This is a genomic window from Flavitalea flava, assembly GCF_054461575.1.
The window spans coordinates 115344-230686 of sequence record NZ_JBTLQH010000007.1 but is presented as its reverse complement, the minus strand read 5'-3'; the positions used below and the strand labels follow the sequence as shown (position 1 = coordinate 230686).

The following is a 115343-nucleotide window of genomic DNA, read 5'->3' as shown; positions in this document are numbered from 1 at the left end:
AGTCCGCAAGAGGCGACGATTACCCTTAGCTCTCCTTATGGGTACTACCTGGATTCCATCACCAACCTTTCCGATATCCGAAATTTCGGAGGTAAAAAGCAAGAAACCCTAAACAACGATTATTATAGTTTTTCTGCTCCCATTGGCCTCGAGTGGAGGATATTGGGAGACGGGCGCCTGCAATGGAGCGTGGCAGCGACTGTTCAGCCCACTTATATGTTGAACCGGAATGCCTATCTGTTGACAACAGACTATAACAATTATACCAAAGAGCCTTCCTTATTCAGAAAATGGAATATCAACGGCGGTCTGGAAACCTTCCTTTCTTATAAGATCGGGGGTATACGCTGGCAGATTGGTCCGGAATTCCGGTACCAGCTGCTCTCTACGTACAGCAGCCGTTATCCTATGCGCGAAAATCTGAAAGGATATGGCCTTAAGATCGGCATGACCAAAACCATCCGGTAAGCGCCGATTTCTTACATTTGCATCCGTGAAACCTATATCAATTATTATCCCCTGCATCGCCTTACTTATCGCATCAGGCTGCCACCAGAAAAACGCAACGAACCAGCCGGACCCCGCTCAATCTATCCAGGATTCGCTGAAAAAAAGCTTTTTTCCGGTAGCAGACTTTTTGCAGGCCGAGATCAGTTATGTCGACTCTACCCCGCTGGCTATCCGAAAATATAATACAGAAAATGGCCGGACTGATTCTTCCCTGATTCAAACGGCGGAGTTTCATCAGTTAGCCGTGGAATTCCTGCTGCCGGAGTTGGCTAAAGGAGGTGATTTTGAAAAGAATTTTTCCGAAAACTCCTTCCTGGATGAAACCACCGGCTACCTGACCTTTACGTATTCCACCAGGGACAAAGAGCTGCCTTTACAAAGGGTGGACGTACTGGCTGCGCCGGGAACCAGTTCTGAGAAAGTAAGGAGCATTTACCTGGAAAAGGCCTATAAGGCAGGAGATACATCGGTTATAAAAAAAATGTATTGGAAAGCCAAACAAAGTTTGCTGATCATTACCAATCTGCAGGTCCCGAAAAAAGCCCCTGTCGTAAAACAATTAAGATTAGTTTGGGATATTGAACAATGAACCAGGAACAATTCAGCCAGATTGCGCATACTATCCCTATCGATCCGGGTATTTATAAGTATTTCGATGAGACGGGTACATTGGTTTACGTAGGAAAGGCCAAAAATTTGCGCAAACGGGTCAGTTCCTATTTTACAAAAACGTTCACGACTTATAAGACACACGAGCTGGTTCAGCGTATCCGACGCATTGAGTTCACGATCGTAAACTCAGAGCAGGATGCATTTCTGCTGGAGAATTCCCTGATCAAACAATATCAGCCGCGCTACAATATCAATCTTAAGGACGATAAGACCTATCCTTATATTGTTATTAAGAACGAGCCTTTCCCCCGGGTTTTCCTGACCAGGCATAAGATCAATGACGGATCCGAATACCTGGGCCCCTTTACTTCAGTAGGAAAGGTCAGGGAGTTACTGGATTTTGTAAAGAGCAATATCCAGTTGAGGACCTGCCAGCTCAATCTATCGGACAATAACATCCGGAAAGGCAAATACAAAGTATGCCTGGAATATCATTTGGGAAATTGCAAAGGGCCTTGCCAGGCCCTTCAAACCGCTGAGGATTACCGGGAAGGCCTGGTTCAATTGAAAAATATTTTAAAAGGCAATCTTGGTCCGTTGATCCAGGAGTTTCGCAAGGGGATGAAAGAATTAGCGGAGAAAATGGATTTTGAAAAAGCGGAAATTATCCGCAAAAAAATAGAACACCTGGAATCCTACGAGTCCCGTTCGGTGATCGTGAGCCGGCACCTCAGTCATGCGGATGTATTCTCCATGGCCAGGGATGGAGATCTGGCCTATATCAATTATCTCATGGTACAGAATGGCACCATTGTGCAGACGCATACTACCGAGGTGGAAACGCATTTGGAAGAGTCGGACGAGGAGGTAATGGCCTTTGCCATAGCGCGGTTGCGGGAAACATTCAACAGCATGTCCCGCGAAATCATTCTCCCTTTTTTCATTGATTATCCGGAGGAAGGCATTCTGCTGACGGTCCCCAAAGCGGGCGATAAAAAGAAATTGCTGGAGTTGTCGGAGAAAAATGTCGGTTATTTCAGGGAGGAACTGAAGAAGAAAAAGATCCTGCAATTGGAGGGTAAAACATTGGACGAACGAAAAATGGTCTTGTATCAATTGATGGAAGATCTGCAATTATCATCGTTACCCGTTCATATCGAATGTTTCGATAACTCCAATTTCCAGGGAAGTTATCCTGTATCGGCTATGGTTTGTTTCCGGGATGGCGTGGAAAGCAGAAAAGATTACCGCCATTATAATGTAAAGACGGTAGAGGGGATCAATGACTTTGCAACGATGAAAGAAGTCGTGCACAGAAGATACCGGCGATTGCTGGACGAACAGCGGGATCTCCCGCAACTGGTGATCATCGATGGTGGTAAAGGACAACTGAGCTCCGCTATGGAAAGCATTACAGACCTGGGTCTCACCGGGATGCTTACGGTGGTCGGCCTGGCGAAGAATGAGGAGGAGATCTTTTTTCCCGGAGATACCCAATCCATCAAACTGCCTTATAACAGCGATAGCCTTCAGCTGGTTCGAAGGATCCGCGATGAAGTCCATCGTTTCGGAATAACCTTCCACCGTAAAAAAAGGAGTAAAGGTACCTTCGTGAATGAGCTGGAAAAAATACAGGGGATCGGACGGCAAACAGCGGATATGTTATTAAAAGAATTTCGTTCTGTCAGCAAAATTAAACAGCTGTCGGAAGAAGAATTGATTGCCGTGATCGGCCCTGCCAAGACCAAACTTATCCGCGATCATTTTCAAAAGCCCTGACCCGGATCCCACCTTGAATGGCTCAAGTACATCATCACATCATCGTATTTCTCCTAGTAGTTAACTCATACAAAAAAAAGACTTAGCACTTTCCTTGTTAACAACAGGTGAAAGAAACGTATAATTAATGCAGAAAAGACGTGGTGAAGTAGAATTATTTATTCTTAAAACGAATAGAATATCCTTTAGAATTGTGTTGAATCAGACTTGTGGCGGGGAAAAAATGTGAAGGTCATTAAAAAGAAAAAGGGGCCAGGATAGACATCCAGCCCCGTTTTTAAAATCCAATATCCTATGAAAAACCATTGTAAAAGTAGTAAAACAATTCTATTTAGCAATACCGGCTTTTGGGTATTTTGCAAAAAAATAAACAAACTATAAAATCCTTACTAACTAATTAGTATTTAATAACTTACTACCTCAATGACCCGGGAGGATGAATAAAATGACCCAAAAAGAAAGAGGTATCGTAGAACTACGATACCTCTGAATTATTTTTGTATTATCTATGTAAGATCGGATCCCGGTTTTATACCGAAAGTGCGGATTAGCTCGCAGCTTTTAGTTTAGTAGGACCATAGATCCTGTTCGTAATTGAATATTTTGTCTTTGATATTTTCTCCTTCAAGCAGTTGTAATATCGGATCCCTGATATATCCGCTTACGAGCTGATCACCGGGGTTGTCGATGGTTGATTTGATAATGCGGCTCGAGAACATCCGGCTTTCGAACAATTCTTCCCAGCTCATTCTTGCTCCGTAGTTCTTGCCATTATAGGCTTCGTATTTAGCGAGCATCGGCCGGAGATCGGGATAGTATACCCAGAAGATGGGCATTACTGCTCTGAAGCTTCCATCGGGATTGGTGATGGTTTTTTCAGGAGCGATCCCCAGAATCCGGATATGCATGCGGGATGATTCTTTATCGAACACCCACTCTTCCTTGATCTGGTATCTTTCGACTGCACCAGGATCGAATTCATCCTGGATGGTAGTGTCACGCATAATTCCTTTGGAACCGTCCGGATCCTGCAACATGTCGGGAACCTGAATGATTCTTGGTTTGTTGACCAGGCCTCCGGCAATTTGTTGAAAGGTCATAGGTGTGGTGAAACGGTCATCGACATTAGCATCGAAAGCCGTGATCTGACCACTCTTGATCCCATTAAGGAGAATATAGATGAAACGTTGATTTCCGTTATCTTCCGTTGCTTTATAAACGAAAGGCAGGTTCATTTTTTCATGAACATCCACTTCCCTCCAGACACGTTGCCGGTAAACGGCATCATCCTCACGGATATTCTCATACGCGAGTGGGGTACGGTCTTTTACCAGATTACGCTCGATGATGGCGTCATTTCGGAGAGATCGCCTGGGAGTGTCCAGCTTGATATCAGCTTCCATAATGGCAACGGGTTTAACCGTGTCTTTAGGAGCGACGGACGCGTTATTCCCGGCCTGGTTCTTACTGACGCTTTTTTTAGCGGTGGTGGCTTTTTTCTTTTTAGCCCGGGGCTTGGTCTGCGCGTCCACTGTCCCGACAGCTAAGGCGAGTACCGCCGCCAGCATACATAATCTGATAAAACGCTTTTTCATCTCTCTTGATTTAACTTATTAATGGTCTGAAAAATCCGCCCCGGCTGAAAAGTGCACGGGGCGGATCTTGTTAAACTATTTTTACTTCAGGTTGAATACCATCGGCGCCAGTTCCCGGGTCCGGCCGTCACGGCCTACGACCCTGATAGCGTCGAAGAAGATATTCGTTCCCGGAGAAGCTTTTGCAACGATATTAGCGGCGCTTCCGGACCATCTGTTCCCTTCATTGGAAGCTTCTGAATACTGAGGAATATTTCCTCCCAGAGCAGCCAACTTGTAACTGACGACCTTGAAAGGCGATTCGAAATCGGAAGCATCCAGCCTGGCGATCAATCCGCCGATGGCCTTAAATTCAGCCGCAGACATGCTGCCGCCTTTTTTAGAACCTACGAATCCCGTGGGATCCGGCAGATATTTCACCCTCATGGGGAATTCGGCGATCTTTCCGGCAGAGTTGACAATGATCTTGCCAATACCGGGAGCAGTTGGTTTGGCAACATATTTATCACCACTTACTTTAGATATAGAACCGTTGGAGAAACTTACGCTTACTTTTTCAGCGCCCACACTACCGCCGGAGACGGTTAAGGGGTTTTCTTCTCCTACATAAAGTACATTCATTTTTTCCAGGAAGACGGAAGCTCCTGAAGGCTGACCTACCGTATACTTAACTACCTTTTCGATAGTTCCGGTGCTTCCATCGGGTTTGACATACTCGATCTTTACGGCTACCTGGCCGGAAGAACTTACTTTGGTTTTCCAATCGGCTGTTCCATCAGGACCCAGCGGTTGAAGAGAACCATTCATATAAATCTTTGGTTGAGCTGCCGCACTAAAAGCACCGATACCTGCAGTCACATCCAATTCATCACCAGGCATCAGATAAGTAGCACTTGGGCTAACCAGGGGCTCGAACTTGTCGAATACCACTTTTACTTCTCCAATCCTTTTATGCAGATAATCGATGACATGAGATTCGGAATTCTTGATATCACTCTGGAATTTGCTGAGGATAGTAAGCGCCGCGATCGTCGGGGTCATGTGGAAATAATTGATGGTCCAGTCCTTGCCAACGTCTCCCGTAGGAGCATTTCCGGACTCGGATTTGGGCACACTCAGATCAAGAGGTAATTCTTTCTCGAATTGTGCTTTTGCCGCTTTCAACTCTGCCTGTACATTGGGGGGCAGATCGGGATATTGGGCTGGATCAAGGACATTCAACAGATTGGTCTTGAACCCGGACAGTTTGCCATATAATACCTTTCCTTCTCCTTTTGTATCGAATATGCGGGTAGCCGCATCCAGGTTACCTTCGGTAAATTCCTTTTTACCTTCCTTTACCTGGGGGTTGGACTCTTCGATCAACTGCCCTTTCAGGCCTTCGATGTACGTGGTCAGATCGGAAGAAAGCTTTTTTGCCTCCTCCGCCTTGGGGGCCCAGATCTTGGCAACGGTAGCCGTTTGAGGATCGGCCAGTTTTGCTGCGAACGATTTATACGTCAGGTCATTCTTTTCACCGACGACAGTATTGGATTTTTCGATACTATTGTTCACGGTCTTAAAAGCGTTCAATACCTCCACCGATACATTCAGTGCCAGCAGGGCTGTAAGCACCAAATACATCATATTGATCATCTTTTGCCGCGGTTCTTTAGGTAAAGACATGGGTTAGTAATTATTTTTAAACAAAATGTTTAGTTCTTCATATTTTTTTAAACGGTTCGGACAAAACGGGCAAAAAATTAATTAAGCCGGACGACCTTGCATCGCAGTTAGCATATTACCATATACACTATTCAGATTACCCAGGTTCTTCGCCAGTAAGGCAATTTGTTCCTGTGTTTTCTTAGCATCGGAAACACTGCCCTGCATAGTTTCAGAAGCCTGTACCAGGTTGCCATAGAAGCTGTTCATTGCTTTCAGGTGGTTATTGGTATCCTGCAATTCCAATTCATAGATGGCATTGAGCGAACCAAGGTTCTTGGTCAATACCTGTACCTGAGAATGGAATTGTTTGGTGCTGTCAGCAGCCGCATTCAGGCTGGAGATAGTATTCGTAGCGTTCTGGTAGGCGCCTTTCATGCTATCGAGAGCAAGGGCAGCTTCTTTTGTCTTGTTGGTATAGTCCGTAGTGGCGGCTAAAGCACCGGAAACATCGCTGATCTTTTCAACGGTTGTACCGAATTTCTTAAAGCCATCGCTCAGACGGGCCAGGTTAGCCGGGGTAATATCGGCTTCCTGCATCATTTTATCCATCTTATCCAGGGCAGGATTACCACTTGGTCCGCTTGCCAGTTTTGGCAATGCTTCAACCAGGGCATGCATTTCTCCTCCGGGAGGCGGTAAGAAGGCGTATACAATAAAGATCAGGGCCTCTGTCAGCAGACCTGCGGTCAAAAAGAAGTCGGCCAGCTTGGTATGCAGGATCTTTTGCAATGCGCCGAAAATAACGACGGCCGCACCCACGCACACAATAATATTTATCAGTCTTTCGGTAGATTTTGATACTCCAGCGCTCATAGTTAATAATTTTAAGAGTTTTTTTGAAAAGGATTTATAGGGTTAAAGAAAAAACGGTTGTTGATTAAAGCAAATTATCAAAATCAAAACGAGTTTTTAAAGAAAAAATTTTGTCCGGCTGATAAATAGATTAACGGCGATTATTTGTCATTGTAGGCGGCAAATCGATCACACATCGGAATCCGATATAGGATTTGGCCGTATCCTGGTATTCGTAGGTCCGGGTGCTGGTCTGCAGGAAATAACCTACATCCTTCCAGCTTCCGCCGCGGATAACCTTACGTTTCATACGCGGAGGATCGGAATCCTTTGCATTCCAACGAATATCGGGGTTCATATCATGCTGAAAATTGTAAGAACCTTCATAATAAAAGGAGGAAGTCCATTCCGCAACGTTCCCGGCCATACAATAAAGACCGAAATCATTAGGCCAGTAACCGTCTGCTCTGACTGTATAGAATCCGCCATCTTCGGGATAATTACCACGGCCAGGTTTGAAGTTAGCCAGCAGACAGCCTTTTTTATTCCTCAGGTAATAGTTACCCCAGGGGTACATAGACTGAGAACGGCCACCGCGGGCGGCATATTCCCATTGGGATTCCGTAGGCAGGCGAAAATCCGATTCCGTTGCCTTTTTCTGTCTTTCAAGACTGGAATTCAGGTACCGGGTTCTCCACTCACAAAAAACAGTGGCCTGGTTCCAATTCACCCCTACCACAGGATAATTCCCGAACGCAGGGTGAGAATAGTACCTTTTGGTCATGGGCTCATTATAGGAATAACTGAAGTCGCGGATCCAGACCAATGTATCCGGATAGATCTTCACGTCTTTTTTCCGGATGAACTGGGACCGGGCTTTCCCCTCATTTGATTTCATGGAGGCTTCCTTCAGGTCGAAGGTTTCCGAGTGATAGACCAGTTTATTGGGGTCGATTTCTTTTTTCCCAAAGATCCGGTTATCTGGGGTTACGATAAGCTGGTCGATCTTTTCAACCGTTGCTTTATCCCCCCATTTAATGGTCTGGGCTTTTTTCCAATCGATCTGGAATCTTCCATCGACGTCTTTCCCGTATTGCATAAGGGTGGCGGCAACGGAATCTCTGACCCAGTTGGTAAATTGACGATACTCATTATTAGTGATTTCGGTAGCGTCCATCCAGAAACCACTAATTGAAACTTGAGCATTACGAGCGGTGTAAGCGAAATTTACGTCTTCGTCGCTGGGCCCCATGTGGAAAGTTCCGGGTGGGATATACACCATTCCTGGTGGTTTGGCCAGATTGTATGCACTCGCAGGAGAAACCCCGTGCAACTGCCCGTCATCGGGTAATCCCTTATGGGATTTGCCAATTTTTCCGCATCCGGCAGCCAGAACAAGGGCTGACAAGGCCGTCAGTGTGGATAGGTTTTTCATTTTCATAATTTTAAAGGGTATTGGGCACAAAAATTTTAACAACATCTCGCTACAAGTTTAAAATTAATTTTTCGAAAGTCAAAGCTTTCAAGACGCTAATTTCATTAACGCAGGTCGGGACTATCTTATTGTACTATTTAACCGCTAAACTTTTGCACATTTTCAAGGTGACGAATTATTGCAACTACTTCTTTTTCAGGTAGTTGGCAAGTGTAGTTTTTACATAGGAAGATCAGGGGAGACTCACCCACCGGCTTATTCGATAATAAGGGAAAATGGGTATTTTCGATTTCAGCAGACTGGAAAACCCGGTAAGGAATCGAATGTCTCAAGAACTCCTTCCGGGCATTTTCCGGGTTTATTCCGGTTATAACTACCTCTGGAATTACATACGTAAGCGCCTGAAAGAAGGTTGCCCAAATGCCAAAAGAGCCGGGATAATGCATCACGGGTCTTTGCAGCGAGGCAGCCATTCTGATTGCCTTGTCCTTCCATTCTCCTTCGTCGAAAATGATTGACAGATAGAGCAAATTAAAAGCCATTATGGCGTTTCCCGATGGAGTAGCCCCATCATAAACCTCTTTCTTCCGAACGATCAGATCCTCTTGCTGTTCATGGGTAAAAAAGAAGAAACCGGTCTCCTTATCCTTGAAATTCGCCAATACGGATACTGTAATCTCTTTAGCCTCAACAAGGTACTTATTTTCTCCCGTTATTTCCTGTAATTGAATAAGTGCTGCCGCCAAATAGGCATAATCATCCAAAAATGCCGGAAATTTTGCCTGCCCGTCTTTATAGGAGTGATAATAAGAATACAGACCTTCTCCTTTCATGTTCTCCAGGCAAAATTGCATGTTTTTTACAGCCACTTCTTTATATTCCTGCTGCCCCAAGGCTCCATATGCCCTGGAAAATGCTATGTTCATCAGTGCATTCCAGCCCAGTAGAATCTTATCATCCAGGGCTGGACGAATGCGGCGCGACCGGTGATCCAAAAGGGTCTGTTTTGCTTTTTCCAGCTTCTCTCCCCCGGTAGGAAAAAAGGCCGGTATTGCCGACGGTCCATAAGGCCGGGTCAGAATATTTTTCCCTTCCCAGTTACCTTCCTGTGTAACACCATAATAATCACAAAATAAGACCGCATCTTCCCCCAGGACAGCCTCGATCTCCCTGCGGTCCCAAACATAATACTTCCCTTCGACCCCTTCACTATCGGCATCCAGCGCAGCATAAAAAGCACCCTGCCCATCGGAAAGCTCTCTTTGAATGAAGGCCAGTGTCTCCCGGATCGTATCCCTGTAAAGCTCTTTTTGCGTTAACTGATAGGCTTCGCATAAGACAATGACTAATAAAGCATTATCATACAGCATCTTTTCGAAGTGAGGCGCAAGCCATTCACTGTCTGTAGAGTAACGGGCAAATCCGCCGCCGATCTGGTCGTAAATACCGCCCCGTATCATCTTATCGAGACTCAGGCATGCCTGCTGCAGTGCATCCTGATCTTTGGTGAAATAATAATAATGGAGTAAAAATTGGATGGAAAAGGTTTGGGGAAATTTTGGCGCACCGCCAAATCCTCCCTCCTGCTTATCCGCTGTGGACATCAATTGTTCAAAGATCTGCCGCAGCGTTTCTGTATTGAACAGTTTTGGATCGTGAGGATCCGGTTCTTGCATATCCGGTTTTTGAATGCCGAAGGAGTTAGCAGTGGCTACGTGATCGGTCAGATTTTGCGCCTGGCGTTCGATTTCTTCCCTTTTTTCCCGGAAGGAAAGAGATATAGCCGACAAAAGATCTTTCCAGGAACTCCGGTTATGAGCAGGGCGGGGAGGAAAATAGGTGCCTCCATAAAAAGGTTTGCCCTCAGGAGTCAGAAAAACGTTTAGCGGCCAGCCGCCGCTGCCCGTGATGGCCTGCACGGCATCCATATATATATGATCCAGATCGGGTCTTTCTTCCCGGTCAATTTTAATATTGATGAAATTTTCATTCATGAGCAGGGCGGTGCCCTCATCCTCAAAACTTTCCCTCTCCATCACATGGCACCAATGGCAAGCCGCATACCCGATACTGACCAGGATGGGTTTGTCTTCCGCGGTGGCGCGTTGCAAAGCTTCCTCCCCCCATGGATACCAATCCACAGGATTATGGGCATGCTGTAAAAGATAGGGACTGGTTTCTTTTGCTAACCGGTTAACCCCCAACCCCCTGTAGGGGGCAACCGAGGGTAACGAAGGTTGCGAATGAGGACCGGAAAGGTGTTCAGGCCGAAATTCTGGTAATATGCTGCTATCATGGCTGCCTTCGCTCATTCAATTCTTTTATTTAAAGTGTCTTGTTTCATATTCACCCTTCGGGGGGTTGGGGGATGAATAGGGGGCAGGAGAGTTATGCAAATTTCGAACCATTCAAATTAATGAACGATAAAATATTTAAAGATGTCTTTGGGTTTATTTTTTCTTCCCTACGACCGCCAGGTATTTCTCCAATGCAGAGACCATGGATGGAGCCTGGGCATGGGGTGCCTTGATCTCCAGCGTGAGACCAGCCTCTTCTACGGCCCGGGAAGTATTGCTGCCGAAAGCGCCGATACTGGTACCGTTCTGTTTGAATTTGGGGAAATTGTCAAAAAGACTTTTTACGCCGCTTGGGGTGAAAAAACAAATGACATCAAATTCATGCTGTCCGATTATTTCCTTTACGTCATTGCTGATGGTGCGGTACATAAAAGGAGTAGCAAAACCGCAATTATTATTCTTCAGCCAATTGACGATTTCATTATCCTGCTGGTTTTCCGAGCAGGGATAAAGGAAACGTTCGTTTTCTTTGTGTTTGTTGATAACATCGAACATGCTTTTGTTCAATCCATCCGCTCCGTAGAACACTTTGCGTTTGCGGTATAAAATGAACTTTTGCAGATAAAGCGCCACCGCTTCTGTAATACAGAAATACTTGGTGTCCTGGGATACGACGACCTTCATTTCTTCACAAATGCGGAAAAAATGATCAATAGCATTACGGCTGGTGAAAATCACGGCCGAGAACTGCGCTATATCGATCTTTTGTTTGCGGAAATCTTTAGCAGGAATGCCTTCAAGACGGATAAAGGGATGAAACGCCAATTCCACATCGTATTTCTTTGCTAATTCGAAATACGGCGACTTGTCGGTTTCTGGCCTGGGCTGGGTGATTAAAATCCTTTTTTTATCCCCGTTTTTAATCATGTGTGTTCCCCTCTGGATTTGCAAAGTTAATAAGCTTTTTCCAAATATTGCAATAACACCTTGTAAATCAATAGCAGGGGTGCTATTTCGAAGGCGCAAAGGTACAAAAAAAAGCTGAATGGTGCTAGTTTTATTTCATTACTTATCGGTCGGTACGCAGCCAGCACCCGGTACCCCCATAGTACAAAAACCATTACTAATGAGATGGTTATAAAGATTTCGCGAATAGAAGGGTCAGAAAAAGTGATCAGGATCAAGAAGGGAAGTAAAAAAATACCCATCATTTTATTGACCAGGAAGACCACGAAAATATAAATATCGGTAGCCCTCGAAATATTGAATACCCATCCGCAAAATTTCAGAATAAGGAATTTGAGCAGATAAATAGCTCCCAGGGCCATCATACAATCCAGATAAAGTATCCAGAAATTGATTCCTTTATCATAGCTGGAAAGGTAAAAAAGGAAGCTGGCATATAATCCACCGGTAAGGATGAACAACAGATTTAGTAATAAGGAGGGAAGGGGTGTTTGCAGTACCTGCTCGCGGAGCTGCTGCTGGCGAAGGGAAACCCGGAAAAAAAGCGTAATCAGGTGGCCGAAATATTTTTCAAAAAAGAAGCGGATAAGGCCAAAATAAAATAAAAGGCCTACCAGCAGATAGAACAGACTGTCCTTTGATTTTGGACGGTGCATCTCAAACTTTTCCACTACAGGAGGCCCGGTGAAATTAAAGAATGGATTGGCCGCCAACACGGCATTCCAGAAAATGAGGGCATCCGGGCCCTTTTTACCGCCGGATAGTTGGGATTCTTTGCCGGAAGTAGTAGTTCCTGCGACGACAGGCAAAGCCTGGCTATCCTTTCTTATTAATCCGGCACCTGGCGGTACTGAACCAATCAGATTGCTATCCCTGCGTAACGAACCCGAATCCTTCCCCGAACCGGCTAATCCTCCCGGTTTGATGGCCGTCTTTTTTAAGGCTTGTTTTGGCTGCCGTCGGGTAGAATCCGTATTTCTCCGGCCTGAATCGTTTGTCAAAACCGGTGCAATAGAATCCTGACTACGGGCAGGGGGGCGGACCGAATCCGTTTGCGCAAATACAGGGCAAAGAAAAAGGAGAAAGAAGGAAAAAAGAAGGGTAAATTTTTTATCGGGCATATTGTCTTTTATAGGATCATTTACAGGGCTCAGTGGTTGTTACAAAAATATTATAGTCTTCCCATTACCCGAAATCGTTTTTTAATTAAAAAAAGCTGACATACCCTAAATGGATCTTTGCATCCCGCAAGTTGATATGGGTATCGCTTTGTTTGCCCACTGCATACGAAATATTGAAAATACCGGCCTTCGTCTCGAAGGCCAACCCCAGACCGGTTCCCAGGAAAACCTTATTCAGGTTGTACCCGGGGATATTGTTTTTTGCCCACCCCAGGTCCAGGAAGGTAAAGAGAAATGAATTCAGGCCAATCAGATAACGATACTCCAGGGTGCCCACGGTATATTGAGCCGCGAGGATACTCTCTTCATCAAAACCTCTGAGTAATTTATAGCCGCCGATCAGGAAAAGTTCGTTCCTGTAACTGTTGGGGCTGCTGAAGGCTCCTCCGTTAAAGGCTAGTTTCAGCGTTGAAGCACGCGAGAACGGGAAATAATGGGCTGCCGCCAGTCTGACCAGCAGTTCATAAGATTTCAATTTCACCGTATCATATAGGGATCCGAAATCAAAGCCGGGATCCGACGGATCCGACAGCTTCAGAATATGAGGATTCTCTTTTATTTTTTTGGTTCCTACGGATCCCATGAATTGCAATTCATTTCCTTTCCTGGGGTTAAACCGGTAATTCGTATTGTTGAATTCGTAGGTCATACCGAAACTGATGGAACTGATATCCGCTACGACAGGCAGCGTATGGCTGGCGATTACCGAAAAGGAATCCAGGTTCAGGAGGCTGGTTGACATACTCCTTATGAATACACTTCCATTCTGTGTGGCCGAAAGGGCATATTGAACGCCCAATTGCAGATTCACATTGATATAGGAAGAATCCTTCTTATACAGGTCAAAAGAGGTAATCAGGCCAAAAGGAGAATTAAACAAATAAGGCCGTTGGAATAACAGGTTCAACCTGGGTGAGCCGGCCTGGAGTTGTTGCCAGTTAAGCCCGATGATCTCTCCGTTTCCTAAAGCATTTTTCAGATTGATGGTCGCTTCCCCGGTAACCAGCAGTTTATTGCCGGTCAGCGGATCGCTGCTGGGAAGAAAACCAATCAGGGCATTGATCTGGCTGCTTTTTTTAGGCTTGAGATACAGATTGATGACAGATCCTGTATTCAGCATAGTCAGGCTCCAGGTCTGTTGTTCCTGTACATAGGGCAATTCCAGGATTTTTTTACTGATCATTTCCAACTTATCCTTGCGGTAAATACTGCCATTGGGTATATTCAGATAATGTTGCAAAAATTCATTGGAGATCTTGGCAGATCCATAGACCCGGATGCTGTCGATCTTATATAAAGGCCCCTTATCGATCCGGAGTCTGGCGGATACCCGGTCATTATCCAGCATATTAATACTGTCCAGGCTCACTCGTGCAAAAGGATATCCATTGTTTTCCAGGTAATCGAGCAATAATTGTTGTTTATTCTCATATTGCCGGAGATCGAATGTCCGGCGGGAGAAACTTTTATCGTTCCAGGCAACGGCGGAGAGCAGAGATGGCTCGACCTTACGCGTATCGATATAAGCCCATTGATAAAGACTGCCCACATACAAACGAACCACGGCCCCCCCGGTATCGGTACGCAGGCTGTCTATAGAAGCTGTCATGTATCCCTTTGCCTGTAATAACGCGGGGATGGTATAAATATATTCAGTACAGACTTCCCTGCTTTTAAAAGACGATGCCAACCCCAGCTTTTTTTGAATAAAAAGAGTATCCTTATCCACAGGCAGAATGCGTAATGCGTACTGTCCAAAACCCTGGTAATGGCTTATAAACAGGCATATTAAAAGTAAGTGGCGTAACTTTATCATTCTTTATTTGGTCAGGAAATTAATTTTGTGCCCGGGGCTTATTCAAAATTTAACCTTAGGGTGTAATATTCGTAAAAAATAAGCAAACCGAATGGCAGGCATCTATCTTCATATCCCTTTTTGCAGGCAGGCTTGCCATTATTGTAATTTCCATTTTTCTACTTCTTTGAAACGTAAAAACGATTTTGTAGTTGCTTTATTGAAGGAAATTGACCTGCAAAAAGAATATATCGGATCGGACCCGGTGGAAACGATCTATTTCGGAGGAGGAACTCCGTCCTTATTGACGGGAGATGAGTTGGGGCAGATCATGGAGAAGCTTCATTCCTCTTTCACTATAGATCCGAAGGCAGAGATCACTTTGGAAGCGAATCCCGATGATTTTGACAATTCTCCGGAAATCCCCGGTGATCGTGAAAAAGGCAGCAAGTTGAAGGCCTGGAAGAAGGCAGGGATCAATCGCCTGAGTATTGGCATCCAATCCTTTTTTGAAGAAGACCTCAAATGGATGAACAGGGCACATAATGCCGGACAGGCCATTGCCAGTATCGGGCAGGCCCGGCAGGAAGGATTCGTCAATATTAGTGTGGACCTGATCTATGGCGGCCCTACTCTTCCGGACGATCATTGGAAAAAAAACGTAGAACAGGCAATCCGGCTGAATATTCCTCATCTTTCCTGTTATGCCCTGACGGTAGAACCCAAAACGGCCCTGGACAAAATGATCCATCTGCACAAAAAAGCTCCGGTGGATGCGGATGACCAGGCCAGGCAATTTATCTTATTGATGGACTGGATGGAAAAGGCCGGCTATGAGCATTATGAAATATCGAATTTTGCCAAACCAGGCCAAAGAAGCCGGCATAATTCGTCCTACTGGCAGGGGAAATCCTACCTCGGATTAGGCCCTTCCGCCCATTCCTATAACGGCTTATCCAGGCAATGGAATGTAGCCAATAACGCCCTCTATATCGACTCTTTACTCGCCGGAGGGCTCCCTTTCGAAAAAGAGGAACTCACTGCTTCCCAGCAATTAAATGAATATATCATGATCTCTCTGCGCACGATGGAAGGCCTGGATCCTGTATATGCGTCAGAAAAATTCGGGGCTGGCCTGATCCGGGAATTGATGGGTAATGCTGAATCTTATTTGAAAGGAGGCAAAATGGAACTAAAAAATGGAAGATTAGTGCTTAACAGGGAGGGCAAATTATTGGCGGATGGGATTGCAGCGGATCTGTTCTTTTAAGGAAAAATCCATGGGAAAAGGACCTTTTTCCTTTGTTAATGCCTATTCCTTATTGGTGATGGATCATTTGTGATGGATTAGATCATTTATGGTGGATCTTCTCCCGCAGATACTTCACCCCTTCAACCGTCATCAGGATGAACACCATCAGCAGAATGGCCATTGATCCGAAACCCTGAAATGAAAGAGGCATCATATACAAGCGTTTTAATTGGTCAGGCTTTCCCCATAGTTTTCGAAAGTGGCCTTACCTGACCTTCTTTATGGTTAGACAAGGTACGGTTCAATTTGTTTAAATCCATCCTGAACTTTAACATTTTCCCATAAGATCCGGTAGATGGTTTCGGCAATGGGCATTTCGGCCTTTATTTCCTTATTGATCAGATAGATGCACTTACTGGCATTATACCCTTCGGCCACCATATTCATTTCCAGCTGGGCCGCCCTGACCGAATACCCTTTCCCGATCATGTTGCCAAAGGTCCGGTTCCGGCTGAACAGCGAATAGCAGGTCACCAGCAGGTCTCCCAGGTAAACCGATGCGGCATAGTTTGCACTCCTTTTCTGAGACAAATTATCTGCCTTTGTGTGAATCCCAACCTCCATATGCAGGATCCCAACTTTCAGCAGAAAGCTGGCCATTTCATCCGCACAATTGGCAATCAGCACGCTGAGAAAATTATCACCATATTCCAGTCCATGGGCGATCCCGGAACCTAACGCATAAATATTCTTGAGTACGGCCGCATATTGAACACCATAGATATCGTCATTAATGACGGTGTTAATATAATCCGTTGCAAAATAAGACGCTATTTCCCCGGTTGAGGTTTCATCATTCCCGGAAAAAGTCAGATAGGATAGTTTTTCGGCAGCCACCTCTTCGGCGTGGCAGGGCCCCATTACGGTATGGTACCCTTTATCCTGGAACAAAAACTCCCTTTTCAGGTAATCATTCAGCAACAGGTTTTGCTCGGGCAGGATCCCCTTAATGGCAGAAATGATCTTTTTGCCATTAAAAGCATTTCTGTCCAGCCCTGCCAGGGTATCTATTACATAAGCAGAAGGAACAGCGAGTACCAGGCAGTCAGAATCTTCGATCACCTCATTTACTTTATTGCTCAGGGTAAGCAGATCTTTGTTGAACCAGACCGAAGGCAGATAATGGGGATTCCGGCCACGCGATGCCAGGTGGTCGATACTGGCCTGGTTCCTGACCCACCAGTGAATGGGAGTTTTATTATCGGTAAGGATCTTGGCTAACGCTGTAGCCCAACTGCCGCTTCCTATCACGCCAAAACGCATTCCCTTGAGTGTATTTAGATGTATGTAATAGAAAAAATTCTCCTGTTCAGTCTTTCCCGTTCAGTCTTTCCCGTTCAACCCTTTTTGCTTAATCCTTCTTAGCCTCGAACAATTTGTCCTTCGCTACGACCTTTACCTTCGTTCCACTCTTGAGCGTCTTACTGACCGTACTATAAGGTCCCGTAATTACTTCATCGCCTTCTTTCAATCCATCGACGATCTCGATATAATTGATATCCTGAATATCCGTTTTAACAATCACTTTTCGTACCGTATCACCCGCCATCCTTACAAAGGCCACTTCATCCAGATCCCCAACGCTGGAAACGGAAGTTTTGGTATCCATACTATTGTCCTTATCATCTCCTTTTTTGTCATCGTCCTTTTTATCCAGGACCGAGATATCGGAATTTTTCTCCCGTGTGGATACGGAGTTGATAGGTGCAGATAATACATTTTTATGCGTTCGGGTCTGAATATCCGCACTGGCGCTCATTCCCGGCCGGAAAGGAAAACTTTTAGGTTTTGCAGGGTCGATCAGGTCTTTATAAGAATCCGGGGAGAGCCGTATGTGTACCTTATAATTGGTCACATCATTTGTCGTTACAGCGATGGTTGTGGCGGCGCTGCTGCTGGCTATCTGGGTAACAAGCCCTTTGAATTTACGGTTATTATAGGCGTCGATCGTGATGAGGGCGGAATCTCCCAGGTGAACTTTTGGGATATCATTTTCCCCTACGTCCACGATCGTTTCGATCTTGCTCATATCGGCCACCCGCATCATTTCGGTTCCCGCCATCATGGAGTTACCCACTACTCTTTCCCCTTTTTTGATGGTGAGTAAGGATACTACCCCATCTATGGGAGAAGTCACCGTTGTCCGGCTGAGATTCTTGGCGGCAACATCCAGATTGGCCCTGGCACTTACAGCTCCGGCTGAATTCCCCCTGACGGTTTGTACAGCTGCCAGATAACTTGCCTGAGAGGTAAGCAAGGCGCTCTCCGCTGACTCGTATTCGGAAAGGGAGATCACTTTTTGATCCAATAGCTGTTTTTGCCGGTCAAAGGTTTTTTTATTGAGTTCCACGGTAGCTTTCAAACCCGGCAACATGGCTTTCGCATTGGAGACGAGAGCCTGCTGCTGATTCATCTGGGCAGCGGCCTGATCGCGCTGGTTCGTATAAATATCCGCATAGATCTTTGCCAGCTCCTGCCCTTTTTTTACGCTGTCTCCTTCCTGGGTGACCATCAGTTCGACCACTTCTCCGGAGATATCGGGGCTGATCTTCACTTCTTTTTCAGGGTAAACTTTACCACTTGCCGTTACGATCTCCGTGATATCGCGTTTAATCACTTTTTCAGCAGATACTTTAGTACCCTCATCTTTTCCTAATACTCCTGTTTTCTTCAGCACCACCAGTAAAAGGATAAATACAATCACTCCTATGATTATCCAGCGTAATTTCTTGCTCATAATTTCTACAGGTTATCATTTATAATTTTATTCCCAGCCCTTTATAGAATTCCAATACTTTCATTTTGAACACATAATCATACTGGGCATATAATACATTAATCTTAGCATTAAAATAATTATTCTGATTGGTCAGCAGATCGATGGTATTGAGCATCCCCACATTGTATCGTTTCTGTGCATAATCGAAACTCTTTTTCGTCGTGATCACACTGATCTGATTGGCCTCGAATTTCTGATGTGCGGCCAGCGCTGCCGTATAAGCCTGATAGATATTCTGTTTAAGCGTAAGGTTATCCTGATCCAGCTGCAATTCCGTGTTCCGGAGGCTTAATTTTGATTTTTGATAATTGGTGTGAAGCGTTCCGTTCTTAAAAATGGGAATACTGATATTCATGCCCACGAACTGACTGAAATTCTGATCGAGTTGCCGGAAATAGGGGGTTTTTCTGAAATCGAAATTAACGACATCCTGAACCAGCGCTCCCCCCGAGGAAGCTACCCGAATACCCTTTACGGTATCTATACCCGGACGGGCGGTTGAAAGGATCGGCTCCTGAATCGAACTGATATAATTGGAACCCAGACTAGCCGATAAACTGAACAGGGGGTATTGGGCTCCTTTGGTTGCGCTGACTGTTTTTTGGGCGGAAGCGACCTGCAGCTTATCCATTTTTTGCAGGGGCTGGTAATTTAAGGCAAGGGAATAAACCGCTTCAGGCTGAAGATCCTCGATCCTTTCCACCGGTATTTGATCCACGGGGGGGGCGTCGACTTCAAATGGGACGGAAGCATCGAGCGCCATATATGCCTTAAGGGTAAGTATATTCTGAACCACCGTGGACTTGATAGAAATTAAATTGGAGCTATCCTGCGCCACCTGGGCTTCCAGTTCTGCCGCATTGAGTTCTGGCAAGGCACCCGCATTCACTCTTTTTCGGGTAATACCCAATTGGGATTGGGATAGGCGCAGCTGCAATTCTGCTGTATTTGCCTGTTCACGGGACAATAACACCTGAAGATAGGCATTGGCCACATTCAGGGAAATATCGTTCTTCAGTTTTTCGGAATTGGCCAAAGCTGCCTCCCAGGCAAAACGGTTGGCTTCGATGGTATTGCGGACATTGAAAAAATTGAACAGGGTAACATTCGACTGAAGGCTGAGGCTATTGGCGAAATAAGTTTGTGTACTCAGCGTATAGGTGGAAGGGTTTTGGCTACGTCCCGAGTTGATACCCAGACCGGACCCGGCATCCAGGGTCGGAATCTGGTTTAGTTTGCTTTGTTTCAAGGTTAGTCCGGAAAGACGTGCCTGGATATCGGATTGTTTGATGGAAATATTATTGGATACCGCGTAATCGACACAACGTTTCAGGGACCACTTATCCGGAGACGGCTTTAATACTGCCGTATCCTGAATCTGTGCGCTGCCCGAAATACATACAACCAATCCAGCCGAAATAAAAAACAGACCTGGCAATAGTCGAAACTGCAGCAATTTTTTCATGGTCATGCAACAAATTTAAAAGTACTTCTCCGTTAGAAAACCAATTTGTGATAAACGGCCCGTTCCAAAAATTTGGCTAATTTAAGCATTCCCCCCACCTCCGCAAGCGGGAAACATGCTATTGGCAGATTTTTAACCACTTATGCCGACCAGTTATTATCGGTTACTACTTTTTACCGGTGAATTATTACTCCCGGATTCATAACCCTTCGAAAGCCTGGTCGAGGTCCTTTATTATATACTCCGGATCTTCCAACCCCAGGTATAAACGTATCATTCTGTGCTCTTTATCAGCAGGATCGAACTGTTCAGCAGGCCAGGAGGCGCACTTGGGGAGGATCAGGGATTCATGACCGCCCCAACTTACGGCCATCATAATGTGTTTCAGGGATTCACAATAACGAACTATCTGGTCCCGGGTACCCGCTTTCAGGTAAAAGCTCAGGAGCCCGCAGGCCCCTTTCATCTGTTGGGTTGCCAGTTCATATTGAGGGAAAGAATCATCAAAAGGAAAGAGGATACCCTCTACTTTTGGATGTGCCTTGAGAAAAGCAACTACCTTTTGCGTAGTTTGGGTGATGCGGTCCAGTCTGGCGGGGAGGGTCCGCAGACCCCTGATGAGCAGCCAGGCATTAAAGGGCTGAATTCCACTGCCTATATTCAGGTATTCGCTGTCGAAGATCTTTTTCATCAGGGCCCGGCTGCCGGATAAAACCCCTCCCAATGTATCACTATGGCCGCCGATATACTTGGTTGCCGTTTGCATGGCCATATCGATCCCCAGTTCGAGGGGCTTCTGCAGGAGCGGGGTACAATAACTGTTGTCGATGATCGTGATGATATTTTCCGACCGGGCCAATTCCGCCACTGCCCGGAGATCCTGCAACCGGTAATCCCAAGAATTAGGCGATTCCAGGTAAATGACCGCTGTATTGGGCAAAATGGCCCGTTCAAAATTTTCAATGGAAGTTCCATCGATATAGGTGGTAGTTACCCCAAAACGGGGAAGGATAATATCGAACATCCTTTTGGCCCAGGTATAAGGCTTTTCTACAGAAACGATATGGTCTCCTGCTTTAACGTTAGCTAATATACCGGCAAAAATGGCGGCAGCACCGCTATTGAATACCAGGCAATCCTCCGCTCCATCCAGTGCGGCTAGTTTTTTCCGGAGGATCTCGACGGTTGGATTAAGACCACGGCTATAAAGATAGCCGCTGTATTCGTCTTCGAAGAGTGCCTGTAATTCATCGACGGTATTCACTTTAAAATTACTGGTCTGTATTATTGGCGGAGAGATGGCATTAAAATAATGCTCCCGGTCTTCGCCCAATTCATTTAGTATATAGGATATATCCATATTTTTCGTTTTTCGGCAAGTTGATTATTTACTTAAATAAACCCTGGATTAACTTTTAACCAAACCCGCTTCCGGCCTCCGTACGACAAAGTATAAAGCAAAAAAACAGGCAAACACAAGTGTCCCATAAAGGGCAGATGCCGGATCATCCAATACGATACTCGTAGCCACCGCGATATAGGCCAGGATAAAAATCAGCGGAAGCAAGGGGAAAAATTTCATCCGGTAAATAGTTCCCCCTTCTTCCCCCACTTTCCGTTTTCGAAGAATAAAAATGGTGGCTGCTGATGTAGACATACCGATACAATCCAGGAAAATAGTATAATTAATGATCTTTTCCACCGTACTGCTGAAAAGCAGCGTGATTATGATCGTCAGGGAAAAGGCAGTTAAGGAATACAGGATAACCTCCTGTTTGTCAGTCTTTTTCTTAAAGATGGCCGGCAGGATGCCTTCCTCGCTCATCGCAAACATGACGCGGGGATTGCTCATCATCAGCACATTGACATAGGCCAATACGGACAGGAACATAAGGACCCGCAAAATAGATTCCCCAACCGGACCAAAAAGATGATTGATCAGGATAGCGGCTATGGAATTGGCCGTTTTCAGATTTTCAAACCCGATCACCCGGATATATACAAAATTGAGGGAAAGATAAAGTAGGATAATAATGGTGATGCCATAGGCTATCCCACGTGGAATATTCCTGGCGGGTTCCTTTACTTCTCCACCAAAATTGATGGACTGCTGATATCCTCCATAGGTAAAACATACGGCAATAAGAGATACACCCAGCGATTTAAAAAAAGTCAGGATACTGCCATGACCGGTAGCCTGTCCGGAAGCACCCGGAATAGGGGAAGGGGGTAATTGGTTTACCGAAGGGAGCGCTTCGCTGTGATGCCCAAAGACAGAAATCAGCAATAAAAGGATCAATGAAATTTTAATCAGGGTAAGCACATTCTGAACCCGGCTGCTCATCTTTAAGCCAAGCAGGTTGATCACGTAAAAAATAATTACGGCACCGATCGTTACCCCTTGCTTGAATAGTTCAGGAGGAGGGCCATCATAAAAAAAATGACCGATATATTCCGAACCGATCACGGCCACAATAGCAGTGGAGGCCGCGTTGGACACCAGTATGATACAATTGACGGCAAATGCCAGGGAGGGATGGTAGCCGTACGAAAAAATCTTATAATAGCCACCAGTCACCGGGTACCTGGAACCGATCTCCGCATAGGTAAGCGCGCCGCAAAGAGCCACCAGTCCGCCCAGCAGCCAGGCCAGAAAAAAAACCGAAGGAGTGCCCGCGTTTGAAGCTACCACCACAGGCGTCCTGAAAATACCCATACCAATAACCAGGCTCACCACGATCATAGTGAGATCGAACAAGCTTAATTTTTTTGGGCTCATAAATACCTGATTATCGTTAATGAACGTCTTTGGCGTTCAGACCGAAGGTCAATCATTAGCCGGTTATCCCAACCAATTACAACGGATTGTTGAAAGATAATGAATATTCTGTTCTAACTTTATCCGGCACAAAAAAACCAAACCAAAATCCAACCGGATGCCTAGAAGTTTACTGCTTATCCTCCTTGCTTTTACCTGTTCTTCACTTTCGGCACAGTCGGACCAGCCTGAAAATTTATCGACAGACTCCTTAACTATAAGATCGTTAAAAGAAGTTGTAGTCAAGGGTTATGCCCAGAATCGCAAATTAATTGATGTTGGCGCTCCGGTCAGTTTTGTAGGGAAAGCCAGCCTGGACCGTTTTAGCAATACCAATATATTGCAGGCATTAAACACTACACCGGGGGTTAGAATGGAAGAGCGTTCACCGGGAAGCTACCGGTTGAATATCCGGGGAAGTTCCCTCCGCTCTCCTTTCGGAGTAAGAGATATCAAGATCTATTGGAACGAGATCCCGCTTACCGATCCCGGGGGCAATACTTATCTGAACCAGCTTGGATTCTACAATTTTCAATCGGTCGAGATCATTAAGGGAACGGCCGGCAGTCTGTATGGCGCGGGGATCGGGGGAGCCGTCCTGATCAATAGTATGCCAGCCGCCTGGCAAAATGGGGTTAGTGCAGACTATGTAGGAGGCAGTTTCCACAACAACAGTATGAATGTAAACCTCCGGCTGGGAGATACCGATCGCCGCAATATGATCAGCTATTCCCATCAGACCAGTGATGGTTACCGGGCTCAGTCACAAATGCGCAGGGACATTCTCAGTTGGGAAACCTTACTAAAAACAAACGACAAACAAACGATCCACGCTTATATTTTATACGGAGATCTTTTTTATCAGACTCCCGGGGCGCTAAACCTGGCGGAGTACAACAAAGCCCCCCGGTCAGCCCGCCCTCCTGCCGGAGGACAGCCCGGAGCCGTTCAGACAAAGGCCGCCATTTATCAAAAGAATTTCACGGCAGGGTTCAGCAACGAATACCAGTTCAATGAGCATTGGGAAAATACCACGGCAGTATATGGAGCCTATACCGATTTTACCAATCCCGGGATCCGGGTCTATGAAATAAGACAAGAACCTCATTTTGGTGGCCGCACTGTTTTCCAATACAAGGCGCCCCTGGGGAGCGGTCTTCTGCAACTAAATGCCGGAGCGGAAGCACAGAAAGGATTTTTTGAGACCCGGGATTATAAAAATGTCCTGGGTTCTCAGGATAGCCTGCAAACAGATGATCATATCAACAATTGGCAATACCTCCTGTTCGGGCAGGCCGATTGGAGAATGAAGGGGGGATGGACGCTTACTGCCGGAGCCAGCTTTAATAAATCCTCCGTTAATCTTACCCGCACTTCGGTATTGCCTTCCGTCACCAATAAGATAAACTTCAATAACAAAGTAGCGCCCCGCATTGCCGTGTTAAAAAAGATCTCTGCCGGGCTAAGTTTGTATGCCAGCGCAGCCCGTGGTTTTTCAACGCCTACGGTTCAGGAATTGCAGAAGTCGAATGGGATCGTTGGGCCCCCGTTACAACCCGAAGATGGATTCGATTATGAGCTCGGCGCCAGGGGCAGCCTGTTCAACAACAAATTTTATTTCGATATCAATGCTTTTTATTTTCATCTGAATAAAACGATTGTACAACGGATCGATACCGCCGGAGTAGCATATTCCATTAACGCAGGAGGTACGAACCAGCATGGGTTGGAGAGTTTTCTCTCCTACCAGCTTGCTGATCACCCCCGCCGGTTTTTCAGCAATGCACGAATATGGGTCAGCCATACCTGGCATGATTTCCATTATAGGGACTTTATACAGAAAGGAAGCGATTATTCCGGCAACCGCCTCCCCAGCGTTCCTCCGCAATCCGCGGTAGCAGGCCTGGACCTGGCATTAAGGCCCGGCTTTTACCTGAATGCCACCTATACCTATGCTGACCGTATTGCGTTGAATGATGCAAATTCGGCCTATGCCGGTTCTTATAATTTATTGGGCGGCAGGATAGGATACCGGAAAGGTCTTGGCAGCAAACTGAGATTGGATATTTTTTGCGGTGTAGACAATCTTTTCGATACCCGGTACAGCCTTGGAAATGATATCAATGCGGCGGCAGCCACCCCCGCTTCGGCCCGCTATTATAATGCCGCACCCGGAATCAATTATTTTGCAGGGTTATCTTTAAATTTTAAGACGAAATAGGATACCTCTTTAATCCACATCAGAACTGAGTCAACCGTCATATGTTCTCTATTCAGCATTTTATTGTAGATTTGTGCCGATTTTGGTTGGCGCCCAGGCGCCATTAAAAGGGAAGACCGGTGAAAATCCGGCGCTATCCCCGTAGCTGTAAGCTCTCCCAGTACCCCCTGTTCGATCTTCATACCACTGTCCAATCAACGATGGGAAGGTGTCGAACAGCAGAGCAAGCCAGAAGACCTGCCAGGATCTTTTATCATTCAAGGCTTTCGGGTGAAAGGCATGGAATGTAAAATGTCCTCCTTATAAGGCAGGCAATTTATATTTCTACTTTATTTTCATTTTTTCCGAAGGCTCATTCAATTAACCAATGGTTTCCATTAATAAGGAGACCAAAAATCTACATGTGGAATGAGCAAGAAACTAATGGCCATGCTTATGTTATCGGCAGCCGGCACAAGCGGCTTAATGGCGCAGACTGGAACAAAGATCAAAAAAGACAGCACCGTCAAAGAACTGGACCAGGTGATCGTAACGGCCACCAAATCTCCGGTAAAACAAAATGAGACAGGAAAGGTAGTAACGATCATTACCAAGGAGGAATTGGAAAAAAGCACAGCGAAGACTTTAGGCCAGATCCTGAATGAGCAGGCAGGAATAACCGTTGGTGGGGCCCTGAACAATACGGGTTCCGTTCAAAGCATCTACATGAGAGGAGCCGCATCCGGCAGAACCCTGATCACCATCGACGGCGTTCCGGTAAACGATCCCTCCACTCCCGGGAATGAATTCGATATCAACCTTATTGCTCCGGACAATATCGAACGGATAGAAATATTAAAAGGAGCACAATCCACCTTATATGGATCGGACGCGATTGCCGGTGTTATCAATATTATCACCACAGGGGATATAAAAAAACCTTTCAATGTAAGGGCCAGCCTTGCCGGAGGAAATTATGGCACCTACAAGGGTAATCTCCAGGTTTTTGGGAAGGCCAACCAATTCACGTACAGCATTAAATATACCCGGTTGCGTACCGATGGTTTTTCTGCCGCCTATGACAGCAGTAAAAAGGGGAATTTCGACCGTGATGATTATTCCGGAAATGCTGTTACTACCAATCTTGCCTGGACCCCTACGGCAGAATTAACGGTAAAAGGATTTGCACAATACAGCCGGTATAAAACAGGAATCGATGCCGGATCATTTGCAGATGCAAAAAACTATGATGTCACCAGCAAAAACTGGTTGCTGGGCGGGGGCTTTGTATACAAATTGCCAAACGTAACCCTCAATGGTAACTACCGGTATGGTACGGTAAAAAGAACGAGTCTGGAAGACAGCGTTTTTGGCCAGCCTTATTACATGGATAAATTCCAGGGAATTACCCAATTCACGGAGCTATTCGCCAATACATCCCTCGGAAATGGGTTTACACTCTTAACAGGAGCGGATTACCGATACGCGTCTATGAATGATACTTCCGTATCTATTAGTTCTTTTGGCACCTATCCGGGGAATTTCAAGGACACTTCGCTTAGCCAGACCTCCATGTACGGATCCTTGTTCTTTAATAGTCATTTCGGCCTCAATGTCGAATTGGGGGGAAGATTAAATACCCATTCCCGATATGGAAGCAATTATACGTATACGTTCAATCCTTCTTTCCTTTTGCGCAGATCGGTCAAAATATATGGAAGTATTGCTACAGGGTATAAGGCGCCAAGCCTCTATCAATTATATTCTTCATATGGCTCTCCTGATCTTCAGCCGGAAACATCTTTGAATTATGAAGGAGGAATACAATACAGCAATGCCATCTTGAATTCCAGGGCTACCTATTACTACAGGAAGATAAAGAATGGCCTTGATTTCGATTATACTACCTACACCTATTTTAATGCCAGCAGGCAAAAAGCTCAGGGAATAGAATTGGAAAACAGGGTGCAATTAACCCGTCAATTGTCGCTTACCGCTAATTACACCTGGCTTAAATCGTCGGAAGAGATCCAGAATCGCATTGACTATAAAGATACCACCTACCAGTATTCACTTAGAAGACCTAAGCATACCATTAATGCGACTTTAGGCCTCCAGGCAACCCGTCAGCTATTTATCAGCGTTAGCGGGCATTATGAAAGCAAACGGCATGATGTAGGCGGCTATCAGGTTGCAGATGTGCCATTGGACAGCTATTTTATTCTGAACGGTTATGCTGAATTCCAGCCGGTAAAAAAATTGAAATTTTTTGCGGATGCCAAAAATATCACTAACAAAAAATTCTTTACTATATTCGGTTATAACTCTATTCCGTTCATGATAACCGGAGGAGCTACCCTTGATCTGTAAGCAATACGTTGATCTTTCGTCATAATATTGATTTGTAAAAAGAGCTTTTAAATACACTGAATATGTCTATACCAAAATTCAATCCCCGTTCCGCAGCCCTCTTTATCTTTATTCTCGCCGTCGGCGTTTTGAGAATATTAGCAACCTGGGGAAAGGACCTGTCCCCCCTCTGTAATTTTACTCCGATAGGGGCAATGGCCTTATTTGGAGGCGCCTATTTTTCCAACTCCTGGAAAGCTGTCGGATTCCCCCTGCTCACCTTATTCATCGGTGACCTGATCCTGTCCTTTACGATCTTTTCACAGTACAGGACCGGTCTGTTATATACAGGTTGGTATTGGACTTATATCGCGTTTGCCCTGATGGTACTGGCAGGCAAATTTTTTATAAAAAAAGTATCCCTAACCAACGTCCTTCTTGGGAGCCTGGTCTGTGTGCTGATCCATTGGATCATTACCGATATCGGAGCCTGGCAAATGGGTATTCTTTATCCAAAAACCTTTGCCGGATATATCGAATGCCTGATCGCTGCTATCCCTTATGAAGGCAGATTCCTGGAAGGCACCTTATTGTATAGCGCCATCTTATTCGGCCTTTTCGAATGGATGCAAAAAAGGTATACTTCATTGAGGCTCGCCGCCTGATTAAATTTATTTTATATGAAAGCCTGTTCGTTTCTTCCTGCCGCCACCCAAATGATCTATGACATGGGTCTGCAGGACCTGCTTTATGGGAGGACTTTCGAGTGTCCGCCGGAAGCATCCGGCAAACCAGCCATTGTGCGGTGTATGCTGGAAGGAAAAAATTACAGCAGTGCGGAGATCGATAAAATATTTTCCGCATCCAAGGCACAGGGCAAGAGTTTGTATTATGTGGAAGAAGATCTTTTACAGGCTATCGGGCCGGATATAATTTTCACCCAGGACGTTTGCGAGGTTTGCCAGATCGATACAGCCTGCACAGCCGCAGCGGTGGCCAAACTAAACAAACAACCGGAATTGATACCCCTGACACCGGGGAACCTGGACGAAGCCTTCCGGATGGCGATCACCATTGCCAAAGCTTTAGGGAAAGAGGAGGCCGCCTATATTTACCTGGCATCCCTGCAAAAACGGATAGACGGCATCCTGGATACCTTACGAAATCATCGGGCACCGCTCAGGAGAGTGTTGCTCATGGAATGGATCGAGCCGGTATATAATTGCGGGCATTGGATCCCCTACCAGATCGCGTATGCAGGTGGAATAGATATGCTGTCCAATCCGGGAGGAGATAGTATCGTTACTCCATGGGAAAAAATTGTCCGGTATGACCCGGAGGTGCTGGTGATTGCACCATGCGGATTCCATACCGGCAGGGCTAAGGAAGAATTACATTTATTACGGAGAAAACAAGGCTGGAGCGATTTACAGGCCGTAAAGAACGGGAACGTCTTTGTGGCGGATTTTGATCTTTTCACACAGCCCAGCCCGGGTACGTTAACTGATGGTATTGAACTACTGGCTGCACTTTTTCATCCTGCCATTTTTCAGGTACCGGAAAATTTACAGCATAAATTTTCCACCGTCACAGAACCCGTCTATCACCATGTGTAAACATGAAGAAAAATATTGTCCCCGGTGCAAGTCAGCCTTTGAATGTAAGGTTGGAGATATCACCCAATGCCAATGTTTCGGTATCGGTCTGAACCCGGAAGAAAAAAAATTCCTGGAAGAACGTTACGAGGATTGTCTCTGTCGTAACTGTCTCCTGGAATTAAACCCCCTAACCCCCTAAAGGGGGAATAATAATCCAGAAGATTTTTGAATGAAAAAAGGATTGAAATGAATGCAACTGACAATAATAGCACCATGTTAACAGCCTCCCCTTTAGGGGACGGGAGGGGCCTGATCTTTATTACCGGAGGAGCCCGTAGCGGCAAAAGCAGGCATGCGCAGGAATTAGCCCTTCAGGCAAGCCCCAATCCTGTTTATGTGGCAACAGCACGAAAATGGGACGGAGAATTTCGGGAACGGATCCACCGGCACCAGCGGGATAGGGATGAACGCTGGACCTCCATTGAGGAAGAAAAGCAGATTGGTCGTCTTCCGCTGCAGGGTAAAACAGTTGTCATCGATTGTATTACGTTATGGCTTACCAACTTTTTTGCGGATACGAACAGCGATATCGAGGCATGCCTGGAAGCCTGCAAAAATGAAATAAACGAAGTATGCAGACAGGATGCCTTATTGATAATCATTAGTAACGAGATAGGAATGGGGATCCACGCGGATACGGAGGTCGGAAGAAAATTTACCGACCTGCACGGATGGATGAATCAATATATCGCCGCCAAAGCCGATAAGGTGATTTTTATGGTCAGCGGTATTCCGGTAACAGTAAAATCCCCCCAACCCCCTAAAGGGGGAGTTATATTCCCGGAAGATATTTTAAAAATGAAATGATTGAACTGCCTCAAAATAGCAACATGTTACCAATTCCCCCTTTAGGGGGCAAGGGGGGCAGGGCTTATATGAATTGGAGTGGAGGCAAAGATTCCTCTTTATGCCTGCACCGGATCATGGAAGAAAAGCAATTCAAGGTCGACTGTCTGCTGACCAGCATTAATGCCCATCATAACCGGGTGTCCATGCATGGGGTAAGAAGAGAATTGTTGCAATTACAGGCGTCCTCGGTTGGCCTGCCCTTGCAGACCATTGAATTACCTGAAGAGCCGGGTATGGAGGAATATGAGCAAGCAATGATGGAAAAAGTCAGATTCCTGAAAAACAATGGCTTTTCCCATGCCCTGTTCGGGGATATTTTCTTGGAGGACCTGAGGCGCTACCGGGAAGAAAAATTACAAAAACTGGACATCTCCTGCGTTTTTCCGCTATGGAAAATTTCCACCACTGAATTGGTGGCATCGTTCCTGCAATCCGGTTTCAAGGCAATTATCGTTTGTGTGAACGATCAATACCTGGACAAAAGTTTTTGCGGACGACTGATCGACGCGTCATTTCTGGAGGATCTCCCAAAAAATGTAGATCCCTGTGGAGAAAACGGAGAATATCATTCCTTTGTTTTTGAAGGCCCTCTTTTTAAAGATCCGATATTATTTCAAAAGGGAGATATCGTTTACCGGAATTATCAAGCCCCTTCGAAGACAAGGGATGCAACGGATCCTTGCATTACGACCGACAAGACGGGATTTTACTTTTGCGATCTGCTGCCTGTATAGTGTCCGGTAAAAAGTTTCGCTTCAAACTACGACCTTCGCGGTCAAATCAGAATCACTTTAAAAGAAAAGAAAATGCAAATTCAACCTGCCTATACAGACCTCACTTTACAAAAAAAGTTACAAGCTCAGATCGATGGAAAAACTAAACCCCTGGGTGCCTTGGGCAGATTGGAGGAGATCGCTCTTCAGGTTGGGATGATCCAACAAACCACCCATCCCCATATCAGCCAGCCGCATATCCTTGTATTCGCGGCAGATCATGGAATTGCAGCCACCGGTCTGGTCAATCCCTATCCTCAGGCGGTCACGGCGCAAATGGCGCTGAACTTCCTGCGGGGGGGAGCCGCTATTAATGTTTTTTGCCGTCAGCATGCTATCGGATTAAAGGTAGTGGACGCCGGTGTGAATTTCGATTTTGATGGGGTGCCATCCTCCGAAAAACTGATCCGTGAAAAGATCGGTTATGGCACCCAAAACTATCTGGAAGGTAATGCCATGAGCCGAGATGAAGTATTAAGGGCTATGGAAGCAGGCAAAAGGGTTATAGAGGATCTTTTTAAGGAAGGATGTAATTGCGTCGGATTGGGCGAAATGGGTATCGGCAATACCTCAGCAGCTTCTCTTATTATGAGCGTTGTAACCGGCATTCCCCTGGATCAATGTATCGGAAAGGGTACAGGAATGAATGAGGCACAGCTGGAAATAAAAAGAGCAACGCTGGAGAAAGCAGCGAAACTTCATTTTCCTGCACTGTCTTCATCTCCTGATCCGGAATTGATCCTGCAGCATATCGGTGGATTCGAAATTGCCATGATGGCTGGTGCCTATCAGAAAGCTTCCGAATTAAAAATGATCATCCTCGTAGATGGATTCATCACTACGGCAGCCTTATTGGTGGCCCGCCTAACCGATCCGTTGTTAGAAAAAAATTGTATTTTTTCACATCGGAGCGGAGAACAGGGACACGAGAAAATGCTGCGATACCTGGATGCAAGCCCCCTGTTAAACCTGGGTATGCGGTTGGGAGAGGGAACAGGCGCCGCCATGGCCTTTCCAATCGTACAATCAGCCCTTCTTTTCCTGCAGGAAATGGCTTCATTCGAATCAGCAGGGGTGAGCAGGAAATAGCAGAAAAAAATAGTAAACCGGCTATCAGTCAACTATGCAACTATGAAAAAAGAATGGAGGGTCTTTTTAACCGCAGTGATGTTCCTAACCCGGATCCGTGTACCCCGGATCGTCGATCACTCTCCTGACTACCTTCAGAAATCTCCCAAATATTTCCCGGTGATCGGATGGATAGTCGGATCCATTTCTGCGCTGGTTTATCTTGTTTTCTCCAAATATATTTCCGTAGATATCGGGATCCTTTCTTCCATGATCGCCGGACTCCTTACTACCGGTGCCTTCCATGAAGATGGATTTGCCGATACCTGCGATGGATTCGGCGGAGGCTGGACCAAAGAAAAGATACTGCTGATCATGAAGGACAGCCGCATCGGTGCTTTTGGCGCTATTGGCCTTCTGGCCATGTGGAGCAGTAAATTTTTGCTACTCAGGGAACTCCCCTCCTTCACCCCTGACCTGGCGCATCCTACCAGTTCCGTGTTCTTCAACTACCGTTATGTTATAACCGCACTGATCTCCGCCCACGCAATGAGCAGGCTAATGCCAATCCTCGTCATTCAGGGAATGGATTATGCCTCGGATCCCGATCAAAGCAAAGCCAAACCCATGGCCAATAACAAATTGAGTACCGGAGAACTTATCCTGGCCATACTGTTTGCACTGGCTCCCTTTGCTTTTTTACCCCTGTCCTTTTTATGGGTGACCGTCCCTATGTTATATACGACCTACGAAATGACAAAATATTTTAAGAAATGGATCGGGGGGTATACAGGAGATTGCCTGGGCGCCATTCAGCAGGTAACGGAAATTATTTTTTATCTTGGGTTCACGGTTATCTGGAGATATATATTATGACAAAAGAAATTTTTTTGATACGCCATACTACTCCGGCCGTTGCCAAAGGGATCTGTTACGGCCAGACTGATCTGGAGGTAACCGGCAGTTTTCTGCAGGAAGCAGCCATCATCAGGGAGTATATGCCTCAAAATATGGGAGCCGTGCACAGCAGTCCCTTGCAACGTTGCGCCGGTTTGGCCGGGCATTTGTTTCCGGAGCATTCCATTCAGCTGCATAAGGAGCTGATGGAGATCCATTGCGGTCAATGGGAAATGAAAAGCTGGGATGAATTGCCGAAAGACCAAATCGACCCCTGGATGAAGGATTTTGTCCAGGTACGCATACCGGATGGAGAAAGTTACCTGGATCTTCACCAACGGGTGACCGGATGTTTTGATTCCATCCGGAAAGCAGCCGAAATGCCTGTAGCCATAGTGGCACACGGTGGAGTGATCCGAAGTATCCTTTCCTATATTACCGATACACCCCTGATCGATAGTTTTAAGGTATTTTCCTTGAACTATGGATGCGTGATCAGGCTTTTTGAGAAAGAGGGTAATCCTGGACCTTTACAATACGAGATCCTGTCCAACAAAGAACCGGAGGAAAAGGAACGGCATAAGCCCACCGGTTTTGAGAAAAGATAATCAGGCACGAAAAACAGCCCGGATAAGGTAACTTTGTATTCATGGGGTCGAATATCGATCAATTACTTACTGTCACATTTACGCTCTTTGCGGTAATCGATATTATCGGCAGTATCCCTTTATTACATGCGCTCAAAAAAAAACTGGGGGGTCTGCATGAAGGGAAGGCAACGCTTATTTCCGGCCTGCTGATGGTTGTATTTCTATTTGGCGGGGAAAAACTCCTGCAATTGTTAGGTGTGGATACGCGTTCCTTTGCCGTTGCCGGTTCAATCGTGATCTTTATTTTAGGGCTGGAAATGGTACTGGGGGTGGAATTTTTTAAGACCGACCCACATACAAAAGCCAGTGTGCTGGTCCCTATAGCATTTCCGCTCATAGCCGGATCGGGTACCCTTACCACCATTATATCCCTCAAAGCAAATTTTGAAACAACAACTGTATTATTGGCTATATTGATCAATCTGGTCATTATCTTTACCGTCCTGAAATCCTTGGATAAAATAGAAAAAATCCTGGGAGCGGCAGGTATGATTGCCATACGTAAATTTTTTGGCGTAATATTGCTGGCTATTTCAGTAAAGATCTTTAGCAGCAACCTGAGCGGGTTGTTGAAATAGTGCCGGAAAAGCCAGAATAAATTGAAATAGTCTTAAAATTCGCTCGCATAAGTTAATGGTCTCGTAGTATAATGGATAATATGAGGGTCTCCGAAGCCCTGGATTCCAGTTCGATTCTGGACGAGACCACATGCAAAACCCCATAACAATGTATTTTACAACGTTTTATGGGGTTTTTAGTTTTCATGTTTATCATTTAGTTGGGGTTTTTATACCGCAAATAAGAGTGGGCAAACTTTGGTTATTGAAGCGACAGCGGGAATAACTTCAATGAATTCTATAGACCTAGTTTTGCGAAATTTTTGGAGATTTATGAGGCAAAGAACGATAAGTTCAAACTTAGGCCGAAAGGGAAGGGTTTGGAGGGCTTGTAAGAGAGACACTTGCTTTACGTATAAATGGAGTATTTAAATAAGGGTTGAATGTCTCATGTGGGAGAGGTAGAAAATAACCCTTTATGCATTCAGTGTTCAGAATACACACTTCCATATGAAGGCGTTTTGAGAAATTTGCCCCCTTGTATAGTTCCCCACCTTCATGGAATGGGCTTCTAATAGTGTCGTAACTAGGTCGCCCGGTGATTTTGTTTGACTGATGAACATATTTCAATACCATGCAATCGAGTCGACGGTTAGCATCGACATTTTCAGGAAGTTTCTTTCCTGCGTCGTGCATCGTACTTCGTAATTCTGAATGTGCCTCATTAACTATATTAATAGAATCTGGTTCGATAAGATTTAAACAACGCCCTAACTCGATAATTGCGCCTAGAACAAAGGGAGTTTCGATGGTTCCGCTGAATTTCTGGTCCCCATTTGCGCATTCTTCCGCATATTGTTTAGCTCTATGAGGATTTTGTTCCCAAAAATAAACCCCAGGGCCTAACCAGTCCCATGGATTATCACTTGGACGGAGAAAATCTTCCCCATTCAAAATTTTCAAGCCTACTTTACGTTCACAACCATGAAAACCAATAATTTGGAAAGGCTGATGGCAGGCCAATTATTTCTTTGTTTGGAGTTTAGGTGTTTTTTCGCCCCTAGGTTCTTCCTTGATAATTCCAGCCTCCACTAGAAACTGGCGAGCTGTCTCGGGAGTTTTTCTCGCATATGCGGATGCTTGACGGATGGCATCAATTTGTTGACGGATAGCTTCTTGCGTCATGTTTTAGCGGTTGATTGACTTTAAATTTTACTTTGCTCTCAAATATACGGTTGTGATTATGTCAAATGCAAATTTATAGAGAGTTTTCCACATCCTGTTAGGAAAAACACTCCTTTATAAACGAAACTCCAGAGTATTAAGATTTATTGGTTAAGGTATTGCAAATATTAACTCAGTCAGGGTGAAAGCACCTTTTCTTAATACAGATTGCAGCACAACGGCAGGGAAACGATAAATTCCATGGGCTGCAATTACATACATTCTGTTGTACGGAGCAAACAATAACCTTAAATTTTCTTTTGAAGCGATGGCGACGCTAAAAAAATTGACTAAAAACTGGATGATCGATCTGCTGGGAATAGCGGCTAACGTTACAGCCCATCCCTGAAAAAAATAAAAAGCGAGTCGGCAGAGCTTTTCCAGGAATCACCAACAAAACTTTTCCGTGCGGACAATAATGATCGCACTATTGAGTTCATTACAGGTAAAGATGGTTTTATTCATTCTGTAATCGTGACCAAAGCCGGAGTAAAAGAAACTATCCATATTTCTAAGCTCCCGGAATTCGACATACTTCCTTCACAGAGAAAACGCCCCATATTTCATAGGGGTTAACTACATTCGACGGATCTTTCTGCAAGATCTCATTTGTCGTTATAAAAGATTATTCATTACTGCTCTTATTAAAGAAAAACTTATCACAACAAGCTGGTCCTCGATCGCTTTTCTTAAGGAAAAGCCCGGGATTAAGCCAGGGGATTGTAGTTGCTAACCATTAAAAACTAAAAAGATGATGAGAAAAATTGCATTTGTGTTATGCACTCTTGTCTTATTTTGCGGATCCTTATGGGCACAAAGCCGCATCGTAAGCGGAAAAGTAGTAGATGATAAAGGAAATCCCGTGGAAGGTGCCAGCATACAGATCAAAGGCAGCCGTCGTGGCACCAGCACCACTACAGATGGGGTCTTCAGCATTTCTGCGCCTTCGGCTTCCAGGATCCTTGTCGTTTCCTCTTTAAATTTTACAACGCAGGAGGTGCCCATTTCAGAAAACCTTACTTTTGTTCTAAAGGCCATTCCTATAAATAATTTACAGGAAGTGGTTGTTGTGGCGTATGGAATCCAGAAAAAAACCGAAATCACCGGGGCCGTTTCCGTTGTACAGGCAGAAACCATCAAAAATCAGCAGGTCGTATCCATTGGGCAGGCCTTGCAGGGTACTGCACCCGGAGTACAGGTCGTCAACACCAATGGGCAGCCGGGACAGAATCCCGTTATCCGGATCAGAGGGACAGCTTCGATAGCCGCCAGCCCGGACCCCTTGATCGTTTTGGATGGCATCCCCTATGACGGCAATTTGAATATGATCAATCCTACGGATATCGATAATTTTTCCATATTAAAAGATGCTTCCGCGACAGCCTTGTACGGATCGCGTGGAGCGAATGGCGTTATTCTGATCAATACCAAAACCGGTAAAAAGAATGCTCCCCCTTCCATTTCGTTATCTGCAGTTTATGGTCTTTCCAGCCGGGCCAACGCCGATTATCCTTACCTGGATACCCGGCAACAATTCGAACTGGGATGGGAAGGCATGAAGAACAATTATGCGGCCAGTAACAACCCCGCCACCAGCAGTCAGGCAGCTAAATTAGCCACACAGAACCTGATCAAGAGCGGTTTTCATTATAATCCTTATAGTGCACTCGCCAACCCCGTTGATACCAACGGAAAATTGCTTCCGGGAGCCAGTTTGTTATGGAATGATAACTGGACAAAAGCCCTGGAAAGAAGTCAGGCTTCCCGCAAGGATATCAATATTGGGATAGGAGGAGGAACGGATCGTTCCCGGTATTATTTTTCTGCCGGTTTGCTAAACCAGGACGGCTATCTTGTAAAAAGCAATTATCAACGGGTTTCGACGACCTTTAATTATAATACGGATCTTACCGACTGGTTCCAGATCGGGGCAAAGACAAATATCATTTCTTCCAAACAAAATTATCCCGCACAGGGAACCGGAACCTTTAGCGACCTGGTTAATTATGGCAGGACAGTATCGTCCGTCTTCCCCATATACGCAAGGGACGAAAATGGCCAATTGCTGAAGGACCAGAATGGACAGCTTGTATTCGACTATGGCAACCCCGTTCCTAACCGCACCGTCAATGTGCGCAGACCCGTATTACAACCTTCCAATGTGGTGGGAACAGTGAACCTGGATAACTGGAATTACGACCGGTTACTGGTCAACCTCAATACTTTCGGGCAGATAAATTTCACTAAAAACCTGTTCTATAAAAGCAGTTTCGGGATCAACAGGAGCCTGGAGGACCAATCGCAATTTGGTAACAAGGATTATGGGGATGCGGCCTCGGTGGGCGGACGTATATACCGCGAACAGGATCTTGTCACTTCCTGGACCTGGAACAATATGGTTGGGTATGACCATCGGTGGGGAGAACATCATTTCGAAGCTATGGCCAGCTATGAGTCGTACAGATATAATTACGAATCCCTGTCCGGATCCAAAACGGGTTTTGGATTCAATGGTCAGCAGCAATGGAGCAATGCATCGACCAGTGAATTGCAGGAAGGGTTTACAGTTACCTCTACGCTTGTCAGTTACCTGGGCCGGGTAAAATATGATTACGCAAATAAATATTTCGCGGAATTCACGATAAGAAGAGATGGGTCTTCCATTTTTGCTCCTGGCAGACGATACGGAACCTTCCCGGCAGGAGGAGTTTCCTGGCTGCTAAGCCGGGAAAAATTCTTAAAAACAGCGACCTTCATCAATCTGCTGAAATTAAGAGGCTCATACGGCGTTACGGGCAATAATGCCCTGTTGGACCCCACCGATCCGCTTGCCTTTCGACGGAGTTATTTTCCTTATATAAATACCTTTGCCAGCGGATACAACGATCTCGCCAATGTGGGTGTATACCTGAATCAACTGGCCAATTATAATATCCGATGGGAAAAAAATCTGAGCACCAATATCGGAATTGATTTCGAACTGTTCGACAGACGACTGAACGGAAGCGTGGATCTATTCCGGAAAAGCTCCAGGGATCTAATACAATTTCAACCCCTGCCACCTTCCTCGGGTTTTGGAACTATTGTATCCAATATCAGTAAAATGCAAAACCAAGGGGTGGAAATAAACCTGAACTATATTGTTCTTCGCAGCAGAGACTTCCATTGGGATGTGAATCTCAACCTGACCTGGCTTCAAAATAAGATCATCAACCTGTTGCCTGACCAGAATACCTTTGCCTCCAAAGGTGCCTTCCGGAATGTGGGCGGAAAATCCATATATGAATTTTACCTGCCGGTATGGGCAGGCGTCAACCCCGAAACAGGGCATGGCAGATGGTGGATGAATGAAAAAGATGGCAATGGCCAACCGACCGGCAAACAAAGAATGACCGATACGTTTGCTTTGGCGGATGGTAAATGGGTCGGGTCCGGGATCCCGAAATATACAGGAGGTTTTTCAACAAGGCTTAAGTATAAGGCCTTCGACCTGACTCTGTTGTTCAATTATGCCTTCGGGGGGAAATATTACGATGGCAATTATGCCAAACTTATGCATGGGTTTTATGGAGGATATGGTGCGCAACTGCATACGGACGAACTACAGAGATGGCAAAAAAAGGGAGACCTTACTGATGTTCCCAAATTAAATCCAGCGGGTAATGACGAACAGCAGTTATCCACTCGTTTTTTATTCAGCGGAGACTATATCAGGCTCAGAAATATTACACTTGGTTATACAGTTGTTCCGGGGTCTGCTCAAAAAATAGTCAAAACCCTGCGGATATTTATCCAGGCAGATAATTGTTTCACCTGGGATCAGCTCAAAAAAGGTTCAGATCCGGAATCCTCGGTCAACGGCTATGCGAATGGCAATGCTTTTCCTTTCAAGACATTTTCAACAGGGCTTGATCTTAACTTTTAAACCTCCAGACCAATGCAAAAAAATAAATATAAATTAAGCCTGTTATACATGGGGCTTTCCCTGGTCCTTTTCCTGGGCGCCTGCAAAAAAGATTTTATCGATGGGATCAAACCGACCGACAGTTCTTCAGCTAATGATGTTTTTGCTTCCACTGAGGGCGTAAGGGTATATTTCAACGGGATCTATCGTTCGATACGAAGCCAATGGCAAAGTACGGATGGAGCCGCGGGCGGCCAAACGGATACCTGGGGGTATAATTCGGTTTCGTTGACCCGCGTCGCCAAAGGAAAGGATATTGTAATGCCTTATCCCAACAGAGGTTATTATTATGATTATATCAATGATAACCGGGAGCCTACCTATCGCCGGGTAAAATTCACCTGGTATTTTTTCTATGAACTGGCCAATCAGGTGAATGTGCTGATCGATGGTACCGGGAAAAGCTCAGGCATCAGCGAGACGGATAAAAAAAGCCTCATCGCTGAAGCAAGGGCATTAAGAGCATGGTTCTACTTTGAACTTGCCCGTGAATTCCAGTTTACGTATCTGAAAGATCCCAACGCACCTGGGGTGCCTCTTTATACGACTCCGGCTACAGCCGCTACTACAGGAAATCCAAGGGGGACCCTGCAGCAGACCTTTGACCAGATCAACAATGATATTGGTTATGCCGTACAAAACACAGGATCGGGCCAGCTCCTGAAAGATCAGGTGAACAATAATGTGGCCTGGGGAATGGCAGCCAGGATCTATCTGGAACAGGGGAAATGGGCCGATGCAGAGACTGCCGCACAAAATGCCATCCAGGGTCACTCACTCGATGCCACGGGTTATCCGGACAATTATAATGGGCTTACCTCGTCCGAAGTCTTGTGGGGATTTCCACAAACTACGGAGAATGGAGGTCAGACCGTTTATTACGGAACGCCCAGTTCATTTTTCGAACAAACGGGCCAAAGTTACGATGCATTTTATATAAGCCGGGAGCTGGTTGAAAAATTCTCGGCTACAGATATACGTAATACCTTCTTTGTTTATTATAATGATCCGGCGGAACCGGATTATGCGGCCACCAATAAATTCGGCACCGGCAGCGGTTCTCCTGTAACGCTGATGAACGGGAAAACCGCAGATCAGAAAATGATAGATTTTAATGAATCCCTGAACATGATGCGGGTGGGTGAAATGTACCTGATCGGGGCCGAGGCAAAGGCCAGACAGGGAAAGGCCGATGCAGGTGATTTGTTGTTCGCCCTGCAGCAAAACCGGGATCCTGCAGCCATTAAATCCGGCAATACTGGTCAGAACCTGATCGACGAGATTCTATTGGAAAGGAGAAAAGAGTTATACGGTGAGCTTGGTATCGACTGGCTGGATGCAAAAAGAATGCAGACCCCCATCGACCGCACAAGCTCCAATCATGCAGCGCCTGATAATTACCTGCTCCCCGCAAATGATCCACGATTTAATTTAAAGATTCCCCAGGCAGAAATGCAGGCAAATAAAAGCCTGAAGCCTGGTGATCAGAATCTCTGACACATATTTTTCCAATAAAAAAGAGGGTACCTCAATTACTTTGGCACCCTCTTTTTTATTGGACCTATCGGCTCTATTTCAGTACTTCTCTTAATTTACTTTGCAACTCATCTCCCCTTAGACCTTCCCCGATTATTTTCCCCTGCGGATCGATTAATACATTGAAGGGAATTCCATTAAACTTAAAAACTTCTGCAGCCTTGCTGTTCCAGTACTTAAGATCGCTTACATGGGTCCATTCCAGGTTATCATCCCCGATCGCCTTCAACCAGGCATCTTTGTCCTTGTCCAGGGATACCCCGAGGATGGCAAAATTTTTGTTTTTAAATTCCTGCCAGGCACTGACTACATTGGGATTCTCGGCGCGGCAGGGTCCGCACCAGCTGGCCCAGAAATCGACGAGAAGATATTTTCCTTTATAGGAACTTATGGAGACAGGGTGCCCTTTGGTATCAGGAAGCGAAAGTTCGGGAGCCTGCTTGCCCAGCCATGCCTTTCCTCCTTCTTCTTTCTCTTTTTCAGCCATCATAGCCAATTGTTGCTCATAATTTTGTTTCATTCCTTTAAATACCCCGTTGTCCGGAAATCTTTTCAACAACTCATTCAACGAAGATTCAAAATCATCCTTGGAAAAACTCCGTGAGGACCAGCTTAAAGCAAGAGCCGAAACCGTAGCATTACCGTTGGTATTGATAAATTGTTTCAGATAGGTATTCAGATCCTGGATGGCGCTGTTTTTTTTGCTTGTAGCTTCCATGATAACACTATCGGCTGCATTACGCTGCTTCAGGCTATCCATATCCGCCATTGTCCTTTCCACCTCATAATTCTTTCTTCCGAAGATCGTGATCAGGTCCTTCAGCTGACGGGTAGCTTCGGAACCGGTTACTTCGTAAAATTCATCCTTTTTGGCCAGATCGACATTCACTTTTATCTCCGGAACGTCATTCACCAGGGGTATGGCGATCACATTATTACCGAACACCAATTCATAAATTTCCTGGTTCCGGGTCAGGGCAGAAAGACTGAAGCTGCCATTTGATCCGGAGACTTTGGCTGAATCAAGGGCTATGGGTTGCTGGTCTTTGCCGTACGGCACTTCCAGTAAATATACTTTTGAAACGGGTCCTTCAAGGCCAGCCAGTTTTTCCGCATTCTTATACGTTCCCGAAACCGTAAAGGTCCCTTTTACTTTCTCATGGCAGGACCAGGAAAAGAACAGGGGTAGGGACATGGTAAACAAAAAAGCTCTTCTTAACATAATTATCAGGTTTCTTTTGTATCAATGATCCAATTTTTCCAATAGTAATTGGTTGGTTACTTTGGGATCGGCCTTTCCTTTGGACAACTTTTTTACCTCTCCGACAAATAAACCAATAAGTCCTTTTTTCCCTTTTTTGTATTCAATTACCTTATCGGGCATTTTCGCCAGGGCCTGTTCCACCCAGGCCGCGATTTCGTCCGTATCCGAACTTTGAATAAGATTCAGGGAAACAGCAATATCGAGGGGGGTCCGGGAAGGCTCTTTTATCAATACCGGAAAGATCCGGGAGGAGGCAATAGAAAAATTCAGTTTATCCTGTTCAACCAATTGTATTAACCCTGCCAGGGTTCCCGGAGTCACCGGGAAATTTTTTAAGGATAACCCCTGATCGTGAAGACTGGATTTAACCGGTCCCAGTAACCAGTTGGCGGCAGCTTTGTAATTACGGGTTTCTTTGATCAGTTCCTCAAAATAATCAGCCGTATCCTTATCATCGGAGATCACCCCTGCATCGTACGGTGTCAACTGGAGGTCCCTGATATATTTTGCCGCCAGTTCTTCGGGCAAGGCCGGAAGGGAGGCTCTGACCTTCTCCAGGAATTCATCGGTTATTACGAAAGGAGGAAGATCTGGATCTGCAAAATACCGGTAATCATTAGCTTCTTCTTTCGAACGAAGGGAGAAGGTGGTCCCTTCCCCTGCATCGAAACTCCTGGTTTCCTGTAAGACAGGAAGTCCTTCATCGACCAAATTCATCAATCTTTTTGCTTCGAAATCGATGGCCCGTCTAACATTACGGATGGAGTTAAGATTTTTTACTTCCACTTTTGTACCCAGCTCCTTAATCCCCTTTAACCGTACCGAAACATTCGCATCACAGCGCATGCTTCCCTCTTCCATATTCCCGTCACAGATCTCCAAAAAACGTAGGATCTTACGCAATTCCGTAAGGTAAACGTAGGCTTCTTCACTACTGTGCAGATCGGGTTCCGTTACAATTTCAATAAGGGGAACACCGGCCCGGTTATAATCCACGCATGTATTTGAAGGATCGACATCATGGAGGCTTTTGCCGGCATCTTCCTCCAGATGGATCCGGTTAAGCTGGATATTCCTTTCTCCTTCGGAAGTCCGGATAGCAACTTTCCCCCCCTTGCAGATCGGCGTGGTATGTTGTGATATCTGATACCCTTTTGGAAGATCCGGGTAAAAATAATTTTTACGGGCGAAATAATTATTCCGTTCTATTTCACAGTGACACGCCAATCCTATTTTGATGGCGAATTCCACCGCTTTTTTATTGAGTTTTGGCAGGGCACCCGGATAACCCAGGGTCACAGGACTAACCTGCGTATTGGGTTTTCCTCCAAAGGCAGCGCTGTCACCGCAAAACAATTTTGTCTCGGTTAATAATTGCGCATGTACTTCCAGGCCTATCACTATTTCGTATGCATCGTAATTGATTGCCATTTGTATTTATACCCTTATTTGAGCAGGGCAAATTTACCATATTCGGGGCGCATTTCCTGACCGGCCTTCAAAATTAAAAGGGGTCGTCCGGGTAGTTTTTCCTACCCGGACGACCCCTTTTGAATGGCCTGCATCTTATTTGGTAACCCCTCCCTAAAGTGGAATTTACAGGTCTGCCGTCTTTAATTTCCGGGGAATCTTTACTTCGATTTCCCGGGATTTACCATCCCGGATCAGGCTGATCTTTAAGCTGGTCTTATCCTTGCTTTCCCGGGCAAGATCCGCCAGGGTAGCGGCATTATTCACTTCCTTTCCGTCAAAGCGGGTAATGATATCGCCTTCTTTAATTCCTGCCTTTTCAGCGGCGGATGCCTCACTGACGTCCAATACCTTTGCGCCTTTCCCCTCTTCGATATCCTGAGCCCTTATACCAAGTCTTGGCCTGTTATTCCCAAACGGACCAAAGGCTTCGCCATAAGCACCCCCCGGCGGGGACATTTTAAAATCAAAATTCTGCCCTTTGGGAACGGCATAATTATAATGAAAGACCCTGTTAACAGGTTTGGATTTTCCGAGGACGGCAGTAGTCTTATTTATTTTACCCTCTCTTTGGTAAGCGAGTGTTATTTTGTCACCGGGTTTATATTGACGAACGGCTTTCGAAAGAGCTTCCGGTCCGGAGATCGTGATTTCATCGACTTTCGTGATAAGATCTCCTGTTTGAAGACCCGCTTTTTCTGCGGCACTCCCTTTCGCTACTTCTTTAATTTTCGCACCTTCCCCCTCTTTTTCTGCATTTCCGGAAGTGACCCCCAAAAGGGCCCTGTTGGTATTCCCGGACCAATTATCACCTCCATAACTTCTGGTCCCACCGTTTTCCCGGAAGGGAGATCCATCAGGAAAACCTGGTACGGCAGGGATGCCATTAATAGCGCCTTCGGGTATTTCTGGCGGTTCGGGGAGTTCAGCCAAATCGGGCATCTCTATCCTGTCCGGCACGGAAGGAACGGAAAAGGTGAAAGTCTTGCCATCCATTATCCTTATCTTCTTTTTGCGAACGGAAACATTGTCATCATTGAATTCAGATGCAGGTTTACCATTGACCAACACCTGCCCGTCTTTGATCTCGACGGTAATTTTGACATCTTTATCACTCTTGCGTTTGATAACGATCTCGTCATACCCGTTGATTTTGTCGCCACTGGTATCCTTGCTGGTCCCTGGGCCAGACATGGTTATATCCTGACCGGATACGCCGGAATGGAGCACCAGCAGAAGGGCCGCCAAGCCCGATAACTTCAAACATCCTGATAATTTCAGGAAATATTTTTTCACTGGATGAATTCCAGTCAAACCTTTAGGGGTATCTATTCTGTATTCAGGGAAATTCGATCTCATCGCCGGTATATTTTTAAAATGAAGGATAAAATGAGCTAATGACCGGCCGGATTCATCATCTACGTCCGGCTTCGTAGATCAAATATAGGGCTTTTCCTGAAATACGAAAAGTTTCGGAAATGTTAAAAATTAATGCGGGTTTCTCACGAAAACCTGGCATACCGGCTACAGTTAAAATCAAGGTTTCTCAAAATCCAGGTTTCTTCAGCGGTTCCAATAATTTCTCCAGTCCATTGGATTTGATTTCGTACATAGTACCCAGAAGCATCCCCAGTTTACCTTTTGGAAACCCTTCCCGCTGGAACCATTCCAGGTAAGAAACAGGCAGGTTACACAAGACCGTTCCTTTGTATTTGCCAAAGGGCATTTTCATATTGACCAGGTCCATAAGGAGTTCCGGGTTGGGCTGTAAGGAAGGATCTTCCATGACGGTATGTATTTAACCGGCAATTTACAGGTAAATTCTATGGATAAATAAGATAATGGAATCTGTATAGTATGGCTGAGTTACAAACCAACGAACACCGGAACAAAGGGAAAAAACAGCGAACCAGGAAATTTAAACTTTCCACAAGGGTCGATCTGACCCCTATGGTGGATCTGGGTTTCCTCCTGATCACCTTTTTTATCTTTACCACCTCGATGACCCGGCCAACTGCCATGCGGCTCCATGTACCGGATGACCGGAGCAATAAAGATTCCTCAGAAACGGCGGCGGGGAAAACACTCAACCTGGTCCTGGGAAGCCATCATACAATCTGGTATTATCCAGGGACCGATCTGCAACATGCGCAGACTGCCGGTCAGCCTTCAGCGTTACGGGAGATCATTATACAGCAGCGTAAAAAAATGGCAGGGCAATATGGCAACGCAGATGAGCTTGTTGTGCTCATTAAGCCCACAAAGGAGGCTTCTTATGGAGAATTAATAAAGGTCCTGGATGAAATGACCATTGGCCAGGTAAAAAGATTTGTGTTGATGGAGCCAGGCCCGGATGAAAAGAAACTGTCCGAAAAGCCTCATTAAATTGATCAGGTGTTGTTTTTTCTGGCAATGGAGAAAAGTAAGATCATTTAAATGATCTGGATGTAGTTTGAAGAGACCCTTTCGATTTTTTGGAGGCAGAATCAGATTTTTTTTTCCTTTTGTATTGTTCTATGAAAGAGGAGACTTCTTTTGCCTCCGTATTACTCATTACTCTACCTGTCATGCAGGCACCTCCAATGTTTTCAGGTGTATAGGTAGCTTTTTTCATATACTCAAATATACAAAATTAAAAGTATAAATATATCAATTTTTGAGCAGCAATTTCATCAATAAACATTCTTTTGCTATGGCCAATTTGTTGGGCTCCAAGCCGTTTATAATAAGGAATTAGTCTGTTTTTTGCTTCAAATGAGATAAAACCGTCCAATCCGGCATCGATAGAAAACTGGCAACATAGAGCAACCATACTCTTTCCAACTCCGGAATATAGAGATATTCCGTGCTTATTAAATGCATTTATTTCCATATTTGCACAATCAAGAAATCCTTTTTGCGGCCTGAAAGCCACAATGCCCTGAATTATATCAGGCTGATTTTCCAAATGGATTTTATATATGATAAATAATTTGGAAATTGAAATAAAATCAAAATGAAATTGGTGCTGATGCTTGCGAATCTCAGAAGTTTTAACAGGTGCAGCCAGTACCGTTTCCTTTTGACCTGTAATATTCAGAGTTATTGCGTTATATAACTTATACGTTTTGTTCACTAACGTAAAAATAAATCATATAATCATTCATGATCGATCATTTTACCAACAACCCCCTGATCCGCTCGATTACCAGCGGCAGGTTACTGGCATCCTGTCCCCCGGCGGTCGCCAATGTCTTTTGTCCCCCGCCGCCGCCCTTGATCAGGGGAGCCGCCTGTTCTTTTATAATAGCGGGAGCCTGAAGATTTTTTACATCGGCCAGTTGATCATCCAGAAGAACTGCAACCGCAGCCTTCCCTTCGATATTGGCGGCCAGTGCTACCAGGTAGCCTGCACCATTCGCACCATCAGCATGTGGTGCGTTGGAGATACCGGCCAAACCGGTCTTCAGATCGAAGCAGAGTTTTTTCAAGGCATCGGCATTATTCACTTCGACTACTTCCCCAATAAAACGTATTCCGTTAATGGTCTGTATTTTCTGCAACAATTGCTGAGAAAGTGCTGCCAGATCACGGGCTTCTGCCTTCTCCAGTTTTTTCTTCAGCTCGGCATTTTCCGTTACCAGACTTTCCACTGATTTCTGCAGTTCTTTGGGATTTTTTAGCGTTTCCCGAATATGATGGATCTGGGCGAGCTGACCGGCAACATAAAGTTCAGCTGCCTTGCCGCTCAACGCTTCGATACGGCGCACTCCCGCAGCTACTGCGCTTTCATGGCGGAATTTAAAAAGTCCCAATTCGCCTGTTGCACCGACATGGGTACCGCCGCATAATTCAACGGAGTAGTTGTGATCGATGATCACCACTCTTACCATGTCACCGTATTTTTCACCGAACAAGGCCATGGCCCCTAATTTCAACGCCTCTGTCTTCGGCAGTTCCCTGGTGATAACAGGGATATTCTCCCGGATCTTTTCATTTACCAGTTCCTCGACAGCAACAATTTCTTCCTCCGTCATCCTCGCAAAATGAGAAAAATCGAAGCGCAGCTGTTCATCATTAACCATTGATCCTTTTTGTGCCACATGTGTTCCCAGGACCTTGCGCAGGGCTGCATGCAACAAATGGGTCGCTGAATGATGAACGGCCGTGGCCTTTCGCCGGGCGGGATTCACCTTTGCCAGCAGATTCGCCTCCAGGTCGGAAGGAAGTTTCTCAGTATAATGAACGATCAGCTCGTTTTCTTTTTTTGTGTCGATCACCGGTATGGTCTCCTCTCCCGATTGCAAGATACCGGTATCGCCTACCTGACCCCCGCTTTCCGCATAAAAAGGAGTCGCTTCCAGAACCAGTTGCCAGGACTCCTTTCCTTTGGCCTTGATCTTCCGGTATTTGACAATTTTTGTGTTCATTTGCAGGAGCTCGTACCCCACAAATTCCAAAAGTGGGTTGTCGATGAGGACCACCCAGTCTTCCGAATCCAGGATAGTGGCCGCACGGGATCGGGTCTTTTGCTCCTGTAAAGCAGTATTATACCCATGCATATCCACCGTCCATCCGATTTCCTTTGCCATCAGTTCCGTGAGATCGATGGGAAATCCGAATGTATCCTTGAGCTCAAAGGCAAATGCCGCATCGACCGATTTCGAAAGGTCATTATTGCTCTTTATATATCCATTGAACCGCTCAATGCCCGATGCCAGGGTCCTTAGAAAGGCGTCTTCTTCTTCTTTCACCACCTTGCTCACAAAATCGACCTGTTGCTGCAATTCCGGGAATACCCCGGCGAATTGTTCGGCCAGTACCGGCATCAGTTGGAAAAGGAGCGGTTGATTATAATCCAGGCAGGAGCTGTAATAACGGACAGCCCTTCGAAGGATCCTCCTGATCACATAGCCCGCTTCCGTATTCGAAGGCAGCTGGCCATCGGCAATGGCAAAGGCGATGGCACGGATATGATCGGCAATGACGCGAAAGGCGACCGACTGCTGGCTGTCGGAGGCTTCATACTTTTTCTTCGTAATATTTTCAACCACCGCAATCGTTCTGGTAAAAAGATCGGTATCGTAGTTTGAGGTTTTCTCCTGCAGTACCCGGACAAGTCTTTCCAGGCCCATCCCCGTATCGACATGCCGGGCGGGAAGGAGTTCCAGACCACCATCCTTCAGGCGATTGAATTGAATAAATACATTGTTCCAGATTTCGATCACCTGGGGATGGTCCCTATTCACCAGCCCGGCCCCGTCTTTCATTTTCCTTTCCGCATCCGGTCTGCAATCCACGTGTATTTCCGTACAGGGTCCGCAGGGTCCGGTATCTCCCATCTCCCAGAAATTATCCTTTTTATTGCCCATCAGTATCCGGGCCGGGTCAATCCATTTTTTCCATTCCTCGATAGCTTCCGTATCACGGGGAAGCTTATCCTTTTCGTCACCTTCAAATACGGTGATATATAATCTATCCTTGGGGATCCGGTAGACCTCCGTTAGCAATTCCCAGCTCCAGGCAATGGCCTCGGTTTTAAAGTAACCGTCTGCCGGCCGGGCAGGATCGCCAAAGCTCCAGTTGCCCAACATTTCGAACATCGTATGATGGTAAGTATCCACCCCCACTTCTTCCAGGTCATTGTGCTTCCCGCTCACCCGCAGACATTTCTGGGTATCGGCCACCCGGGAATAAGGCGCCTTTTGATTGCCGAGAAAATAATCTTTAAACTGGTTCATCCCGGCATTGGTAAATTTAAGCGTTGGGTCATTCTTCACAACTATGGGTGCGGAGGGAACGATTGTATGTCCTTTCGATACGAAAAATTCAAGGAATTTCCTTCTTATTTCGGCACTGGTCATCATAAACGGAACAATCTTTGGTTGTTATTTGGTTTGCACCAATTATATTTGTACGCTTAGTTTAATTTAAAAGCCGTGCAAAGGTACACCAAAACGAGCTGTTTTACCGATCCGCATCTGTAAGAAGGCCCGAAGAAGGAGACCAGGCATTAAAACCGGCATTGAACCTGGCACGATCCGACCTTTGTAAAGGCCTGTTTGCGGATGAAAAAGATCAAATATTACTATAATACCAATACGCTCCGTTACGAAAAGCTGGAGACGCCCCTGCGGGTTACCCTGCTGCGCGTATTGGGTTTTTTATCGGCCGCTGTAGTGACGGCACTGATCCTTGTCTCCGCTGCCTATAAATATTTTCCTTCCGCCAATGAGAAGAGGCTCATGAAAAGAAATGAAGCCCTGAATGACAATTATTACGTCCTCAATGAAAAAGTGCAAAAGCTCCAGGGCCAGATGAGTGAGCTGGAAAAAAGGGATAATAATGTTTACCGTGCGATTTTTGAAGCCTCCCCGATTCCTGACAGCGCCCGCGCCAAGGCGGAAGAACAGGAAAAAGAGATACGGCTGGTACAGGGAATGGACCAGGAAGATCTTTATTCCTCGATCGCTACTACGCTGAACAAACTCAGCGCCAGGATGTCGTCCCAAACAAAATCCTACGCCCAGATAGATGGCTTCATAAAAAATAAGGAACAACTGCTGGCCAGTACGCCTGCTATTCAGCCGGTCAGTAATAAAGACCTTCGCAGGTTGGCTTCCGGTTACGGATACCGGATCGACCCGGTATATAAAACTACAAAATTTCATGCCGGGCTCGACTTTGCTGCCCCGCAGGGAACCCCCATCTATGCCACGGCGAACGGAACGGTCGAAGTGGCCGGAAATACAGGCAACGGATATGGGAACCATGTAGTCATCAATCATGGCTACGGTTACGGGACACTTTATGGCCATATGTTCCGCGTAAAAGCCCGTGCAGGTCAGAAGGTCAAACGGGGGGAGATCATTGGTTATGTAGGAAGTACCGGAAAAAGCACGGGTCCCCATTGCCATTATGAAGTACACCGTAACGGGGATCCTGTAGACCCGGTCTATTATTTCTATAATGATATTACCCCGGAACAATATGACCGGTTGCTGAAGCTTGCAGCATCCAGCAATCAAAGTTTTGATTAATCCTGCGTAACTTCACAAAAAGCCCCTTTGAGGCATCAAATAAAGGAACGATTTTTGTCCACGCATTGACGAATGAAGCAGCCATTAGCCCAGATAGCCTTTGATTTTTTTTCACAGGAGGAGCAGACGCCCCCTCCTGTGCAACCGGCTGCTTCTCAGCCCTTACCGCCCGCTGAAGATGGAGGGCAAATACCCCTTTCTCCGGAAAAAGGGCAGCAGGAGGGTTATGCTTCGGGAGTTGTTTTCCGCGTTAAATCGTTGAAAAAAGCTCCGGCTCCGCCTCCGGAACAAGTGGTCGAATCGCAGCCAGTTGATAAGCCGGCAGATACACTCATCCAGGCAGCATCAGACATACCGGCAAGTACAGATCCTGAGGGAGTTACGGTAGCCGAAGAACCGGTACCATCAGCCCAGGCAGTTGCTGAGACAGCCGTTGAGGAAGTCCCGGAAAAACCATTCAAATCCAGACGGGGACGTAAGTCATTAAAACAGGCCACCGCCGAAGCTGATCTGATAGAAATACCCGTTGATGAAGTCCTGTTCCGTAAACAATATTATACGATGGGGGAAGTCGCCGACATGTTCCGGGTCAATCAATCCCTGCTGCGTTTTTGGGAGACAGAATTCGATGTGCTGAAACCCCGGAAAAATAAAAAAGGAGATCGTTATTTCCGGCCTGCCGATATTAAGAGTCTTCATCTGATCTATCATTTGCTCAGGCAGCGTAAATACACCATCGAAGGAGCAAAGGAATTTTTAAAAAACAACAAAAAATCAGAGAATCGCTTTGATGCTATTCAGCGTCTCCAGGAGGTCAAAGCTTTTTTGCTGGAATGGAAAGCACAGTTATGAAACATATCTTCCTCATCGCTATTATAATCGGGTTAGGTATCCTCACCAGGGCTGAAACCGAATACGAAGTATCCGGAAATGGCAGCAGCAAGGTCCTGAAAGGATTGATCAGCAGAGATCTTCTTTCAGGAGATACGGCATTCAAATGGTTTTCCGAGAATCAAAAGGGGTATACTCCTCCTCCCGGGGAGGTGGCTGTCTTAGCAGCAAAAGGCATCCAGGTCAGGTTCCTGGTTTTTGGCGGAACCTGGTCTCCTGATACCCGTTATCTTCTGCCTAAATTCTTTTCTCTTCTCGACGCTGCTTCTATTCCCGGAAAACAGGTTACCCTGATCGGGGTCGATAGGGACAAACATGCTGCTGATCATTTAGCCGAAGATCTGCATATTACCCGTCTTCCCACCTTTATAGTACTGAAAGACGGCAAGGAAATCGGAAGAGTTGAAGAGTTGGGCAAGACCGGGCAATGGGAAAAAGAGATTGCCGGGATTGTTTCCGGCTCCAATTAAGAGTCAAGGGGTTCACCGGCGTTACCTGCAGCATCGTCTGTCCTATCGCGGCTTCGGGGATCCCCGATAATGTTAATATCTGTACTGGCTCCGGCAATACTGACTCCCATGGTTTCCAACAGACGAAGCGTATCCAGGTTTACCTGCTGTTTGATCCCGTTGAATTCTTCTTGTGTTATTTGTGAGGTGAAATAATCAACGCTAATGAGAAAGGCCGTTCCGGAAATATCATTCAGAAAAGCCGTGCTGTTCTCTACTTTGTCTTTTTTCAAAATATCCCTGATCTCCCGGATCAGCTTATCGAGCTGAGGGGAAGTGGTAGAAAGCCCTAATTCCAACCTGAGTTCCCCTTTCCGCTGGGTTCTCAGGCTAAGGTTATCTACTATACTGTCGACCATTTGTTTGTTGGGAACCGTGACATAGGTCTTTTGGTCAGTACGGATACGGGTGCTCCGCAGTCCTATCCTTTCCACTGTGCCGGAAATATTATTTACTTTCAACACATCCCCGGCGGTAAATGGTTTATCGAAAAAGATAATAAAGGAGGCGATCAGGTTCTCGATGCTTTCCTTGGCAGCCAGGGCAACAGCGGCACCGGCCAGCCCGAGAGAAGCTAATATGCTGGTGACGTTCACACCGAACGCCGAATGGAGGATCATGAGGATACCGATGATCCCGATCAGCACTTTCAGGAAATCACGGATAAAAACGATCATCTGGTTATTCCTGGGACCACCGTCAGCACGGGCTTTACGACGAAGCACGATCGAAATGAAATCCACCATTCTTAATAAGAGCCAGATAAAACTGATGACGATGATGGTAGTCGCCAATGCATGCGTAATATCTTTGAGACTGACCTCGTTAATATCGAAATTCAATTCTTCCGGAAAACTCAGTTTTTTTATAGAAGAGATCGAAACAAAAACGACCAGGAACGTGCCAATAGGGCCAACTACCAGGTCTACAAAAGAGGATTTATCGATCCCGGTATTAACACGTCGGATAAACCGGAATATCGTGTGAGCGATCAGCCGGGAAATAAATCTTTTCAGAATAATGACGAACAGAATGGTAGCCGCTATGATGATGTACCGCTTTAGCGGGTTTCCAAGAATGACCTGGTTCCAGAAATCGTGCATAGGTAAGTGAGATTATCGTACAAAGATATTATACGGGTTTTACATAAATCTCCAATCCTGTTTTCTTTAGTACATAGATCGCGGTGGGGGTTATCCTTATCTTGAGGGCGTCCCTGAAACCTGCCGGAATAGGCTCTTCCTGCAGGTCGAGGGTTCCCAGCTGATATCTGAAAAAATGCTGACGATCCCTTCCCAGCAGACTTTTGTCGATCACGGAAAAATCCTGCCATCCGGTAAGCACGAGATGGGATTTCAGACCGCCGTAATGATCGAAAGCATATACTCCTTTTACTGAATCATATAAATAAACCAGTCCTCCCTGATCACTGATCACTGAAGGATCGGGGGCAGAATCGAATAATTGTCTGAAATCGGCGGTTTGGTCAACCAGGGAGCCGTCGTCTCCTATTCGTTTTAATTTTGCATCGAGTTCGTCGTAGACCCACACATTATTGTCGTAGGACAGGCCGACTGCCTTGGCCTGCAGGATATTCAGCTTTCGCAGATCGATCGTATTGATAATATTCAGGAATCTGTCCAGTTCTATGATCATGGTAAACTCACGATAATAGATCAATAACTTCAAGGGGTTAGTGGCATCGACAGACCAGATCTTTCCATATCTGCGGACTTCGTTGAACACGGCCAGAGAATCCCCGTTTGCATTCACCTTCTTCAACTGGTTTTCCTTACTCAACAAATAAATATTCCCCAGGTTATCTACGGTAAAATCAGAAAGTTCTCCGGCGATCGTCCGGTTAAGAACAAAGCCTGCATTCTCTCCGGGAACCGGGTTCCCGGTCAGGCTGTCCTTTACGGGAACAGATGATTGGGCCTGGCCGTTATTAATGGCCAGGATAAGGAAGAAAAGGCAAATGATATGACGATTCGCTAACATTATTTTATGAGGATGACCGGACTATTTTTTTTGTCATGCCTTCCGTATCCGCCAAAAGGGTCAATTCCCCCAGATCCCCGTCAAACACCGCGTAGGTATTATAACGGATCCAGTCACCAAGGTTGATGTACCGGCTACCCTTATTACTCAATGAAAAATCGATTGGTAAATGACGATGCCCGAATATGAAAAAATCAAAGTGCTGTTTTTCCAGCACTTCCTTACAATAAATGATCAGCCATTCTTTTTCTTCACCCAGGAACTGCTCGTCCAGCTGCCCGGTGACAGCCCTGCTGCTTCTGCTGAGATAATTGGCCAGTCCAACCCCAACTGCCGGAGGAAGAATGCCGAACAACCATTGGCAAAATTTATTGCGGAATACTTTTTTTAGGAATTTATACCCATGATCTCCCGGTCCCAGGCCATCACCATGGCCGATGAGAAATTTTTTTCCGTTCCATTCGAATACCTTGGGTTCGTGATATACCGGCACATGCAATTCCTGTTCAAAATAACCACTCATCCACATATCGTGGTTGCCTGTAAAAAAATGGACCGGAATGCCGGCATCGGTGATCTCTGCCATTTTCCCCAATATACGGGTATATCCTTTAGGGACGACCGTCCTGTATTCATACCAGAAATCGAAAAGGTCTCCTACGATAAAAATTTCAGCTGCATCTTTTCGGACCCCTTCGAGGAAATCAACAATATGTTTTTCACGTGCCAGACTGGTAGCATGATCAGGAGCACCCAGGTGAAAATCCGAGAGAAAATATATTTTTTTTCCGGGAGGAACTTGCATCGCGTAAAGATAGTTCAGGAATTACGATCGACAAGGAAAAGATAAACCTCCTTCGGACCATGCACACCTACTACAAGGGTCTTCTCTATATCTGCAGTCCGGCTGGGGCCACTGGCAAAAGTGATCAGGGAGGGGAGATGATGCTGATACTTTTCTTTTAGGGCTACTAATCCATCTTTAATATCATACACCAATTGGTCCGTATAGGCGATACAGATGTGAACGGGGGCATAAACACTGACGGTGCGTCCGCTGGGACCGGCCGCGCTCATTACGATGCTTCCCGTCCTGGCCACCAGCCCTTCACAAGTAGTGATAGCCGCATCACAGGAGGCCAGGGAATTCCATGAGAAATTGTCGAAATCATGCTCCCTGAGTATAGTCTTCAATTTTTCTTCCTGGCAGACTATCTTTTTCCATTTCTGTAATTCTGTTAATGCCTTCAGTTGAGTGGACAGTTCCTGATGGTCCATACAAAAAATGAATTTGCCGGACAGCCTGGTGAACTGTTCGGCAAATTCAATTTCAGGATCCTGCGTTGCAGGTTGAAAAACAGAATGATTTCCCTCGCTTTGGGGAAAAGGAAGAGGCGTTGATTGACTCAACGCCTGCCTTATCTTTTTAAGAATATTTTCTTTCGAGGACGATATGTTCATTTTACTTCACTTCTTCTGTTGCAGGAGGAATGATAATGACCGGTGAAGGAATACCGTTACCTGCAACCAGGTGGTGATCCTCTTCATGATCGGTAACATCCAAGGCCCTTTTCTCTTCATACGGGCGTTTCCCGATAAGAGCTTCCACATCGCTCTGGAACAACACTTCTTTTACCAGCAGCGCCTCGGCCAGCATTTTTACTTCCTTGGTCTTTTCGGTCAGCAGCACTTTGGTCGCTTCATAGGCTTTGTCGATCAGTTTGCGAACCTCTTCGTCAATTATTTTAGAGGTCTCTTCCGAATAGGGTTTTGTAAAGGAATTTTCTGCCGCTGGGTCATAGAAGCTCACCTTGCCAACCTTTTCATTCATTCCATAAACGGTTATCATCGAATAGGCGATCCGCGTGACCTGCTGCAGGTCATTTTGAGCCCCGGTCGAAATTTTTCCGAAATTCAGGTCTTCGCTTGCCCGGCCGCCAAGGGTCATGCAGATCTGTTCGAAAAGCTGATCAACATTATACAAATATTGTTCTTTCGGGGTGTATTGTGCATATCCCAGTGCCGCTACTCCTCTGGGAACGATGGTAACTTTCAACAGGGGATAAGCATGCTCCAGGTACCAGCCACAAATGGCGTGTCCTGCTTCATGATAAGCAATTATCTTCTTTTCCTCCGGAGAAATGATCTTGTTCTTCTTTTCCAACCCACCGATAACCCGGTCAACGGCATCCTGGAAGTCTTCCATTTCTACGTTATCCTTCCCTTTTCTCGCTGCGATCAGGGCTGCTTCGTTACAGACATTGGCGATATCAGCTCCGGCAAAACCCGGTGTCTGCTCTGCCAGTTTATGAATATCCAGTTTGCTGGAAATTTTAATGGGTTTTAAATGTACTTTAAAGATGGCTTCGCGTCCTTTCAGATCGGGTTTGTCAATAGAGATCTGCCTGTCGAAACGACCCGGGCGTAACAGGGCCGTATCCAATACATCCGGCCGGTTGGTAGCCGCAAGGACAATAATCCCGCTATCGCCGCCAAAACCATCCATTTCCACCAGTAACTGGTTCAGGGTGCTTTCTCTTTCATCATTACTCATTATAGCATTCTTTCCCCTTGCACGGCCAATAGCATCGATTTCGTCGATAAAAATGATACATGGGGCTTTTTCCCGGGCTTGTTTGAAAAGATCCCTGACGCGGCTGGCTCCGACACCTACGAATAATTCAACAAAGTCACTGCCGCTCATGGAGAAAAATGGCACCTGCGCCTCTCCGGCCATTGCTTTTGCCAGTAAGGTCTTACCCGTTCCCGGAGGACCTACCAGGAGGGCTCCCTTGGGGATCTTGCCCCCGAGTGCAGTATATTTCTTGGGATTCTTTAAAAAATCAACGATTTCCATGACTTCCACCTTAGCCTCATCGAGACCGGCTACATCATTAAACGTGATCGTTACTTTTGTACCCTTATCAAATAAGGTAGCCTTGGATTTGCCGATATTAAAAATACCGCCGGGACCGCCACTGCCGGCCTGTCCGCCCATTTTACGCATCAGCATGACCCATATGAGTACGATGATCAGCAAGGGAAGAAGGAAATTCAGCAACGGGCCGAACCATTCCCCTTCGGATTTTGAATTAACGGCTACTTCCAGCTGTGGATTCTTAACAAAATAATCCCGTAACATTTTTTCATAATCCTTTACATCCGTCACCTTGAACTCAAACTGGGGACCATCCTTGCTTACGCCTCCCGGCCAATTGTTCTTATTCAGTTTACCGCTGTAAAAGGATTTATTAAGACTATCCTTCTTTATATAGACTCTTACCAGTTGTTTGTTGGATACCAGGTCGATCTTTTCCACATCCCCGTTCGCCAACATATCTTTCCTGAAATTCAGTTCATCCACCGGGCGGGCATCGGGCGAAAAGCTACCATACAGGTTAAAGCCGATCAAAACGGCCGCTATTATCCCCCAAATCCAATAAATGCTGAACTTTGGCCCTTTTCTTGACCCATTATCATCATCTCCCCTGGGTCTGAACCTTGGAAAGCTGTTTTTATCGCTTTGTTTCAAATCTTCCTGTGGCATATTAGTACTTGTCCGTGTTGTTTTCTATTAGTAATAAAAAATATAGCGTAAAAATGTTCAAAAAAACTATTCAAACGACTAAATATACTGTTAAATTGCTGAGAAAGGGCCTTTTCTAGGGTTCATGTTCCTCCTGGGGGGCGTCGCTCCACAAATCCTCCAGCTTATAAAAACGACGATTTTCCGGTACCATGACATGAACCACTACATTTACGTAATCGATCAGTACCCATTGGAGGGTTTGTTTTCCTTCATGTTTATAGGGGAGTTCGCCGCAGTTATTCTTTACTTCGAATTCCACGGAATCGGCAATTGCTTTTACCTGCGTACCACTGCCGCCTTCGCAAATAATAAAGAAATCTGCTACGGCTTCGGGTATCTTCCGAAGGTCGATCGAGAGAATATTGGCACCTTTTTTCTCCTGAATAGCGTGGATGATGGTTTTAAAAATTTTCGAATTCCTCGTTAATCTTGCTACACTTGTGCGTTTCCGGGTAGCTAACATAGAAAGCTGTTCCAATAATCAAAACGTTTTTGTGATAAATAGTATATTTTAACGAAAGCAAATCACCAAACCGGGCGGAGCCCGGCAGTGAACAAGGCCATTGGGCCTTGTTCACTGATATTAGAAATATTTCGGCAAAGAATTACATTTTGAAACATTCTTTGCCGAAATTCAAAAATGTGGGCAGGCAGATCTAATTTCGTACTCTTCAAAAATACAATCTTTTGTCCATCGGTCACTCTTTTATTGAATTAGAATCCGTAGATAGTACCAACAACTATGCCATGGCACAGGCTCATGCAGGATTGGCCATACATGGCACACTGTACTTTGCCCATGAGCAATGGGCCGGAAAAGGGCAGCGCGGTAGGGGCTGGATCAGCCAGCCGGGAGATAATATCATCCTTACTGCCCTGCTACAGCCTGTTTCCCTGCCGGTTACACAGCAGTTTTCCCTTAGTGTCGCAGTTGCATTAGCTTGTCATGATCTCTTTAGTCTTTATTCCGGAAAGGAAGAAACCAAAATTAAATGGCCCAATGATCTGTATTGGCGTGACAGAAAGGCAGGCGGGATCCTGATCGAGAACAGTTTTAAGGGAGTCGATTGGCTTTTTGCTATCGCCGGCATAGGAATCAACATCAATCAGGTTCAATTTTCTGAAACCTTGCGCAATCCGGTGTCCTTAAAACAGATCACCGGACGGTCCTTCGATGCCGTCAAACTCGGCCGGGATTTAGGCGCCTGCCTGGACCACCGGTATGAACAATTACTGGCCGGCGGGGCCTCGTCCCAGCTGTCCGAATACAATGTCCGCCTTTATAAAACCGGGAAGACCATCCGGCTCAAAAAAGAGAATGCCGTTTTCGAAACGGTAGTGCATGGGGTTGCCGCTACCGGAGAATTGATCACCCGGGATACCCTTGAAAGAAGATTTTCCTTCGGACAGGTGGAGTGGCTGACCTCATAACACGTTCTTCAGGCCTGTGGCGAAAGATATTGGGCAAATGCATAGCCTTCCTCTCCGGCCGCAGTCCGGATAAGCCACCACTGGTCGTTCGTTTTACTGATCAGGGTCACCACTTCATTATGCGCCGCTTTTCCAACGATGGGCTGATCGGTACCAGGCCCCTTGCGGACATTTAAATTGGAAGATTCCGTTGTTACGGTCGCCTGGCCTCCCGGGGCCATTGCAGCGACATTGATGTTCATCACTACATCCCCTGCCCGAAAATCCGGGTCAAGTTTTCCATATATGCCCCATAACTGGTCCTTCTCCGATCCGGAAGGGGCTTCGCCATCAATATATAATATACTATCCTGCTCCCTGACCTGTAAATTGGCGATACCGAGCGTTTTTGCCGTATCGACAAGTTCTTTATATTTTTCCTGGAGGGCCATATGAACTTTAGTTTATTTGATAGTAAGCTGATTGTCGATCTTTTTGGGTTTAAGCGTATGCAGGCTCATCATCAGCCTGGTCAGTGCAGCTTTATGGATTTCTCCGGTAAGGGTGACAACCCCGTCTTTTACGGTGGCCTTTACGCCCGGATAATCCTTTGTAGCGTCCGCTACACTTTTCGTCAGGGGATCATCTGCGGCAATCACCACCGGTGCAGGTGGCGGGGGTGGCGGAGTGAGCGTGCCATTGTTGATGACTTCTTTTACTCCTTTAATGGTCTTGACCGTTGACTCGAATGAGGACTTGGCGGCCTCATCCTTAAATTCACCGCTAAGTGTGACAACTCCTTTTTCGACGGTAACTATTGCAGCGGAAGCCTCCGGCATTTCTTTTTTCTTTGCTTCTATAGCCGCCTGTATATCGCTGTCTTTCGGGGAGCAGGAAACCAATAAAATACCCGGGATGATAATGACGGTCAATACCCTGACCAGAAGTCGAATGGGTTTGTTCATAATGCTGATTTTAAATGGTGAATAGCTGAATAATTGATGGAAACGGTTCCCTAATCTACCCGGAAAGAGATCTGGCAAATGACGCCAAAACTGGTCACCTTGCCGTCTTTTACATGCGCCTTGATATCTTTCACGTAAACGGAATCGATATTCCTTACCGTTTTGCCCACTTCGGTTACGGCCTGGCGGATGGCATCGTCGGTCCCCTTTTCGGAGGAGGCAATTACTTCTATGACTTTTACGATTGACATATGCTGTACTATTTAGTTCAGGAAAACGGGAACGGCAAGGGTCAGGGTTCCGGATTGCGTAAAGGGGTAATGAGTGTCACGAATGATCCGGCTGCGACGAAATGCAAAAAAGGGAATAGTGAATGAATATAAAGCATTCGTTTGCATATGCCAAATAATAGCCTGGTTTTCGGAGGGAAAACCTGCCAAATGTTTCAAATAAGATGATAAATTATCCCTGCGTCTTCCAGGCTTCTATGATCTCTTCCGTATGCATTTTACTCTTCGGTTTTAGAAATATCTTGCGGATAACCCCTTTCTCATCGATAAGAAAAGTGGTACGATGCAGCCCCATGTATTTGCGGCCGTATAGTTGTTTTTCCCCCCAAACGCCAAATTTATCGATGATGTTATGTTCCGGATCCGTAAGGAGGGTAAAGGGAAGGTCGAATTTGGTTTCAAATTTCTTATGGCTTTTTTCGTCATCGGGACTGATGCCCAGGATGGAGAACCCTTGTTTTTTCAATAAGGCATAATTGTCCCGCAGGTTGCAGGCCTGAACGGTACAGGTTGGCGTATTGTCCTGGGGATAAAAGTATAGTACCACTTTCTTTCCTTTATAGTCGGACAGCGATATCTTTTTTCCATTTTGATCCTTCCCTGTGAAGGCTGGGGCTTTATCGCCTTCCCGAAGAGAAACTTCCCGCCCACCTGAAGGGGGAGTACTCCCCCCAACCCCTAAAGGGGAATAATTGAAATGACTTCTATAGCTATTCATAGATTTTTATGTGTCGAAGGTTTACTTACATTATGCATGTCTGCTTTGTTTTTGTGCCGGATGTCTATTGTTTTCTCTCTCCACCTTTTGGATCTTTTCCTACTCCCCCTTTAGGGGGTTGGGGGGGCTTATCGTATAAAACTATACTTTTTTTCTGCCCGGTTCCCTGCCTCATCTTCAACCGCTATTTTCAACTCATGTTTCCCTGCCTGGCAATGTTCATCGAACTTATAAATATAAGCGAGTCCTTTGTCATTTGTAAAACAAAGCCATTTCCCATCCAGTTCAGCGCGGAAACTCCGGATGGACCCCAGGTTGTCTTTTACAGTAAAGGCAATCCGGGAGGAATGGCTGAGGTTTGCCCCATCCTGGATACCGACAGGAGTGATCACCGGAGCATCGGGATCCTCTACCAGCTGGAAGGTCCCGAATTCCCTGAAACGTGCCGAGGCCCATCCGCCCTGCCACTCGGGTTTCCGGACTTCCTTTTTGTTCCCTGTAAAACGGACCATTACCACCTTGTCTTTTATTTCATTCTGCCAGGTACCGCTGGGGTGGATCCTCACCAATAAAGGTTCCTGCAGAGGAATAAATGGGGCACCGATGGTATGGGCGGCTGAAACAGCTCCCGGTAATGAAAGGACGAAATTGGTGCTGTAACGGATATAGACAGTGTCATACAGACTTTTTTCCCCGATATAAAATGCGCAATCCTTGGTTTCAAAACCGTCAATCATACCCGGAAAACATTTTTTCCCGGCGGTAGTAGCAGCCGGTTCGCCCCCCGGCAATTCCACCGCAGCAAGGTTTCCTTTTTCCGCTGCCACAGGATTGCCCGCTGCAACAGGAATGTCCCCTGGAACAGGACTGTCCGGTGCAACAGGATTGCCTCCCTGATATATTGCCTGGAATTTCAATGCTGAGCTATTGCCATAGGCATCCTTAGCTACAATGCGGATATTATGTGTCTTGCCATCACTCAGATCTATCACGCCGTCTGCAGGCAGGGGAAGAGAGTCTCCGGGTTGAGGGGATTCCGGCTGGGAGCGGAAGGAATGGTAAACAGAAGGAGGTGTGTAACCGGGAAGGCAGGATAAATGCTGGAGGAACGGGCCGCCGGTCTCCCTGGTCTTGTAATCGATATGCGCATTCAGGTACCGGGTATTATTGTAGCTGATCCTGTCCATTTGGAAACCGGTTACCGGCTTGTCATTGTCATAAAGTACAGCCTGAAAAATTCCATTGGGATTGGATGAGCCTGATTGGGTATCAAAAGCCGAGATGGCAAAACTGATCAGGGTGGATGCCGATCTGACCAGACCCGCAGCGATTGAAAAATTTCCACCTTCCCTACGAACGGCAAGTATCCGGGGCGATTGCTCGTAAACACTTTTTGTACGGTCATAGACAGCCAGACGGAGAAAGGTGGGAGGGGTATTATCCGGAACAGGTAATCCGAACAGCAGGGGATTGAGATTGGTATCATCCGCCGTCTTGCGGATCTCAAAATGAACATGTGGTCCCTGCGATCCGCCGGTATTTCCGCTGTAAGCAATCAGATCCCCTTTTTTTACCGGGAAAAGATCAGCTGGAATATCGATATTCAGCATCCACGATTCTCTTTTGTATTGCTGCCGGGAAACATAGGCTGCCAATGCCGGAAAAAACTGGTTCAGATGGGCATATAAGGTCGTATACCCATTGGGATGGTTGATATAAATGGCCTGTCCGAATCCACCGGGTTCTATGTTCACTTTGGCGATATATCCATCGGCCGCGGCAAAGACCGGGAGGTTCTCTTTTTTCTGGGTCCGGATATCCAGGCCCATATGGTAATGGTTGGGACGTAGTTCCCCAAAATTGGCGGCAAGGCTAATGGGTATATTCAAAGGATTACGGAAATAGCCCTTCGGATAATCGGTCGCAGGATACAACTGAGAAAAACAGAACAGCGGGAAAAGCAGGGACAGGAGACAGGCCGGCGCAGCTAAATAGTTCTTTCCCATCATTGGTATTAGATTGTTGAGAATGCAAATCTATTCCACAAATAGGAATTGTAAAGCGATCCTGAACAGAATTGGGAAAACAACAGCATCCGGTATATTAAGTATGCATTAAATAAGCATTAAAATGAACCATATAGTCCTGAACTTGTTTAAAACCAGAGCAGGCAATTTATCGTAAATCAAGATTGGCAAAGCATGATTTGTTGCCTTGAACACCCCTAAACATCTCCTGAACAATTTCTGATCGCCTGGAAAAGCGGTTTTTAAAAAAATACTACGAAAAGGGTATGATTTTTTTAGAGTTTGGTACAGCTTTTGGCTAGGTAATATTGTCTAATAATCAGGTGGAAGTGTTCCACCATCAAAAGAGTCGGTTATGAAAGGGTTAAAAGTTAAAAACAAAATGGTGGTTTTTCTGGCGGTTACCGTTGGAGGGGTTGTAGGAATGCTCAAAGGAGAAGAAGCAAAACAGAAATTCGTCTTCCGTATGAGGAGTAAGTATGATAATCGCAGGCTAATGGCGGAACGAAAATCTATTGCCCGTAAAGGGGGCGTTTTGCTCGATGATATTGAGATGGCCTCTTATCACAATAATTAGTTTACAACAATTCGTTCAGGCATGGATAAAATGCCTGAGCAGCCAGTTACGATATTATCTTTCTTTCAGTATATCCAGCCCCGGTCTTAACGACCGGGGTTTTTTGTTATACCAGCCCGGTCTCGACGACCGGGGTTATAGTTATAATCGGGCGGAACCCTGTTCGTGAGCTCAGCTCAAAATTCTTTTCCCGCATCCCTGTAAAAGGCGCCATCTCTGCGGTAAAACCCTTACCTTTGCGCAATTTTATTTTTTATCCACCATGCCTAAAGATTCTTCAATCCGTTCAGTTCTGATCATTGGATCCGGTCCTATTATCATCGGACAAGCTTGTGAATTTGATTATTCCGGCACACAGGCTGCCCGAAGTCTCCGGGAAGAGGGGGTGGAAGTCATCCTTTTTAATTCCAATCCTGCCACGATCATGACCGATCCGATGATGGCAGATAAGGTCTACCTGCTGCCTTTGACGGCGGAAAGTATTGAACAAATCCTGGAAGAGAATAATATAGATGCCGTATTGCCCACTATGGGGGGGCAAACAGCCTTAAATCTGGCAAAAGAAGCCGAGGATCTGGGAATTTGGGAACGTTACAAGGTCAGGCTGATCGGCGTCGATATAAAAGCTATTGATAAAGCGGAAGACAGGGAGAAATTCCGGCAATGGATGATCGAACTGAAAGTACCGGTGGCTGAGGCCAAAACGGCCAACTCCTTTCTGGAAGGAAAGGAATTTGCCCAGGATATCGGGTTCCCCCTGGTTATCCGTCCTTCTTTTACCCTTGGCGGTACCGGCGGAGGTTTTGTCCATGATAAAGATGACCTGGACGAAGCCCTGAACAGGGGTCTCCAGGCTTCACCCATCCATGAAGTGCTGGTTGAAAAAGCAGTACTGGGCTGGAAAGAATTTGAATTGGAACTTTTACGGGACGCGAACGATAATGTGGTAATTATTTGCACGGTGGAGAATTTTGACCCGATGGGCGTTCATACCGGTGATTCCATCACGGTAGCCCCTGCCATGACTCTCAGTGATACAGCCTACCAGCTTATGCGCAACACCGCCATCATGATGATGAGGGACCTTGGTAATTTTGCCGGGGGTTGTAATGTACAGTTCGCACTTAATCCGGCCACTGAAGAGATCATCGCCATCGAGATCAATCCCCGCGTGAGCCGCTCTTCCGCTCTTGCCTCCAAAGCCACGGGATACCCCATCGCTAAAATCGCCGCCAAATTAGCCATCGGCTATAACCTGGATGAATTAAAGAATCAGATCACAGGTACGACTTCCGCTTATTTCGAGCCGGTACAGGACTATGTGATCGTTAAAATTCCCCGATGGAACTTCGATAAGTTCAAAGGAGCCAATGATACGCTCGGGCTGCAAATGAAAAGTGTAGGCGAGGTGATGGCCATCGGCAGAAGTTTTACGGAAGCCGTTCAAAAAGCCTGTCAGAGCCTGGAGAATAACGCAATCGGTCTGGGATATTACGGGAAAAGCCTGATGCACGCCGAAGAATTGCTGGAATACATCAAAACGCCGAAATGGGACCGCATTTTCCGCATCAAAGATGCACTAATGGCCGGCATTTCAGTGGGTACTATTTCCAAAGCCACCAATGGGATCGACCGTTGGTTCCTGTATGAGATCCAGAAGATATGCAACATGGAAAAAGAGCTGACAAAATATAAGATGGATACCCTTCCCTACGAATTGTTGTGGGATGCCAAAAGCATGGGTTTCAGCGATGACCAGATCTGCCATATCATGAACAATGGTACGGAAGACGAACTTTATGAAAAAAGAAAGGCAGCCGGTATTACCAGAACTTTTAAAATGGTGGACACCTGTTCGGCAGAGTTCGAAGCTAAAACCCCATATTTCTATTCGACCTTCGAAAGGGGGCATGCCAGCGAAAGCAAGGTGAGCGACAAAAAGAAGATCATCGTGCTGGGATCCGGGCCAAACCGGATCGGGCAGGGGATTGAATTTGATTACTGCTGTGTACACGGATTACTGGCCATAAAAGAAAGCGGATATGAGGCCATTATGGTGAACTGTAATCCTGAAACAGTTTCTACGGACTTCGATATCGCAGACAAATTATACTTTGAACCGGTTTATTGGGAACATCTCTGGGAAATCATAGAACATGAAAAACCTGATGGGGTGATCGTTCAGTTGGGGGGACAGACAGCCCTGAAACTGGCGGAGCGTCTGCATAAGAAAGGAATCCGGATCATAGGGACCTCTTATGACAGTATGGATATCGCCGAAGACAGGGGCCGTTTCAGCGATATGTTGAAGGAGCTTAGTATTCCCTATCCGGATTACGGAACCGCCTGGGATGTAGACGATGCTGTTGAAGTCGCCAATAAAGTAGGGTATCCTGTCCTGGTGCGGCCAAGTTATGTATTAGGCGGCCAGCGGATGCGGATCGTTATCAATGACGAAGAAGTGGAAAAGGCCGTGGTAAGCCTCCTGAAACACCTTCCAGGCAATAAGATCCTGATCGATCATTTCCTGGATCGTTGCCAGGAAGCAGAAGTGGATGCGATTTTCGATGGTACGAATTTCCATGTAATGGGTGTAATGGAGCATATCGAACCGGCTGGTATTCATAGCGGCGACAGTCACGCCGTATTACCGGTCTTTAATCTTACCCCCCTGGTGGTGACTACCATGGAGCATTATGCAGAAAAGATAGCCAGAGCTCTTAATATCAAAGGGTTGATCAATATTCAATTCGCCATTAAAAATGATAAGGTCTATGTGATCGAAGCGAATCCGAGGGCTTCAAGGACTACCCCGTTCATTGCAAAAGCTTACCAGATCCCCTATCTCAATATAGCCACTAAGGTGATGATCGGCACCAACCAGCTGACAGATTTTAAATTTGAGAAAAAACTCAAAGGATTTGCCATCAAGGAACCGGTATTCAGCTTCAATAAATTCCCCGGAGTTAACAAAGAACTGGGACCGGAAATGAAGTCTACCGGTGAAGCGATCCGCTTCATTAAAGACCTTAGAGATCCTTATTTCCGTCAGTTGTATAAGGACCGGAGCATGTATCTGAGCAAATAGAGCTTTCCAAATAACAATTGGTTAACCCCTTATTTGGGCAGGCAAGGAAATCATGGCCTTTAGTTCCCGTAATTCCATCCTAAATTTGGAATATGGAAGAAATTGAAGTGCCTACCGAACATCTGCATGAAGCTATCCAGGAAAAGGCGGAAGAGAAAAAGGAAAAATGGATCCTTTATGTTGCGCTTTCCACTGCCTTTATGGCCGTACTGGCAGCCGTTGCGGGGTTGCTGGCCGGACATCATGCCAATGAAGCCCTGATCGAAAGGGTCAAGGCTTCCGACCAATGGAGTTTTTACCAATCTAAAAATCTCAAAGAGGAAATGGCCGTCAATACGGACAAGATCCTCCATTCTTTTTCCACTCCCGCCCACCCGGAAACAGAAGATAACAGCAAACTGATTGCCCATTATGAAAAGGATAAGCAGGAGATCAAAAAGACGGCTGAAGAGGCTGAGAAGAATTCTGAAAGACATTTAGGCAAACATGTGCCTCTGGCTGCCGCAGTTACCGCCTTCCAAATCGCCATTGCCATTTCAGCTATTGCCATCCTTACCCGGAAAAAAAGATTATGGTATGGCGGGCTCCTGCTTACGCTGATCGGAATCGTATTTCTCCTGTTGGGAATATTTACCCCCTAACCCCCTGAAGGGGGGACGAATTTCCCGGAAGAACTATAAAAGGCTAAATAAAAAATTAACAATATAAAACTACCATATAAATTCGGGTGTTACCAAACTCCCCCTTCAGGGGGTCGGGGTGGCAAGGATTTTGTAGGGTAAGGGATAAAAATACCCCGTTTATGCTCCTGAACAAACGAATGCTCCTGCTGTCTCTTTCCATGTGTTGGCTGTCCGTAACCATGGCCCAGCTTAAACCCAAAGTCAAATGCCCCGATTTTACCGTGGATATCCTGAACGGAACGGTAAATGGCCTAAAGCCAAACCGAACCTTAAATGAGGTAAAAACAGAGTTTCCCTGCTCTACCAGTGTGGAAGAAGAAGGGACCAATGCAAAATGCGGTGCCGGTGTCTTTTATAAAGACAAAGACATCTTTTTTTATATCAAAAGGAGCTATATCCAAATAGGCCCAAAATTCCAGGGTAAGCTTAGCCTCCCGCTTCTGGGAGCCAAACGCAATAGTTTATTCAAATGGCTGGGAAATCCCAAAATGAAGGATGACCTCTGGGATGCTTTTCAAATGCAGTATGGCTCCTTGGTATTACATTACGATAACGCAGGAGCGAATGGTAAAGTAAAGCTATTCCAATTCAGCACTCTGGGAGTTGAGTTGCTTGATCTTTGCGAGTAGGAAAAATGGCCTCCACCATGGGTAAGGCCAGGTGAAACCAGGTGGTATATTTTTCGGGAAACCGAATCAGGTCGTCCCGGATCTCGTCCAGGGATTTAAAACAATAATTGCTCACTTCTTCCTTATTGGGAAAAATGGACTGATCGTACACACCTGCATATACATGATCGAACTCAAATTCGGTAAGGCCATTCGCAAACGCCGATTTGTAGGTAAAATGGAAGATCTTTTCCAGATCTGTTGTAAAACCAAGTTCCTCCAACAACCGGCGCCTGGCGGCGTCCAGGGTATTTTCCCCCGGTCTTGGGTGACTGCAGCAGGCATTCGTCCACAGGCCGGCACTGTGGTATTTATGCGATGCACGCTGCTGCAACAGCATTTCGCCTTTTTTATTGAATATAAAAATACTGAAAGCCCTGTGTAAAAGGGCTTTGCGGTGAGCTTCCATTTTTTCCAGTACACCGACTGGCTCATCCTGTTCATTTACCAGGATCACTTCCTCCTGCAGCATACGTATTCAGAATAAATTTTAATCCTTAAAACCGCTGGATCTGTGATTTTAATAATTTCCGGGCAAAATGGATTCGGCTTTTAATCGTACCCAAAGGCTCCTGCAGCATTTCTGCAATCTCGTGATATTTGAACCCATCAAAATAAAGAAGGAAGGGATTGCGGAATATTTCCGGCAATTTGTGAATAGCGCCCTGTATATCCTTCACCCGTAAATTTCCTTCCACTGTCCCGGCAACTGCTACCTGGTTGGAATTCAGTAAAAATTCGTTGGGGGTGCTATCGAAAATCGTATTCTGCTTTGCCTTACGCCGGTAATTGTTGATAAAGATATTCCGCATAATGGTGTACAGCCAGGCTTTGATATTTGTACCTACATTATATTTGTCCTTATTGGCTAAGGCCCGGAATAAAGTCTCCTGAAAGAGGTCCTTTGCTGCTTCAGAATCACGGGTTAACGTGATAGCGAAGGGTTTTAGAAACTCCGCATTATTTACCAAAAGCTGGTTGAATTCTAAAGTGGCCATGTCAAATAGTGTTTAATATTCTAACACACAAATTTAAACATAATTGGGTAATAGGACAAATTTAGTGTTTAACGGTTTCGTTAAAAAACTAAAACAAAGATTATCACTTGATTAGAATTTATTTTATCTATGCAAATGTGGTGCCCTTGGTTTACAGAGCAGCTACAAATTCCATAACCCCTGAAAGGGAACGCATAAAGGTCACTCCCGGAGGGATTTTTTTCACTTGGTTTTGGGCAAACTGGCCGGAAATGACAAGAGGTACCTGGGGTATCCGCTGAATGGCCTGGTTAAGGAATTTTTCAAAGACAAAACTGCCGGTAGTAGCAGTCAGGTGGGTATAAAGATAATCGGGGTTCTTGACCTTACAGACGAATTCAATATCCTTTAAAGGCATATCCGAACCCAGGTAAAGCACTTTGGCGCCCCGGCTTTTTAGAAGATAATAAACGTAAAGTATCCCTAACTCATGATACTCTCCTTCCGGCAGGAATAACAATAGTAATTTATTGATCCTGAGTGGTGTGCCGATTCCTTCAATGCCAACAATCAGCTTTTGCCGGATAATATTCGTTACAAGGTGTTCCTGGGCAGGATGAATATGACCGGTCACCCAAAGGATCCCTATCCGGTCGAGAAAAGGGAAGATGATCTGATTGATGGCCGTGTCGATACCTTTGGTCAGTATAAAGTTATCCAATACCTCTTCAAAGAGCTCGATATCAAGGTCTATCATGTGCGCGATCAGTTCATTAACGATCCTTTCACGCTGAGCTTCCTTATCGGAAAGGTAGATAATCTTGCTCTTGAGTTCAGGCTCACTCATTTTGTCGATATGAGAGATCTTAAACCCATATCTGTTAAGCAGGGAAATATTCAGGATCGTCTTTAATTCCTGATTACAGTAATACCGGATATTCGTCCCGGTCCGGTTGGGCTTTATAAAATTGTACCGTTGTTCCCAGATCCGGATGGTATGGGCCTTGATCCCGGACAAATTTTCCAGGTCCTTGATAGTAAAGACATTCATAATATCATTACAATAGGGGTAGCTATTTTGTTTAAGAAATGGAGGTCAATATTTAAACCCCCTAATCCCCTAAAAGGGGGATAATATCCCTGGAAGATTTAGATAAATAAAAAAGAAATTAGAACAGCTGGAAAATTACAGCAATGTATTACGGATCATGCCGGAATCGAGTAGTTTTTGGGTCGCATTCCGGATCTGTGAAGAAGACCCAAGGAGCTCAAGGTGTTTTTCATGATGAAGATCGGTTCCAAGGAGATCGACGTACTTTTTTTTGATCAGGTATTGCGCCAGTTCCAATTGCCCTTTCCCATAGTGCCCCCCCAGGGAAAGAAGGTTCAGCTGGAATAAGCAGCCGGCGTCTTTTAATTGATCATACCAGGCCTTATTGGCACCAAAATAGAGATAACGCTCGGGATGGGCAAGAACAGGCTGGTATCCATTGATCTGCATGTTAAATAAAAGTTCTTTCAGATTGATCGAGGGAACGGCGAAGGAAAGCTCTACCAGGATCAGTTTGTCTTTCAGCGTCAGCAATGGCTCATTATTTTCCAGGGAACGGGTAAAATGATCGTCCATCATATATTCGGCGGCAACAAGGAATTCCACACCGATTTTTTGACGCTCTATTTCAGCGGATACAACCTTATACCCGGCTCTTATAATCTCCGGAGTATTGGGGTACATATCGGCTAAGATATGGGGAGTGGTAATGATCTTCTTGTACCCCAGGCCTGCCAATCCCCTGATCAGCCTGATGGACGTTTCCAGGTCCGGGGCGCCATCATCGATACCCGGAATGAGGTGAGAATGCATATCACAGCATAATTCACCAAAATCGGCGGAATCGTTCTTTTTTTTCCTGAAAAAGGATAGCATAAAGGAAGGAATTAAGGGTGTAGATCCATTTTTTTAAAATCCGCATATACGCGGCGTATTCCTTCCTCCAGACTGATTTTTGCTTTCCACCCCAAATCGTAAAGTTTGTTTACATCCATCAACTTTCTGGGTGTGCCGTCAGGTTTGGTAAGGTCATGTTCTATTTCCCCGGTAAAACCGACAATGCCTTTGATCAGGTTGGCGAGCTCATTGATCTCCAGGTCTTCACCTGTTCCAATATTGATAAAACCTTGCTCATTATATTTTTGCATGAGGAAAACACAGGCATCCGCCAGGTCATCGGCATGGAGAAACTCACGCTTTGGCTTACCTGATCCCCAAAGAAAGACATTAGGTTCGCCTTTTACTTTTGCTTCATGGAACTTGCGGATCAGGGCAGGCAGAACATGCGAATTATTTAAATCATAATTATCATTCGGTCCATAGAGATTGGTCGGCATAACCGAAATAAAATTACAGCCGTATTGGGCGCGATAAGCGTCTGCCATTTTAATACCTGCTATCTTGGCGATAGCATAGGGTTCATTGGTAGGTTCCAGTTCTCCGGTGAGCAGATATTCCTCCTTTAATGGCTGCGGCGCCATTTTAGGATAAATACAGGAAGATCCCAGGAACATCAGCTTTTTTACCTCCGCCCGGTAAGAGGCATCAATAATATTATTCTGGATCATCAGGTTATCATAGAGAAATTCCCCCCGGTAGATATTATTCGCCAGAATACCTCCAACCTTTGCCGCTGCCATAAATACATAGTCCGGCTTCTCTTTTTCGAAAAATTCGCTTACGGCCGCCTGGTTCCTCAGGTCCAGTTCCACTGACGTCCTGAGTAAAAGGTTGGAAAACCCCTCGCTGTTTAATTTTCTGCAGATAGCAGATCCAACCATTCCCCGGTGCCCGGCAACATATATTTTATCAGACTCGTTCATATTTTTCATTTATTCAATACCATTCTTTTCCAACCAGTGTTCCAATACAATGAAAATCCAAATATCCGCCCAACGGATATTCGACTTTCTGTTCAGGTAGGCATGCCAATAGTCAAGCAGGGCCTTTTCCGAAAAATAACTACGGGCGGCCAGGCGGCGGATCTTGTCTTCACAAAACGCCTTTAACTCATGTCTGATCCATCTGTCGTAAGGCAGGACAAAGCCCTGTTTCTTCCTGAATACGATTTCCCTTGGTAATAGATCCCCCATAGACTCCACTAATAAGGATTTAGGGTAAGTGGGAAGCTTATAGGAATCCGGAATATTCAATACATATTCCAACAGATCATGATCAAAAAAGGGTTCTCTTAATTCAAGTGAAGACGCCATTGCCATCTGGTCCGCATCTTTCAACAAAACATTTTGCGTATACCCCAGGTACTCTGCAATCGAGACCTGACTTAGCCAATCAAAACGGGAGATATCCGATTGTTTGCTACGAAGGTCTTTTTCCAGGGTCATTCCATCTCCCATCTTCCCTCCAGGTACAAGCCTGTTTATATTACCCGGGGGTTGGATCTGCCGGAAGGCCGGATATATATCTGCTATATCCGAAGAACGCGCATCCAGGAATTGTTTTAACCGCAGATGCTTTTGGTCCGACCCGGGCAAAAAAGCTCCTGCGGTTCTTCTTAGCAGTAAGCTATGATCGAAAAAGGCGGCTTTTTTCTTCAACTGATAAAATTGCCGGAATATGGGGTATCCCGCAAATAACTCATCTCCCCCTATTCCGGATAAAGCAACGACGATTCCGTTTTTTCGGATGGCTTTCGAAACAACATAGGTATTCAGCCCGTCGCCGCTGGGACTATCCATGGCATCCAGTGCTTCAGGCAGGCTATCCAAAAAATCGCTGGGCCGCAATAATACCTTCGAATGATTGACGCCGAATTTTTTGGCCACCAATTCCGCATAAGATGACTCATCATATTCCTTTTCTTCAAATGCGATGGTGAAGGCATTGGTGGCCCCTTTACTCACTTCCGACATAATGGCTACCACCAGGCTGGAATCAATCCCTCCTGACAAAAAGGCCCCTAATGGGACATCACTGACCAATCTGCGCTCTATGGATTGATATAAGAGATCACGGATTTTCTTATGGATTTCGGAAACACGGGTTTCTTCAAAAGGCTTTTTAACCTTCGTAATATCCCAATATATATTTTCGGTCAGTTGACCGTCTTTATATAAAAGCCAGGAGCCCGCCCTGACCTGGCATATACCTTCAATGATCGTAAATGGGGCCACCAGGGATTGATATTTCAGGTAATCGGTCAATGCATTCCTGTCCAGTTTCCTGGGAACAAGACCGGATGCAAGCAAAGCGCGTATCTCCGATGCGAATAATAAAGTATCGTCCGTCTTATAATAATATAAAGGTTTAACGCCAAGACGATCCCTGGTCAGGAAAAGGGATTTTTCCCGCTTATCCCAAATGGCCAGGGCAAACATCCCCCGAAGTTTCTCCAGAAAGGCCGGCCCCCATTTTACATAGGCGGCAATGACTACTTCCGTGTCACTTGTAGTAAGGAACGGATAGTCTTTAAGCTGGTCTTTGATCTCCTGGAAATTGTAAATTTCTCCGTTGAAAACCATGACATACCTGCCGGAATTATCGGCAAATGGCTGGTTAGCAGCGGAAGACAGGTCGAGTATGGAAAGCCGGCGATGACCGAGAGCAATGCCGTCTTCTTCAAAAAAACCATCTGCATCCGGGCCCCTGTGAGACATGGCATTATTGACATTCCGTATAATGGCAGACAGCCCCCTGCTATTTACCTTGCTTACTATCCCGGATATTCCACACATTTTGAATTTCCTGCGTTTTAATGTTTTTACTTTGTTGAACTATTTTCTTTTTTCATTTTTCTGAAATTGCCCAAAATCCGAAGGAATTTCCTGAATGAAGGAGTGGTATAGGTTTGGCCATGACCCTGCGGAATTTTATGGCGATCATATTCTTCGAAATTTTTGATCACCTCAGCCAAACCTATGGCAGATCTTTTCAAAATTTCGGCACAGGTGGCGGAAACCGTTTGACCCAGTGTTGGCTTAAAAATAATGGGAAATTTTTCCTGCTTCAGGATTTCACCGGTGTCAATCGTTTTATCCACTTTATGAATCGTATACCCGGTTTCCGGGTTCCCTTCGTAAATCTGCCAGATAACACTCTGTGCATTCTGAAACCGGGGAAGGACTTCCCCGTGAATATTCAGCATGCCATGAACGGGAATGGTAAAAACCTTGGAAGATATATAACTATTACCAAGACTTAAACCCAGATCCGGTTGGCATGCACGCATCAGCTCGATTGTCCGGGAAGAATTTATGCCTGAACTAAGAGCAAAAGGAATTCCCGTTCTTTGGCAGACCGTCTCAATATCTTCTACCTCTTTTCCATCGACAAATCCGTTTGAATACCATTTCCGCATCCTCATGCCGTTTAAGGCTCCCAGAAATCCTATGCTGAAGATTTTTTTAAACTTTTGTTTGTAAAACCTTGGTTTATTTTTTATCACTCTTTCACAATAAATAACCTGGACTACTTCTGCCCGGGTCTCCCCAAGGAGGATGGGCAGACAATAAGCCGCCGTTCCTTTCCTGTTACTGGTCAGTATCACTATTCTCATAAGCCGGGAAAATGATTGTTTTTCTCAGACGCCTTTTTTGAACTGCTGGCAAGGAAATAGAGAATATGTTGCAAAGGCCAGGAAAGAATAATATGATCACGGCGTATCAATAAATTTTCCGGTTCCTCACTTTTATTTTTATTCCGGTCTGTGATATGGCACCCTCTTTGGGCAGAAGCACAACTTCCGAAACCGCTTTGAAAGACTAGCTTTCGCCCGTATTCCGTAAAGTCCGAAAAACGTCCGTAAGGGTAGGCAAAATGATCGGCACTTCCGCATTTGGCCTTTATAGCAGCATGACAACCTGCGATTTCCTCTTCAAGCGCCGCTTGAGGGGTTGCAGCTATATTAATGTGGGATAAAGTATGGGCTCCGATCTCGTGACCTTGCTTTTGCATGAACTCAACCTCCTTCCAGGTCAAAAACTCAACAGGGGGGAAATGCAGCCTCACCCTGGCGAATTCCCCGGCCTTTTCCGGATCTCTCTCATCAATAATGGAGGGGCAAATAAAAAAGCAGGCCTTTGCATTAAAATCATTCAATATGGAAGCCGCAGCCAGATTATTTTTTAAGCCATCATCAGAGCTTATGCATATATAGGGTTTATCAATATCGGATTTTAGTATCCTGTTTACCGCTTCTGAATAGGAAATGAAATGGTGATCGCGGGATAAATATTCCAGCAAAACAGCCAAACTTTTTTCCTCATCCCTGAAAACATGATGTATATACAAAAATTGAATCCGCGGCTTCCGAAAAAGCTCTTTTTGGTCATGCAGCAAACCGAAACCTCCGGCAATCGTACTTAAGGCCAGATCCCTCAGCCTGGAACGGGCAGTAGGCGGCTTATAGACCTTTAATTCCTGATAGGTATCTACAAAATTCATTTTGTTAGGTCTACTCGTATTGGTTCTTGACATGAAAACCTGAATCTTTCAGGATCTTTTCTTTCCTGAATAGTTGTACATCCGCATTCACCATCTCTTTTACCAGCATAGGCAGATCATAGACGGGTTTCCAGCCTAATTTTTCATTTGCTTTGGTGGGATCACCGATCAGCAGATCTACTTCTGTGGGGCGATAATATTTAGGGTCCACTACTACTACTTCTTTTCCTGCAGGAACATTGAAATCCGGGTTCGAGCTGGAGACAACGACCCCGGCCTCTTTTGCTCCGGTACCTTTGAATTCAAGAGTAACGCCTATTTCAGCAAAGGCCATCCGAACAAACTCCCGAACGGGGGTAGTAACGCCCGTGGCAATAACATAATCTTCGGGCTCAGGTTGTTGCAGAATCCTCCACATGGCTTCCACATAATCCTTTGCATGCCCCCAGTCCCGACGGGCATCCAGATTACCTAAAAATATCTTTTCCTGGAAACCAAGACCGATCTTGGCTACCCCTCTTGTGATTTTGCGGGTGACAAATGTTTCCCCGCGTGTTGGGGATTCATGGTTGAACAAAATGCCATTGGTCGCATACATGTTGTATGCTTCCCGGTAATTCACGGTGATCCAATAGGCATAAAGCTTTGCAACGGCATAGGGGGAACGGGGATAAAAAGGCGTCGTTTCACTTTGAGGAACGGCCTGAACCAGGCCATACAATTCAGAGGTGGATGCCTGGTAAATCTTTGTTTTTTTTGTCAGGCCAAGCAAACGTACGGCTTCCAGTATCCTTAACGTTCCAATACCATCCGCATTGGCTGTGTATTCCGGCATTTCAAAACTCACATGCACATGGCTCATGGCAGCCAGGTTGTAAATTTCATCAGGCTGGGTTTCCTGAATGATACGGATCAGGTTGGACGAATCCGTCAGATCGCCATAGTGCAAATGAAAATGTACATTGGATTCATGAGGATCCTGGTAAAGGTGGTCGATCCTGTCCGTGTTAAAAAGAGAGCTCCTCCTTTTTATGCCATGAACAATGTATCCTTTCTTCAATAACAATTCACTTAAGTAGGCGCCGTCCTGTCCCGTAACGCCAGTAATCAATGCGACTTTTGCCATAGTAGTTTACCTGATTATAAATTGAGGAATTTTTCTAAGCGGTTTCATATACAAAGTAAAGAAATAGGGTTGGAGATCGTTCAGTTTCCAGGCTTGCCGGTCTTCTTTATTCGCCCGGAGCCTGTTGCGGAAGGAGGAATTACTCATTCCCCCGGCCCGCATCTTAACGATAACGCGGGGAATATAATGTGCAGGGATACCATGCTTCAGCAATATCCGGAGCATAATCTCGTAATCTGCAGCCGAACGCAAACTTATATTGAATAGTCCGACCTTATCATAGATTTCTTTGCGTACGAAAAAAGTGGGATGAGGCGGCATCCATCCATAATAAAAATTCTTCTTATCGAATACTCCTGTTCGCCAGGTGCGAATTACCTTATTCAGATCATCCTGCTGAACATATTGAAGATCGGCATAAACCGTTTTTACATCCGGATCCTCAAATACTTCTGCAACCAGAGAAATAATGCCAGAGTCCATGTAAATATCATCAGAATTCAGGATACCGACCACTTCGCCTGTTGCCAGAGAGATTCCTTTATTCATGGCGTCGTAAATCCCTTTATCCTTTTCAGACACGACTTTGGTGATATGCGGAAAACCCCTGATAATGGCCAGGGTATCATCCGTAGACCTGCCGTCCACGATAATATGCTCAATATCCGGATGATCCTGTCCCTGGATACAGACAAGCGTATCATTTAAGGTAGCCGCGCTGTTATAAGTTGCCGTGATAATAGAAATCTTCATTTCAGGGTATTCAATGCCAATGGTATAAAATGAACAAAAAGGAAAATACGGAAAAGGCAAGGGCAATCAAGGTCAGCCACAATACCGGCGATGAACTTCTGTCACCGGGTAAGATCTGCTGAACCGGGGATGAATGGTTCCGGTCTTCCTGTCCCGTTGCTTCTGTCCGGATAGCCACCGCAACGGCAAGTCCCCCCGCATGGGAAATGGACAACCGGAATCCCGGATGAACGGGTCTGCCATCCGGCAAATGATCGATTTCGATTGAATTAAACGCCCTGTTCCGATACTGCCCGTTTGCTTTAACGATCGCTTCCTTGGATGCGAACAAACCGGTTAAGGAAGCGTAAGGGTCAGGCTGAAGAATACAATAAGCAATTTCTGCAGAAGTAAAATTCATTTTATAAAATTCCTCTTTTCGAAAATCGTTGGTTTCCGGCATAGCCGAGAGCTGTTCTATATCGATACCGATGCCAGATCCGGTAAGAGGATAGGCAGGTTGGCTATTTATAACAGTACTGTTTTGCATTTGCCCATTTCCGGGATTTCCCCGTATAAGGTCTCCAAAATTCCTGATTAAGGTATAATTCTCGACGGTTACACCTGATTCCGCCAGCCGGGCATACATCCGGTGAAGCAGTATAGAACTCTGCAAGGCAGAGCGATCGATGACCGTATCCCCATCAATCTGTTGGGGAGGTATTTTTATAAAAACCGAAATAATCTCTTTGATCTTCTCTTCCATACTTCTAAAATCCTTTTAAACAGCTTTGGCAAATATATCCTTCTTTTCCCTCTGGAGTGATACAACGGGAAAATCCGGTATCACTCAGGTCTTCTTTTAATAACTTAGTACACTTGAAGCAGGTAATATCCTGCATCAGGTACGGATGATGTTTTGCGCGGTAGGATTCCAGTCTTTCTTTCAATTCTTTCAAAAACCGTGCTGCAGATTTGCCTTCCGTTACCCGGTGATCAAAAGTCAGGCTCAGGTTAAACCGTTGCAATTTCTCATCGATGGAGGATATGCCCAGAATTGCACTGTTCATTTTATTGACCAGCGGCCGAAAAAAGCCGACTCCTTCAGAGGAGAGGTCCGTTATCGTAAAAGTAATATCCGTCAGATCCTCCAATAGTAAGGTATCTTCCAGGTAACTCCCGGACAGACGCATGATCGTTTCTTCTATTTCGGAGATCTTTTTTTGAGAAGCTTCAACGATCTTCAATACTTTCAACCCTTTATCGATATCGATGGCAAATCCGGTATTTACTTCCTTATAGACCGCAATAGCCTCACCGGTGAAATAAGCATTCAAAAGTGGGTAGTCTTGCAACAGCCGGGATACCTCATATATGATTACCGGCAACAGGGAATCTTTCAGATATTTCAGAGATCGGTTTACATGGACGAATAATCCCTCCGTTTCTACATGCGTATGGATGGTACTGGTAAGGCCGGTAGCCTGAACTTCTCCCAGGTATTCAATTTCTCTTTTCTTCCCTGAAGTTAGTTTCTGAAGAGTCACCCTGGCAGGATCTGCAGGAAGCGGAGCCAGTCGAAGCGACTTGTTAGGGGCGACCACCGGAGGCGTCCCCGTTTTTCCTGGTTTCACTTCTGCTTGCGCTCCTGCCCTCTCCTCAGGCTCAAGGAACTGCAGTACATCGTTCTTGCTAACCAGATCCCTTCCCGCAAATACAGACCGCTCGACCCCGGATGCTTCCAGAAGACGGGACGCTTCGGTGGAAAAAAGGGTCTCTCCTTCCCAAAAAGGTAAGGTTTGATCGTAAAATCCTCCCGAAGATAGTTTTTCCGCCGGGATAGACTTTGCAGCAATATCAGGTTTTGCAGGAATAGCAGGTTTTGCAGGAATAGCCGGTGAAGGAAGGACGGCCGTTTCGTCAGCTCCGCTATAAATTCTTGCCACCACTTCATTTACTTCATAGTCCCGGTCTTTCTCACACAGATATTGTACATATCCATCCATTTCCGCTTCAACATCATAAGTCGTCTTGGATGTCTCAAATACGAGGAGGCAATCGCCTTTTTTTACCGGTTGCCCGGTAGAGAAAGTCATTTCTACCACCGTGAGGCTCGTATCATTGACAGCCAGCAGGGGAACTTGTATTTCCTGTAATAATGCCATTAACGAAAGGTTTCTTTGATTTCCTGCAGGATCCGGCCCTTGTCAGGTAATATACTGTTTTCCAATGATTTAACGGATGGAATGGGAACGGGATGGGCGGCAATCCGCCTGGTCTTTATCTTATGTTCGGTATGTTCGGTCACAGACGCGATCAGCTCGCTGCCTATGCCTGCGTAGCCGCTGCCTTCCTCGATCACCAACAGGCGGCTTGTCCGGTTCACTGATCCTGCAATAAGGTCTACCGGTAATTGAGAAATCAGGGAAGGAATGATCAGTTCAGGTTTGTGGTCGGTCTCAGCAAATATCTGATCCAATATTCCCGCTACCAGGTCCGCCATGCCTCCGTAAGCCACGATGGTCAATGTTGGAACGGACACTGCCGGTCTGATGCGGACAACCGGATAGATATCTCCGTTACATTCATAGATGAAATTTTTCAACGGGTGATGTAATACCTTTTTTCCATAATCCGTCTTGTTCTCTATTACGATCACCGGGTGCTGTTCAGCATAGACAGACTGATAAAGGATGGTAGGGTCCAAAAACGTATTCAATGCTACGGTCTTTACATTATCGATCCCCACTAAAAATTTATCCAATGTTTGCGAATGGGTAGGTCCATATCCTCTCCGCCCCCCCATCGGAGTGCGGATAACCACAGGGCAATTGACCTTTTTATTGAACATATGATGGAACTTCGACGCATGATTAACGATCTGATCGAAAGCCAGGGTCATGAAGTCACCGAACATGATCTCGGTAAAAGGTTTAAATCCGTTCAGGGCCAATCCATTTGAAATACCCGTTATCGCCGATTCGGAAATAGGGGTAGAAAACACACGGTCCGGCCGGAGAAAGGACAACTCCTTGGTAACCTTAAAGGCTCCTCCATAAGGAGAATGAATGTCTTCTCCCAGGAATACGACGCGATCGTCCGCCATAATTTTTTCTCTGAAAAACGAATTGATCAGCTCAACCTGCCGCTTCCCTACCGGCTCCAATTTAAGCCATTCGGGATTGGAAGGGCTATCCCGGTATTGATAGTACGTGTCAAGCGGAAGCTCTTCTTCCAAAACAATTTCTTCCACCAGGGAATCGATCTCCTTATCTATGGCTTCCTTGTATAACTGATAATAGGAGGGGGAATCCTGCTTAAAGACATTCAGAAAGTCTTTCTCCTGAAAACGGGCTACATCAGCCGGATCCCGGTCATCGTCACCTTTGGAATGGGCGTTTAACCGGTATGTCTCTACAAGGAAAAAAAAAGGTTTGTTTTCCTTTCTGACATAATCGATAGCATCCTGCGCCTTGTGCAGGAGCGATTCGGGAGACCAGGTATCCCCTTTTTCCGTCTTTATTCCAAAAGCTGCTGCCCTTGCCTGTATATCTCCTGCCAAATTAATATGCTGAGGAGTGGACTGCGCGTAAAAATTATTTTCGCAAACGATCAGCAAGGGAATTTCCCATTTGGAGATAATATTCATGGTCTCATACAAAGCCCCTTCTCCCAGCGTTCCGTCTCCAATGTATACGACCCCTATACCTCCGTTTTGCTTCAGTTTATTGCCCAGGGCATATCCCGCAGCTACCGGAACGATACCTCCCTGAATACCATTGGAAAAAAAATTATTATGACATAAATGCTGGCTGCTGCCTATACCGCCGCAGGTACCGGACCCTTTTCCCAATAGTTCGGCCAGCAGGCCACGCACATCCCCGGTGAAGGCAATATAATGTCCGTGACAACGGTGATTGGAAAAGACAAAATCCTTTTTTTTAAGTTGACCGGCAAAAGCAATGGCAGAAAATTCCTGCCCCACACAGGTATGAACGGTTCCATTTAACCTGCCCTGGGAAAACAGTTCCAGGAATTTCTCTTCAACCTTCCGGATGCGGATAGCTTCTTTGAGAATTTTATGATTGATTGTCGTGGCCTGAGCAGGTTGCATATTTACGTGTCCGTTTACCTAAAAACGGGAAAAAGTTCTAAGCTGAATTTAGTAAATAGTTCTTGTTATAACAGGAACTGCCGGATTACCCTTATAGATCGTATACGGTTGCAGTTCTTTTTCTGCCACCGAATTTATACCCAGGATGCTGTGGGAGCGACAGGTGGTTCCACCTGACACTACCGCCCTGGCGCCTATCCATACCCCATCTTCCAGGATGATCGGGTAAGATTGGAAGTCAAAACTTACCCGGCTATGGTCATGCGTGCCGGTGAGCAAAAGACTACCTTGTGACAGGGTCACATTCTTTCCGATGATCACATCCGAAAGGTTGTCGATCCACACGTCTTCTCCGATCCAGGAATGGTCACCCACCCTCAGTTTCCAGGGATATTTGATATTCACTGCAGGCTTGACCACTACTCCTTTCCCCAATTGGGCACCAAATGATTTCAATAACGCAACTTTGAGTGAAGAAAGTACATTCAACGGATTTTTGAAGAACAGGATATTGATAAAATACCAGGTCACCTGTCTGATACGTGATGCTCCGATATCAATGGTGGTCCTGTAAGACGCATTATCTACCTCTTTGCGGATGGTTATACTCATGCAAATAATTGGATATATTGGCGATGAAGTTCCGGATTTTTCATGAATTGATAAGCATATCGCCAGGCGGCTTGCCCCCAATCGTCAAATTTGGCCTGATCCCATTGCGCCACTTCGTCGATCACCCTGGAAAAAGCGGCCGGATCGGTTAAGGAAAGGTCCCAGCCGGTTTTTTTAGCAGGAAGGCCCAGCCAGGGAGTCTGGTCGCTGATCAGCACAGGCCGGCCGGCCAGTAAGGCTTCAAATATCGAGTGGCCAAAATTCTCTCCGGTGGTGGGAAGCACGAACAAATGGTGCTCCTGAAGGATCGGCATGAGCTGATCATTGCTTTTGGCTCCCCGGTAATCCACCTTTATATTTTTTCCTAACCGTTCCGTCTCCCGCTGGCATTCATTCCAGTACTCCTTGTCCTCGACCGGTCCGATGATCGTTAAAGATACCTCCGCGCTGCAATGCCGAAGCGCTTTCAACAAGAACAAAAGATTCTTGATCGGGACGATCCTGGCAACGAAGACACATTTTACAGCACCTGTCAACTTGGAACAGCTCTGGAAAACCGGTTGATTGGAATTGGGCAGATTATCCGCGATAAGGACTCTGCTCCCCGGAAAATGCCTTTGTATGGCCGCTTTCTCTCTTTCGTTCGTAGCATGGAAAAGTATCCGTTTATGGATGCCCATCCATTTGAAAAGCTTTAAAAATGGGGTCTTTTTCCAAGGTTTGACGGAAAGGGCGCTATCGTATAATGCTCCTCTGGGACAAAGAACGATCTCACTTTTGAGCCTGCCCGTAAATTTCAGCCATAAGGGGTAAACGACAAAAAGCGGGGAGAACAGGTGGTTCAGGTAAACATAGTCCGCGTCCAGGACCTCCATCTCTTTTCTGATCCGGGCAGCCTTTAACCCGGACTTCTCGAGATAGAATACCCTTATATCCGGATGCAGGTTGGTGATCCATCGACCGGAGGGTATTCCATCATAGGGTCTTGTTTCCCCGTGATCGGTATCTGTCGTGAGCACATGAATGGCATAATCGTTTTTCAGGGCAAAGGCAAAATTAACACAGGATTGTATCGGCCCTCCCGCTTTATAGCCGGGTGCGAACCAATCCACTAATACAAGGATCTTCTTTTTTTCCATATTATTTAGCTGTAAAGACCAGGCTGTTGCCACGGGGACCGAGGATGCTTATTCGCGAGGCATAAATATTACTGGCCCCTGAAAGGAGATTTTTATACAGAACAGGCCTGTTCTCCCTGTCGGTTACCGTCTCCGAATCAAGAAAGGAATTGATGTCCTGTATATTCAGCGATTTATCTTCTATTGAAATAATGGATTTACAGGCAGGATCGTTCTGCCGGAAACATTGCGCATTAATTCCTAAAAATGCGCCTTTATAATTTCCTCCCTTTGCAAGAAAGTCAAGCACATTCATTTTATGATAAAAATGAATGTTCCAGATAAGAAGACTCAATCCCGGATTATCCGGGATGGGAGATAAAGCCCCCTGGACATACATATTCATCAGGGAAATATGACCATTGAATTTTCCAATCCGGATGGTTGTCGTGCTGTCGGGATGGTTTGGTGCGATCATGGCCCCGTCGATGCTGATCGTTCCGGAACCCTGCAAATCAAGCGGCACACGGGTTTCCCCTTCCCACCAGCAATCCTTTGCCATAAATCTGGCGTTATTTTCAACCTTGACGTGTTCGAACTGGCCTCCATAACAATACAGAGCCGCGGTGCCGCCCCCTTTCTGTACCAGACGCCCTCCTGAAATATAATTTCCGTCGGTGAAAAATGAATTCTCTTTTTGAACATAAAGATTATCCATTTCCCTTACGGAAAGAGAAGTGTCGGCATGAGAGCAGACCTGGTCAAGATGGGCCTGGGCTCCAGGTTGATCTACCGCCTGAAAAACAATGCCGGCGGGCTGATCTTTGTCCCCGTCTCTTCCGATCTGAAGATCCTGTATGCTTATATAGCTGGGTCCTTTTACCAGGATCATGGCATTTTCAATGTAACGCGCCGGATCTTTTTTTACGAACACAGAAGCATAGATCAATCCGTCCCCGGTCAACTGCATATCCGAACCCGCAGGTATGACCAATGTCTTATCGATCGGATACAAACCCATCCCAAAATGAACGACTGGTCTTTGCCCGCGAAGTCCCGCCGCCTTATTCAGAACATTTTGAATCGCCGCTGCATCCGATCCGGGCGGAACTTCCAGTATCCTGCGGTTTACTTTTGGCGGCGTAACATCCATGCTTTTCAAAAAAGCCTGTGGCGCTGGCTGCACGATAGCCTGACGGTCTCCGTAAGTGTATAATTTTTTGGGGGTGGAGGCTATACGGATAGGGTCCTTATAAGCATAAATATTATGCAGAGACAGCACTTCAAATATCCCCGGGAAGCCGTTTTTGGTGTTCACGCTGAATTTAAAGGTGGTATCTACCGTTGCTGAAAATTGATTCCCCCATAAGGTGAGTTTACCTAAATGATAATATTCTACGGGCAACTGGTGAGGATTAATGATCGTATTATCCTGGAAAATCCTTTTGAAGGGGTTTGAACTGCTGGATTCATCCAGGGAAAAGGCATTGCCGTCCTGCGAATAACAGCCCCGTACCGAATTATAATATCCTTGAATATTATGAAAATCGGTACTCTTTGATCCGGAAAAAAAGGAGCGGTATGCATGATAGCCCCCTCTTGAACATTTGACACCGGCCATACATTGTAAAAATCTGCAATCCCATATCCAGTAATCCAGGGCATTAAATCCGGTAATCTCAATACCCGAACCTGTGCAATTACGGAACGTACATCTTCGGATGGTAATCTCCGAATCATTCGCTCCCGTTACATTTCCCCAGGGGCTTGTACCTCCGCTGATGCCGAACCTGAATCCGCCGGCAAAATCATTATCCGAAATTTCTATGTTCAGAGAAGCAAAGCTCCTGGACTTACCATCATTCCATTTATCCTTCCAATGAATGCCGACTCCTTCCATGTCCTTGCGGTTGTTCGCATCCCAGGTAAACCGGGAAATCTTAAAATAGGCCGATCCGTTTGCCCAAAACATAGTGTCCTTATCGCCTCCTGTCCATTTGATGATAGTGCGTGAAGGATCCTCCCCAATCAGGCTAACCCCTATCTTCCCTTTCAATATCAGGGTGGAAGAAATACAATAGACACCTGCAGGCAGATAGGCCACCATATAGGCTCCCTTACCCATATTAAACCCGGTCGGCGGACAGCTAAGATTATCCAGGGCAAGCTGAATAGCCTTGGTATCATCGTCTTTTCCATTTCCCTTGGCTCCGAATTGGGTTTTTACATTTGCCCAGCTAGGGAAAGGTCCGTTAAATTCGTTCCTGCCCTGGGCCTTCATGCTTACGGGAAGCAGGAATGGCAGGAAGGATAGAAGATATAAAAAAGGTATTTTTCCCATGGACAATAATTTTTCGCAGGCTGTTCCCCGTTCATCCGTCAGGATAAAGAAGCGTATGGGGTCCTGTCTTTTTGTTTAAGCAGTTCCCGGTACAATTCCGCATATTGGCGGACCACGGAATTCAGGCTAAACCGTGCAGCGTTGGTTAACCCTGATTCGATCAACTGCGCCCGGTAGGTCTTATCGTTGATTACTCGTAATAAGCCTTGCCGTATGGAATCAACATTATATGGATCGATAAGGCAGGCGCCATTGCCGGCCACCTCCTTCATAGGAGACAAATTACTGGTCAGTACCGGTCTGCCAACAGCCTGCCCTTCAATTACCGGCAATCCAAAGCCTTCGTAAGTAGAGGGGAATGCCAGTAAATCACAGGCAGTATAATGCCGGAGCAGACCTTCCCTGGATAATCCCGAAGACTGATGGTAAACAATTCCATGTCGTTTCAAACAGGCTGATTGCACTTCGGTTAGGTCCCCAATGATATCCAGTTCCGCCTTTATCCCCTCAAGGGCGGCTGCCAGCCTTTCAAGATTCTTATTGGCGGTAGTTCCCACGAACAGGATCCTGGGGCATTGGGCAGAAAAAATATAAGGGGCCGGTTGAAAAGCCGGATCTATAAAATTCGGGATGACACGTATTTTACCCGGAGGGCACCGGGTAAACCGGAGAAGGTCCTTTTTTGTGCTCTCGGAAATCACTGTTACGTAATCCGCTTTCCGGGCTGGCCACTCATGCCATAGCCATTTGATGATCCAAAAACGGGGATCTCTCCGGGTAAACCGGTGCAGCAGCACGCAGTCATGAATAGTCAATATATTCACCTTTTTGCGGCTGCAGCCCAGTATGGTATAATGGATATCCCCGGTGACATGATTAATATCGTTTTGCCTGCGACGGGTAAAAAGGATATTCGGGAAAATTTCGGATAATTTGCTTGGATGGGATAAGGTCACTTGTCTGACTGTAAACTCATCCCGGAAATCTTCAGCCATCCTTTCGGCTATTCGCTCAAACACCTGTTCGATGCTAAAAAAAAGCGGGTTCTTTTTACGATAAAAATAAGTCACTCCTGACATGGGCTACGGATGGGCTTTGTTGGGAAAAGAGGTGATTGCCGGCAGGTCTTTCGAAGAAACAGGTTTCCGATTCCTGTTCCTCGCCACCATAATAAACCAGCCAGGCGTGATCTTATATAAGAGGTACACGAAAAAGGCGGATTTCAACAAAAAATTAAAGATTTGAAGAGTGTCGGTTTCTGCAGAATAAGTAACCTGATAAAACAAAACAGGGATCCAGAATATGATCAAAGGAATTTTAGCGGCAATCACAAAGACGGAACGATAAGCAAACCGGATAAACAGACCCAGAAAGATCATATAAATAATCCCTCCTTTAACCCCGAAACTACCATAGGCTTCTCCCAGCGGCCCTACATTCGTAGACCATCCAACCAGGTATATTCCCACATAATACTGCATATTGAATTTACCCCCTGCCTCCGGTTTAGTAGGCCAGAGGAACCGCGGCACCAGGGCAGAAGCCAGGGAGAGCCCAATGTTCTTTCCGTTATCAAAAGGATATAGTTCCGGGAAACGGCGCATTACGAATGCAATCATGTATCCCTGATTAGTACGGTAATAGACCGGGAAGAACAGATCAGCCGATTCCAGGCTGAAATGGGTTATCTTTTCCGAAAACAAGGACCCAAAAAGGACAGCCTTATTGCCCTGGTAATCTTCTTTCCAGGTTTTAGCCCTGTAAGCCGGCTTGACCATTTGAATGATCAGCAGCAGGAAAATGCTGGCAATAAAGATGGATAGCTTTTTCCAAAGTTTGCTTTCTTTACCCAGGAAAAAAAAGGAAAAAAGAGTCAGGCCCATATAGGCCATAATGGTGAACATGCCACTGTTCAGGGTGATCAGCAAGGTAAAGGAAACAAAAACGAAAAGTACTATCTTTCTAAACTTGAAGGATTTGGCATAATATACATATAGAAGACCTGCAAAGCCTGCAAAGTAAAACAACAGGAAGGCGAACTGAAGAGAAGCAGGCAGGTAATCCGAAACCTTGAACATAATCGTTCCCAAAACCAGGAGAAGTACTCCTGTATTAGCCTTATGATGCAGGATCGCCCTCGCCCTGGCAAGGGTATGCCGGAGAAAAGGTCCATGGTCGGTGCAGGCGGGGTTCCTCAAAGGCCAGCAAAGGGCCAGCACAAACCCCGACATGGCCGGCAATGCGAATCCGAAATATTGCTCCTGGGGTATCACCATGTAACGCCCCCATAAAAGGGCAAGCGGATTGGTTTTGGTAAAGAAAGTATACCCGGCAAGAGGCATTAACAGACAAACAAAACAACTGTGAAGAGCGATCAATTCACGCAAAACGATACTTTTTCCCAGGTTATCCAGCATCAATACGACAATCGTCAGAAAGAGGGCGATTACCAGCGGGCCATAACTTTCCGTAAACAGGGATAAAATAAATATCCCTATTTGCAGCCATAAAAATATATTGGCCCTGAATTTCAATTATCCCTTTTTTGTTGCATATATCATCACATTACCTTCCGACAAAATTCCGGGGATAGGACGCATGCGCCCATCATCATCAAAAATAGAAAGGGAATACCCCCATTCCTTTAGCAGGGACTGCGCGCTTCCTTTTGATAACCCGGCCAATTCTTCCGCCCAATCCGCAAATTCAAAAAGGATGTCCGGTGCATCCTCCCGCTTTAACAATTCTTCTGCCCCTTTGAAGACCTGGTATTCATATCCTTCTACATCAATTTTGATAATGTCCACCTTATGTAAATTCAATTCCTTTACCAGGGTGTCTACGGTAATCGTAATGACTTTGACCCCTTCTTTGGTGAACACCGGTGACAGGGACCCTTTACCAAATTTTTCATCCGGTGAATAAAAATTCAGTTCCTCGTTATCTTTATAATAAAGGGCTTTGTTAACCGCATGCACATCGCCGAATCCGTTCTGGCTCAAATTGCGCTGCAAATAACCGAACAACCAGGGTGCTGCTTCAACGCAGACTATACGGACATCCTTTCTTTGTCTCCGTAACGGAATACTGATAGTCCCGATATTTGCGCCAAGGTCAAGAAATACTCCTCCCTCCGGGAGGCGGTTTACGAAAAAACCAGAGGTAGCTTCTTCGTAGATACCGTTGACAAAAATATCGAAACTTATATTCTCCAGAAGATTGGGCAGCAAATATTCGCAGCCATACTTGCCCTTTACCCAGACATCTTTTTTATGAGCGAGGGAGTTGTTTAAAAAAAACTTTGCCAGTCTTGTTTTGCCTCTGAAAAGAGGAAGTTTTCTAAATATTGAATCCATGATATTGATTTAATAGATTTCTGCCGGATAAAACATGTTCAATAAAGGGTTGAATACCTCCTCATAAAAATAAGGGGAAGAACGAAAAACCATTCCTTTGCGGTCAATAGCCTCATCCACATTAAATTTTTCCAATTTGGTAAAATCGACGGGAATGATTTTCGGAAAAGTAGCGGTAGTCGTAAAAATATGACTCCCCAGCATCTCCTGAGAAAACCAGACCTCCAATCCGCAGGCATGGTATTCAAAAAGTTTATTCGATGCCGCGTAGATTGTATTTTTACTCGCATTCAGCCCCTTATACAAAACTACACCTACGGAATAACGCGAAAGCACATTGGGCAAGTCGTCATAGGTGCAACCTCCCAGGAAGCGGATGAGGTCCGTATTTAAAGCTGACAGATAATTCTTCGTATCGATATTTATCCGCAAGGAATATATGTCGAGAACCACTTTCCCCTTCTGTGCTATTACCCATGTTGCCAATTCTTTTACATACATGGAATCCAGGCTTAGGGACCCGACATGAACAAGTCTTAATGGTTTTTCCAGCGTCTTTGGTTCCCGGATGACCCATTTCCCGGGCGGATAATTGGGCATGACCCGGGGATTTCCTATTCTAACCGGGTGGTTATCCTTTTTAAAAAAGGCTAACCGCTGTTCATTGGTATGCGAGACCCATGAACATTCCGGATAAATTTTAGTCTCCCATTTATGCAATATCCTGTCTAATAACATTCCGCGTTGATATTCGCCGGGGTCCATATATTCATGATAATGTACCAATAACCGGCTTCGGCGGTTGAAGATCTTTTTATACAGGATTGCCGGTAAAGAAGACAGCGTTTCATAGTACAAAACAGTACCGGGTTTCCAGGTAGCCAGTTTTGCAGCTGTAACTGTATAGAACCGGATATAATTCCCGTACCGCCGAAAAACAGATACTTCTCCCTCTTCCTTTGCGGGCCTTATTATTTTTACCCTGGACGAAGGCGGCACAAATTGCCTGACGACACTGGTGCCCATGGTAAATACCAACACTTCCATTTCCTTATCCTCCTGGCTGGCAAGATAATTAATCCAGTTCATAGCTGGAGGATATAATTCGATAGGTCGAAAGTGAATTATGGCGACACGGTTCATCAGATCAATTCCATTTTTTCCAATAAATTCTTTAAAATAGACTTGTAATCATACCCCCCCCGTACGATCCGGTCAAACCCTTTTTGTGTTATTTCCAGCAGGTATTTCTGATCCCGTAAAGCGCGAGCGGCTTTCTCCAGCAACTCATCCGTATTATCATACAGCATGGCTTCCTCCTCGGTGAAGATCGAACGGGTATCCTCATTCCTTTCACAGATCAGCGCAGTACAGCAGGCAGGTATTTCAATGGTACGGGTCGTATGTTTCTCCGGGAAGAATCTGGATAACAGGCCCAGTCCTATTTTATTTTTGGAGAGCAGGCGGCCATAGGCTTCACCGAAAACTCCTTTGCCTACATAAGATAAATAATTTTTATTCCTGTGTTTCCGGGCAAATTTTTCCCAATTCTCACCAGCCAGGGTTATGTTTATTTTTTTCTCCAGGAGCCGGGCAATAACATATTCTTTTTCCGGTTCGTGCAACCCAATGAATACCACTCCTTCCTTTTCTTCAAAACCGTGATAAGGCTTGTGAATCCTGGTATCGTATCCTTGTGTGCAATAGAGCGTTTGCTTTGCCCCCTGTTGCCGGTAAGCATCCAATTCAAAAGACTTCGTTGTAATACAGTAGTCATAGAATGGAATGGATCCCGAGAACAGGCGGGACTTGTTGTAGACGATCGCCGTATCGGGAGTATAATGGACCTTTATTCCGGCTTTCATTTCCCTGACCAGGGCAGGATAATTAAAAATGCCTTTATCCACCCAAACCAGGTCATAATGACCGTCCATATTTCTTTCGATATACCTATTGACAAGCGGGATCATCGGCCCTTTCTTGAAACGCCATCCTATCGAACGGAAAAGGGGGTTCGTCCGGAAAATCGGGTCATTGATATCTATAATCTCAAAAGAGCCCGGATTTAATAACCCCTTCAGATTTTCGCCCCTCATTCTCGAAGTACTGCCCTCTCCGTATTGCCCTATATATAAAACTCTCATCAGGCGATCAATTCATTTATTTTAGTTACATAGGTATCAACGGAGAACATCCCGACGCCTGTCTTTTTACTTTCCCTTACGAGCCGGGTGAATTCCGGATAATTCTTTTCCAGCAAAAAAAAATTCCCGGTCATCCTTGTCTCCCACTCCGGTCCCGGCGCTACCAGCAACCGGTTCAATCCCGAAAGCAAGCCAATCTCCTTAATCCCCGCAGCGTCGAACCCAATAAAAGGTTTGCCATAATCGATCGCCTCAAAAAAAATGCGACCCAATGCCTCCTGTTCACTCAGGTGCAATACACAATCGACATTTCCGTAAATCAGGTTTTTATCCTGTACAAACCCTTTTATCGTTACATTGGGCGCGGCCAATAGTCGTTCTATGGACGGCTTGTCTTCCTGCGTTTCAGAAGCCTCTCCGTATAAATGGAAAAAAAAGGGGCCGTTGGATCCGGAAAGTTCGGGATACTCCAGCAACTGCAGCAATTTACCTATCCCTTTAGTAGCAGTAATCCTTCCAATGATACCGATCACGAGCTTGCCAGGTTGTAATGGCTGCATTACCGGGGGCTTCTCTGTAAAACAATAAGGATCGTAAATCAGTGTAGAGGGAAGGGGAAGCTTTTCTTTTATATACTCTGATATAGCAATCACCCTGACATTGGATAAATGCTTGCTGCTCCACCTGGAATCAGCCGTATCTTCCATCATTCTGACATGAAGGACAAATTTTTTCCGCGGAAAAAACCTGGCCAGCAACAACATGTATTTGCTATGTCCGCCTTCATTTACATAAACTGTCTGAACCCTGCCAAATAATAATAACAGGAAGACCCGGAAGTAAAAATACCGGAGGCTCCCTGTACCGAAAGTTTTTATTTCATGCCTTGTTTCCGCAGCAGTCATCCTTTTTTCAAAGAGACTTCGGGATGGAACAAATAAGGTAAATGTCTTTTCCGAATGACATAGAAAATCAAACAACACCTGCTCGCTGCCGTAAAAGTTACCTGAAGGGCTGATTATTATCGTCTCATTCATGACCGGTACCTGATAGCGGAAGCCCATTTCTTTGCCGGTCTTTCTACAAAATAGTAGAGGAGATAGCTGAATAAGAGCGTCCCGGCGATTGCAAAACTTATAAAAAATATTTTTTGATACATGTTTTTGGTGAACCGGATACCCAGGTTAATGATCGCAAATGCAATCAGCGTGTGAGACAAATACAGGGAATAAGAAATATTACCCAGAAAGTCAAGCACGCGGCTCCGGATAACAGGTTCAAGATAGATGGCCAGTACGGCAGTCAAAGCGAAAAGGCCGGTTATCCATCCCAATTTATAAAAAACAACAGAAAAGAGAAGGCTGGTAACCAACCAGTATTCCGGGGCATTGATCTTTTTCATTTTTACCAGTGCGAGATTGATTCCCAAAAGAAATATGGGCGACCAATAAAAGAAATGACTTTCCTCTTTACTGTAAAAATACAGCCCGATCAAAAGGATACTTAAAGACCATCTCCACCAGCGGTTTTTAAGGAACAAGGGATAGATCAACGAAAAGATGAGATAGAATTGAAATTCAATGGCCAGGGTCCAGAAAACAATATTGAGCCAGTTATAATGCGAAAAAGGAATTAGATATCCTATATGCAAGGCTACCTGTTCCCAGGTAGGCAACTCGGAGGGCCCTTTGGCAATCCCCGACTTTGACCGGACCAACAGGAAAATAATTTGTAAGGCAACCATACATAGATAAGGAGGTTCGATACGAATGATCCTTTTCTTAAGAAATTGCAGAAAATTCCCTGGCTGATAACCGGCCTTCATCATGGAATAAGGGATAACAAAACCCGATATCACAAAAAAGAATTGAACGCCATATTTGCCATATCCGAAAAATGCAGTCAGGTATTTACCGGAAATATAACCTTTCGACAAACATACCAGGTGGAATAAAAACACACTGGTAGCCGCCAGTCCCCGCAGCACCGTAATAATCCCGACCTGCCCTGCAACAGGGCGCACAGGAAGTGTAAACGAATTTTCCTTGCTATTTGCCATTTACATAAAATTCAATTCTTTCGATCTGCCTTTTATAGGTATTATCTTTTGCGAATTCCAGTCTCTTTTTCTGCATGGATGGGGAATTGTAATGATCCAGCCTGCCTATAACCTCTTTGAACAGATCCGGCAATTTCAGATTATCTTCCCTTTCATTGGTCATTTGCACTAATTCCTCCTGTCCCTGGTAAGTAGTGACATTATTCGAAATGATCACTTTCCCCGTACTGATATATTCCATGATCTTATGATAATTAGTGCCGCCGCTCTGATCCTTTTTAATATCATAACAGATGAGAAAAGCATCCATTTTCCGGATTTCATTTGCCAACTCTCCAGCAGGAACCGCTCCATGCAGGATCACATTGGGCAGGGAACGCAAGGCCGTTATAAAATCCGCGGTGGACTGATCATCCGTCCCGCCAATATTAGACTGGTTGCTGGCATAACTTCCCCAGCATTCGAAGATCGTTTCCCTGTTCGCCGAAAGAATTTCCAAAAAAATTTTTCTGTCAATGTCCGGACGGAGCAGATTTCCGGAAAAGCCTATTTTAACATGCCTTTTAAAATCGTTTCCCTGACCCTGTTCCTGCTCCCGCTCCTGATCCTGATCTTTTCTCTGATCCTGCTGCAGAATAAACTCGTGGGAGACTCCATGATTGATAAAATATTTAGGCGCTCCCGATGAGCCGTATTTTTCCAGGATCTCCCGGGTAACCGAGAAAATGATATCCGCCCCATTGGCCGCATCAATAGCAGCCTGGTTCAGCGGTTCATCTACCGGATGAAATATTTTATACGTTTCCTTTCCAAAAAGTCGGAACGGATATAAATTCCCCAGATCGAAGGACCATACGATATCCACCGGTTGTCCGATCTCCCTTATTATCTTTTTTATATGAAGACGCATCCCCGCATGAAAAAGAGGCAGGGCGTGAAACTTCAGCACATAAGGAAACCAAAGACGGTGACTGATCACCGACAGATCAGGCATATTTTCCACCGGATGGATCTCAACAGCTTTCTTCAGATCATTATTTCCCTGTTCGGGAGGATTCAAAAAATATACTTTATTTCCTTGCCTGGCCAGCTCAAGCGCATAATGATGTTTGGATACCAACATCTTACCCCAATTTTGAGGAGAAAGGATCAGGATGGTCTTGTTTGACAGTGTCGGCATATTTTCTCCGGAAGAGTGGGTCTGAAGGATGAGTTAGTTTGTATAAAAAGATCTGATAGATTCCGCTACATGGATGATCATCTCTTCTGTAAGTTCCGGGTACATAGGGAGCGACAGAATTTCCTGCTGTAATCCGGTAGCAACCGGAAAATCCGAAGGCTGATGCCCCAAATAGCCATAGGCAGGCAAATTCGGAAGGGCCACCGGGTAATGTATAAAGGTCTCTATTTCCCCTTCCTTAAGGAATTGCATCAAGGCATCCCTTTGCCGGGTTCGTATTACATAAAGGTGATGAGAGTGTTTGGTATCCGGACGAACCTTTGGCAATACAATCTCCTTTATGTCCTTTAAATGCTGATCGTAAAGTGCAGCATTCCTGATGCGCAATGCTGTCCAATTGAGGATATGCGGCAGTTTTGCCTGTAATATGGAAGCCTGCAAACCGTCCAGACGGCTATTGATCCCTTCTATCCGGTGATCCGGTTTTTTCAGTGCACCATGATTGGCGAACATCCTGCATTTTTCAGCCAGCGCATCGTCATTGGTTATCATACATCCGGCGTCGCCGTATGCGCCCAGATTCTTGCCGGGATAAAAGCTAAAAGACCCGGCAATACCATGAAGGCCGGCCCTTTTTCCTTTATATTCGGAAAAATGTGCCTGCGCGCAATCTTCTATCAAATGGATTCCATGGCGGTTGCAAATAGCCACGATGGCATCCATATCACACATTTGCCCCTGCAGATGTACGGCAATCAATGCCTTGGTCCGGGAATTGATCTTTTTTTCCAGCAGGCTTTCATCCAGGCTGTAATACTCAGGATGCACATCTAAAAATACCGGCCTGGCACCAGTTTGCGTAATCGTCTCCGAACTGGATATCCAGCTGTTGGCAACTGTAATCACCTCATCGCCGGGCCCTATCCCCAGCATTTTCATCAGGATATACAAGGAGTCTGTCCCATTTCCGCAACCAATGACATGTTTTACTCCATACAGAGATGCGAAACTGCGTTCGAAATCTTTTACAAAATGACCTCCGATAAATGCTGTCTCTTCAATAACGCCGGCAATCGCCTGATCAATATTCGTTTTTATGCTCAGGTATTGCGCGTGCAAATCAACAAAAGGAACTTTCATGGAAATTAATTGGTTAAAACTTTTTTTATTGCTGTTTTTGAGCAGTGGTACAAATCATAAAAACAAGACTCGTCAAGACCGTAGACACTTGCGTCAAAGCTACCGGTTATCGGGAGCTGATGTTTTGCCGCCAGGTCCCGGAAATAAGATTCATAGGTGAGAAAAAGATGTTGGTGATAAGTATTCACCCCGGCGTAAAACTCAGGGTGAAACGGGAGCATTACCAGTTTAACCTTAACCCCTCTGTCTTGTAAAAAATCCAATACAAAGTTCAATTCTGCAGATTCATAAGGAGCCGGAGGGCTTAATCCCTGCCTGATGCCGGTATTCCTTGCATTTTTGGCAATCCTTGCCGTATCAGGGTGCGTATATATAAAATTGTAACTAATCGTACCATCCGAAAAACGCCCGTTTAATGCAGGCGACTCTTTGCCTATATTGATGTATTTCTTTGAAACGCCCTTCGTCAAAAAATTCAGGGAGGCTTTGAAATAGTTCAAAGAAATCAGGGAGGTCAACTTATAGGACCGGATGGAGGTAGCAGTCCTGATCTCTCCAAACCCGGAAGCCTCCATATTTCGGGTAAACACTTTATAATAGGGCATCAGGCTCTGCCATTCGAGTCCGCCTTTTCCCCAAATGAGAAAAGGCTCAACATTTAATAATAATTCCTTCGGAAGCCGCTTCAAACTATCCAACAAGCCGGTGAGAGCCATAATATCATGAATATCTGCGTGAGAAACGCCGCAGTTCAAAACAGTTTTTCCCGGAAAAAAATCTCTTCCTACCTCCATGATGCGGCTTGAGCCCAATACAATTACATCAGGGGTCCTGGTAAGCCTCAGCACCATTTGCTCCTGCAACAACCGTTCATCGTAGTTGGTGATATTGTCTATATTATCTCCCTTTGAAAGGATTTTGGCTATTCCTTCCAAATATTCCCTGGAGGAAAAAATATTGCCGGGGTCCACAATATAGTTTGTCAATAAGACAAGAAGTCCCAGCGGTAATACGATCAGTAACAGCCTGTAGGACAGTTTACCCATTAAAATTGGAAATATATAAATTCTGATTTATCAAAAATGCCAAAACAAATAAAGAGTATACAAAGTCCATAATAGAATGACCATCTTATATACACGGGTTTACGTATCACCCATTGATCAAAGCTGTCTTTCCGTTGTTGAAAATGGATAACTATCATGAAAAGCAGAAAAAGAATAGCCAGGAAAAATTCACCTGCAGGCCGGTTGAGATAAAGGATTTCCAGCCTCGCAAAATTTCGGTTACTGATCACTTCTCTTAATTGCTGCGGCAGCCCCGAAAGGGAATTTTTCAATATATAGAACGCCTGCGATACGTCTTTGGCTCTGAAAAAGACCCAGGCCACTGTTACCAGGGTAAAAACAACAGCACGTTTTATCCACCGGGCAACGGTGCTTTCCGCGGCTTCCAATCGCGGAAACCTGCTATAAATCTGATGTTCGGCTATCAGATAAAGGCCATGAAGCAATCCCCAGATGGCAAATGTCCAGTTTGCGCCATGCCAGATCCCGCTAAGCAGGAAAACGATAAAGATATTCGCATACCATTGCGATTGCCGGACCCTGTTCCCTCCCAATGGAATATATACATAATCCCGGAACCAGGTAGAAAGTGAGATATGCCACCTGCGCCAAAACCCGACAATACTGGTTGCCATATAGGGTCTGTCAAAATTCGTCATTAATTTATATCCCATGCACCGGGCTGATCCGATGGCTATATCGGAATAACCTGAGAAATCACAAAAAATCTGGAAAGCAAAGAATACAGTGGTCGTGATAAGGGGAAGTCCCTTGAATTCCTGGGGATTATTGTAAACGCGGTTTACAAAAAGCGCCAGTCTGTCCGCAATGACTACTTTTTTAAAAAGGCCCCAGGCTATAAGGATCAGGCCACTCTTTACATCTTCGTAATTGAACTTTTTTTCTTCATGGAATTGATGAAGTATATTTTGAGGTCTTTCGATAGGCCCTGCAACCAACTGAGGGTAGAACATCACATATAAGGCATAGATGCCGAAATGTGTTTCAGGTTTCTGGTTGCCCCTGTAAATTTCAATCGTATAACTCATCGCCTGAAAAGTATGGAACGATAACCCTATAGGTAGCAGAATATTCAATATAGGTATACTTCCGGTAGAATAATAGGAGTTAATCACTATGTTAAGATTCCCGGCAACGAAATTATAATATTTAAAAACGGCCAATACCCCAACATTGGCTAAAATACTCAGCAATAGCAGCCGCTTCTTCTTCTTCCTGTCCGTTTGCCTCCCAATCCAGATTCCGGCGAAATAATCGATAATGATCGTAAAGATCAGTATGAAGATGTACACCGGCTTAAAGAACATATAGAAAAAACAGCTGGCGAGCAGCAGTAATAACCAACGAAAACGGTGTGGTAACAGGAAAAACAAGATGGTTACAACCGGGAAAAAAATGGCAAATTCAAAGGAATTGAAAAGCATTCCGAAGGGTTAACGGTTTTTTAGTTTACGTGCGGGATTACCGGCATAAACCCCCGGCTCAGTAATATTTTTGGTAACCACTGACCCTGCACCAATCACTACGTTATTGCAAATGGTTACCGGCAGTATGGTTGCATTGGAGCCGACAGACACATGATCCCCAATATGGGTAGCTTTCCATTTGGTTTGATCGCCAGCTGCAGGGCCTCCATCTTCGAAAAGATCATTGATAAACATGACGCCATGCCCGATAAAACAATGGTCCCCGATCTCCACCAACTCACAGATAAAGGAATGGGACTGAATTTTACAAAAGCTACCGATCCTCACCCTTTTCTGAATTTCCGTGAAAGGGCCGACAAAAGTATTATTGCCGATAGTACATCCATAAAGATTCACCGGCTGTATAACCGTAACTCCCTCGCCGAAAACGACATCATCCGTTATACCGGATTGTTTTATGCGGATACTCATAACACAACAAAATTGGAATAAATTTTATCGATGATTTCAACCGTCTTTAACCCCTCGAACCCATTCGTTGCAATAATTCCGTTACCTCCAAGTACTTCTATCAGGTTTTGGTAAACTTTATCATGATTGGACATAGAACCCTGGTACTTGCCGTAATTATTGGGGGGATTGCCAGGCGGCAGGTTTTCAATCTTATACCCATCTATATGCTGATATTCGAGCTCATTCAGGTATTGCCCTCCGATCTTTACCGTTCCTTTTTCTCCAAAGATGGTAAGAGACCCTTCCATATTCTTTCCAAAACTGTTGACCGTATAATTTATCGTTCCGATAGCCCCGTTATAAAACCGGAGGCTTACGGTTCCGGTATCTTCAAATTCAATGATATCCTTGTGATCAAAATTACCGGCATATCCCTTTACCTCTTTTACATCTCCGATCATCCAATAAAGCAGATCTATAAAATGGCTGAATTGTGTAAAGAGCGTTCCGCCATCAAGGTCACGGGTTCCTTTCCAGGAATTTTTATAATAATCCTCGTTCCTGTTCCAAAAGCAGTTTAGCTGAACACTGTAGATTTTGCCAAGCCGCCCCTCTTCGATCAATTTCTTTACTGCCGCAACAGGCGGGTTGAACCTGTTTTGTTTTACGATAAATAATCGCTTATTGGCCCGTTCGGCAGCAGTGATCATTTCCCCGCAATCCTGAACGGACAAAGCCATCGGTTTCTCGCATAAAACATGAAAACCTGCTTTCAATGATTTGATGGTGTGTGCGGCATGCAGCCCGTTCGGACTACAGACGGCCACGACATCGATATCTCCGGATTTTTCCAAAAGATCATCGATATGCTGGAAACAGGCAGCGCCGTATTTTTCGGCCAGCGCTTTCCCTTTTTCCGGTACGATATCGCATACCGCTGTTAACTTCCCTTGTTTTTGAATATGTTCCGCATGCCTTTCCGCTATGCGGCCGCATCCGATAATGGCAAATTTAAAAAGTTGATTCATCCGATTTATTTGGGTAATATTTTTTTTACAATTTTTCTTGCCGGTTCTGTCATTTTTAAAAAATCCATATACGATTTCTTCAGACCGGTATCGGATTTAAAATCCTGGTGGCGTTTTACCGGCAATTTCATAATAGCGGAAAATTCATCCTCGCTCAACCCCAGCTTCTTCAATACGTATTCCATATCGGATCGTAACTCCTTTGGTTCATACAGGTGTTTTGTCAACTCCTGCAGGGCCTCTTCCTTTGTAATCTGCCCGGAACAGATCAAGGTCGATAAATGGGCCTTCCGTTTGTCTATCCTGAATTTTTCGGGAAGGATATAGGCCTGATAAAATTTTGTAAATATTGATTCGTAATGTTTACCTCCATAATCTCTCCAGTCCAATTCCTTTTTGATGATCTCTTTTATTTCCTGTTTATTATAAGGTACATAATTCAATATGGAAATCGGGGTTAACCGTAATACAGCCGAATAGTACACATATTTTTTAAAATCGAAACTAGGATAGGTTTTTAATTTAATCTTCCCGTAGGTACGGTGAATATCTTTAAGATTTGCAAAATCCATCTTGTGGTAAAGCCATGAAGGCGGCATAATATATTCCGTAACAATATTGGTACCGCTGATGATATACCCGATATTCTTTTCCTTAGCCAACTTGTACATAGTCGCAAATATGGCATGATCAGACACGACCTCAATATCTACAACAGACGCCTGCAGGTAGGACAATTGAATATTCCTGAATTCTTCCCAATTCACGACCAGGGTATACAGATCGAATCCCAGCTTTGTAATGATGTTTTCGACATTTTTTACTGCCATCTCGGAATTCCAGCCATTATCGAGGTGAACGGCCAATGGTCGCAGTCCCAGTTTTTTGACCAGCAAGGCCACATAGGTACTGTCCACCCCTCCGCTGAGACCGATGAGGCAGTCATAGGCCTTTCCTACACCATCGGCCTTGATCTTTGTCACCAATCGCTGTATTTCCGTTTGCCCCTCTTCGCCGTTCAGGACCCCGTTTGTTTCAGCAGCTTTATATTCATGATAATAATTGCAAATTCCTTTTTCATCGAACCGGATATCAGGATCAGCAATATTATCCATTACTGTTACCGTGCACTGCTTGTAAGCCGGGTCTGCCTTACTTAATATCATATATATTACCCTGGTTGTTTAAAAAGTTTTTCGGCCAGTTCCCGCTGGGTAGGATAGCTGATCAATACGGCCCTGTGAGGACCCTGAAAAACGAACATGCTTCCTGCCGACACGGCAGAAGCCCCGCATTTCAATGCTTCCGCAAAGTCACTTACAGAGGAAGCCCCGCCAATGGCTACTACCGGAATACCGACCCCTGTACTGACCAGACTGACCAGATCCAGATCATACCCGGAAAACGTTCCATCCCGTTCAATTGAATTCAGGAATATTTCACCTGCTCCTGCCTCTTCCATTTGCCTGGCATAGACCGCAGGATCGAGATTGGTATTTTTCGTTCCGTTCTGAACATATACCTTGTATTTTCCCCAAATATTTTTCTTCACATCTATGGATACAACGATACTCTGACTGCCGACATATCTTGCTCCCTCAGATATCAACCGGGGATTCGTAAATGCGGTGGTATTCAGCACCACTTTCTCTACTCCGGCCGCTATAAGTTCCCGGATCTCCTCCAATTTGGTAATTCCTCCACCATAACCCAAAGGCATAAAGGCCTCGCTGGCAATTTCCTTTATCTGCCCTAAATTCGGCGGCCTTTTTTCTAACGTAGCGGAAATATCCAGGATGACAATCTCATCCACTTCCTTGTCATTAAAAATTTTTACCGCGTTGATGGGATCCCCTACATATTTATAATCCTTGAATTTTACGGATTTGACCAATCCTCCTTTCTGGATCAATAATGCAGGTATAACCCTTAGTCTTCTCACTGATTTATTATTTATTTAAGGGGCTGTAAAATTCATTGCGGCCGTTGCATCATCGGGTACTATTTTTATAAACGATAACACACCTTCTATAGTATCTTCAATAATATTTTACGAAATTCTCCAGCAATTTCAATCCGAATTTATGGCTTTTCTCAGGATGGAACTGAACCCCCATGATATTCTCGTGTTCGATAGCTGCTGTAAACCGGTATCCGTAGGTTGCCTCCAGCAAACTATCTTCGGAATTGGCCAATTGGGCATGATAAGAATGGACAAAGTAGAAGCGCGGCTCTTCGTGCATATTTTCAAATAAACGGGAAGGTTTGCTAAGTTCAACATCCGTCCAGCCCATATGTGGGATCTTCAGACCAGATGGCAACAATTCCTGGCGGAACTTTATTACTTTTCCCTTAATCCAGCCCAGGCCTGGCAAAATGCCTTCCTCGCTGCCTTCTGTAAGTAATTGAAGGCCGACGCAAACACCCAGTACAGGAATTTTCTCTATGAGGACCTTTTTATTAATGGCATCCAGTAATCCGGACCCCTGCAATTTCTCAACACAGGTATCAAATGCCCCTACGCCTGGGAGGATCAATTTTTCCGCAGAAAGTATATCGGACTCCGCAGAAGAGATCAAGCCTTCACTTCCTGCCTTCTTAAGCATATTTTTGATGGAGGCCAGGTTGCCAACCCCATAGTCAACGATCGTAACCATTATACATGTAAATATTTTTTCCGGAATATTTCAAACTTCCCCGAACGGATATATCCATTATAGGCGATTTTATTGGAAAAGGGGACACAATTTTCCTTTTCCAGACTTTTAATGGATCTTGCCGGAATACCTCCCAGCACACAATGACCTTCGGGAAAAGACTGGGTTACCACGGCTCCGGCTCCGATTATGGTCCAATCACCCAACTCCACACCGGGCATAATCTTAGCGCCGGCGCCAATCCAGCAATACTTACCTATTTTAACCGGTTTCAGAATATGTTTGCGGCTGTCATACAGATCATGATTGGCGCTTACAATTACCACGTTCGGCGCTATCTGTGTATAATCGCCAATGGATATTTTTCCCTTCCCCTGTATATAACAGCCTTTCATGATACCCGGATAAGCGTCGATTCCAACCAGGATGTTCTCGGAATCATAAACCTGGCTGGTCCAATGTACAGGCCAGTAAGCCTTTCGGTTACCTCCGAGGTTCAGTATTTTCTGCTTGAACCAAAATTCGAAATTTATGGTGTTTTGATAATCTCCTGTTTCCCTTATGAACCGGAAGTAAGGTAATTTGGTTATCAGCACAGTAATTAACCGAAAGGGGTTGCGCAAAAAAAAGAGGAGCCGCTGTTTCATAGGCATTACCAGAATTTCTCAAGGGAAAGGTTATTCATCAACACCCCCCGATTGCTGCATTTTACTACGGGCATGCAGAAATCCCGTTTGTTTGTAAGGATTACCAGGGGTGGAAGCGCTTAAAAAATCCGTCGGATAATTATCCGGTTCGTCCTTTTTTATCAAATCCGGCCATTTCATACCGGCTAATTTCTTTAATTCCCCTGCTCTTTTGAAATTACCTGCTAAAAGCTTTTTCTTTAATGTGGTTATAACCCCTGCCCTCACCTTTTGCCGGATGAGTTCCCCCATACCGCTGCCCATTTTTTTAAGATTACCCTTTCCCAGCAACTCCTGGACGATACAATATAATTCAACAAGTCCAAGGCCATCCTGGATCTTTGATGAGGCCTGACCAGGTGTTTCCCTCGGCCAGCTCACCCAGCCAGCCACCAAAAGAATGGGATATTGGCTGGCTAATCGGAGCCGGACTTCTTCGTCACCGGACTTATACCTGGTGCTTAATCCATTTCCCTCTTTTAACATCCTGGTCCTGAAAAAATTAGAGGCGAAACTTGATGTTAAAAAACTGGTCTTTCCAAAGAAATAATTCAGGACAGAATCTCTGGGAGATAACAGGACGGGATAAATTATGTTATTATAGTAATTTTTTTGAACGGCCAGGGCCGCTTCCGGGAATTTCTCCATCATGTCAACAAAGAACCCAATGCCATGAGAATAGATCAGGTCGTCACCATCAATGAATATCAGATATTCTCCTTTAGCTTTTTCAATGGCCTTATTCCTGTTAGGATATTCACCCAGATTTCCGTCATTACGGAAGGCAATAATCCTCGGATCATTAAATTGCTGAACGATGTTCCAGGTATCATCCGTCGAACAATCATCGGCAATGATATATTCTATATTTATATAAGATTGACCCAATACGCTTTCTATGGCATCGGCCACATATAATGCCGAATTGTACGTGACAGTAATAACCGTAACCAGGGGGCCTTTAGATACCATTGCAGGCTTAAGTTTATTCTAAATACTATTTATCATTATTCAGGTTGGGCTGCTTTTCTCCTTTATCCTATTTAAAGGTATAATCGCCCTGATAGAATTTCCTGATATTCTCCCGGTACTGGTTGTGGCTGTAATATTTTGCACAAACGTCAAACTGTTCCTGCTGACAATTTTTAAAGGTTTCTTCCTTATCCAACCCTGCCATGTCTGTTGTTATTGTATTCAGGAGAATATCATGGGAAGCATATATAGTTGGCAGATTCTTAAAATCTGCAGTAAAAAAATCCTCATTATATATGGCAAATCCTATGGACCCGCTAAAAACAGGCTCTATGATATAACCATCCAATCCTTCTCCGAAGGTGAGCGCCCATTTTGCTCGGGAAATAGTGCTTTTATATTGTTCGTAGGTGAGGTTGCGTATTATTTGCACCTGCAGGCCCGGTATGGCTGAAAGCTTTTCAAGAACATCCTTTTTCCCGGGCCGTTCGTCAGGTGATACAATAATAAGGTTTTCCTTGTCGCGGTATTGGCGGAAAGTGTACTTTTCCGGACTGATCCATACCGAAAATTTATGCAGGGGCATTCCATAGGCTTCCCTGTAATGCTGGGAGCAATAGCGCTGATGAGCGGTGGTGGCTGTTACGAGATGAGCCAGGTCCTTCAGGTTATCCAATACTTCAGAAGAAGGCATCAGCCGCACATTCTGGTTCATTATATTGATATGTACCTTTCCCAGTTGCCCCAGCCATGCTTTATCTTCCTTTTCCAGATTCTCCAAAAAATACGCACAGGCGAATTCAGGCAAATGAAAAATGACTTCCTTAGCCTGTTTAAAATATTTCCTCAACTGACTAAGCCGAAACACGTCGGTCTGATTGACGAATTGAGTATGCCGGAATAGCAGATATTCATTGGGCAGGGTACACATGATCACCTCTGCCTGGTGAACCTCACCTAACAGCGCCGATTCTTCGCACAAGGACACTATGGAGATAACCCCTCCGGATATATCGTCCCTTCCGGTCAGCTTATTTGCACCGGAGACCAGGAACACAACTAATTTCGATGCTTTCCGGTCAAAACGCCGGATGGCGTTATTCTGTTGCCGTCTAATCTTGTTTTCGGCAATAAGCCTTTTCCAAACCCGGGGTTTGGCAGCTAATTTGAAGGGACGCGTAACACCTGCTATTATATTCCTGGTCGAATTCATTATTTAAAGTTTTGCAGGTGCCCCTTTTACTGTTACTCCTTTCGGCACATCTGCGGTTACAACGGAGCCTGCGCCAATAACGGCTTCATCCCCGATATGCAATCCGGGAAGAATGACTGCGCCGCTGCCCACGGAAACCAGGTTTCCGATCTTTACTTTACCCAAAATATGGCAGCCCGGTGACAACTCACAAAAATTGCCTATCCGGCAATCATGGTGAATCGTTGTATTGATATGGATAAGAGTTCCCTTACCAATTATTATATTTTGTGTAATAACCGCGCCGGTCATAATATTCAAACCTTCTTCCAGTATTACTTCAAAAGAGCCGATTCTTGCAAAGGGTGAAATTACCGAGGTCAGGCGCCCCCCGATTTCCAGAAATCTATTCGCCATTTTTTCCCGGAGAGCAGGTTTGCCAACTCCAATAATAAACCGGGGATCCTTTTGCAGGGCTTTTATCGCTTTTTTCTCGTTATGGATAACCGGGAATTGTCCGTATACTGCTTCTTGCTGTTCTTTCCTGATATTATCGTAAAAACAGACATCGGCAGTCAGCTGTAATTCGGCCAGAATACCCAGCACTTCTTTTGCATGTCCGCCTGCTCCTAGAATGATCATGAATTAATACTTGAGAACTTCTGCGATAATGGAACAGATACGTTTGATTTCATCTGTAGTCAAATCATGATATAAGGGAAGACAAAGCACCCTTGACGCAGCAGATTCCGCTACGGGTAATTCTTTTTTATTCTTTAAATACGGCAAAGCGTGTAAAGCGGGATAAAAATATCTGCGGGGATAAATATAGGCTGCATTTAAGACATCTTTCACGGAAAGAAGCTGTTTTTCATCTCCGAACACAACCGGATAATAAGCATAATTATACTGAGTGTCCTGGGGAACAACCGGACGGATCAGCTGGACATTAAGTGCCTTAAAATTCTTGTCATAAGTTTCGGACAATTCTTTGCGCCTTTCGAGGATCTGGTCAATTTGCGGATAAACACATAACCCCATTGCTGCATGAAACTCACTATTCTTGCCGTTGATTCCAAGTCCCCAGAATTCTTCCTGGCCTTTGTGACCGAAATTACGCATATAGGAAAGACGATGCATCAGGTCAGGGTCGTTCGTCACCATGCCACCGCCTTCCACCGTATGAAATAATTTAGTAGCGTGAAAGCTCAGTGTGGAAATATCCCCGTAATTCAACAAGGATTGACCCTTGTATTTCACACCGAATGCGTGTGCCGCATCATAGACAACCTTTAATTTATGCTTGTCGGCTATAGCCTGGATCCTCTCAACATCACAGGGAATGCCGTATACATGAGTAGCCAGGATAGCCGAAGTTTTTGGGGTTATTGCCGCCTCGATCTTATCTGCATCGATGGTAAAAGTCTGGGGATGGATATCCGTAAAAACAGGTTCTGCATTTTCCCAAATAATGGAAGAGGTGGTCGCCACATAAGAAAAAGGAGTAGTAATGATTTCCCCCTTTAAATCCAGCGCCTTAATGGCTAGCTGAAGAGCAATCGTTCCATTGTTGATAAAGAAAAAATATTTTACACCAAGGTACTCCTTCAGTTTTTCTTCTAATTCATTTACCAATGGTCCGTTATTGGTAAGATGACATCTGCTCCAGATACCTTCCAGGTATTTCACATATTCCTCCAAAGGAGGAAGATAGGCTTTGGTTACATTGATCAATGGAAAAGTTTTATGATATGCTAATAACGTGCAATTTCAAGGAATCGTCTGCCGAATTTTTTAAGATTTTCCTGGTAGCGGGTGAAAGAATCTTCTTCGACATTTCTTTCAGGGTAATTGACTGTTGCTCCTGCCTGCCAGACCTGGAGTATTTTGCCGGAAAGATCCCCGGCATTCAGCGAACTAAAAAAGTAAGGGTTATCCGGATATTGTTCCAGGTGAACCCCGATATCCGATAAAAGTAAATTTTTGCCAAGAGCTTTGGCTTCCTCCACAGAGGTACTCCAGCCTTCGTTGACGGAGGGCTGCACTATAGCTACTGCATTACGGTATAATGCCAGTTGATCGGCCCTGGGAATCAACCCTAATAAATGCACCTGGTCACGTATTTTATATTCCGTCAGCATTTGAAGGATCTCGTTGGCATAAGATTGATTTCGGTAATCGACAATATTTCCGGTGCATATCAGATTAATCCTAACCCCCTGTTCTTTCAAAATTCCGATCGCCTCGAACAGGGTCTTATGATTCTTCGTAGGTGCAAATAAATTAGATACGATCAGGAACTTCCCGGGCACCTCATATTTTTTCCGGACGGAATCAAAATCATGGAAGTCAAAAATCGATCTGTCCAGAAAGACGGCAAAAGGCATAACATGAGTCTTACCTTTGGTTACCGGGAAAAACCGGTGGCAATCCTCTTCACAGAATTTACTGCTCAAAACGATTTTAGATGTAGTATGGGCGATATTAGAGATCACCCGGTCTGCCGCTTCGTTCGTATTCATATCAGCCCCATCCGGAAAATGCCGGTACTGAAAGTCGGCGATCCAGGAACCCACATTTAATTTTTTATTACAATCCGATAGGGTGGCGGGAAAGATATAATCGAAATGATTGTTAATGAGGAAATTTTCCAGCCTTGGATATACTCTTTTCATCAGGCGCCTTTCCACCAGCCACTTAAGGCGATTGGCCAAACTCCAGGGATCGAGTTCAGTTTCTGTGTCATGGGCATTGATTGCGATATTCCGGAATTTATCCAGTTCCCGGAAATTCTGCATTTTATGTTTGAATAAATGTACTTCGATATTCTCTTCTGGGGCGATACTGTTCAGCGCCCCCATTATATTGGTAATGTATTGAATCCCACCCTGCCAACCATCGTCACCCACAGCCATCAGGCCAATTTTCTTTATTTCCTTCATAAATAAGTACCCGTTTATCAGGAATTAAGGGTCCGGATCCAGTTTGCAAGTTCTTCCAGCCCGCTGTGGAGATCATATTTACATGAAAAACCGAGTTGCCCGATCTTTCCGGTATCCGCACGCCAATTCAATGGGTCCCCTTCTCTGACCTTCCCGTTAAAATAATATTTTTGTTTTACCTGAATAGCGTTAAAAAAAATGCCGACGGCCTCTTCTATCTTTGTTTCCACACCCGAGGCAAGATTATATACCTCTCCCTTTAATTCTCCCTTGTCCAGAACACAGGCTATTCCCCGGACAAGGTCACGTATATGGATATAATCCCTGCTTTCTTTGCCGGTTCCGAAAAGTTCGATATCGCCGGTGGCGTTCAGGGATTTCTGATAGAGGTCCCAGAATAATTGTTTTTTCAGCCCGCTTCCATATACGGAAAAGGGTCTGACAATGGCAGTTCGAACCTGAAAAAGAGAAGTATATTCCCTGCACAATAATTCAGCTATCGATTTATGACTGCCATAAGGAGATAATGGAGACAGGGCTCCCTCTTCTTTTATTGGAAGGGAGGAAGGATTACCATAGACCGCTGCGCTGGAGAGATGTAAATATCTGCACTCCGGCTGATTTTTGTAAATGGCGTCCAATAACCTTATTGTATCAAAACAATTAGCCTCAAAGTCTGATACGGGATGCGTCATCGAGTAGGGGACATTACCGCTTCCGGCAGCATTGATGACTACATCGAACAGGCGGCCTTTTAATACTTCATCGAATTCCGGCGAAAGGCGGCTTATCTTAGTATAAGCATACTTTCTGGAAGGCTGTTCATACAGGTCAAGGCCGAAGACCGAATCCTTACGAGAAGAATAATGTTCCACGCAATGGCTTCCAATGAATCCCTCCGAGCCGATAATAAGAATATTCATAACTTACCTGTTATCCCTTTTCCGCTGTCTAGTCAGTATACTTAATAATCTTTGCCGGGTTTCCTACCACTACGGCATAAGGAGGGATATCTTTTGAGATCAACGTATTGGCCCCTATTATGGCCCCTTTCCCAATAGTAACCCCTTTCAGGATCACGCAATTAAATCCAATCCATACATCATCTTCTATTATTACCTCCGCTTCCGGTAGCTGAAGGCTTCCCGAAAGGCCATTTTCCAGGAAATTGGCGAAATCAAGATGCCGTTCGCCCGAATTTAAAGGGTGTGAAATATTATCGTGGATATTGACATTGTGCGAAATCAAAACCCGGTTTCCGATACTGATCTTCCTGGAAGACCACACTTTTGAATGGGGACCTATAAAACAATAACTGCCGATTGAAATTTCGCCGCCATGCTTAAAAACACAAAGGTCCCCGATAATATAGGTCTTTTCCCCGATCCTGATCTTTTCCCTGTTATTCTGATTGTTATATATGCCTGATTCAGGACTGATAATGGCGGTTTCGTCAATGATCCCTATTTGATTGAGAAGTTTTTTTCTGTTTTCCCCCAGAATACGCAGATCCTCAAATCTGCCGATCGTATATACCTTACGACAGAGATATTTGATTATCCGCTTAATCATTGGTCCAGGTTGGATTAATGATCATACTGCCATAATCAAACCCTTCATATACCGCCAGTTCGGTTCCGTTATCGTGAATTCTAACCGGACAAACATTTTCAACTGAGTCATATATGGCCAGGTCTTTAGCCCAGATCACAAATACAAAAGAATAACTATTCGGAGCGATTAAAGAAGCCGGGAATTTTACGCTCCCTGTATAGCTGTTTTCGCCGGTTTTTTTAAAAAAGGAAACAGGTTTCAGAATGGTACATACCCTGTTTTGCAATTTGTCCTGCAAACCAATTCCTATTTGCAGGTTATTTATCATCTCGGTTATAATAAAATCGAATTTTATAATAATGCCCTCGTCAAATGAAAAATCGGATAAGGCTATATTTTTATTGTTTAACGTGATGATTTTTTCAAAATAATTTTTTTTGCCCGCTCTTTTTTCCTCTGGCAAAAAGTACCCGTTCTCCGTATCATTGTTATTGGCAATATATTTATCGATGATCTTGTTAACAGATCCCAAAGATTCGACCCTCCCTTTATTAAGCAATATAGCTGTATTGCAAAGTTGAGCCACTACACCCATATTATGGCTGACAAACAATACGGTGCGACCCTGATTCTTACTTACTTCTTCCATTTTACCCAGGCATTTCTTCTGAAACTGGGCATCTCCCACGGCCAGGACCTCATCTATTATTAATATTTCAGGCTCAAGGTGAGCTGCCACGGCGAAGGCAAGCCTGACATACATTCCGCTGCTATATCTTTTTACGGGGGTGTCCAGGAATTTCTCAATTTCTGCAAAGGCTACGATCTCATCAAATTTTTGACGGATCTCGATCCTGCTCATACCAAGTATGGCCCCGTTTAAAAATATATTTTCCCGCCCCGTCAATTCCGGATGAAAGCCAGTACCCACTTCGAGAAGACTTGCCACGCGCCCACGCAGCGAAATGCGACCTGAGCTTGGTTCCGTGATCCGGCTCAGAACCTTTAATAATGTGCTTTTCCCCGCGCCGTTACGTCCGATAATACCGACCCTGTCGCCAGGGTTGACCTCGAAGCTTACGTCATTCAAGGCGTAAAAATCTTCCTTCGTAACCGATGCATCCTTTTGGCCTCTTCCAGTCAGGCTTCTTGCCTTATTCACAATGACATCTCTGAGAGAGGTATATCTTTCCTGGGCTTCATGCGAAATAATGAACTTTTTAGCGACGTTTTCTACTTTAATGACGGGCTTCGACATTCTGGTTATATATTATCAGCAAATGATTTTTCTGTCTTACGGAAATAGCTAATTCCTAACCAAAGGAAAAGGAACGTAATACAAAGTGAAAGAATAAATCCGGGCCAATACAAAGGCTCCCCGGTAATACACCATCTAAACCCATCTATAATCCCAACCATAGGATTAAAAGAAAATAAGAAACGAGCCTTCTCAGAATATTTTTGGGTAATGATCGTGCTGCTATAGCCGACCGGTGTTATATAAATGCCCAGTTGGACGATAAAGGGAATGATATAGCGGAAATCCCTGTATTTCACATTTAAGGCGGTAATATAAAGTCCGACACCAAAAGAAATAAGGAAGGCCAATGCCACGAAAAGAGGCAATAGTACTATTTGCACCGGGGGGATGTACCGGAAGATCACCATTACCGCCAACAGGAGAACAAAGGTTATTCCCAGGTCCACAAGACTGACAATGACCGAACTCGCAGGAATGATCAACCTTGGAAAATAGATCTTTGTGATCAGGTTGGAATTTCCGATCAGGCTATTGCTTGCCTCCGAAAGTGCAGAAGAAAAGAATTGCCAGGGCAGAAGCCCTGCAAATACCAGGATCGGGTAAGGAACCGATGACTTGGTGTCCAGGTTACCTAATCTCCCAAAGACAAAAGTAAAAATGATCATAGTCAGCAAAGGCCTGATAACCCCCCAGGCTGCACCGATCATTGTTTGCTTATACCTAACTTTAATATCTCTCCAGCTGAGAATGTAAAACAGTTCCCGGTAACGCCAGAGATCACTCCAGTAATTTTTTTCAGAACGCCCCGGCTCTATAATCAATTCCGTAGCTGTTTGTTCCGATCCAGTCATATTATCGCGAATTTATCTAAACAACTTTTTCCAAAAACCTATAAACCTCTTAAACAGGTTTTTATTGCCTTTTTTAGCTTCGTCTTCCTCAAAATATCCGGATCCCGCCCCATAGCTATACCCGCCTCCATAATAACCATAGCTACGTCCATAATATCCCCCGCCATAATAACCACCCTCTGTCTTTATATCATTCAGCAACAGGCAAAGACTGGGTAATTTCCTGTTCACATATAACTCATCGATCAGGCGGATCTGATTACGGAAAGTATGTCCTTCGCGTACGATATAGAGGGTGCAATCGGCATAACGGCCGAGATTGGTGGCATCGCTGACAAGACCTACCGGCGCAGTATCCATGATTACCACTTCAAAATTTGCTTTCACCTCCTTCATCAATTCATCCAATCGTTTGTCCAACAGGATTTCAGCAGGATTCGGGGGGATGGGACCGCAAGGAATTACATAAAGATCGTCCACTCCCTCCACCTTAACGAGCAGGTCTTCAAAACTGGCTTTTCCGATAATATAATTGGTGATACCCATTTTACGTTTTAAATCAAGCCCTGAAACGATCTTCGGTTTCCTGATATCGAATTCCATGATCACCGTCTTCTTACCGGATAACGCCATTACCCCTCCCATATTCGTGCTGATAAAGGATTTTCCTTCCCCGCTGAAAGAGGAGGTGATCATGATAACCGGTCTTTCCACCTTGCCGATAATATACTGAAGATTGGTCCGGATGATCCGGAATTGCTCGGAGATCAGCCTTCTGCTATTGTGCTTGACCACCAACGATTCCTCACCGCTCGAATGTCCTATCTCGCCTAAAATGGGAGCATCCGTATGTTTTTCAACATCCGGCCTGCCGTTAACTTTATCCTGCAGCAGCTCTCGCATGGCCACAACTCCGACAGGGATAAGAAATCCTAATAATATATATAGAACATAGATACTCTTTTTGTCAGGACTCACCGGAACATTGGAACCTATGGCGGGTTCAACCACGTTGGAATTGGAAATGGTAGATGCTGAGGAAAGGGAAATCTCCAGTCTTTTCTGTAAAAGAAGCGAAAACAGGTCTTCCAGAATCTTCTGTCTTCTGCCTATATTGAGCATTTGCATGGACTTTCCCGGAAGAGATGTGACAAGCCCTTGCAGTTTTTCATCTTTTCTGTTGATATTATTGGAGGCGATGGAATAGGCCTGCTCTACGTTCAGTAAAGCCTGGTATATATCCCGCCGGATTTTATCCAATGAATTTTCCAAACCAAGAATAAGCGGGTTGGCAGGTGAAGTCGTCTTTATGTTATTCTCCCGCTCCAGTTGAATCTTATTGTATTCTGTTACTAATTGCAATAAAGCCGGCTCTTCTATTCCGAGATTAGTTGGTACCAGTTCATAACTGTTTTTTTTGTCGGCTATATATTTCAACAAATAGCCTACAATGGCCAGCCGGACCTCCATTTCGCTTCTTTCCTTTGCGCTTTCTCCAATTTTATCCAGGTAAGCTTTGGATTGGCCTTCAATATCAAAAACCTGGTTTTGCACCATATAATCCCTTAATCCGCCCTGCACTCCCCGGAGCGTATCGTTAAGTTCCAGCAATCTCGCATTGATAAAACGAAGGGTATTATCGGCAATCCGGTTTTTATCTTCGACCATCAGGGTGTCATAAACTGCCATCAAGGTGTTTAATACATCTTTACCCAGTGCTGTATTTTCAGATTCAAAACTTAAATTTAATATCGTGGACTGCTCATTGGCCTGACCGATCCTCAAGCCTCCGATTAAATTTTCATCTGCATTTTCCAAACGTAACCAACTGGCCTCAAATACCATGGTTCCGTAGGAATGAATATTTATATTCGGTTTTCTGACTATTCGAAACCGATTCCCCCGGTCTTCGATTATCTCTCCGAAACCTAGCTGGGTTTTACTTTCATTCAGCAGGAATTTTTCTTCACTCAAAACTGTTATTTTGCAATAGAAATCCGAGGAAGAATCAGCTAAATTTAAAATATCCAGGAAAAAAGGAGGGTCGGGGTAGATAAGGCTGGTTTTTACACTGCCTTTACTGTAATACCGGGACTGCAATCCCAGGTCCTTGGTTACCCGGCGCAAGACGGGCCTGGATTTTAATATTTCTTTTTCATTACTCAGGTTAATGGTTCCCTGCGACATAAACAATTCATCAAAACGCTGGTCCTTTTCTCCACCACCGCCCGAGTTTTGACGGTCGTTTTTGATAAGCAGGGAAGATTGCACCTTATAGATCTGAACGGTATAACGGATCTTCAGATAAGCTAAAAAAAAGAATAAGGAGACGCTGATCAATACCCAAGGTAAATAATGTAAATACCTGAAGATAAAATCTTTGGGGCTCATGGTCCACATAGATTTCGACCTTTTATCCATTGTGGCATCGGGAGCAAACAGCTCGTCGTTTTTTTCAGACATGGACTTTAAAACATTTTATTTTCTGAATATGCTATAGAGGATCGCCAGGGTCGAGACGATACTTACGCCAATGCTTACGTTCCTGATGGTGACCTGGTCATTGGCGGCTATTTTTTTGCGGGTAGGTTCAACATACACCACATCACCTTGTTGCAAATAAAAAAAGGGGGAGGCCATAATCTCCGGCTTGGTCAGATCTAATCGATTAAATTCCCTTTTCCCATTGTTATCCCGGATAACCAGGACATTGTCCCTGCGACCATAAAAGGTAATATCTCCCGATAAACCCAATGCTTCCAGAAGGGAGATACGCTCTCCGGGAATGGTAAATATTCCCGGCCTCGCCACTTCGCCTAACATCGTAAATTTATAATTCAAAAAACGGATGGTATAATAAGGGTTTTTTAATAAAGTGTCCTTTAGTTTGGAATCCAGTAACGTTTTTAAACGTGCCTTGGTAAAACCTTCCACATGCAACACACCAAGACCCTGCATTTGAATATTTCCTTCCTCATCCACCAGGTATCCCGGGGAAGTTGGGGAGGATACCCCTTGCTGGGCGCCTGCATTCGAACCTGTTCCTCCTCCTGAATTACCGCTGCCACCAGATGAACCGGAAGAACTGTTCAGGGAGACCACCGATTGATTATACAGGCTGGTTGCCAACGGATTATCACTATATATTATAATGCTGAGAAGGTCTCCCTTTTGAATAATCGGGTCGCTGATCGTTACCTGACTTAATTTTGCAGTATCGAACTTCCCCTGCATATAAACTATTTGCCTGGTGTTACCGCAAGAACAAAAAAGAATGGAAAATAAAGCCAGGATGGGTATGTAACGACGGTAATTTTTCCAAGGTGAGCAGAGGTTACGCATATTTCAAAAAAGAATTATCTTTCAAATCTAATATTTTTTTGATATAACGACATTTGATTTATCAACGGTCGCCACCAGGGAGTAACCAATACTCTCTATAATCACCTGCACCTTATTTTTTAATACTTTCACCACCTTCGCTTCTTTTTCCATAAATGCACCATGAAGTATGATTACTTTCGTATCAGGGTGAATGTCCAGGGGAAATGCCTGTACTTCATCATAGTCATTTAAGAAATTACGGATAATGGTTATCTCTTTGTCTTTTACAATCGCCGGTTTCCCAAGCCAATAGACAAAATTCACTATCCCATTGGTCATCCTTACATTGGTTTGTCCTTCCTCAGTCGTTTTTACAAACACGTATGACTTAAAAAGAGGTTCCTCCACCCATTTTATACGGTCACTCCACTTTTTTCTTACCCTGTTCAAGGGACAATACGTTTCAATACCCTTTGCCGTCAGGAGATTAAACACCTTCTTTTCCCAACGAGGTTTGGTGTACACAACATACCAGTTTCTTTTTAATTCGGACATAGCTTCGCCTCCTCAGTCACATCCTGTTTTTGCAACCGACCGGCCTTCCTTTATCATTTTTTA

At 45.1% G+C, this 115343-nt stretch carries 104 protein-coding genes, 1 tRNA gene and 1 riboswitch (1 of these 106 only partly in view); of the genes, 27 read left to right on the top strand and 78 right to left on the bottom strand.

Features of this window, described 5'->3' with window-relative positions:
* The 3 genes in view from ACX0G9_RS09805 to uvrC are tightly spaced (at most 25 nt apart) and all read left to right on the top strand, a layout consistent with a single transcriptional unit that may run on beyond the window.
* A protein-coding gene (locus tag ACX0G9_RS09805) for an outer membrane beta-barrel protein (RefSeq protein ID WP_459064715.1) crosses the window boundary here: on the top strand, positions 1-468 show its end. 1320 nt of this gene lie to the left of the window's left edge; only the last 468 of its 1788 coding nucleotides appear in the window; its start codon lies beyond the left edge, outside the window; it ends in the stop codon at positions 466-468.
* A gap of 25 nt (positions 469-493) precedes the next feature.
* Entirely contained in the window at positions 494-1099 is a 606-nt protein-coding gene (locus tag ACX0G9_RS09800) for a hypothetical protein (protein WP_459064714.1), read from the top strand.
* Positions 1096-2901 (top strand): excinuclease ABC subunit UvrC, encoded by a 1806-nt coding sequence (uvrC, locus tag ACX0G9_RS09795; protein ID WP_459064713.1) that lies wholly within the window; start codon positions 1096-1098, stop codon positions 2899-2901. Before ACX0G9_RS09800 ends, uvrC begins: the two co-directional genes overlap by 4 nt.
* A gap of 566 nt (positions 2902-3467) precedes the next feature.
* On the opposite strand, the gene porN is transcribed toward uvrC, so the two are convergent.
* The 8 genes from porN to ACX0G9_RS09755 form a co-directional block, all read right to left on the bottom strand.
* A complete protein-coding gene (porN, locus tag ACX0G9_RS09790) occupies positions 3468-4496 on the bottom strand; it encodes a type IX secretion system ring subunit PorN/GldN (RefSeq protein ID WP_459064712.1) in 1029 nt (342 codons plus the stop codon).
* Between the two features lie 81 nt (positions 4497-4577).
* A complete protein-coding gene (porM, locus tag ACX0G9_RS09785) occupies positions 4578-6161 on the bottom strand; it encodes a type IX secretion system motor protein PorM/GldM (RefSeq protein WP_459064711.1) in 1584 nt (527 codons plus the stop codon).
* A gap of 81 nt (positions 6162-6242) precedes the next feature.
* The gene (porL, locus tag ACX0G9_RS09780; protein ID WP_459064710.1) at positions 6243-7016 is read right to left on the bottom strand and encodes a type IX secretion system motor protein PorL/GldL; all 774 of its coding nucleotides are present in this window, start codon (positions 7014-7016) and stop codon (positions 6243-6245) included.
* A gap of 130 nt (positions 7017-7146) precedes the next feature.
* On the bottom strand, positions 7147-8430 hold the full coding sequence (gene porK / locus ACX0G9_RS09775; RefSeq protein WP_459064709.1) for a T9SS ring complex lipoprotein PorK/GldK: 1284 nt from the start codon (positions 8428-8430) through the stop codon (positions 7147-7149).
* Positions 8431-8567: 137 nt separating this feature from the next.
* On the bottom strand, positions 8568-10742 hold the full coding sequence (locus ACX0G9_RS09770; protein ID WP_459064708.1) for a thioredoxin domain-containing protein: 2175 nt from the start codon (positions 10740-10742) through the stop codon (positions 8568-8570).
* Positions 10743-10880: 138 nt separating this feature from the next.
* On the bottom strand, positions 10881-11654 hold the full coding sequence (locus ACX0G9_RS09765) for a uroporphyrinogen-III synthase (protein WP_459064707.1): 774 nt from the start codon (positions 11652-11654) through the stop codon (positions 10881-10883).
* Between the two features lie 26 nt (positions 11655-11680).
* Entirely contained in the window at positions 11681-12814 is a 1134-nt protein-coding gene (locus ACX0G9_RS09760) for a DUF4271 domain-containing protein (protein ID WP_459064706.1), read from the bottom strand.
* An 85-nt stretch (positions 12815-12899) separates the two neighbouring features.
* Complete coding sequence (locus ACX0G9_RS09755) at positions 12900-14564, bottom strand: BamA/TamA family outer membrane protein (RefSeq protein WP_459064705.1); 1665 nt, start codon at positions 14562-14564, stop codon at positions 12900-12902.
* 217 nt (positions 14565-14781) lie between these two features.
* On the opposite strand from ACX0G9_RS09755, the gene hemW reads away from it, so the two are divergent.
* Entirely contained in the window at positions 14782-15939 is a 1158-nt protein-coding gene (hemW, locus tag ACX0G9_RS09750; protein ID WP_459064704.1) for a radical SAM family heme chaperone HemW, read from the top strand.
* Between the two features lie 267 nt (positions 15940-16206).
* On the opposite strand, the gene ACX0G9_RS09745 is transcribed toward hemW, so the two are convergent.
* The 5 genes from ACX0G9_RS09745 to ACX0G9_RS09725 form a co-directional block, all read right to left on the bottom strand.
* Positions 16207-17244, bottom strand: a complete 1038-nt coding sequence (locus ACX0G9_RS09745) for an NAD(P)H-dependent glycerol-3-phosphate dehydrogenase (RefSeq protein WP_459064703.1) — start codon at positions 17242-17244, stop codon at positions 16207-16209.
* An 88-nt stretch (positions 17245-17332) separates the two neighbouring features.
* Positions 17333-18718, bottom strand: coding sequence for an efflux RND transporter periplasmic adaptor subunit (locus ACX0G9_RS09740; protein WP_459064702.1), 1386 nt, complete (start codon positions 18716-18718; stop codon positions 17333-17335).
* 19 nt (positions 18719-18737) lie between these two features.
* Positions 18738-20231: a TolC family protein gene (locus tag ACX0G9_RS09735; RefSeq protein WP_459064701.1), complete on the bottom strand. Its 1494-nt coding sequence runs from the start codon at positions 20229-20231 to the stop codon at positions 18738-18740.
* 193 nt (positions 20232-20424) lie between these two features.
* Positions 20425-21585: a trans-sulfuration enzyme family protein gene (locus ACX0G9_RS09730; protein WP_459064700.1), complete on the bottom strand. Its 1161-nt coding sequence runs from the start codon at positions 21583-21585 to the stop codon at positions 20425-20427.
* A 48-nt stretch (positions 21586-21633) separates the two neighbouring features.
* Positions 21634-23004: an APC family permease gene (locus ACX0G9_RS09725; protein WP_459064699.1), complete on the bottom strand. Its 1371-nt coding sequence runs from the start codon at positions 23002-23004 to the stop codon at positions 21634-21636.
* A 157-nt stretch (positions 23005-23161) separates the two neighbouring features.
* On the opposite strand from ACX0G9_RS09725, the gene ACX0G9_RS09720 reads away from it, so the two are divergent.
* The 12 genes from ACX0G9_RS09720 (at position 23162) to ACX0G9_RS09665 (ending at position 34194) form a co-directional block, all read left to right on the top strand.
* Positions 23162-25264, top strand: coding sequence for a TonB-dependent receptor (locus ACX0G9_RS09720; protein WP_459064698.1), 2103 nt, complete (start codon positions 23162-23164; stop codon positions 25262-25264).
* A 66-nt stretch (positions 25265-25330) separates the two neighbouring features.
* Positions 25331-25523: riboswitch (cobalamin riboswitch) on the top strand.
* Between the two features lie 149 nt (positions 25524-25672).
* Complete coding sequence (locus ACX0G9_RS09715; protein WP_459064697.1) at positions 25673-27613, top strand: TonB-dependent receptor plug domain-containing protein; 1941 nt, start codon at positions 25673-25675, stop codon at positions 27611-27613.
* Positions 27614-27675: 62 nt separating this feature from the next.
* Complete coding sequence (locus ACX0G9_RS09710) at positions 27676-28257, top strand: DUF6580 family putative transport protein (RefSeq protein WP_459064696.1); 582 nt, start codon at positions 27676-27678, stop codon at positions 28255-28257.
* A 15-nt stretch (positions 28258-28272) separates the two neighbouring features.
* The gene (locus tag ACX0G9_RS09705) at positions 28273-29208 is read left to right on the top strand and encodes an ABC transporter substrate-binding protein (RefSeq protein WP_459064695.1); all 936 of its coding nucleotides are present in this window, start codon (positions 28273-28275) and stop codon (positions 29206-29208) included.
* Positions 29099-29389, top strand: coding sequence for a cysteine-rich CWC family protein (locus ACX0G9_RS09700; RefSeq protein ID WP_459064694.1), 291 nt, complete (start codon positions 29099-29101; stop codon positions 29387-29389). The genes ACX0G9_RS09705 and ACX0G9_RS09700 overlap by 110 nt, the downstream gene beginning before the upstream one ends.
* A gap of 47 nt (positions 29390-29436) precedes the next feature.
* On the top strand, positions 29437-30057 hold the full coding sequence (locus ACX0G9_RS09695; RefSeq protein ID WP_459064693.1) for a bifunctional adenosylcobinamide kinase/adenosylcobinamide-phosphate guanylyltransferase: 621 nt from the start codon (positions 29437-29439) through the stop codon (positions 30055-30057).
* A 23-nt stretch (positions 30058-30080) separates the two neighbouring features.
* Positions 30081-30833, top strand: a complete 753-nt coding sequence (locus ACX0G9_RS09690; protein WP_459064692.1) for a Dph6-related ATP pyrophosphatase — start codon at positions 30081-30083, stop codon at positions 30831-30833.
* Between the two features lie 72 nt (positions 30834-30905).
* The gene (gene cobT / locus ACX0G9_RS09685; RefSeq protein WP_459064691.1) at positions 30906-31961 is read left to right on the top strand and encodes a nicotinate-nucleotide--dimethylbenzimidazole phosphoribosyltransferase; all 1056 of its coding nucleotides are present in this window, start codon (positions 30906-30908) and stop codon (positions 31959-31961) included.
* Between the two features lie 42 nt (positions 31962-32003).
* Positions 32004-32816 (top strand): adenosylcobinamide-GDP ribazoletransferase, encoded by an 813-nt coding sequence (locus ACX0G9_RS09680; RefSeq protein ID WP_459064690.1) that lies wholly within the window; start codon positions 32004-32006, stop codon positions 32814-32816.
* Positions 32813-33445, top strand: a complete 633-nt coding sequence (gene cobC / locus ACX0G9_RS09675) for an alpha-ribazole phosphatase (RefSeq protein ID WP_459064689.1) — start codon at positions 32813-32815, stop codon at positions 33443-33445. Before ACX0G9_RS09680 ends, cobC begins: the two co-directional genes overlap by 4 nt.
* Positions 33446-33486: 41 nt before the next feature.
* Positions 33487-34065 carry a MarC family protein gene (locus ACX0G9_RS09670; RefSeq protein WP_459064688.1) on the top strand — a complete coding sequence of 193 codons (579 nt, stop codon included), beginning with the start codon at positions 33487-33489 and terminating at the stop codon, positions 34063-34065.
* A 57-nt stretch (positions 34066-34122) separates the two neighbouring features.
* Positions 34123-34194: transfer RNA gene (locus ACX0G9_RS09665), tRNA-Arg, on the top strand.
* Between the two features lie 210 nt (positions 34195-34404).
* Here the strand turns inward: ACX0G9_RS09665 and ACX0G9_RS09660 are convergent.
* Both ACX0G9_RS09660 and ACX0G9_RS09655 read right to left on the bottom strand, forming a co-directional pair.
* Positions 34405-35067, bottom strand: a complete 663-nt coding sequence (locus ACX0G9_RS09660; RefSeq protein WP_459064687.1) for a hypothetical protein — start codon at positions 35065-35067, stop codon at positions 34405-34407.
* A complete protein-coding gene (locus ACX0G9_RS09655) occupies positions 35068-35229 on the bottom strand; it encodes a hypothetical protein (RefSeq protein ID WP_459064686.1) in 162 nt (53 codons plus the stop codon).
* A gap of 790 nt (positions 35230-36019) precedes the next feature.
* On the opposite strand from ACX0G9_RS09655, the gene ACX0G9_RS09650 reads away from it, so the two are divergent.
* On the top strand, positions 36020-39193 hold the full coding sequence (locus ACX0G9_RS09650) for a SusC/RagA family TonB-linked outer membrane protein (RefSeq protein WP_459064685.1): 3174 nt from the start codon (positions 36020-36022) through the stop codon (positions 39191-39193).
* A gap of 12 nt (positions 39194-39205) precedes the next feature.
* Complete coding sequence (locus tag ACX0G9_RS09645; protein WP_459064684.1) at positions 39206-40729, top strand: RagB/SusD family nutrient uptake outer membrane protein; 1524 nt, start codon at positions 39206-39208, stop codon at positions 40727-40729.
* Between the two features lie 73 nt (positions 40730-40802).
* On the opposite strand, the gene ACX0G9_RS09640 is transcribed toward ACX0G9_RS09645, so the two are convergent.
* The 4 genes from ACX0G9_RS09640 to ACX0G9_RS09625 all read right to left on the bottom strand — a co-directional run bounded on the left by ACX0G9_RS09640 (position 40803) and on the right by ACX0G9_RS09625 (position 45288).
* The gene (locus tag ACX0G9_RS09640) at positions 40803-41990 is read right to left on the bottom strand and encodes a redoxin domain-containing protein (RefSeq protein WP_459064683.1); all 1188 of its coding nucleotides are present in this window, start codon (positions 41988-41990) and stop codon (positions 40803-40805) included.
* 21 nt (positions 41991-42011) lie between these two features.
* Entirely contained in the window at positions 42012-43463 is a 1452-nt protein-coding gene (gene gatB, locus ACX0G9_RS09635; RefSeq protein ID WP_459064682.1) for an Asp-tRNA(Asn)/Glu-tRNA(Gln) amidotransferase subunit GatB, read from the bottom strand.
* Between the two features lie 165 nt (positions 43464-43628).
* Positions 43629-44765: a PDZ domain-containing protein gene (locus ACX0G9_RS09630; protein WP_459064681.1), complete on the bottom strand. Its 1137-nt coding sequence runs from the start codon at positions 44763-44765 to the stop codon at positions 43629-43631.
* Positions 44766-45048: 283 nt separating this feature from the next.
* Positions 45049-45288: a DUF3820 family protein gene (locus tag ACX0G9_RS09625; RefSeq protein ID WP_459064680.1), complete on the bottom strand. Its 240-nt coding sequence runs from the start codon at positions 45286-45288 to the stop codon at positions 45049-45051.
* Between the two features lie 71 nt (positions 45289-45359).
* Here ACX0G9_RS09625 and ACX0G9_RS09620 point away from each other — a divergent pair, with 71 nt between their 5' ends.
* Positions 45360-45887, top strand: a complete 528-nt coding sequence (locus ACX0G9_RS09620; protein ID WP_459064679.1) for an ExbD/TolR family protein — start codon at positions 45360-45362, stop codon at positions 45885-45887.
* A gap of 247 nt (positions 45888-46134) precedes the next feature.
* Here ACX0G9_RS09620 and ACX0G9_RS09615 read toward each other — a convergent pair whose 3' ends face one another.
* Positions 46135-46617, bottom strand: a complete 483-nt coding sequence (locus ACX0G9_RS09615) for a hypothetical protein (protein ID WP_459064678.1) — start codon at positions 46615-46617, stop codon at positions 46135-46137.
* Between the two features lie 37 nt (positions 46618-46654).
* Entirely contained in the window at positions 46655-49348 is a 2694-nt protein-coding gene (gene alaS / locus ACX0G9_RS09610; RefSeq protein ID WP_459064677.1) for an alanine--tRNA ligase, read from the bottom strand.
* Positions 49349-49549: 201 nt separating this feature from the next.
* On the opposite strand from alaS, the gene ACX0G9_RS09605 reads away from it, so the two are divergent.
* The 3 genes from ACX0G9_RS09605 to ACX0G9_RS09595 all read left to right on the top strand — a co-directional run bounded on the left by ACX0G9_RS09605 (position 49550) and on the right by ACX0G9_RS09595 (position 51882).
* The gene (locus ACX0G9_RS09605; RefSeq protein ID WP_459064676.1) at positions 49550-50521 is read left to right on the top strand and encodes a M23 family metallopeptidase; all 972 of its coding nucleotides are present in this window, start codon (positions 49550-49552) and stop codon (positions 50519-50521) included.
* A 72-nt stretch (positions 50522-50593) separates the two neighbouring features.
* Positions 50594-51373 carry a MerR family transcriptional regulator gene (locus ACX0G9_RS09600; RefSeq protein WP_459064675.1) on the top strand — a complete coding sequence of 260 codons (780 nt, stop codon included), beginning with the start codon at positions 50594-50596 and terminating at the stop codon, positions 51371-51373.
* Positions 51370-51882 carry a thioredoxin family protein gene (locus ACX0G9_RS09595; protein WP_459064674.1) on the top strand — a complete coding sequence of 171 codons (513 nt, stop codon included), beginning with the start codon at positions 51370-51372 and terminating at the stop codon, positions 51880-51882. The genes ACX0G9_RS09600 and ACX0G9_RS09595 overlap by 4 nt, the downstream gene beginning before the upstream one ends.
* Here ACX0G9_RS09595 and ACX0G9_RS09590 read toward each other — a convergent pair.
* The 6 genes from ACX0G9_RS09590 to rsfS form a co-directional block, all read right to left on the bottom strand.
* Complete coding sequence (locus ACX0G9_RS09590) at positions 51879-53024, bottom strand: mechanosensitive ion channel family protein (protein WP_459064673.1); 1146 nt, start codon at positions 53022-53024, stop codon at positions 51879-51881. The genes ACX0G9_RS09595 and ACX0G9_RS09590 overlap by 4 nt on opposite strands.
* A 28-nt stretch (positions 53025-53052) precedes the next feature.
* Complete coding sequence (locus ACX0G9_RS09585) at positions 53053-53922, bottom strand: hypothetical protein (protein ID WP_459064672.1); 870 nt, start codon at positions 53920-53922, stop codon at positions 53053-53055.
* 4 nt (positions 53923-53926) lie between these two features.
* Positions 53927-54727, bottom strand: a complete 801-nt coding sequence (locus ACX0G9_RS09580; RefSeq protein WP_459064671.1) for a UDP-2,3-diacylglucosamine diphosphatase — start codon at positions 54725-54727, stop codon at positions 53927-53929.
* A gap of 14 nt (positions 54728-54741) precedes the next feature.
* Positions 54742-55383 carry a LutC/YkgG family protein gene (locus ACX0G9_RS09575; RefSeq protein ID WP_459064670.1) on the bottom strand — a complete coding sequence of 214 codons (642 nt, stop codon included), beginning with the start codon at positions 55381-55383 and terminating at the stop codon, positions 54742-54744.
* A gap of 1 nt (position 55384) precedes the next feature.
* Complete coding sequence (ftsH, locus tag ACX0G9_RS09570) at positions 55385-57469, bottom strand: ATP-dependent zinc metalloprotease FtsH (RefSeq protein WP_459064669.1); 2085 nt, start codon at positions 57467-57469, stop codon at positions 55385-55387.
* A gap of 115 nt (positions 57470-57584) precedes the next feature.
* Positions 57585-57989, bottom strand: a complete 405-nt coding sequence (rsfS, locus tag ACX0G9_RS09565; RefSeq protein WP_459064668.1) for a ribosome silencing factor — start codon at positions 57987-57989, stop codon at positions 57585-57587.
* 209 nt (positions 57990-58198) lie between these two features.
* Here rsfS and ACX0G9_RS09560 point away from each other — a divergent pair, with 209 nt between their 5' ends.
* On the top strand, positions 58199-58942 hold the full coding sequence (locus ACX0G9_RS09560; protein ID WP_459064667.1) for a biotin--[acetyl-CoA-carboxylase] ligase: 744 nt from the start codon (positions 58199-58201) through the stop codon (positions 58940-58942).
* 8 nt (positions 58943-58950) lie between these two features.
* Here the strand turns inward: ACX0G9_RS09560 and ACX0G9_RS09555 are convergent, their stop codons facing one another.
* The 6 genes from ACX0G9_RS09555 to ACX0G9_RS09530 all read right to left on the bottom strand — a co-directional run bounded on the left by ACX0G9_RS09555 (position 58951) and on the right by ACX0G9_RS09530 (position 62903).
* Complete coding sequence (locus ACX0G9_RS09555) at positions 58951-59373, bottom strand: SH3 domain-containing protein (protein WP_459064666.1); 423 nt, start codon at positions 59371-59373, stop codon at positions 58951-58953.
* Between the two features lie 12 nt (positions 59374-59385).
* Positions 59386-59886, bottom strand: coding sequence for a BON domain-containing protein (locus tag ACX0G9_RS09550; RefSeq protein ID WP_459064665.1), 501 nt, complete (start codon positions 59884-59886; stop codon positions 59386-59388).
* Between the two features lie 50 nt (positions 59887-59936).
* Entirely contained in the window at positions 59937-60137 is a 201-nt protein-coding gene (locus tag ACX0G9_RS09545; protein WP_459064664.1) for a dodecin family protein, read from the bottom strand.
* Between the two features lie 12 nt (positions 60138-60149).
* Positions 60150-60284, bottom strand: coding sequence for a hypothetical protein (locus ACX0G9_RS09540; RefSeq protein WP_459064663.1), 135 nt, complete (start codon positions 60282-60284; stop codon positions 60150-60152).
* Positions 60285-60348: 64 nt separating this feature from the next.
* Positions 60349-60894 (bottom strand): thioredoxin-dependent thiol peroxidase, encoded by a 546-nt coding sequence (gene bcp, locus ACX0G9_RS09535; protein ID WP_459064662.1) that lies wholly within the window; start codon positions 60892-60894, stop codon positions 60349-60351.
* Between the two features lie 128 nt (positions 60895-61022).
* Positions 61023-62903, bottom strand: a complete 1881-nt coding sequence (locus tag ACX0G9_RS09530) for a M23 family metallopeptidase (protein ID WP_459064661.1) — start codon at positions 62901-62903, stop codon at positions 61023-61025.
* A 373-nt stretch (positions 62904-63276) separates the two neighbouring features.
* On the opposite strand from ACX0G9_RS09530, the gene ACX0G9_RS09525 reads away from it, so the two are divergent.
* The 4 genes from ACX0G9_RS09525 (at position 63277) to ACX0G9_RS09510 (ending at position 67898) form a co-directional block, all read left to right on the top strand.
* Positions 63277-63498 carry a hypothetical protein gene (locus tag ACX0G9_RS09525; protein WP_459064660.1) on the top strand — a complete coding sequence of 74 codons (222 nt, stop codon included), beginning with the start codon at positions 63277-63279 and terminating at the stop codon, positions 63496-63498.
* A 262-nt stretch (positions 63499-63760) separates the two neighbouring features.
* Positions 63761-66586, top strand: a complete 2826-nt coding sequence (carB, locus tag ACX0G9_RS09520) for a carbamoyl-phosphate synthase large subunit (protein WP_459064659.1) — start codon at positions 63761-63763, stop codon at positions 66584-66586.
* A 92-nt stretch (positions 66587-66678) separates the two neighbouring features.
* Entirely contained in the window at positions 66679-67227 is a 549-nt protein-coding gene (locus ACX0G9_RS09515) for a DUF4337 domain-containing protein (protein WP_459064658.1), read from the top strand.
* Between the two features lie 161 nt (positions 67228-67388).
* On the top strand, positions 67389-67898 hold the full coding sequence (locus ACX0G9_RS09510) for a hypothetical protein (RefSeq protein WP_459064657.1): 510 nt from the start codon (positions 67389-67391) through the stop codon (positions 67896-67898).
* Here the strand turns inward: ACX0G9_RS09510 and idi are convergent.
* The 45 genes from idi to ACX0G9_RS09285 form a co-directional block, all read right to left on the bottom strand.
* Positions 67858-68409: an isopentenyl-diphosphate Delta-isomerase gene (gene idi / locus ACX0G9_RS09505; protein ID WP_459064656.1), complete on the bottom strand. Its 552-nt coding sequence runs from the start codon at positions 68407-68409 to the stop codon at positions 67858-67860. The genes ACX0G9_RS09510 and idi overlap by 41 nt on opposite strands.
* Before the next feature lie 25 nt (positions 68410-68434).
* Positions 68435-68935, bottom strand: a complete 501-nt coding sequence (locus ACX0G9_RS09500; RefSeq protein ID WP_459064655.1) for an RNA polymerase sigma factor — start codon at positions 68933-68935, stop codon at positions 68435-68437.
* Positions 68936-69086: 151 nt separating this feature from the next.
* Positions 69087-69965: a MerR family transcriptional regulator gene (locus ACX0G9_RS09495; RefSeq protein WP_459064654.1), complete on the bottom strand. Its 879-nt coding sequence runs from the start codon at positions 69963-69965 to the stop codon at positions 69087-69089.
* Between the two features lie 135 nt (positions 69966-70100).
* Complete coding sequence (locus tag ACX0G9_RS09490; protein ID WP_459064653.1) at positions 70101-70841, bottom strand: tyrosine-protein phosphatase; 741 nt, start codon at positions 70839-70841, stop codon at positions 70101-70103.
* Between the two features lie 11 nt (positions 70842-70852).
* Entirely contained in the window at positions 70853-71788 is a 936-nt protein-coding gene (gene fcl / locus ACX0G9_RS09485) for a GDP-L-fucose synthase (RefSeq protein ID WP_459064652.1), read from the bottom strand.
* A 9-nt stretch (positions 71789-71797) separates the two neighbouring features.
* Entirely contained in the window at positions 71798-73660 is a 1863-nt protein-coding gene (asnB, locus tag ACX0G9_RS09480; protein ID WP_459064651.1) for an asparagine synthase (glutamine-hydrolyzing), read from the bottom strand.
* Positions 73661-73686: 26 nt separating this feature from the next.
* Positions 73687-74481: a formyltransferase family protein gene (locus tag ACX0G9_RS09475; protein WP_459064650.1), complete on the bottom strand. Its 795-nt coding sequence runs from the start codon at positions 74479-74481 to the stop codon at positions 73687-73689.
* Complete coding sequence (locus ACX0G9_RS09470; RefSeq protein WP_459064649.1) at positions 74478-75368, bottom strand: polysaccharide deacetylase family protein; 891 nt, start codon at positions 75366-75368, stop codon at positions 74478-74480. The genes ACX0G9_RS09475 and ACX0G9_RS09470 overlap by 4 nt, the downstream gene beginning before the upstream one ends.
* 10 nt (positions 75369-75378) lie before the next feature.
* The gene (gene gmd / locus ACX0G9_RS09465) at positions 75379-76494 is read right to left on the bottom strand and encodes a GDP-mannose 4,6-dehydratase (RefSeq protein WP_459064648.1); all 1116 of its coding nucleotides are present in this window, start codon (positions 76492-76494) and stop codon (positions 75379-75381) included.
* A 6-nt stretch (positions 76495-76500) separates the two neighbouring features.
* Positions 76501-77247, bottom strand: coding sequence for a glycosyltransferase family 2 protein (locus tag ACX0G9_RS09460; RefSeq protein ID WP_459064647.1), 747 nt, complete (start codon positions 77245-77247; stop codon positions 76501-76503).
* 10 nt (positions 77248-77257) lie between these two features.
* On the bottom strand, positions 77258-77992 hold the full coding sequence (locus ACX0G9_RS09455; protein ID WP_459064646.1) for a holo-ACP synthase: 735 nt from the start codon (positions 77990-77992) through the stop codon (positions 77258-77260).
* 4 nt (positions 77993-77996) lie between these two features.
* On the bottom strand, positions 77997-79391 hold the full coding sequence (locus ACX0G9_RS09450; RefSeq protein ID WP_459064645.1) for a 2-oxo acid dehydrogenase subunit E2: 1395 nt from the start codon (positions 79389-79391) through the stop codon (positions 77997-77999).
* On the bottom strand, positions 79391-81340 hold the full coding sequence (locus ACX0G9_RS09445; protein ID WP_459064644.1) for a dehydrogenase E1 component subunit alpha/beta: 1950 nt from the start codon (positions 81338-81340) through the stop codon (positions 79391-79393). The genes ACX0G9_RS09450 and ACX0G9_RS09445 overlap by 1 nt, the downstream gene beginning before the upstream one ends.
* A gap of 48 nt (positions 81341-81388) precedes the next feature.
* Entirely contained in the window at positions 81389-81952 is a 564-nt protein-coding gene (locus ACX0G9_RS09440) for a WcaF family extracellular polysaccharide biosynthesis acetyltransferase (RefSeq protein WP_459064643.1), read from the bottom strand.
* Positions 81949-83091, bottom strand: a complete 1143-nt coding sequence (locus ACX0G9_RS09435; protein ID WP_459064642.1) for a glycosyltransferase family 4 protein — start codon at positions 83089-83091, stop codon at positions 81949-81951. Before ACX0G9_RS09435 ends, ACX0G9_RS09440 begins: the two co-directional genes overlap by 4 nt.
* Position 83092: 1 nt before the next feature.
* Positions 83093-85411: a glycosyl hydrolase family 28-related protein gene (locus ACX0G9_RS09430; RefSeq protein WP_459064641.1), complete on the bottom strand. Its 2319-nt coding sequence runs from the start codon at positions 85409-85411 to the stop codon at positions 83093-83095.
* Between the two features lie 38 nt (positions 85412-85449).
* The gene (locus ACX0G9_RS09425; protein ID WP_459064640.1) at positions 85450-86490 is read right to left on the bottom strand and encodes a glycosyltransferase family 4 protein; all 1041 of its coding nucleotides are present in this window, start codon (positions 86488-86490) and stop codon (positions 85450-85452) included.
* A 3-nt stretch (positions 86491-86493) separates the two neighbouring features.
* The gene (locus ACX0G9_RS09420; RefSeq protein ID WP_459064639.1) at positions 86494-87945 is read right to left on the bottom strand and encodes a hypothetical protein; all 1452 of its coding nucleotides are present in this window, start codon (positions 87943-87945) and stop codon (positions 86494-86496) included.
* The gene (locus ACX0G9_RS09415) at positions 87946-88767 is read right to left on the bottom strand and encodes an FkbM family methyltransferase (RefSeq protein ID WP_459064638.1); all 822 of its coding nucleotides are present in this window, start codon (positions 88765-88767) and stop codon (positions 87946-87948) included. It abuts the gene before it with no gap.
* Positions 88768-88776: 9 nt separating this feature from the next.
* Entirely contained in the window at positions 88777-89856 is a 1080-nt protein-coding gene (locus ACX0G9_RS09410; RefSeq protein WP_459064637.1) for a glycosyltransferase family protein, read from the bottom strand.
* A gap of 53 nt (positions 89857-89909) precedes the next feature.
* Positions 89910-90911 (bottom strand): CgeB family protein, encoded by a 1002-nt coding sequence (locus ACX0G9_RS09405; protein ID WP_459064636.1) that lies wholly within the window; start codon positions 90909-90911, stop codon positions 89910-89912.
* On the bottom strand, positions 90911-91975 hold the full coding sequence (locus tag ACX0G9_RS09400; RefSeq protein WP_459064635.1) for a glycosyltransferase: 1065 nt from the start codon (positions 91973-91975) through the stop codon (positions 90911-90913). Before ACX0G9_RS09400 ends, ACX0G9_RS09405 begins: the two co-directional genes overlap by 1 nt.
* Entirely contained in the window at positions 91945-92970 is a 1026-nt protein-coding gene (locus ACX0G9_RS09395) for an acyltransferase family protein (protein WP_459064634.1), read from the bottom strand. Before ACX0G9_RS09395 ends, ACX0G9_RS09400 begins: the two co-directional genes overlap by 31 nt.
* On the bottom strand, positions 92960-94150 hold the full coding sequence (locus ACX0G9_RS09390; protein ID WP_459064633.1) for a glycosyltransferase family protein: 1191 nt from the start codon (positions 94148-94150) through the stop codon (positions 92960-92962). Before ACX0G9_RS09390 ends, ACX0G9_RS09395 begins: the two co-directional genes overlap by 11 nt.
* 33 nt (positions 94151-94183) lie before the next feature.
* Positions 94184-95290 (bottom strand): DegT/DnrJ/EryC1/StrS family aminotransferase, encoded by a 1107-nt coding sequence (locus ACX0G9_RS09385; protein ID WP_459064632.1) that lies wholly within the window; start codon positions 95288-95290, stop codon positions 94184-94186.
* 5 nt (positions 95291-95295) lie between these two features.
* Positions 95296-96336, bottom strand: coding sequence for a hypothetical protein (locus tag ACX0G9_RS09380; protein ID WP_459064631.1), 1041 nt, complete (start codon positions 96334-96336; stop codon positions 95296-95298).
* Positions 96336-97802 carry an MBOAT family O-acyltransferase gene (locus tag ACX0G9_RS09375; protein WP_459064630.1) on the bottom strand — a complete coding sequence of 489 codons (1467 nt, stop codon included), beginning with the start codon at positions 97800-97802 and terminating at the stop codon, positions 96336-96338. Before ACX0G9_RS09375 ends, ACX0G9_RS09380 begins: the two co-directional genes overlap by 1 nt.
* Positions 97803-97811: 9 nt before the next feature.
* Positions 97812-98276: an acyltransferase gene (locus ACX0G9_RS09370; RefSeq protein WP_459064629.1), complete on the bottom strand. Its 465-nt coding sequence runs from the start codon at positions 98274-98276 to the stop codon at positions 97812-97814.
* Positions 98273-99286 (bottom strand): Gfo/Idh/MocA family protein, encoded by a 1014-nt coding sequence (locus ACX0G9_RS09365; RefSeq protein WP_459064628.1) that lies wholly within the window; start codon positions 99284-99286, stop codon positions 98273-98275. Before ACX0G9_RS09365 ends, ACX0G9_RS09370 begins: the two co-directional genes overlap by 4 nt.
* Positions 99287-99291: 5 nt before the next feature.
* On the bottom strand, positions 99292-100452 hold the full coding sequence (locus tag ACX0G9_RS09360) for an N-acetyl sugar amidotransferase (RefSeq protein WP_459064627.1): 1161 nt from the start codon (positions 100450-100452) through the stop codon (positions 99292-99294).
* A 5-nt stretch (positions 100453-100457) separates the two neighbouring features.
* Entirely contained in the window at positions 100458-101228 is a 771-nt protein-coding gene (locus ACX0G9_RS09355; protein ID WP_459064626.1) for an AglZ/HisF2 family acetamidino modification protein, read from the bottom strand.
* Positions 101229-101325: 97 nt separating this feature from the next.
* Positions 101326-101943 (bottom strand): imidazole glycerol phosphate synthase subunit HisH, encoded by a 618-nt coding sequence (hisH, locus tag ACX0G9_RS09350; RefSeq protein ID WP_459064625.1) that lies wholly within the window; start codon positions 101941-101943, stop codon positions 101326-101328.
* Positions 101943-102590 carry an acyltransferase gene (locus ACX0G9_RS09345; RefSeq protein WP_459064624.1) on the bottom strand — a complete coding sequence of 216 codons (648 nt, stop codon included), beginning with the start codon at positions 102588-102590 and terminating at the stop codon, positions 101943-101945. Before ACX0G9_RS09345 ends, hisH begins: the two co-directional genes overlap by 1 nt.
* Positions 102591-102620: 30 nt before the next feature.
* Entirely contained in the window at positions 102621-103601 is a 981-nt protein-coding gene (locus ACX0G9_RS09340) for a glycosyltransferase family 2 protein (RefSeq protein WP_459064623.1), read from the bottom strand.
* Between the two features lie 67 nt (positions 103602-103668).
* Positions 103669-104814 carry a hypothetical protein gene (locus ACX0G9_RS09335; protein ID WP_459064622.1) on the bottom strand — a complete coding sequence of 382 codons (1146 nt, stop codon included), beginning with the start codon at positions 104812-104814 and terminating at the stop codon, positions 103669-103671.
* 3 nt (positions 104815-104817) lie between these two features.
* Positions 104818-105435: an acetyltransferase gene (locus ACX0G9_RS09330; protein WP_459064621.1), complete on the bottom strand. Its 618-nt coding sequence runs from the start codon at positions 105433-105435 to the stop codon at positions 104818-104820.
* 3 nt (positions 105436-105438) lie between these two features.
* The gene (locus ACX0G9_RS09325; RefSeq protein WP_459064620.1) at positions 105439-106527 is read right to left on the bottom strand and encodes a DegT/DnrJ/EryC1/StrS family aminotransferase; all 1089 of its coding nucleotides are present in this window, start codon (positions 106525-106527) and stop codon (positions 105439-105441) included.
* A 20-nt stretch (positions 106528-106547) separates the two neighbouring features.
* On the bottom strand, positions 106548-107735 hold the full coding sequence (locus ACX0G9_RS09320; RefSeq protein WP_459064619.1) for a glycosyltransferase: 1188 nt from the start codon (positions 107733-107735) through the stop codon (positions 106548-106550).
* Between the two features lie 17 nt (positions 107736-107752).
* Positions 107753-108658: an NAD-dependent epimerase/dehydratase family protein gene (locus tag ACX0G9_RS09315; protein WP_459064618.1), complete on the bottom strand. Its 906-nt coding sequence runs from the start codon at positions 108656-108658 to the stop codon at positions 107753-107755.
* A 28-nt stretch (positions 108659-108686) separates the two neighbouring features.
* The gene (locus ACX0G9_RS09310; protein ID WP_459064617.1) at positions 108687-109307 is read right to left on the bottom strand and encodes an acyltransferase; all 621 of its coding nucleotides are present in this window, start codon (positions 109305-109307) and stop codon (positions 108687-108689) included.
* Positions 109300-110547, bottom strand: coding sequence for an ABC transporter ATP-binding protein (locus ACX0G9_RS09305; protein WP_459064616.1), 1248 nt, complete (start codon positions 110545-110547; stop codon positions 109300-109302). The genes ACX0G9_RS09310 and ACX0G9_RS09305 overlap by 8 nt, the downstream gene beginning before the upstream one ends.
* 5 nt (positions 110548-110552) lie before the next feature.
* On the bottom strand, positions 110553-111401 hold the full coding sequence (locus ACX0G9_RS09300) for an ABC transporter permease (protein WP_459064615.1): 849 nt from the start codon (positions 111399-111401) through the stop codon (positions 110553-110555).
* A gap of 12 nt (positions 111402-111413) precedes the next feature.
* Positions 111414-113864, bottom strand: a complete 2451-nt coding sequence (locus ACX0G9_RS09295) for a GumC family protein (protein WP_459064614.1) — start codon at positions 113862-113864, stop codon at positions 111414-111416.
* Between the two features lie 15 nt (positions 113865-113879).
* Entirely contained in the window at positions 113880-114635 is a 756-nt protein-coding gene (locus tag ACX0G9_RS09290; protein WP_459064613.1) for a polysaccharide biosynthesis/export family protein, read from the bottom strand.
* A 135-nt stretch (positions 114636-114770) separates the two neighbouring features.
* Complete coding sequence (locus ACX0G9_RS09285) at positions 114771-115250, bottom strand: UpxY family transcription antiterminator (protein ID WP_459064612.1); 480 nt, start codon at positions 115248-115250, stop codon at positions 114771-114773.
* Positions 115251-115343: the final 93 nt, after the last annotated feature.

Bases quoted from the DNA above. Each gene is read 5' to 3' on its own strand.
- uvrC (WP_459064713.1), top strand. From the start codon at position 1,096: ATGAACCAGGAACAATTCAGCCAGATTGCGCATACTATCCCTATCGAT.
- porN (WP_459064712.1), bottom strand. From the start codon at position 4,496: ATGAAAAAGCGTTTTATCAGATTATGTATGCTGGCGGCGGTACTCGCC.
- porM (WP_459064711.1), bottom strand. From the start codon at position 6,161: ATGTCTTTACCTAAAGAACCGCGGCAAAAGATGATCAATATGATGTAT.
- porL (WP_459064710.1), bottom strand. From the start codon at position 7,016: ATGAGCGCTGGAGTATCAAAATCTACCGAAAGACTGATAAATATTATT.
- porK (WP_459064709.1), bottom strand. From the start codon at position 8,430: ATGAAAAACCTATCCACACTGACGGCCTTGTCAGCCCTTGTTCTGGCT.
- ACX0G9_RS09770 (WP_459064708.1), bottom strand. From the start codon at position 10,742: ATGAGCGAAGGCAGCCATGATAGCAGCATATTACCAGAATTTCGGCCT.
- ACX0G9_RS09765 (WP_459064707.1), bottom strand. From the start codon at position 11,654: ATGATTAAAAACGGGGATAAAAAAAGGATTTTAATCACCCAGCCCAGG.
- ACX0G9_RS09760 (WP_459064706.1), bottom strand. From the start codon at position 12,814: ATGCCCGATAAAAAATTTACCCTTCTTTTTTCCTTCTTTCTCCTTTTT.
- hemW (WP_459064704.1), top strand. From the start codon at position 14,782: ATGGCAGGCATCTATCTTCATATCCCTTTTTGCAGGCAGGCTTGCCAT.
- ACX0G9_RS09745 (WP_459064703.1), bottom strand. From the start codon at position 17,244: ATGCGTTTTGGCGTGATAGGAAGCGGCAGTTGGGCTACAGCGTTAGCC.
- ACX0G9_RS09740 (WP_459064702.1), bottom strand. From the start codon at position 18,718: ATGAGCAAGAAATTACGCTGGATAATCATAGGAGTGATTGTATTTATC.
- ACX0G9_RS09735 (WP_459064701.1), bottom strand. From the start codon at position 20,231: ATGACCATGAAAAAATTGCTGCAGTTTCGACTATTGCCAGGTCTGTTT.
- ACX0G9_RS09730 (WP_459064700.1), bottom strand. From the start codon at position 21,585: ATGGATATATCCTATATACTAAATGAATTGGGCGAAGACCGGGAGCAT.
- ACX0G9_RS09725 (WP_459064699.1), bottom strand. From the start codon at position 23,004: ATGAGCCCAAAAAAATTAAGCTTGTTCGATCTCACTATGATCGTGGTG.
- ACX0G9_RS09720 (WP_459064698.1), top strand. From the start codon at position 23,162: ATGCCTAGAAGTTTACTGCTTATCCTCCTTGCTTTTACCTGTTCTTCA.
- ACX0G9_RS09715 (WP_459064697.1), top strand. From the start codon at position 25,673: ATGAGCAAGAAACTAATGGCCATGCTTATGTTATCGGCAGCCGGCACA.
- ACX0G9_RS09710 (WP_459064696.1), top strand. From the start codon at position 27,676: ATGTCTATACCAAAATTCAATCCCCGTTCCGCAGCCCTCTTTATCTTT.
- ACX0G9_RS09705 (WP_459064695.1), top strand. From the start codon at position 28,273: ATGAAAGCCTGTTCGTTTCTTCCTGCCGCCACCCAAATGATCTATGAC.
- ACX0G9_RS09700 (WP_459064694.1), top strand. From the start codon at position 29,099: ATGGTATTGAACTACTGGCTGCACTTTTTCATCCTGCCATTTTTCAGG.
- ACX0G9_RS09695 (WP_459064693.1), top strand. From the start codon at position 29,437: ATGAATGCAACTGACAATAATAGCACCATGTTAACAGCCTCCCCTTTA.
- ACX0G9_RS09690 (WP_459064692.1), top strand. From the start codon at position 30,081: ATGTTACCAATTCCCCCTTTAGGGGGCAAGGGGGGCAGGGCTTATATG.
- cobT (WP_459064691.1), top strand. From the start codon at position 30,906: ATGCAAATTCAACCTGCCTATACAGACCTCACTTTACAAAAAAAGTTA.
- ACX0G9_RS09680 (WP_459064690.1), top strand. From the start codon at position 32,004: ATGAAAAAAGAATGGAGGGTCTTTTTAACCGCAGTGATGTTCCTAACC.
- cobC (WP_459064689.1), top strand. From the start codon at position 32,813: ATGACAAAAGAAATTTTTTTGATACGCCATACTACTCCGGCCGTTGCC.
- ACX0G9_RS09670 (WP_459064688.1), top strand. From the start codon at position 33,487: ATGGGGTCGAATATCGATCAATTACTTACTGTCACATTTACGCTCTTT.
- ACX0G9_RS09655 (WP_459064686.1), bottom strand. From the start codon at position 35,229: ATGACGCAAGAAGCTATCCGTCAACAAATTGATGCCATCCGTCAAGCA.
- ACX0G9_RS09650 (WP_459064685.1), top strand. From the start codon at position 36,020: ATGATGAGAAAAATTGCATTTGTGTTATGCACTCTTGTCTTATTTTGC.
- ACX0G9_RS09645 (WP_459064684.1), top strand. From the start codon at position 39,206: ATGCAAAAAAATAAATATAAATTAAGCCTGTTATACATGGGGCTTTCC.
- ACX0G9_RS09640 (WP_459064683.1), bottom strand. From the start codon at position 41,990: ATGTTAAGAAGAGCTTTTTTGTTTACCATGTCCCTACCCCTGTTCTTT.
- gatB (WP_459064682.1), bottom strand. From the start codon at position 43,463: ATGGCAATCAATTACGATGCATACGAAATAGTGATAGGCCTGGAAGTA.
- ACX0G9_RS09625 (WP_459064680.1), bottom strand. From the start codon at position 45,288: ATGGAAGATCCTTCCTTACAGCCCAACCCGGAACTCCTTATGGACCTG.
- ACX0G9_RS09620 (WP_459064679.1), top strand. From the start codon at position 45,360: ATGGCTGAGTTACAAACCAACGAACACCGGAACAAAGGGAAAAAACAG.
- alaS (WP_459064677.1), bottom strand. From the start codon at position 49,348: ATGATGACCAGTGCCGAAATAAGAAGGAAATTCCTTGAATTTTTCGTA.
- ACX0G9_RS09605 (WP_459064676.1), top strand. From the start codon at position 49,550: ATGAAAAAGATCAAATATTACTATAATACCAATACGCTCCGTTACGAA.
- ACX0G9_RS09600 (WP_459064675.1), top strand. From the start codon at position 50,594: ATGAAGCAGCCATTAGCCCAGATAGCCTTTGATTTTTTTTCACAGGAG.
- ACX0G9_RS09595 (WP_459064674.1), top strand. From the start codon at position 51,370: ATGAAACATATCTTCCTCATCGCTATTATAATCGGGTTAGGTATCCTC.
- ACX0G9_RS09590 (WP_459064673.1), bottom strand. From the start codon at position 53,024: ATGCACGATTTCTGGAACCAGGTCATTCTTGGAAACCCGCTAAAGCGG.
- ACX0G9_RS09585 (WP_459064672.1), bottom strand. From the start codon at position 53,922: ATGTTAGCGAATCGTCATATCATTTGCCTTTTCTTCCTTATCCTGGCC.
- ACX0G9_RS09580 (WP_459064671.1), bottom strand. From the start codon at position 54,727: ATGCAAGTTCCTCCCGGAAAAAAAATATATTTTCTCTCGGATTTTCAC.
- ACX0G9_RS09575 (WP_459064670.1), bottom strand. From the start codon at position 55,383: ATGAACATATCGTCCTCGAAAGAAAATATTCTTAAAAAGATAAGGCAG.
- ftsH (WP_459064669.1), bottom strand. From the start codon at position 57,469: ATGCCACAGGAAGATTTGAAACAAAGCGATAAAAACAGCTTTCCAAGG.
- ACX0G9_RS09555 (WP_459064666.1), bottom strand. From the start codon at position 59,373: ATGGCCCTCCAGGAAAAATATAAAGAACTTGTCGATACGGCAAAAACG.
- ACX0G9_RS09550 (WP_459064665.1), bottom strand. From the start codon at position 59,886: ATGAACAAACCCATTCGACTTCTGGTCAGGGTATTGACCGTCATTATC.
- ACX0G9_RS09545 (WP_459064664.1), bottom strand. From the start codon at position 60,137: ATGTCAATCGTAAAAGTCATAGAAGTAATTGCCTCCTCCGAAAAGGGG.
- ACX0G9_RS09540 (WP_459064663.1), bottom strand. From the start codon at position 60,284: ATGCAAACGAATGCTTTATATTCATTCACTATTCCCTTTTTTGCATTT.
- bcp (WP_459064662.1), bottom strand. From the start codon at position 60,894: ATGAATAGCTATAGAAGTCATTTCAATTATTCCCCTTTAGGGGTTGGG.
- ACX0G9_RS09530 (WP_459064661.1), bottom strand. From the start codon at position 62,903: ATGATGGGAAAGAACTATTTAGCTGCGCCGGCCTGTCTCCTGTCCCTG.
- ACX0G9_RS09525 (WP_459064660.1), top strand. From the start codon at position 63,277: ATGAAAGGGTTAAAAGTTAAAAACAAAATGGTGGTTTTTCTGGCGGTT.
- carB (WP_459064659.1), top strand. From the start codon at position 63,761: ATGCCTAAAGATTCTTCAATCCGTTCAGTTCTGATCATTGGATCCGGT.
- ACX0G9_RS09515 (WP_459064658.1), top strand. From the start codon at position 66,679: ATGGAAGAAATTGAAGTGCCTACCGAACATCTGCATGAAGCTATCCAG.
- ACX0G9_RS09510 (WP_459064657.1), top strand. From the start codon at position 67,389: ATGCTCCTGAACAAACGAATGCTCCTGCTGTCTCTTTCCATGTGTTGG.
- idi (WP_459064656.1), bottom strand. From the start codon at position 68,409: ATGCTGCAGGAGGAAGTGATCCTGGTAAATGAACAGGATGAGCCAGTC.
- ACX0G9_RS09500 (WP_459064655.1), bottom strand. From the start codon at position 68,935: ATGGCCACTTTAGAATTCAACCAGCTTTTGGTAAATAATGCGGAGTTT.
- ACX0G9_RS09495 (WP_459064654.1), bottom strand. From the start codon at position 69,965: ATGAATGTCTTTACTATCAAGGACCTGGAAAATTTGTCCGGGATCAAG.
- ACX0G9_RS09490 (WP_459064653.1), bottom strand. From the start codon at position 70,841: ATGCTATCCTTTTTCAGGAAAAAAAAGAACGATTCCGCCGATTTTGGT.
- fcl (WP_459064652.1), bottom strand. From the start codon at position 71,788: ATGAACGAGTCTGATAAAATATATGTTGCCGGGCACCGGGGAATGGTT.
- asnB (WP_459064651.1), bottom strand. From the start codon at position 73,660: ATGTGTGGAATATCCGGGATAGTAAGCAAGGTAAATAGCAGGGGGCTG.
- ACX0G9_RS09475 (WP_459064650.1), bottom strand. From the start codon at position 74,481: ATGAGAATAGTGATACTGACCAGTAACAGGAAAGGAACGGCGGCTTAT.
- ACX0G9_RS09470 (WP_459064649.1), bottom strand. From the start codon at position 75,368: ATGAATTTTGTAGATACCTATCAGGAATTAAAGGTCTATAAGCCGCCT.
- gmd (WP_459064648.1), bottom strand. From the start codon at position 76,494: ATGGCAAAAGTCGCATTGATTACTGGCGTTACGGGACAGGACGGCGCC.
- ACX0G9_RS09460 (WP_459064647.1), bottom strand. From the start codon at position 77,247: ATGAAGATTTCTATTATCACGGCAACTTATAACAGCGCGGCTACCTTA.
- ACX0G9_RS09455 (WP_459064646.1), bottom strand. From the start codon at position 77,992: ATGGAAGAGAAGATCAAAGAGATTATTTCGGTTTTTATAAAAATACCT.
- ACX0G9_RS09450 (WP_459064645.1), bottom strand. From the start codon at position 79,391: ATGGCATTATTACAGGAAATACAAGTTCCCCTGCTGGCTGTCAATGAT.
- ACX0G9_RS09445 (WP_459064644.1), bottom strand. From the start codon at position 81,340: ATGCAACCTGCTCAGGCCACGACAATCAATCATAAAATTCTCAAAGAA.
- ACX0G9_RS09440 (WP_459064643.1), bottom strand. From the start codon at position 81,952: ATGAGTATAACCATCCGCAAAGAGGTAGATAATGCGTCTTACAGGACC.
- ACX0G9_RS09435 (WP_459064642.1), bottom strand. From the start codon at position 83,091: ATGGAAAAAAAGAAGATCCTTGTATTAGTGGATTGGTTCGCACCCGGC.
- ACX0G9_RS09430 (WP_459064641.1), bottom strand. From the start codon at position 85,411: ATGGGAAAAATACCTTTTTTATATCTTCTATCCTTCCTGCCATTCCTG.
- ACX0G9_RS09425 (WP_459064640.1), bottom strand. From the start codon at position 86,490: ATGTCAGGAGTGACTTATTTTTATCGTAAAAAGAACCCGCTTTTTTTT.
- ACX0G9_RS09415 (WP_459064638.1), bottom strand. From the start codon at position 88,767: ATGGATTCAATATTTAGAAAACTTCCTCTTTTCAGAGGCAAAACAAGA.
- ACX0G9_RS09410 (WP_459064637.1), bottom strand. From the start codon at position 89,856: ATGAACTGGATTAATTATCTTGCCAGCCAGGAGGATAAGGAAATGGAA.
- ACX0G9_RS09405 (WP_459064636.1), bottom strand. From the start codon at position 90,911: ATGAGAGTTTTATATATAGGGCAATACGGAGAGGGCAGTACTTCGAGA.
- ACX0G9_RS09400 (WP_459064635.1), bottom strand. From the start codon at position 91,975: ATGGGCTTCCGCTATCAGGTACCGGTCATGAATGAGACGATAATAATC.
- ACX0G9_RS09395 (WP_459064634.1), bottom strand. From the start codon at position 92,970: ATGGCAAATAGCAAGGAAAATTCGTTTACACTTCCTGTGCGCCCTGTT.
- ACX0G9_RS09390 (WP_459064633.1), bottom strand. From the start codon at position 94,150: ATGCCGACACTGTCAAACAAGACCATCCTGATCCTTTCTCCTCAAAAT.
- ACX0G9_RS09385 (WP_459064632.1), bottom strand. From the start codon at position 95,290: ATGAAAGTTCCTTTTGTTGATTTGCACGCGCAATACCTGAGCATAAAA.
- ACX0G9_RS09380 (WP_459064631.1), bottom strand. From the start codon at position 96,336: ATGGGTAAACTGTCCTACAGGCTGTTACTGATCGTATTACCGCTGGGA.
- ACX0G9_RS09375 (WP_459064630.1), bottom strand. From the start codon at position 97,802: ATGCTTTTCAATTCCTTTGAATTTGCCATTTTTTTCCCGGTTGTAACC.
- ACX0G9_RS09370 (WP_459064629.1), bottom strand. From the start codon at position 98,276: ATGAGTATCCGCATAAAACAATCCGGTATAACGGATGATGTCGTTTTC.
- ACX0G9_RS09365 (WP_459064628.1), bottom strand. From the start codon at position 99,286: ATGAATCAACTTTTTAAATTTGCCATTATCGGATGCGGCCGCATAGCG.
- ACX0G9_RS09360 (WP_459064627.1), bottom strand. From the start codon at position 100,452: ATGATATTAAGTAAGGCAGACCCGGCTTACAAGCAGTGCACGGTAACA.
- hisH (WP_459064625.1), bottom strand. From the start codon at position 101,943: ATGGTTACGATCGTTGACTATGGGGTTGGCAACCTGGCCTCCATCAAA.
- ACX0G9_RS09345 (WP_459064624.1), bottom strand. From the start codon at position 102,590: ATGAAACAGCGGCTCCTCTTTTTTTTGCGCAACCCCTTTCGGTTAATT.
- ACX0G9_RS09340 (WP_459064623.1), bottom strand. From the start codon at position 103,601: ATGGTATCTAAAGGCCCCCTGGTTACGGTTATTACTGTCACGTACAAT.
- ACX0G9_RS09335 (WP_459064622.1), bottom strand. From the start codon at position 104,814: ATGAATTCGACCAGGAATATAATAGCAGGTGTTACGCGTCCCTTCAAA.
- ACX0G9_RS09330 (WP_459064621.1), bottom strand. From the start codon at position 105,435: ATGATCATTCTAGGAGCAGGCGGACATGCAAAAGAAGTGCTGGGTATT.
- ACX0G9_RS09320 (WP_459064619.1), bottom strand. From the start codon at position 107,735: ATGAAGGAAATAAAGAAAATTGGCCTGATGGCTGTGGGTGACGATGGT.
- ACX0G9_RS09315 (WP_459064618.1), bottom strand. From the start codon at position 108,658: ATGAATATTCTTATTATCGGCTCGGAGGGATTCATTGGAAGCCATTGC.
- ACX0G9_RS09310 (WP_459064617.1), bottom strand. From the start codon at position 109,307: ATGATTAAGCGGATAATCAAATATCTCTGTCGTAAGGTATATACGATC.
- ACX0G9_RS09305 (WP_459064616.1), bottom strand. From the start codon at position 110,547: ATGTCGAAGCCCGTCATTAAAGTAGAAAACGTCGCTAAAAAGTTCATT.
- ACX0G9_RS09300 (WP_459064615.1), bottom strand. From the start codon at position 111,401: ATGACTGGATCGGAACAAACAGCTACGGAATTGATTATAGAGCCGGGG.
- ACX0G9_RS09295 (WP_459064614.1), bottom strand. From the start codon at position 113,864: ATGTCTGAAAAAAACGACGAGCTGTTTGCTCCCGATGCCACAATGGAT.
- ACX0G9_RS09290 (WP_459064613.1), bottom strand. From the start codon at position 114,635: ATGCAGGGGAAGTTCGATACTGCAAAATTAAGTCAGGTAACGATCAGC.